Raw genomic sequence first — 113,200 nt, 5'->3', positions numbered from 1 at the left:
GTTCCAGTTCATCTCCGCGACCAAGGGCGACCAGGGCCGCATCGTCATGACGCCGACGATGATCAGCCTCGAACCGAACCTCGTCAGCCTGTACCCGGCGGGCTATTTCACGCGCCAGATTCCGATCAAGATGACCGCGACCTATCCGGCCGGCTGGACCGCGGCGGGCGCGGTGCCGGCCAAGGTGTCCGGCTCGACCTACAGCTACGACACGACCAACTACGAGATCCTGGTCGATTCGCCGACGCTCGCGGGCAAGTACGGCAAGGTCTGGCCGCTCTCCCCCCGCGTCGATCTCAACGTGTTCGCCGACAGCCCCGATCAGCTCGCCGCCAAGCCCGAACAGATCGACGCGCACAAGCGGCTCGTCGACCAGGCGGTGAAGACGTTCGGCGCGCAGCATTACGATCATTACGAATTCCTGCTGTCGATCACCGATCAGCTCGGCGGGATCGGCCTGGAGCATCATCGCAGTTCCGAGAACGGCGTTCGCCCGGGCTATTTCACCGAATGGGAAACCGGCGCCGCCGCCCGTAACCTGCTCCCGCACGAATACACGCACAGCTGGGACGGCAAGTTCCGCCGCGGCGCCGACCTGTGGACGCCGGACTTCCGCACGCCGATGCGCGATTCGCTGCTGTGGGTATATGAAGGCCAGACGCAGTTCTGGGGCTATGTGCTCCAGGCGCGCTCGGGTCTGGTCAGCAAGCAGGACACGCTCGACGGTTACGCCTCGATCCTCGGCAATTACGACACCGCGCCCGGCCGCCAGTGGCGCAACCTGATCGACACGACCAACGATCCGGTGATCTCGGCGCGCAAGCCGAAGGGCTGGACCAGCTGGCAGCGCTCGGAGGATTACTACAACGAGGGCCTGATGGTCTGGATGGAAGTCGACGCGATGCTCCGCCAGAAGTCGAACGGCACCAAGTCGATCGACGATTTCGCCAAGGCCTTCTTCGGCGTCCGGGACGGTGATTACGGCGAACTCACCTATACCTTCGCCGATGTCGCGAGGACGTTGAACGGCATCGTCCCGTATGACTGGGCGACGTTCCTCAACACCCGCCTGACCGAGACAGGCAAGCCTGCCCCGATCAACGGCTTCGCGATGAACGGCTACAAGCTGGTCCACGGTCCGGAACAGAGCCCATATCTGAAGCAGGCCGAGAAGACGCGCGGCACCGATGTCAGCTATTCGCTTGGGCTGGTGATCAACAAGGAGGGCGTGGTCACGTCGTCGATCTGGGACAGCCCCGCGTTCAAGGCAGGGCTCGACGTCGGCACCGAGATCGAGGCGGTCAACAGCGAGGCCTATTCGTCCGATCGGATAAAGGCGGCGATCCTCGCAGCGAAGGGCACCAAGCTTCCGATCCGCCTTACGGTGAAGAACAACGACCGTTTCCGTGATATCTCGCTCGATTACCACGACGGCCCGCGCTATCCGCGCCTCCAGAAGGTCGGTAAAGGTGACGGTGGGCTGGACAAGCTGCTGACGCCGCGCTGACCAGCAACTGCTTTACCGGTGCCGGCCGCTTCCCAGTCGAGAAGCGCCGGCACCGTCATATTCTGAAAGGACCGCCATGCGTATCGATCTCATCCCGACCGGCAAGAACCCGCCCGAGGACCTGAACGTCATCATCGAAGTGCCTACCGGTGGCGAGCCCGTGAAGTACGAGTTCGACAAGGCGTCGGGCGCGCTGTTCGTCGATCGCATCCTGCACACGCCGATGCGGTATCCGGCGAACTACGGCTTCGTGCCGCATACGCTGAGCCCGGACGGCGATCCGCTTGACGCGCTGGTAATCGCACGCTCGCCGTTCATCCCGGGCTGCGTCGTCCGCGCACGCCCGATCGCCGTGCTGAACCTCGAAGACGAAGCCGGCGGCGACGAGAAACTCGTTTGCGTCCCCGTCGACGCCGTGTTCCCGTATTACGCCAATATCGGCGAGCGCGGCGACATGCCCGAGATCGTGTTCGAGCAGATCGAGCATTTCTTCACCCACTACAAGGACCTCGAGAAGACGAAGTGGGTCCGCGTCGGCAAGTGGGGCGACGCCGAAGAAGCCAAGCGCGTCACGATCGAGGCGATCGAGCGCTACAACGCCGAGAAGGCCAAGGGCGAAGAGCCGATGAACGCGGACGACACCGCAGGACGCTGATAGCATGACGACGGCGTCTCGTCCGTTCGACGGCATCCGCGTCCGCGCGGCGCAGATCGGACTGTACGAGACGCCGATCCTGCACGGACGGCTGGCCGATGCCGCCGCCCTAACCGCGGCATTGCGCACCGCGATCCTTGATCGCTACGCCGACGCCCCCAGCTTGGCTCGATCGAATGTCGGTGGCTGGCATTCCGCCACCAACATGCTCGACTGGGGCGGGCCGGCGGCGGCGGCGCTCGCCGATACCGCGGTCAAGATGGCGAAACGCGCGTCGCATTTCGATGGGCGCGATGCGGCGACGGTCGAGTGGACCGTCAAGATGTGGGCGAACGTGTCGCCGCCCGGCGCGCTCAACATGAGCCACGCGCATCCCGGGGTGCTGTGGGCCGCGGTCTATTACGTCCACATGGGCGTAGCACCGGCGTCCGGTGAGGCAGGCGGCGAGCTCTTCTTCGAGGACCCGCGCTTTCCGGTGCCGTTCATGCGGCTGCCGGGGTTTCGCCTCGTCGGGATCGACGGCCAGCCGCAACCGGTCGAGCGTCGCCTGCCGACCGAAGCCGGCGACCTGGTCCTCTTCCCCGCCTGGCTCCGCCACGGCGTCCGCCCGCACTTGGGAACAGGCGACCGCATCTCGATCGCAATGAATATCGACGTAAAGGGCTAGGCCCCCCGTTGGCGACGCCTAGTCTTCTCCCCTCCCTGGAAGGGAGGGGTTGGGGGTGGGTCGGCTTCCGCATTCGCGACCGTGGTGAGTGAGCGGCCAAAACTGGCCAACCCACCCCCAGCCCCTCCCTTTCAGGGAGGGGGGCCAGTTAGCGCTCCGACCTACCGGCCCGCCAGCTTCACCAAAGCATCCCCCGACATCCGCTGGATCGTCCAGCCCTCCATCCCGACCGCACCAACCTTCCGATAAAACGCAATTGCATCGGCGTTCCAGTCGAGCACCGACCATTCGAACCGCGCGCAGCCGCGATCAAGCGCGACACCCGCCAAATGCGCTAACAACGCACCGCCGACCCCCTGCCCGCGGGCTTCCGGCGTCACGTAGAGATCCTCGAGATACAGCCCGCGCTTGCCGGTCCAGGTCGAGAAATTGTGGAAGAACAGCGCGAACCCGAGCGGGCCTTGCTCGGTCTCCGCGATCACGGCCTCCGCCGCAGGCCGCTCCCCGAACAGCGCCTCTTCCAGCATCGCTTCGGTCGCCTCGACCGCATCCGGCTCGCGCTCGAACGTGGCGAGTTCGCGAACGAAGCGCAGGATCGTGCCGACATCGGCAGCGGTGGCGGAACGGATGACGGTCATGCACTAGCCTCGATAGAAGTTTGCGCGATGTCACGCCGCCGCGCCGCGTACAGGCACGCGACGACGATGATCGCCGCGCCCGCCAGCGTAAACGCCGATACCCGCTCGCCGAACACCAGGAAACCCAAGCCGGCAGCATAGACGAACGACGTATATTCGGTGGTCGCCAGGAACCCGGTATCGCCGTGCGCATAGGCCCAGCCGAGCAGCCACAGCGACGCGGTCGCGAGCCCGGCGGCGAGAATGAGCTTGGGCCACTGCGCCGCTTCGGGCACCACCACCAGCCAAGGCGCGGCGAGCGCCAGCGTCGCAGTGATGACGAGCGCCTGGAAGAACGCGATCTCCCCCGGCCGCGCCGCCTGGCTCTGCATCCGCGCGATCACGAGGTTCACCGCGTACAGCACCGCGGATCCGAGGATGGCGAGCGTCCCGTGGAACGTCTCGGGGCCTGGCACCTCGCGTCCCTGCCCGATCATCACCACCAGCACGCCACCCAGCGCGGCGATCGAGGCGACGAACGTCTTCCACCCGACGCGCTCGCCGAGCGTAGCCGCCGCGAGCAGCAGCGCGAGAATTGGCGCGATGTAGGTCAGCGAAATCGCTTGCGCCATCGGCACCCGCGCGAGCCCCCAGAAGAACAGCACCGCCATCGCCGTAGTGACGAGCCCGCGCGCCAGATGCAGCTTCAGCGCGCGCCCGCTAGGCCGGCCGCTCTTCCCGAGCTTCCACGCGACCGCGCCGAGACCGACGCTGATCATCTGCCGCCAGAGCAGCGCGTTATAGACACCGATCGCCAGGACGAGCGACTTCATCACCGCATCCATCATGGAAAACAGTCCGATGCCCAGCGCGGCGATTGCGAAGGCCAATGCTGGGGAAACGACGCGGTTCGTCACCGAACTAGACCGCATCGTGAACGGTCAATGTTCGGATCATCCTCATGCGGTCCGCTTAACCCGCATCCTATCGCGACGCCATCGCCGGTGCTGGAATTGCCGTTGCGGACGTCGACGGTTTGATAAAGCGGTGTCCAAGGTGCTGTTCCCCCGCGAACGCGGGGGTCCAGGACCACGAACGCTATCGCCGGTAACCCTGGACTCCCGCTTTCGCGGGAGTACGGCAAGAGGATGCGCGCATCACGCCGTCCTCCTCACAGAAGTCAGAGTTAGTGAAAGGCGCGCGTAAGCAGCTAACCGCTGAAACCTATTCCGCCGCCATCTCCGGTACCAAGGCCGCGATAGCCGCATCCGCCGCGTCGATTTCCGCGGCTTTCGCCTCGACCAGCCGGACGATGTGGTCGACCATGTCGGCGTCCTGGACATGGTGGTCGGTGACGCCCGACAGATACACCATGTGCTTACCGTTGCCGCCGCCGGTGATCCCGATGTCGGTCTCGCGCGCTTCGCCCGGCCCGTTCACGACGCAGCCGAGCACCGACAAGGACATCGGCGTACGGATGTGCTGCAACCGCTCCTCGAGCGCCTGCACGGTGCGGATCACGTCGAAACCCTGGCGCGCGCACGACGGGCACGACACGACGCGGACGCCGCGGTTGCGGATACCGAGCGCTTTCAGGATCTCGAAGCCGACGCGGACCTCCTCCTCGGGCTCCGCCGACAGCGAAACACGAATGGTGTCGCCGATGCCGTACCAGAGCAAACTCCCCATCCCGATCGCCGACTTGACCGTGCCGCCAACGAACCCGCCCGCCTCGGTGATGCCGAGATGCAGCGGGCAATCGACCTGTTCGGCAAGCTGCTGGTACGCCGCCACCGCGAGGAACAGGTCGGAGGCCTTCACCGCGACCTTGAACTCGTGAAAATCATGGTCCTGCAACAGCTTGATATGATCGAGCGCCGACTCGACCAGCGCATCGGGGCAAGGCTCGCCGTATTTCTCGAGCAGATGCCGCTCGAGCGAGCCGCCGTTGACGCCGATACGAATCGCGCAGCCGTTGGACTTGGCCGCGTCGACGACCTCCTTCACGCGCGCCGCCGAGCCGATATTGCCCGGGTTGATGCGCAGGCACGCCGCGCCGGCGTCCGCCGCTTCGAGCGCACGCTTGTAGTGGAAGTGGATGTCCGCGACGATCGGCACGCGGCTGGCGCGGACGATCTGCTTGAGCGCAGTGGTCGATTCGACGTCGGGGCAGCTCACGCGGATGATGTCGACGCCCGCGTCTTCGCAGCGGCGGATCTGGTCGACCGTCGCGCGCACGTCGTCGGTCGGGGTGTTGGTCATCGTCTGCACCGTGACCGGCGCGTCGCCGCCAACGGGGACGTTGCCGACCATGATCTGGCGGCTCTTGCGGCGGGTGATATCGCGCCAGGGACGAAGGGACATGGGGATTCCTCGGGAGTTCGAGGCCTATATAGCGACTTGCGCGCTGGAACGGAACATCGCTGGCCGGAGTAGCGATCGTCGGCCATAGCGGCGCACGGCTTTAGGAGCGAACGCGATGACCCTGTCCCTGTACGATGCGACGATTCCCTCGAACCTCCAGATTCTCCGCGCGGTCGACGCGCTGCTCGACAAGGCGGAAGCGTTCGCGGCCGAGAAGGGTATCGAACCCGCGACGCTGATCGATGCGAAGCTCGCCGACGACATGCTGCCGTTCGGCTACCAGGTGAAGGCGTGCGCTGGGCATTCGGTCGGCGGGATCGAAGGCGTCCGCGCCGGTACCTTCGCGCCAGATCGCTCGGCCTGGCCGACGGATTTCGCGGGTCTCCACAAGGTGATGCGCGACGCGATCGCCACGCTGGAGGGGATCGACCGGGAGACGTTCGACGCGCTCGCCGACAACGACACGACATTCGAGTTCGGCACGTTCGTCATGCCGTTCACCGGCGCGAACTTCCTGCTCTCGTTCTCACAACCCAACTTCTACTTTCATGCCAGCACGGCCTACGCGATCCTGCGCGCGCAGGGCGTGCCGATCGGCAAGCGCGACTTCATGGGCACGCCGCGCATGAAAGCATGATCCGGCGCGGGGAACGCCTCAGCCGTCGCACGCTTGCCGCACCGCTCCCCGCCCCGTAGGGCCGCGCGATGACGCGGCATTTCGGCATGGACTGGCTGCGGATCGGTGCGTTCGCGCTGCTGATCCTCTACCATATCGGCATGGTCTTCGTGCCGTGGAACTTCCACGTGAAGTCGCTTCATGTCGAGGACTGGGTGCGGCTGCCGATGCTGGCGAGCAACGCGTGGCGGCTGACGCTGCTGTTCGTCGTCTCGGGCTATGCCAGCCGCGCGCTGCTCAACCGGTCGAGCGGTACAGGCGGATTCTTCGCCAACCGCTGCTACCGCCTGCTCGTACCGCTGTTGTTCGGCATGGCGGTGATCGTCCCGCCGCAACCCTGGGTCGAGCTGGTCACCAAGCATGCCTATGCCGGCAGCTATCTGACGTTCTGGAGCCACGACTATTTCCGCTTCGGCAAGCTCGCCGGGCTGTCGCTGCCGACGTGGAACCATCTGTGGTTCGTCGTCTATCTCTGGGTCTACACCACGACGCTCACGCTCGGCCTGATCGTTATTCGTGGCGATTGGCTGCAGCGGGTATTCGACCGGATCTTCGGCAGCTGGGCGGTGCTCGTCCTCCCCGTCGCGTGGCTCGTGTTCGTCCACGCCTGGTGGTTTCAGATGGCCGCCGAATCGCAAGCCCTGTTCGGCGACTGGGTCGCGCACGTCACCTATTTCCCTGCCTTCCTGTTCGGCTTCGGCTTCGCCCGCTCAGAGCCCGCGATGGCGGCGATCGCGCGCTGGTGGAAGGTCGGCGCGGTCGCCGCGGTGCTCGGCTATGGCGCGATCATCGGCGTCGAGCTGGAATGGCCGGGCGACATCGTCGCGCCGCGCTGGATCTACCCCGGCTACGGCGTCGCGCACGCGCTCGAGCAATGGGGGGCGATCGTCGCGCTGATCGGGATCGCCGAGCGCCACTGGAACCGCGACCATCGCTGGCGCCGCACACTGACCGAGGCGGTGTTCCCGTTCTACCTGATCCATCAGACGATCATCGTCCTCGTGATGTACGCGCTGCTCCCCGCCGGCCTGCCGGGCTGGGCGGAGTTCGCGTGCCTGCTCGCCGCGACGACGATCGGCTGCATCGGCTTCTACTGGATCGGCCGCAGCATCGCGCCGCTCCGCCCCCTCATCGGCCTCCGCGCCCTACCCTCGAAAGACTCAGCATGACCTGGACCCTCGTCATCCACGGCGGCGCCGGCAAACTCGACAGCGAGATGGTCTCGCCCGAGCAGGATGCGGGCGCGCGAGCCGGCCTGTCGCGCGCGCTCGACGTCGGGTCGAAGGTGCTGGCGGACGGCGGCGGGGCACTCGATGCGGTGGAGGCGGCGGTGCGTGTGCTGGAGGACGACTCGCACTTCAACTCGGGACGCGGCGCGGTCTTCACGCATGACGGCACGCTGGAGCTCGACGCTGCGATCATGGACGGACGCACGCGGGCAGCCGGCGCTGTCGCCGCAGCCACCGCCACGCGCAACCCCGTCGGCCTAGCCCGCGCGATTCTCGACGATGGCCGCCACGTCTTCCTCGCCGGAAAGGGCGCGGATGCGTTCTCGCTCGAACGCGACCTTCCCCAGGCGGATGCCGCGTGGTTCGCCACCGACGAACGCCGCCGTCAGTTCGCCGAGTTCCAGGCCGATGGCGGAGGGTTCGACGTCGACATGAAGTACGGCACGGTCGGCGCAGTCGCCTGCGACACGCACGGCCATGTCGCCGCCGCCACCTCGACCGGCGGTGTCACCGGCAAGCGCTGGGGCCGGATCGGCGACACCCCGGTGATCGGCGCAGGCACGTTTGCAGACGATCGTGCGTGTGCCGTGTCCTGCACCGGCTCGGGCGAGTTCTTCCTCCGCGTCGGCGTCGGCCACGAGATCGCCGCGCGCGTCCGCCTGTCGGGCGAGCCGCTGCAAGTCGCCGCCGACGCGGTGCTCGCCGAAGTTAAGGCGATTGGCGGCACCGGCGGGGTGATCGTCGCGGGGCCGGACGGCGACATGGCGTGGGGTTTCAACACCGTCGGCATGTACCGCGGACGCGCGTCCTCCGAGGGTAGCCGGACGGTCGCGATCTACGCTAACGAGCCGGCATGAAGCGCTTTCTCCTTGCCGCGATCGCCTCGCTCGGCCTCGCCTCCCCCGCCACCGCGTTCTGGGAGTACGGCCACCAGACCGTCGCGCAGATCGCCTATGCCAACGTCACGCCGAAAACCAAGGCGGCGATTCGGAAACTGCTTGCGCAACAGGCGTTGCTCGACACGCCGACCTGCCCCGCGGGTACGATCGAGGAGGCCAGCGTCTGGGCGGACTGCATCAAGCCGCTGAAGTTGAACGACGGATCGACGCGCTTCGGCTTCGCGTACAGCTGGCATTACCAGAACGTCGACATCTGCGCGCCGTTCGACCTGACGCCGGCGTGCAAGGAAGGCGATTGCGTCTCGTACCAGATCGACCGCGACGTGAAGATGCTCCGCGACAAGTCGACGCTGCCCCGCGACCGCGTCGTCGCGCTCGCGTTCCTGATCCACTTCGTCGGCGATCTCCACCAGCCGCTGCACGCTGGCGACCGCCACGACAAGGGCGGCAACGACGTGAAGGCCGACTACGGGATCTACGGCCCGGCGCGGTTCAACCTGCATTCGATCTGGGACGGCCCGTTGGCGGAGCGCGCGATCTCGACGCCGCCGTCGCTGGTAAGGCGGTATCCGGCGGCCGAGCGGGCGAAGATCGGGGCTGGGACGGTCGTCGACTGGAGCCGGCAGAGCTGGGAGGCCTCGCATGAGGCGTATGCGGCCGCGCTTGGCGGGGATGCGTGCGGTACCGTGCCTGCGCGCGTGAAGATGGACGACGCGACGATCGCCAAGATGGTGCCGGTGTCGCGAGAAGGGATCCGCCGCGGCGGTATTCGCCTGGCCAAGCTGCTCGACAAGGCTCTAGGCTAAACCGCTTACCCTCTCCCCGCCGGGGAGAGGGAGAGGCCCGCGGGCTCTTGCACGTGGGAGGGTGAGGGGCTTGAGGCTCGGGACACTTATCCCAAAGCCCCTCACCCTTCCGTCGCCAAGCGGCTCCTCCCTCCCTCTCCCCGGAGGGGAGAGGGACTGCCGCGACAAATCTTAGTTCAGCACCACCGTGACCGCACGACGGTTCGCCGCCCAGCTCTGATCGTCAGAGCCCATCGCCACCGGGCGCTCCTTGCCGTAGCTGATCGTCGTCATCCGCGACGACGACACGCCCTTTGCCGCCAGATAGTTCTTCGTCGCGTTCGCACGACGATCGCCCAGCGCGAGGTTATATTCGCGCGTGCCGCGCTCGTCGGCATGACCTTCGATCGTGATCCGCTGGTTGGGGAACTTGGCCAGCCACTGCGCCTGGCTGTCGAGGATCGCGCGGGCGGTCGGATCGATGTCGTACATGTCGAGCCCGAAATTCACCGTGTTCGAGCTGACCGAGCGCTGGAAGTCGGCATCCGACCCCGGCACGATCGCCCCGCCGACATTGCCGTTGTTCATCCCCGCATTGGGATCGACCGCAGCGTTGTTGTCGATGGGGGCGGGCGGCAGCACGGCGGGACGCTTCTTCGCGCAACCCGAAACAGCGATCAGCGCGGTACACGCGAGCAAGATGTTGGAAAGCTTCGACATAGATAGTCTCCCGTAGAAAATCACGTTTCCCCGTTATGCCCCCATAGCAGGTTCAGGGCCGCAAGGGGCCCCATGCCGGATCCGAGCCGTCCAGCGGCGTCGGGATTTTCCGCTCGTTCGCGCCGGTCAGGTCGACCGACCAGAGGTCGGCCTTGCCGCCGCTGCCGCGTCCCGAGCGATAGAAGTTGATCACGCGACCATTAGGCGACCAGCTCGGACCCTCGTCCTGCCAGTCGTTGGTCAGCAATTTCTCGCCGCCGCCGCTCGGGCTCATGATGCCGATCCGGAAGCCGCCGCCGAGCTTGGTGAACGCGATCAGGTCGCCACGCGGGCTCCACACCGGCGTCGCATAGCGCCCGCCGCCGAAACTGATCCGCTGCTGGTTCGAGCCGTCTGCGTTCATCACGTAGATCTGCTGCCCGCCCGAACGATCGCTCTCGAACACGATCTTCGAACCGTCCGGCGAATAGCTGCCGCCGGTATCGATCCCAGGCGAGTTGGTCAGCCGCTGCGGCGTGCCGCCCTGGCTGGACACGCGGTAGACGTCAGTATTGCCCGCCTGCGCCATCGAGAACAGGATGTTGCGGCCATCCGGCGAAAAGCGCGGCGCAAACGTCAGGTTCGCGTTCGCGACCACCAGGCGCTGCTTGCCCGAGCCGATGTCGTAGACATAGATCGCCGGGCGATTGTTGAGATAGCTCATATAGACGATCGACTGCTGGTTCGGCGCGAACCGCGGCGTCAGGACGATCGACTGGCCGTTGGTCAGGAAGCGGTGGTTGGCGCCATCCTGATCCATGATCGCGAGCCGCTTGATGCGGTGGCCCTTTGGTCCGGTCTCGGACACGTAGACGACGCGGCTGTCGAAATATGCGCCTTCGCCGGTCAGCCGGGTGTAGACCATGTCGGCGCATTTATGCCCTGCGCGACGCCAGTCCGACGGCGGCACGACGAACCCGGTGCGCGTCAGCTCGGCCTTGGACGACACGTCGTAGAGGTAGCAGCCGACCGTCAGGTTGCCGTCGCCATTGGCGCGAATGAAGCCCTGCACGAGTGCCTGCGCGCCGGTGCTGCCCCAGTAGTCGAACCCGGGTGCGGTGACTTCGGGGAAGGTGATCGGGCGGAGCTGGCCGGGGGAGAGCGGCGTGAACAGGCCGGAGTTGCGGAGGTCGTTGGTGACGATGTCGGCGAGCTGGCGACCGAGCACGTCGGTGGAGCCTGCTGGGGTGGAAACAACCGCGGCGGTCGGCATGACAGGGATCGCGATCGGCATCGGCGCGGAGATACCGCCGGTGACGTCGACCACGAGTCCGCCGGACTGATCGCCTGCGGGGGCTGGCGCGGCCGGATCGGCGGGGGCTTGTTGTGGCGCTGAAGCGGGCGCGTCCTGTGCATGCGCTGCACTGCCGGAGACGAACGCGAGCAGCCCAACCGAAGCGAGAACCGATCGAGCCTTACGCCCGCCAACCGCGAGCCCCACCCCGGCGAAGGCCGGGGCCCAGTTGGGGGACGCCGCTGAGGGAGCGTTGCTCATCGTTACATCGACCTTTCCAACTGGGCCCCGGCCTTCGCCGGGGTGGTTACCGTGCAATGGGTGGTCACCCGCGACCAAAGTTGCGCGCAAAGGGAAAAACCCCAGGATCGATCGAGTCATAACGGACATCCTCAGCCGGGAAGTTTGTAGCGCAGGCTGAAATTGCTCCAGCCGTTCTGCACGTCATACAGGTCGTCGGGCAAACCGCGTAGCGGCGAACACCCGACGAAGGTCGCGATCGCCAGATCGTCGACGCGGTCGACATAGCGCCGGTTGTCGTCGTCGACGCCCGCATGACCGCTGATCGTCGGCCGCGACTTCAGCGTGCCGTCGCGGTTGAGCTTCAGGTTGATCGTCACGCGGATCCGCTCGGCGCCGGGCCCCGGTGTGACCTGGCGGTTGGCGCAAGGCTGCACCTGCCGCAGGATCGCCGAGCCGATGTTCGCCGCCGCCTGCGCGCCGAGCTTGGCCGCCTTGGGCGCCTCCGACTTGCTCGGCGACGGATCGGCCGACAGCCCCTTCAGGAAATTGTCGCCGAGCCGCGACCCGCGTGGCCGTGAGGTCTTGGCCTCCGCGGTCGAGCCGCTGCCCTTGGTCGAGGACTGTTTCGTGGGCTTGGCCGACCACGCGGAGGACGACGTTTTCGCGGGCGCGGCGCTCGGTTTCGCCGCAGCCTTGGTCGGCGCGGACTTCGCGGGCGCGGCCTTGGCGGGTGGCGCCTTCTCGGCCTTGGGTTGTGGCTTCACGACGGGCTTAGGGACCGGCGCGGGCTTTGCGACGGGTTTCGGCGGCGCGGGCTTGGGTTTGGGTTGAGGCTTCGGCTCGGGTGCCGGTTGCGGCTTGGGCGCAGGTTTCGGTGGTGCGGGCTTGGGCTGCGGCGCAGGCGGCACGGGATCGGGCTTCGGCTCGAGCTCGGCTTCTTCCGGAGCAGGCGGCGCGGCATCCTCGGGCGCACCCTCGTCCGGCGCGACCGACTCCGCTGGCGTCTCCACCGATTGCGGCGCGGTTGCCTCCAGCGCCACGTCGGGCACGAGGCTCACGTCGATCGGCTGCTGCTCGATCTTCTTCGGCAGTTCGGGCGCACCGAGAAAGCCGAGCGACAGCGCGCCGAACAGCACGACATGCCCGACGACGGCAACGCCTAAGCCGATCTTCTCCGAACGATCCATCAGGCCAGCGCCATCAGTTCTGATTACCCTCGACGGTCACCAGCGCGACGCGGTTCAGCCCGGCGCGGTTGAGTTCGCCCATCACGCGCATCACGCGGCCATAATCGAGCTTCCGGTCCGCACGCAGCAGCACCTGCGGCTCGTCGCCGACCGCACGGCTGGCGGCGATCGCGGCAAGCCGCACCGGCAGCGCGTCGTCGGTCACCTGGTCCTTGTCGATGAACAGCGCGCCAGTCCCGTCCATCGAGATCTCGACGGGCTTCTGCTCCTGGTCGAGCGCTTTCGCGCGCGCGTCGGGGAGGTTCACCGGTACGCCTGCGGTCATCAGCGGTGCGGTCACCATGAAGATGATCAGCAGCACCAGCATCACGTCGACCAGCGGCGTGACGTTGATATCCGCCATCGGCGCGCGACGCCCACGGCCGCGGGAAGAAGGCAGGTTCATCGCCACCTAAAATCCTCCCCGCACGCGGGGAGGGGGACCAGCGAAGCTGGTGGTGGGGGCGGGCGTCATACGCTGCGCTGCGTTCGAGGCGCCTTTCCACCAACGTTGTGCTGCGTGGAGAACCCCCTCCACCACGCCGCTGCGCGTCGCGGTCCCCCTCCCCGTGCCGGGGAGGATTTGCGTCGCGCTCATCGCGAGCCGTCCAATTGGCGCGAGAGGGTGGTGTGGAATCCGTCGGCAAACCGGTTGAGGCTCGCCTCGATCCGGTTGATGCCGTGGCTGAACCGGTTGTACGCGATCACCGCGGGGATGGCCGCGAACAGGCCGATCGCGGTCGCGAACAGTGCCTCCGCGATCCCCGGCGCGACCACCGCCAGCGACGTGTTCTGCGCCGCCGCGATGCTGGTGAAGCTTCGCATGATGCCCCAGACCGTACCGAACAGCCCGACGAACGGCGCGACCGAGCCGACCGTCGCCAGCACGTTCAGCCGATCCGACAGCTTGTCGATCTCGCCCGCGACCGCCGCGCCCATGGTGGTCGCCAGCCGCTCGCGCGTGCCGCTCTTGTCGATCGTGCCGCCCGCGGTCGAGCGCCGCCACTCGGTTACCCCGGCCGCGAACACGCGCGCCGATGGGAGGTCGTTCTCGCCCTCGGCTTTGTAGAAGACGTCGATATCCTCGGCCTTCCAGAAATCACGCTCGAACCGGGTCATCCCTTTGCGCGTCTTGCCGATCCGCCGCCAGAACGCGACGATCAGCGCCCAGGTCCAGATGCTGGCGAGCAGCAGCCCGATCATCACGCCCTTCACCACCCAGTCGGCTTGGAGGAACAAGTGGATCGGCGACAGCGTCGCGCTATCCATAGTCAACACCGGATTCATGCTTCCCCCTGCCAGACAAGGCGTTCGTAGATATCGATCCAGGCGCGCGGCTGGCGGCGTGGGCGACCATTGGGAGCGACCAACGCCGCCACCAATTCCGCCTCGGCCAAGAGAAGCCCGTCGCGCATGACCCTTTGATGAATGGCGACGCCGGCGGCGCGGACCTGCGTCATCCGCGAGACGACGACGAGCGCGTCGTCGAGGCGCGCCGGTGCGGCGTAGCGGATGGTCACGCTGGCGATCGCGTACGAGCCTTCGCCGGCCTCGAACGTCGCGCGCTGGTCGATCCCGCCGAGCCGCAGCATGTCCGACCGCGCGCGCTCCATGTAGCGCAGATAATTGGCGTGATAGACCGCGCCCGACAGATCCGTGTCCTCGAAATACACGCGCACCGGAAACCGGTGCTCGCGCCCTTCGAAGCGGCCTTCCGCCGGACGATCTGAAACTTCAGCCATTGCCGCGGCTGTTAACCCAGTCTTTGCCACGAAGCCAACCATTGCCTTCGCGGTTCACGCTGGCCGGCGCCGCGCGACGCGCCTAGTCTGGCGGCATCCAACGCAGGAGACTCGCATGGCCGATCGTCCCACCGGCGGAATTACGCCCTTCCTCGTCATCCGCGGCCAGCGAGGACGCGAGGCCCTCGAATTCTACGAGGCTGCGTTTGCCGCGACCCTCGTCGAAACGAACGTCGCGGACGACGGCGTCCAGCTGATGCAGGCCAGCCTTCGAATCAACGACGCCTGGCTGATGCTGTCCGACGAGTTTCCCGAATGGCGTGGTCATGCCGAACCCGAACCGGCCGGCATCACGTTGCACCTCAGGGTCGACGACACCGATGCCTGGGTGGATCGCGCCGTAGCGGCGGGCGCCGTCCTGACGATGCCCGTCGCCGACCAGTTCTGGGGCGATCGCTATGGCCAGGTGCGCGATCCGTTCGGCCATAGCTGGTCGGTCGGATCGCCCATCAAGACCTGATTAGCTTACTGGAAGACGCTGGCGTCGAGCTTCAGGCGGGGCTGCGCGGGCGGGACCGGCTGCGAGATGGGCTGGAGACGCGCCTGCGTGATTGTCTGCACCGGCATGTTCGACGCATATTGGCGCGAGACCATCAGCTGCGGCTGGACCGGGCGCACGGTGCGACCACGCCATGCGTCGACCGCACGGTAGAAGTCGGTGAACGGCCGCTCGAGCACGGGCAAATTCTGCGCCGCGAATGCTGGCAAGGCGTCGGCGGTCAGACCCGCGCTCTGCGCGAGAACCGTCTGCGCCGCGGCGCAGAAGTCATCGCGTGCGGGCGATTGCGAGAAGAAGTTGTACAGCCGCGTCATTGAATCGTCGTAGCGATCCTGCCAGTCGCCACCGCCCGACTTGTATTCGCTGGCATAGGTGGCCTCGGCCTTGGCGAGCACCGGCTTCTGCGCCGACAGCAGCGCGTTGTAGCCCGCGACGATAACGACTTCCTGCGGCCCGCGGCACGCCAGCGCGGCGACGTTGAGCGCAGCGCGGAGATGCCAGACCTTGGCGGACGTCGTCAGGTTGCGATTCGGCGTCGGATAGGTGCCGTCGGCGAGCGCGACCGGGATGACGATGGTCGGCGACGCGCCCTTCGGCATCACCGGGGCAGGCACCGGCACCATGATGACGGGCGGCGCGACGGCAGCCACGGTCCGTGGTTTCTGGGCGCAACCGGCCAGCAGGCCCAGCGCGGTAACGGACAGCAAAGCAAACCGACGACTCATCGCAACCACCTCGTAACGTCCCCCGACGGGACACTCTATGCATGGGTTAGGTTAACGAGACGTAAGCCGTACGCGCTTTGCGGCGAGTGGAGAGGGGACGGGGTTGGGGTTTGGCGGGAGGGCTTTGGCTGTTCCCCAAGCTACCTCCACCCCGGCGAAGGCCGGGGCCCAATTGGAAAGGTTGCAGTAACGGCGCGCGACCTCAGTCAGCGACGTCCCCCAATTGGGCCCCGCCCTCCGTGGGGTGGTGTGCTCAGATGCTATAGGCGGGGTATGACCGCAGCTGAATATGCGCGTCTCAAGATCCTCCCCTGCAAGGGGAGGTGGCTGGCGCTTGCCAGACGGAGGGGTGACGCCCTCTCGATAGCGGATCACCCCTCCGTCAGCCCAAACGGGCTGCCACCTCCCCTCATAGGGGAGGAGAAGATCAGACTGCGCGCGCTTCCAGTGCCGCCGCAGCCTGCGCCATCAACCCGCCGATGATGTCCGCGACCGGCTCCTCCCGCTTGACCATGCCGACCGACTGGCCCGCCATCACCGAGCCATGCTCGACGTCACCGTCTATCACCGCACGACGCAGCGCACCCGCCCAGTAATGCTCGATCTGCAATTGCGCCTCAGCCATTTCCACGCGGCCGCCATCCAAGTGCCCCGCAACCTCGCGCTGCTTCGCCGTGAACAGCTCGCTCGACGCATTCCTCAACGCACGCACCGGAATGACCGGAAGCCGCGCGTCGATCTGCACGCTGGCGATCGCGTCGCGCGCAGACGCCCGAATGAACGCCTTCTTGAAATTGGCATGCGCGATCGATTCGGTCGCGCAGACGAACAGCGTGCCGAGCTGGACCCCCGCCGCACCCATGTCGAGATACCCTGCTATCGCCTCGCCGCGACCGATTCCGCCCGCGACGAACACCGGCACCTGCTCGGCGATCTCGGGCAGCATCTCCTGCGCGAGCACGCTGGTCGAGACCGGGCCGATATGCCCACCGGCCTCCATCCCCTCGATCACCAGCGCGTCAACGCCGCTGCGGATCAGCTTCTTGGCCAGCGCCAGCGCGGGTGAGAACGCGATCAGCTTGGCGCCCGTCTCCTTGATCGCCTCGATGCTGCCCTTGGGCGGCAGGCCACCCGCGAGCACGACATGGCCGACCTTGTGCTTGGCGCAGACCGCGATCAGCTCGAACAGGTCGGGATGCATCGTGATCAGGTTCACGCCGAACGGCTTGGTCGTGAGAGCCTTGGTCGCGGCGATCTCGGTATCGAGCAGTGCGGGCGTCATCGCCCCGCACGCGATCACCCCGAACCCGCCAGCGTTCGAGATCGCCGAGACGAGGTGACGCTCGCTCACCCAGGACATCGCGCCGCCGAGAATCGCGACCTCCGACCCGAGGAACGCGGCGCCGCGCGCCATCCGGCGTTGCAGCCGCTCAGTACCGATCGTCATGCATCCATCCCCGTCGTCCCGGCGCCTGCCGGGATCATGTCGTTATCTATCAGACTCAAGCCGCATCCTCGGCATCGAGCCCGTATGCCGTATGCAGCACGCGCACGGCCAGCTCGGTATAATCCTCTTCGATCAGCACGCTGACCTTGATCTCCGACGTGGCGATCGCCTGGATGTTGATGCCGCGCTCGCCGAGCGTCGTGAACATCGTCGCCGCCACACCCGCATGACTGCGCATCCCGACACCAACGACGGACACTTTGGCCACACGCGTGTCATGCACGATCGTCGCGAACCCGATCGCGTCCTTCGCCTTGTCGAGCACGTCGAGCGAGCGCGCCAGATCGGCCGCCGGCACCGTGAACGTCACGTCGGTCGAGCCGGTCGAATGCGCGACGTTCTGCACGATCATGTCGACGTTGATCCCCGCATCCGCGAGCGGCGCGAAGATCGCGGCGACCGAGCCGGGCCGATCGCTGACCTGCGTCAGGGTGATCTTCGCCTCGTTCTTGTCGTGCGCGATGCCGGTGATGAGCTGGCGTTCCATATCGTCGATTTCCTCTTCGCCCACGATCAACGTGCCCCGTTGTCCGCTTAGGGGGTGACCATCATTGGTGTCGCCGTCTTCGAACGAAGACAGCACGCGCACCCGCACATTCTCTTTCATCGCCAGGCCGACAGACCTAGTCTGCAATACCTTGGCACCGACGCTGGCGAGTTCCAGCATCTCTTCGTACGTCACCTTGCTCAGCTTCCGCGCGCGGGGCACGATCCTGGGGTCGGTCGTGTAGACGCCGTCGACGTCGGTATAGATGTCGCAGCGATCGGCCTTCATCGCCGCCGCCATCGCCACCGCCGACGTATCCGAGCCGCCGCGACCGAGCGTGGTAACGCGCTGGCCGTCCGCGACGCCTTGGAAACCGGGGATCACCGCGACGACACCGTCTGCAAGGCTCGCATCGAGCGCGACCGTGTCGATCTCGCCGATCCGCGCCGAGCCGTGCGCGTCCGAGGTGTTGATCGGCAACTGCCAGCCGAGCCAGGACCGCGCCTTGCAGCCTGCCGCCTGGAGCGCGATCGCGAGCAGTCCACTCGTGATCTGCTCGCCGGCCGAGACGACGACGTCATATTCCTTCGCGTCGTACAGCGACGACGCCTCGCGGCAGAAGCCGACCAGCCGATCGGTCTCACCGGCCATCGCGGAGACGACGACGGCGACCTGGTTGCCGGCGTCGACTTCGCGCTTCACGCGTGCGGCGACGTTGCGGATACGCTCGATCCCAGCCATCGACGTCCCGCCGAATTTCATCACGATACGGGCCATTGGCAGCGCAAATCCCTTTGGGTCGAAGCGGCGGCCCTGATAGGTAGCGCGCATGATACTGGCAAGCGACACCGCAACGAACGCAACAATCGATCCGCGCGAGGCCGCGCATTTCGGCACCATGGCGAAGGACTGGTGGGACCCGAAGGGCTCGTCGGCGCCACTTCACAAGCTCAATCCGCCGCGGTTGCGCTATATCCGCGAGCAGGTGGACGCGCATTGGGGTGGCGACGGTGCGACCTTCACGCCGCTGGCGGGGAAGACCGCGCTCGACGTCGGGTGTGGTGCGGGGTTGCTGTGTGAGCCGCTCGCCCGGCTCGGTGCAGAGGTTACGGGGATCGATGCGGCACCTGAGAATATCGCGGTGGCGGAGATCCATGCGGCGCAGAGCGGGCTTGCGATCGACTACCGTGCGGGGGGAGTGGAAGGACTGGTCGGCCAGTTCGATCTCGTTACCAGCCTGGAGGTGATCGAGCACGTCAGCGACCCCGCCGGCTTTGTTCGGGGTCTTGCGCGGACGTTGGCGGAGGGCGGGTTGCTGATTCTCTCAACGCCCAACCGGACGCCGTTGTCGCGGCTGGCGATGATCACCGTTGCAGAGGGGGCTGGCGTCATTCCCAAGGGCACCCACGACTGGAACAAGTTCCTTACTCCCGAGGAATTGACCGCGCTGCTGAAGGATGCGGGGCTGCGTGTGACGGACACGCGGGGGTTGAGCTTCTCGCCGGCCACCGGCTTCACGCTGAGCGATTCGACGAGCCTCGATTACTTCCTGACCGCGGTAAAAGCCTAACCTTGCCCCACACGGCACCACCCCGGCCTTCTCCACCACCCCGGCGAAGGCCGGGGCCCAATTGGGAAAGCCGTGGTAACGAAGCGCAGTCCTCAGCCATTACCGTCCCCCAACTGGGCCCCGGCCTCCGCCGGGGTGGAAGCGGTGGGTATGTTGGCATTCGTGGCTGAGCACGCCGCTCTCCAAAATTGTTCACCCGCGAAGGCGGGTGCCCAGACTGGACACCCGCCTTCGCGGGTGAACATGCTTTTGGCGTTTGCAGTGTTAGCGATACTCCTCATCGCCCTCGCAATCCTTCGCCCGATCGATCACGACGAGAGCCAATACGTCGCCGCCGCCATCCTCACCGCGCACGGCCTCATCCCCTACCGAGACTTCGCCTATCTCCAGACCCCGCTCCAACCCTATCTGTTCGCCCCGATCGCCGCCCTGGCCGGCGAATGGACATGGCCAGCCCTACGCATAACCAACGCCCTCCTCGGCGCAGCCACCATTGCAGCCGTCCACCGCGCCGCCCGCATCGGCGGCGCCGACACCCGCGCCGCCACCTTCGCCGCCGCGCTGTTCGCCACCTGCGACATCCTCCTCTTCAGCATTGGCACGGCCCGCAACGACGCGCTCCCCGCCGCCTGCCTCGCGCTGGCCCTCCCCGCGATCGTCCGAACCGCCCGCGACCAGGCAAGCCGCCGCGACGCGATCCTGATCGGCACGCTGCTCGCCGCCGCCGCAACCGCGAAAATCTCATACGCCCTCCCCGCGCTCACTTACGGCATCTGGACACTGTTCCGCGCCGACCGTCGCCCATGGTGGACCCTGCTGGGCACGCTCCCGTTCGTCGCCCTGACCACAGCCCTATTCCTCCAGGCCCCCGAAGGTTTCCTGTTCGGCGTCATCAGCTTCCCCGGCCATGCCCCCACCGAATGGTACCAGGCCCGTCCCTGGAAGCTGTCCAACATCGCCAAGATCATCGACACGCTCAAGTTCCTCGCGCTCGGCCCAGCCCTGCTCGCGATCGTCGCCACCATCGGCAGGCGACAACGCTGGCACCTGATCCTCGACCTGCTGATCCTCGCCGGCCTGATCGCCGCGCTCGCGCCGGTGCCGACGTGGCGGCAATATCTGCTGCCGATGCTGCCGGCGCTATTCGTGCGTCTCGCGCTGGTCTGGCACGCGCACCCACCCGGCAAGGCGATGCGGATCGCGGCGGTCGTCTTCGCCTGCGCCGGTCTCGCCCCCACGATCGAAGCCGTCGCGAACGGGCGCATCCCGATGCTCGACGCGATGCGCGATGCCTCAGCCGTTCGCCAGACGCTGGACCGCGAACACGTCGCCGGCCCGGTCGCGACGCTCTCCCCGCAATTCCTCCCCGGCACCGCGAGCGACCCGCGCTTCGCCACCGGCCCCTTCTACTTCCGCAGCACCGCGCTGCTAGACGCGGATCAGGATCGCCAACTTCGTCTGGTCTCGCACGCACGGATGCATCTTCTCGGCCAACCGCCCGCGATCCTCACCGGCGGCGAAGGCGCGTGGAGCAGTGGCGACGATCGGATCGACACCTTGCTCGCCACCTACGCGATCCGCCAAGGCTATCGGGCGGTTCCCGTCCCCGACACACGCTTCACCCTGTACGTCGCACGCCGTGCTTCGCCGCGACCAGCCCCGCATAATAGTCCATGAGTTCCACCGCATGCTCACGGTCGCTGCGCACATGCCGCGCCGCCACCGCCGCCGCCCGCCGCAACAACGCCGGATCGCGCGCGAACAATCGTCCGATCGCCGCAGCCACACTCTCCGCGTCGCGCGCCGCGTAAAGCTCGCTCGCATGGCGGTCCGCAACCTCCGCGCACCCGCCCGTATCCGGCACGATCAGCGGCAGGCCCGACGCCATCGCCTCCGACGCGACCAGTCCAAACGGCTCCGCCTCCGACCCATGGATCAGCGCATCGCAACTCGCCATGATCCGCGCAAGTCGCTCGCGGTCATAGACAGGCGCGAACATCCGGATATGCGGCGACCCGCCGATTCGCCGCTGGATCGCCTTGGTCTGCGCCCCCGCGCCGATCAGGACCAGCCCGACCGGCAGAGTCGCCCCCGCCCGCGCCACCGCATCGACCACCAGAGGCCAGCGCTTCTCGCCGTGATGCCGCCCGAGCCCGAGCAAGAGCATGCCGTCCTCCGGCAACCCGCACTGCCGCAGCAACGCCGCGCGCAACCGTAAATCACGTAGGTCCGGCGAAAAATGTCCGCGCTCGATCCCCAGCGGCATCGCCGCGTCGATCCGCAGCCCCCGCGCGCGCAACCGCTTCTCCAGCGCCGGGCCGTTGGTGACGACGACGTCGTATTTCTCGAGAAACCGGCTCATGTACCGGCTGTACCAGGCGAACCCGCGCTCGATCTGGTCGTGGCTCGCAACGCCCGCGAACCAGCGCTGCGCATAGGCGGCGATATTGTCGTTGTGCATGAAGAACGCCTTCACCGCCCGCCCCTGCCAGTCGCCGACGAACCACGCCGGCCGCCACGGCGAGCAGCATTCGACCACGTCCGGATCGAGATCGTCGAGCACGCGGTGGATCGCGCCCTCGTCCCAGAACAACCCGTAATTGCGATCGAACGGCATCCCCGGCGACTTGAGGTAGATGATCCGCCCCCCGCCCGGCCGCTCCTCGACGCGGTCTTCCTTGCCCGGCGCGACGACGATCAGTTCATGGCCCATGTCCGCCATGATCCCCATTTTCCGGTCGACATAGGTCCGCACGCCGCCGCCGGTCGGCGAGTAGAACTCGTTGACGTCCACCACTCTCACGGCGTGACGGGCCCGAACCCGCCGAGCCCGCGCAGATACTGCACGGTGATCCGCACCGTCGTGACGCCCGCGCCCACCTCGACCAGCGCCTGCTCGACCTTCGGCCGCGACCGCCCGAGCTTCACGTTGCTCGCGAACCCCGCACCATCGGTCCAGAAGCTGAACTTGTTCTTCCCGTCGCGATTATGCGTCAACAACAGCGCATAGCGGCCCGGCCGCGGCACGCGGATGCACAGCATCGGCGCCCCGCTCGGCGGCGTCGGTACCACCACCCGCCGAAACGTCTTGCCCGCCGCGATCAGCACGTGGTCGTCTTTGAGAAAGCCCGCTTCGTCATCAGGATAGAGTTCGAGCTTCAACTCGCCCGTACGATCCTTCAGCCCGGTGACCTCGACCGCGATCGCCGGCCCCTCACCCGGCCGGCACGCCGCCGCATCGCTACCGAGCACCTGCGCGCCGTTCGACCCTGTAAGCGCAACGATCGCGGCCAGCGCGACACAGGCGCGGATCACGCGCGCAACCGGGTAAGCCCGGCGTGGATGCCGAACAGAATGATCAACGCGACATGCACCAGCAACGTCAGCGCGGCGGTGAACGCGATCAGTTCCGACAGCGCCTGGTCCTGCCCGATCAACAGGATCGCGGCGTTGGCGAACAGCAGATCCTTGTTCGGCACCAGCGGCAGGCGCGACACCAGCAGGCGTCCGGCGGCAAGGAACAGCCACATCCCTACCGGCACGCCCGGCAACGCGAAATGCCACGCGAACGCGATCAGCACCGATCCGCACAGCAACCGAACGCAATGGATCCCGAACACCCACCAGAGCTTTGCACGCGGCAGCGAGAACACCCGGCGCGAGAAGATCAGGAACGGCAGCGAGATCGCCAGCGTTACGCCCGCCGACGCCAGCACTGTGCGGAACTGGTCGTGCGTCAGCAGATGCCGGCCGAGCGGCAACGCGATCGCCACCAGCAGCAGCGTGACCGCATTGCCCGCGATCGCCGACAGGATCGACACGTCCTTCACCGCGCCGAACGGCGACGCCACCATCCGCGCCTTCGCCCGCGCCCAGGCGTAGAAATACGCGTCGCCCGAATAACCGAACACGACTTCGTTCGCGATCCGCTTCTTGATGAGTGCAACGAGACCGCCAAGCGGAATACCCCAGAGCCGACGGAAGATGACGTAATCCCCGGTCGGCGGCGACATGTAGAGCAGGCCGAAGCACAGGTAGAAGCGCGGGTCCTGCGGCACCGACCGCGACAGCCCGGCAAGGCCATGCCCGAGCAGTTCGCGCCCCAGGCCGACGATCATCGCCAGCGTCAGCACCGCACCGATGATCGCGGGCCACCGGCTGCCGAGCGCCTTCAGCGGCTCGAGACCGGCGCGCGCGATATCCGCATAGCCGTCGCGATCGGCAGTTTTGGTACGGAAGTTCACTTGCCGGTCCTCAAACCATTGTCCTCAAGCCGTTCCGCCGCCCTTGCCCGCCTCCGTCGCGCGGCCTGATAGCCGCCCGCCGCCGTGCATGCACGCAAAGTCGGTTTCATTCGGTCACGATCTCCGCTTTATTCATCGCGCAGTATGATGACCCCCATATGTCACTCGTGAGCAAGCCACCGATCGCGCAGCACATCCTGACCTATGCCGAGGACTTGCGCGGCGGCGGGGTAGAACGCGCGCAACTGCGCCTCGCGCGCGGCTGGCTCGCGGCGGGCCGGCGCGTGACGCTGGCGATCGAGGATATTTCCGGGCCGCTGGCGGCGGAACTGCCGGACGGGTTAGAGGTCGTCGCGCCCTCGTGGTTGCTCGCGCTGCCGAAGGTCGTGCGCCGTCTAGCGCCGGACATCATATTCTGCCCCGGTAATTTCTACACCGGCATCGCGGCATGGACCCGGCTGCGACTCGGCAAGACGTGTCCGCCGATCGTCGCCAAGATGTCCAACGCCCCCGCGCGCGCCGATCATGGCCGCCTGATGCACGCCGCGCACCAGGTCTGGCTCGCGCGGCACGGCAGCTTCCTCGATCACCTCGTCGCGATGACGCCGGCGACCGCGGACGAGGCGGCCTTGGCGACCCACATGGCCGGGCGGACGAGCGTCATCCCGAACCCGCCAGCGGTGCCTATTCCCAGCGCGCTGCCCGACCTGCCACCGCGCTTCATTCTCGGCGTCGGCCGGCTCGAACCGCAGAAGCGCTGGGACCGCCTGATCGCCGCACTCCCGCTGCTCGCAGACCAGACGATACCGCTCGTCATCCTCGGCGAAGGTAGCGAGCGCGGGGCGATCGAGGCACAGATCCGCGCGCTCGGCTTGGGGACGCGCGTCCTCCTACTCGGCCACAGCAGCGACCCGCTCCCAGTCATGGCTCGCGCGGCGGTACTAGTGCTGACATCGGAGTACGAAGGTGTACCGGGGGTGTTGCGCGAGGCACTGTCGGTCGGGACGCCGGTGATCTCGACCGACTCGAGCGCAGCGGTGGCGGAGATTATTGATCGGACGGACCGTGGGACGGTCATCGCGAGGGAGGACGCTGCTGCGTTGGTCGCAGCGCTGAACGCATGGCTAGAGCCAATTCGGCAGCGACCCGAACCAGTCCCCCAACCGGGTGCGGACTCAGCCAACCGCTACCTCGCACTCTTCGACCAACTAGTGAGGCGGTAACTCCCCACTCGATTACCCGCCCATTGACGTCCCCGGCCCTCACCCCCCGTCATCCCCGCGGACGCGGGGACCCATACTGGCAAACTTTGGAGGATATGGGTCCCCGCGTCCGCGGGGATGACGGATAGTGAGCTTTATCCCACCACCATTGTAGAACGAGGGTGCTTACCCGCCGGAGGTCGGTACGGTTGCGCGTGCCGACCGGCAAGGCAACGCTCGCTCACGCAGGAGTGGCAGCCCCCTCGTCAGCCTCAGCCTTCTCCTCTTCCCGCTCAGACCGTCGCTCCAGCGCGGTCTTCAACATCGCAGTCATCGGATCAGCCAGCGCCAGCCCCAGAATCCCGAACAGCGCGCTCGCCAGGATCTGCGCACCCAACGTCAACGCTGGCGGCAGATCGACAGTCCGCTTGGCGACCATCGGCACGATCACATACCCGTCGATCGTCTGCACGACGAGATACGTGCCGATCGCCCAATAGCCAGTATCGACACCCGCGCTGAACCCGACCGCGACCATCAGCACGCCGGTCACGATCGCGCCGACGTTCGGAATGAACGCGAGAATACCCGCGATGATGCCGAGCAGCATCGCCATCGGCACGCCGCCGACCGCCAGCGCGATACCGCTCGCGACACCCTCGACCGCCATCCCGAGCAGGCGCCCGGCGAGCAACCGCCGCAACGTCGCGCCCATCTTGACCAAAGTCCTGGCGAACTCGGGGCGCAGGTCGAGTGGCACCATCCACTGGAGCCCCCGCGAGTACGTCCCCGGGTCCATCGCGATGAACAGCCCGAGAATCAGGATCATGAACATGCTGGTGATCGCGCCGATCGCGCTACCCACCCACGACGTCACTCGCCCGACCGAGCCGAGCGCCTGCTTGACGATCCCGTTGACGTCCGATGCGCCCGGCATCAGCCCCTGCGTGGTCAAATAGCCGGTGAAGCGGTTGGCCTGCGATTCCAGAGTCGACCGCAGCTGTGTTACCTGCTCGGTGACTTGCACGCCGGTCAGCACGAACGTGCCCACCAGGAACGCGAACGTCAGCAACACGACGATCAGCAACCGCCAGCCACGCCCGATCGGCAGCACCCGCCCGAGCAGCCGCACGCCACCATCGAGCAGCGCCGCGAACACGACGCCGGCAAAGATGATCAGCAACGGCTGCACCAGCACGATCAGCAGCGCGATCACGCAGGCGAGCCCGAGCCAGATCGCTGCGCGCTTCAGTTCCTTGCGCAGGAACGGATCGCGCATCTCGACCGGGCTCAGTTCGTCGACGGTCTTGGTCTCCGCCATCTCAGTTCGCCTTGGCGGGGTGCAGCGAGGTGCCCGCGCGATCCGGGCGCAGCGAACTCCACCAGCTCAGCGGGTTGAACGTCGCATCGCCGTCGAGGCTGAAGGTGATGAACTCCGCACGGCCACCGAGATTCTCGTACGGCACCGGACCGCCAAGTCCGAGATGGCTCAGCGCGAACCGGCTGTCGGCCGAGCGATCGCGGTTGTCGCCCATCAGGAAGACGTGGTTCGCGGGGATCGTAACTTCCGCGAAATTGTCGCCCTGGCTGTCGGACTCCAGATCGATCGTCTCGTAGCGGCGGCCGTTGGGCAGCGTCTCGGTATAGGTCGGCAGGCGGCACATCTCGCGCCCGTCGGGCAGCGTCTCGCGCGCACCGGGATAGTCGATCTCGCTGCACGGGCTGTTGGTATCGACCGGGATCAGCGTGTCGTGCAAGGGGCCGCGCTTCACTGCCACGCCGTTGAGGAACACGATCCCGCCGCGCACGGCCAGCTTGTCGCCGGGCAGGCCGATGACGCGCTTGATATAGTCGTTATGCGTGCCCGGCGGCGTCACGATCACCACGTCGCCGCGCGTCGGCAGCGAGCCGAACAGGCGGCCGTGGATGAACGGCAGCGACACACTCCAGCTGTCCTCCTGCTGGCGCAGCACGACGCCCTTGAAGATCGCGACCGGGTTGGGGATCGTCGGCGACACGAACGACCAGCCGTACGCGAACTTGGTCACCACCAGCCGGTCGCCGATGCGCAGGCCCGGCAGCATCGATTCGCTGGGAATATAGAAGGGCTTGGCGATGAAGCTGTGGAAGCCGAGCACGACCAGGATCAGCCAGAATATGCCCTTCACCTCGCCCCACCAGTCGGTGCCGCGGCGGCGGCCAGTCTCGGAACCAGTTTCCGGTGTGGTGCTGGCCGGTGGCGCGGTATCGGCCGCGGTCTGCGCGAGGGGCTTTTCCTGGAACTCGTTGCCGTCCAACGCCGCGTCCTTCATCGGTTCGTATCCTGGCGCATGTCCGGGGATATCAGAGGTATGGCTTCGATGATCACGAAGGCCTGCGCCCACGGATGATCATCGGTCATCGTCAAATGCACGCGGGCGGCGTGGCCTTCGGGGATCAACGCGTCAAGCCTCGCTTTGGCGCCCCCGGTCAACGCCAGCGTCGGCGCGCCGCTGGAGGCGTTGACCACGCCGATATCGCGCATGAAGACGCCCGCGCGAAACCCGGTCCCCACGGCCTTCGAAAACGCCTCCTTCGCGGCGAACCGCTTCGCCAGCGTCCCGGCTTTCGTGAAAGGCCGCCGCGCCGCTTTCGCCCGCTCGACATCGGTAAACACGCGCTGCTCGAACCGATCCCCGAACCGCGCGACGGACGCGGCAATCCGCTCGATGTTACACAGGTCGGACCCAAGCCCGATGATCACGAGGCGGCCTGGAGTCGGAAGACAGATTTGGTTCTCGCGAAGGCGCTAAGGCGCGAAGAGAACAAGAAGGGAAGCGAACTATGGGCTCTCTCCTTCCTCTTCGCGCCTTTGCGCCTTTGCGTGAACAAATTCTGAAAGCTATCGCGCCGCATCCATAGCCTCACGCATCAGCCGAACCGCTTCACCAAGCCCGACGAACAGCGCCTCGCCGACAAGGAAATGCCCGATGTTCAGCTCCCGAACCTGCCGGATAGCCGCGATCGGTGCTACGTTGTCGTAGGTCAGCCCGTGCCCCGCATGCACCTCGATGCCGTTCTTCGCCGCCAACGCCGCCGCGTCGCTCAGCCGCCGCAGCTCCACCACCCGCGCCTCGCCCGACAATTCCGCATACAGCCCGGTGTGCAGCTCCACCACCGGCACCTTGAGCCGGACCGCCGCCTCGATCTGCCTCGCGTCGGGCTCGATGAACAGCGACACGCGGATGCCCGCCCCCGCCAGTGCATCGACCAGCCGCGCCATCCGGCCGTAATGCCCGGCGACGTCGAGCCCGCCCTCGGTGGTCAGTTCCTCGCGCTTTTCCGGCACGATGCATGCCGCGTGCGGCTTGTGGCGCAGCGCGATGCCGAGCATCTCGTCGGTTGCCGCCATCTCCAGGTTGAGCGGGATCGTCAGCTCAGCCGACAGCCGCGCGATGTCGTCGTCCGTAATGTGCCGGCGATCCTCCCGCAGATGCGCGGTGATGCCGTCCGCCCCCGCCGCCGCTGCGACCAAAGCCGCGCGCACCGGATCGGGATACCCCGCCCCCCGCGCATTTCGCACGGTCGCGACGTGATCGATGTTCACCCCAAGGCGCAGGTGGTCGTTGCCGGAGGGGCTCATGCCGCCGCCCTACTTCCAGGCTTGATCGCAGGGATCGCGGCGAGTTCGCGCGGCAACGCATCAGCCGGATAGGTCGGCACGTCGAGCCGGATCAGCGGGAAGAACGGCACACCCAGGTCCGCCGTCCCGTTCGAGCGATCGACCAGCGCCGCCGCCGCGACCGTCACGCCGCCCGCGCGCCCGATCGCCGCGATCGCCTCGCGCGACGACAGCCCGGTGGTGACGACGTCCTCCATCATCAGCACGCGCTGGCCCGGCGCCAAGCGGAACCCGCGACGCAGTTCGAACACGCCGTCGGGCCGCTCGAGGAATACCGCCTCGACACCCAGCGCGCGGCCCATTTCGTGGCCGGCAATCACGCCGCCCATCGCCGGCGACACCACGATATCGATCTGCGCACGCAACTCGGCCGGGATCGACGCCACCAGCGCTTCCGACAGCCGAGCGCCACGTGCGGGATCCATCAAAACCCGCGCGCATTGCAGGTAGCGCGAACTGCGCAGGCCGGAGGACAGGATGAAATGCCCTTCGAGCAACGCTTCGGCAGCGCGGAATTCGGCGAGCACGTCGTCTTCGGTCATCGCGGGTCATCGCTCCAAATGGTCTGCCCGCGCTGATACGAGCGCGGGAAAGGCCACGCAACGACTACCGGCGCATAAGTAAACGCACCATGCCCGCCCCTTCGTCGCCCCGGGATCGTTCCGGCATGACGGGTGAATCCAGACAAGGCTTGAGGCGAGCCCCCCCGCTGGGTATAGCTCTTCCCAAATCATAAGCAGACATCCGCGCGTCCGTGATATCGGGTTCGCTATAAACCGGGGTCAAGAATAACGATGCGCAAGATGGGGATGAGAGGATTTGCGATGGCAGCGGGGCTCGCACTGGCGAGTCTCGGTGGTGTCGCCGGGCATGCGGCCCAGCCTGCGAGCACGCTAGCAGCGACGCCTGCGCCGCAGGCCGCCGCAGCACCGGGGGGCGTGTCGAACACTGCGCCGACGACCGCCGCAGCGACGCCCACCGCCAACCCGTCCAGCCCCGAGCTCGCGATGGACGGTGCGCCTGCGATGACGGTCAAGCCGATGATCGGCCAGCCCACGGACGGCCTGTTCGGCCTCCAGCCGCAGGTGACCAAGAACGGCCAGTTCGCGCACTGGATGCACAATTCGATCCTGGTGCCGACGATCACGATCATCTCGCTGTTCGTCCTCGCGCTCCTCTTCTGGGTCTCGTTCCGCTACCGCAAGGCACGCAACCCGGTCGCGTCGAAGACCAGCCACAATACCTTCATCGAGATCATCTGGACGCTGGCGCCGGTCGTGATCCTCGTCCTGATCGCGGTCCCCTCGATTGGCCTGCTGCAAGCGCAGTTCAAGCCCGCCCCCTCCGGCGCGGTGACGCTGAAGGCGATCGGCAATCAATGGTATTGGACCTACCAGTATCCCGACAATGGCGGCTTCGAGATCACCGCCAACATGCTGAAGGAAAAGGCTGACGTCGCCGCCGGCGAGCGTGGCCGCACCGATGCCGACGGCCCCAAGCTGCTCGCCACCGACAACCGCATCGTCCTTCCCGTCGGCGTGCCGATCCGCCTGATCACGACGTCGAACGACGTGATCCACAGCTGGGCGGTCCCCGCGTTCTGGATCAAGCTCGACGCGATCCCCGGCCGCCTGAACGAGACCAGCTTCACGATCGAAAAGCCCGGCCTGTATTTCGGCCAGTGCTCCGAGCTGTGCGGCGCGCGCCACGGCTATATGCCGATCGCGGTCGAGGCGGTTCCACCCGCCGAATACGCGGCATGGGTCAAGGCTAAGGGCGGCACGATGCCGACCCCCGGCAAGGCGTCCGACAAGGTCATCCCGCAGCCCGGCGCCGATGGCTCCGCGGCGAAGGTCGAGGAGTCCGCGGAAACCGCTAACGCCACCGGCCCTGTGGAAAACGTAACGACCGCAGCCCCTGCGACCACGCAGGGCGCGACCTCAAACCCGGCCGGCGCCGGCAACGCGGGACAGTAAGATGACCGACACCGCTCTCACCCCGTCGGCCTTCGTGTCCCACGAAGCGCACGACCATCATCACGATACCGATCACAAGCCGGGCTTCTTCGCGCGTTGGTTCATGTCGACCAACCACAAGGACATCGGCACGCTGTACCTGATCTTCGCGATCGTCGCGGGGATCATCGGCGGCTCGGTCTCGGGCCTCATGCGCGCCGAGCTCGCGCATCCGGGCATCCAGTATCTGCAGGGCTGGGCGAGCATGCTCCATGGCGGTCCGGCCAGCCTCGACGAATCGCTCCATCTCTGGAACGTGCTGATCACCGCGCACGGCCTGATCATGGTGTTCTTCATGGTCATGCCGGCGATGGTCGGTGGCTTCGGCAACTGGTTCGTGCCGATCATGATCGGTGCGCCCGACATGGCGTTTCCGCGCATGAACAACGTGTCGTTCTGGCTGCTGATCCCCGCGTTCACGCTGCTGCTGGCGTCGCCGTTCTTCGGTGGCGCGGGTAATGGCTGGACGCTCTACGCCCCGCTCTCGACGTACGGCGAGCCGGGACCTTCAACAGACATGGCAATCCTCGCGCTTCACCTCGCGGGCGCATCGTCGATCCTGGGCGCGATCAACTTCATCACGACGATCTTCAACATGCGCGCGCCGGGCATGACGCTGCACAAGATGCCACTGTTCGTGTGGTCGATGCTCGTCACCGCGTTCCTGCTGCTGCTCGCGCTGCCGGTGCTCGCCGCGGCAATCACGATGCTGCTGACCGATCGCAATTTCGGCACGACGTTCTTCGATCCGGCCGGCGGCGGCGATCCCGTCCTGTACCAGCATCTGTTCTGGTTCTTCGGTCATCCCGAAGTCTACATCATGATCCTGCCGGGCTTCGGCATCGTCAGCCAGATCATCTCGACGTTCAGCCGCAAGCCGGTCTTCGGCTATCTCGGCATGGCGTATGCGATGGTCGCGATCGGCGTGGTCGGCTTCGTCGTGTGGGCGCACCACATGTTCACCACCGGCCTCTCGGTGAACACCAAGATGTACTTCACCGCGGCGACGATGGTCATCGCGGTCCCGACTGGCATCAAGATCTTCTCGTGGATCGCCACGATGTGGGGCGGCTCGCTCACCTTCAGGACGCCGATGGTGTGGTCGATCGGCTTCATCTTCATGTTCACCGTCGGCGGCGTGACCGGCGTGGTGCTCGCCAACGGCGGCATCGACGACTACATGCAGGACACCTATTACGTGGTGGCGCATTTCCACTACGTGCTGTCGCTAGGTGCGGTCTTCTCGCTGTTCGCCGGGTTCTATTACTGGTTCCCGAAGATGACCGGCAAGATGTACAACGAGTTCCTCGGCCAGCTGCACTTCTGGGTGTTCTTCGTCGGCGTGAACGTGATGTTCTTCCCGATGCACTTCCTGGGCCTCCAGGGCATGCCACGCCGTATCCCGGACTACACGCCGCAGTACGAGCATTGGAACACGGTCGCGTCGGTCGGCTACATGATCATGGCCGCGGGCATGGTGGTGTTCTTCATCAACCTGATCTGGTCGCTGGCGGCCGGCAAGAAGGCGGGCGACAACCCCTGGGGCGACGGCGCAACGACTCTGGAGTGGACGATCTCCTCGCCGCCGCCATACCACCAGTTCGAGACGTTGCCGCGGATCGACTGAGGCGGATCAGGGCCATCAGGCCCCCGCCCGGCCGGCGCGGCAAAGCCGCGTCCGACGACACGGGATTTACTGCCGTGTCGGAGCCAGCCAAAAACGAAGACGCCTCGGGGAAACCCGGGGCGTTTTTCGTTAAATGGCCGTCCCCAGTCCCACGATGTTTCCGCGCAAAGGCGGGGACCCCCCTCAGGCTCCCGCCTCCACAGGAAAACGAAGGAAGGGAGCACCCACAGGACGTCATCCCCCGCATACGTCCTCCCAGCGGGGTTGGGATTGCACCCTGTACCTCCATTCGCGCGTCATGAGCGAGACCCAGCTTTCGCTCGGATGACGAGATAGGGTTGGCCAAATCCCACCCCGAGCGCTTCACATTCATCATTCCACAGGACAATCGCGCTAACCCCGCGTCATGCCCAGCGCGCCGCCCCCAGTCCGCCCCGACGCGCCAACCGGCATCGCTTATTCGACCTTCGCCCTGCTATCTTCCTTCGCGGCGTTTGCGTTCACGATCATCGTCCCCACCATGCTGCGCGACGGCGACACCGGCTGGCATCTCGTCGCAGGCGCCTGGATCGTGGCGCATGCGGCCGTGCCGACGAGCGATCCGTTCTCGTTCAGCGTCGTCGGCCGTCCCTGGGTCGCACACGAATGGCTCTCCGAAGTAGCGATGTACGCGAGTTACCGCGCGGGCGGCTGGAGCGGCCTGATCGTTCTGGTCGGGGTGGCAACGGCTGCGCTGTTCGCGCTGGTAGCCGCCGAACTCCGCCGCTGGATGAGCGCGCGGGCAAGTATCATCGCGCTGCTGCTGCTCGCCACCGGGCTACTCCCGTCGCTGATCGCAAGGCCGCATATGCTGGTGCTGCCGATCCTTGCCGGCTGGACGATCGCGCTGTTGCGTGCGCGCGAACACGACCGAGCTCCACCACTGCCGATGGCGGCGGCGATGCTGATCTGGGCGAATGCGCATGGCAGCTACGTCTTCGGACTGGCGCTGGTCGGCGTATTCGCGCTCGAGGCGTTGCTGGCCGCCAAGCCCTCCGACCGCCGCACCGTGATCCAGCGCTGGGGCCTATTCGGAATTAGCGCGACGATCGCTGCAGCCGTCACGCCGTGGGGCGTGCACGGCCTGACGTTTCCATTTTATCTGAACGACCTGAAAGCGCTCGGTCAGATCAACGAATGGCAGCCGTCCGACTTCAGAACCTTTTCCGGCTTCGAGGCGATCTTGCTCGCTAGCCTCGCGTTCCTGCTGGCGCGGCCGATCCGTATCCCACCGATCCGCGTGCTGCTGCTGCTCGGCATGCTCCACATGACGCTGCAGCACACCCGCCACGAGATCATCCTCGTGACCGTCGGCATACTCGTGCTGGCCAAGCCGCTCGGCCGCGCGTGGCGCTACCGCGATACCAGCTTTTCGAACCCCCTTCCCCATGGCTCAGAGCGACTGATCGTAGCCTTTCTGGTATCCGCTCTTGCAATCAGTCTCACAGCCTACCGCGTCGCAGTGCCGGTCGTCCGCACGGAAACCAGAGGCATTCCCGTCCGCGCGCTCACGCATCTTCCGCCTGCGCTACGCCACCAGCGCGTCTTCAATGAATACGGCTTCGGCGGATCGCTGATCCTAGCGGGCATCCGTCCGTATATCGATGGACGGACCGACATGTACGGCGACGCCTTCACGCTCGACTATTTTGCGATCGCCCGCGGCGACGCGGATCGCTGGCATGCGGCGAATGCGAAGTGGCATTTCGGCTGGACCATCCTGCCGCCGCGCTCGCCACTGGTCCGCTTGCTCGACCATGACCCCGCTTGGCGGCGGATCTACGCGGACGATACCGCGGTCATTCATCAAGCCGTACCCACGCACCGGGCAAACCGCTGAGCAATCACGAAGGCTTTCCGACCTCCGCCGCAACGCGTATAGCGTACCCGAACCATGACTCCTGCCACCCCCCTCCTGCCACCGGCGCATTGGCGCGATTTCCTTGCGCTGACGAAGCCGCGCGTGATGACGCTCGTCGTCTTCACCGGGCTATGCGGCATGCTTGCCGCGCCAACCTCGGTGCACCCGGTGATCGGCTTCACCGCGATCCTCTGCATCGCGCTCGGTGCCGGCGCAGCGGGCGCGCTCAACCAATGGTACGAGTCGGACATCGACGCGGTCATGCGTCGCACCCAGAAGCGCCCGCTGCCCGACGGCCGCATGGACCGTCAGGCCGCACTGCATTTCGGCGTAGGGCTCGGCGCGTTCTCGGTGCTGTTCATGGGCGTCGCGGTGAACATCGTCGCAGCGGCGATTCTGACCGTCTCGATCCTGTTCTACGTGCTGGTCTATACCGTCTGGCTGAAGCGCCGCACGCCGCAGAACATCGTCATTGGTGGTGCCGCCGGCGCGTTCCCGCCACTGATCGGCTGGGCCGCGGCGACCGGCGATATCGCGCTGCTGCCGGTGTTGTTGTTCCTGTTCGTGTTCCTCTGGACGCCGCCGCATTTCTGGGCGCTCGCGCTGTTCATGAAGAGTGATTACGCCGCCGCGGGCGTACCGATGCTCCCGGTCGTGTCGGGGGAGCGCACCACGCGGACGCAGATCGGGCTTTACACGATCCCGATGGCGGCGGTCGCGATCCTCCCTTGGCCGCTTGGGCTGACCGGGCCGATCTATGGCATCGCGGCCGTACTGCTGACCGGCTGGTTCGCGCTACTAGCCGTCCGCGTCTCGAGGCGCACCACGCATGCCGACGATGCGATGAAACCGGAGAAGGCCTTGTTCAAATACTCGATCCTGTATCTGTTCGTGATGTTCGGCGCGCTGGTCGTCGACCGGTGGTTCGCATGAGCATTCCTGATCCAGACCTGATCCGAAGCCGCCAACGTGGTCGCGCCCGCGTCATGGCGCTCTTGCTCGGCGCGTTCGTCATCCTCGTCTTCGCGATCTCGATCGCCAAGATCCGCGCGGGGATGCCGCACTGATGGCCGGCTGGAAGGCCATGTCGCGCACCAACCGTACCGCGGCACTAGCCGTGCTGTTCATCTGTTTCATGACCGGACTCGCCTGGGCCAGCGTGCCGCTCTACCGCCTGTTCTGCGCCGCGACCGGGCTCAACGGCACCACCAACCGCGGACTGGCCGCCCCCGGGGCGGTCGACCACAAGATCCAGATCGACTTCGACACCAACGTCAGCCCCAAGCTGCCGTGGAAGTTCACGCCTGAGAATCGCTCCGACACGGTCGATATCGGCGCGCGCGACATGGCGTTCTTTACCGCGACCAACACGTCGAACAAGCCGCTGACGGGCACCGCGACGTTCAACGTCCAGCCCGCGCAGGCCGGCAAGTATTTCACCAAGATCCAGTGTTTCTGCTTCACGCAGCAGACGCTGAAACCCGGCGAGACAGCGCGGATGCCGGTGATCTTCTTCGTCGACCCGAAGATCCTGACGGACCCCGACGCGGCCGATATCCAGACGATCACGCTCAGCTATACGTTTTACCCGGTGGATTCTGCGAAAACAGCCAGCTAGAACGTCGCCAAAGAAAATAGGGGAGTACCGATGGCCGGCGCCAAGAACCATGATTACCACATCCTGCCGCCGAGCATCTGGCCGCTGGTCGGATCGTTCTCGGCGCTGATCATGGCGGTCGGCGGCATCATGTGGATGCACGGCGGCCATATCGACAAGCCAAACGGCGGCGGCTGGGTGTTCTTCATCGGGCTCGCGGGTGTGCTCTTCACGATGTATTCCTGGTGGACGCAGGTCGTGCACGAGGCCCGCGCGGGCGATCACACCCCCGTCGTCCAGCTCCATTTCCGCTACGGCATGATCCTGTTCATCGCATCCGAAGTGATGTTCTTCGTCGGCTGGTTCTGGGCGTTCTTCGACTTCTCGCTGTTCCCGACCGCGATGACCTTCGCCGACGGCACGGTCACGCGTGCCGTCGAAGGCGGTGCGGCGATCGTCGCGCAGTGGCCGCCCAAGGGGCTGACGGTCATCAACCCGTTCGAACTGCCGCTGCTCAACACGCTGATCCTGCTGACCTCGGGCACCACCGTGACCTGGGCGCACCACGCGTTGATCCACAACCAGCGCGGCGGCGAGAAGACCGGGCTGTGGGGCATGATCGGCGTCGGCAACCGCGATGGCGTGCTCAAGGGCCTGTGGCTGACCGTGATCCTCGGAATCTTGTTCAGCTCGATCCAGGCGTATGAGTATGCCCACGCGCCCTTCCCGTTCAAGGGGATCAACTACGGCGCGTCGTTCTTCATGGCGACCGGCTTCCACGGCTTCCACGTACTCATCGGCACGATCTTCCTGATCGTCTGCCTGGTCCGCGCCTACCGCGGCGACTTTACCCCACGCCAGCATTTCGGCTTCGAAGCGGCGGCGTGGTACTGGCATTTCGTCGACGTCGTGTGGCTGTTCCTGTTCGTCACCGTCTACGTATGGGGCGGCTGGGGCGCCCCCGTCCACGGCGGTTGAGCTCCTACCACTCGGGCGTGAGCCCACACCGCGGCAGGCACCACCCCGGCGAAGGCCGGGGCCCAATTGGTGAGGTTGCGGTAACGAAGCGCGGTCCTCCGTTGGCAACGTCCCCCAATTGGGCCCCGGCCTCCGCCGGGGTGGTGGCGAATGACACGGCACTGATCCAAGCCTATTCCCTCCCCTTGCTCTCCCGCGAAGGCAGGAGCTCAGTCTGGATCCCCGCCTTTGCGGGGAAACAAGGGAGAGCGCTGACAGCATGACTGAAGACCCATACCCACTCGCCAACGCCCCCACGATCGCGCAGGTCGCGCTCAAAGGCCTATGCCCCCGCTGCGGCAAGCCCACGCTCTTCGCGAAATGGTCCTCCTTCGCCGACCACTGCCCGAACTGCGGTCTCGACTTCAGCAAGTTCAACGTCGGCGATGGCCCCGCCGCGTTCCTCACCCTGATCCTCGGCGCACTCGTCGTAGCCCTCGCGATCACGCTCGAACTCAAAGTCCACCCCCCGCTCTGGCTGCACATGCTGATTTGGATCCCCTTCACCGCCGGTGGGGTCGTGCTGTCCCTCCGAGCGGCTAAAGGCGCGCTCATGTCCGCCGAATACCGCAACGCAGCCCGCGAAGGCCGAATCGACCCGTGACCCAATCTGCACGACGTATCCCAATCATCCCGACGGTCCTCGTAACGCTTGCGATCGCGGCGATGATCGGGCTCGGCCTGTGGCAGCTCCTTGACCGCCTCCCGAAAAAGGAAGCGTTCCTCGCGCAGCTCGCCGCCAATCCCGCCAAGCCGCCGATGGCCTTCCCCCGCTTCCCCGACGAAACGCTGCTGTTCCGCCGCGCTTCGGGCCTCTGCCTCCAGCCGACCGGGATCAAGCTCGCCGGTGCCGGCAAGTCCGGCTTCCGCGCGATCGCCGAATGCCGAACCGGCGCGGAAGGTCCCGGCATGATCGTCCAGCTCGGCACCACGCGCGATCCGATGGCCAAGGTGAACTGGGCCGGCGGCGAAGTCTCCGGTTACATCACCCACGCCCCCGACGGCCGTTCGCTGATCGGATCGCTGTTCGATCACACCCCGCAGCGCCTGATGCTGGTCGTCGACACGCCACAGGCGGGACTCAACCCGAACGGCAGGCCCGACATCGCCTCGGTCCCGAACAACCACCTCGCTTATGCCGGCCAATGGTTCTTCTTCGCCGCCATCGCCGCGATCATCTACACCCTCGCGCTTCGCCGCCGGCCACGCTGACTCGGACGCACGATAGACCAAACACCGTCATCCCAGCGAACGCTGGGATATCCCCGTTTGGCACGCGTCACCTGCCTCGCGAGATACCCCAGCTTTAGCTGGGGTGACGGAATGGGGCTAGTGGTAACAGACTGCCGGCTGAGGTACGAACTGGGGACTGGGGACTGACGGGATAGCCCACCGCGAGTGTCCGAAAGCTTGTCGCTTCCCCGCCCATTCGCTAACCGCGTGACCATGCGTTACATCAGCACCCGCGGCTCGGCCCCCGTTCTCGATTTCGAAGCGGCGACGCTCGCCGGTCTAGCCTCCGATGGCGGCCTCTACCTCCCCGACGCGTGGCCGACGATGACCCGCGACGAGATCGCCGCGCTCGCCGGGCTTTCGTATGTCGACACCGCGGTCGCTGTGATGGCCCCGTTCGTCGGCGACGCGATGACGCGCGAGGAACTGAAGGCGCTCTGCGACCAGGCCTATGGCCGCTTCTCGCATGCCGCGGTCGTCCCCCTGGTGCAGCTAGATCACGACCAGTGGCTTCTCGAACTCTTCCACGGCCCAACGCTCGCGTTCAAGGACGTCGCGCTCCAGCTGCTCGGCCTGTTCTTCGAGCGTTTCCTCGCCGGCACGGACAAGCGCCTGACGATCGTCGGCGCGACCAGCGGCGACACCGGCTCGGCGGCGATCGACGCGGTCGCGGGGCGCGCGGGGATCGACATCTTCATGCTACACCCGGTCGGCCGCATCTCCGACGTACAGCGCCGCCAGATGACCACGGTGCTCAGCCCCAACGTCTACAACATCGCGATCGAGGGCAGCTTCGACGACGCCCAGGCACTCGTGAAGGCGATGTTCAACGACCGCGCCTTCTCGACCAAGTTCGCACTGTCGGCGGTCAACTCGATCAACTGGGCCCGCCTGATGGCGCAGGTGGTCTACTTCTTCTACGCCGCCGTCCGCCTCGGCGCGCCCGATCGCGAGGTCGCATTCGCAGTCCCGACCGGCAATTTCGGCGACGTGTTCGCGGGCTACGTCGCGGCGAAGATGGGGCTTCCGGTGGCCAAGCTGGTGGTCGCGACCAACGTCAACGACATCCTCCACCGCGCGCTCAGCACCGGCGATTACTCGAAAGGCGGCGTCCAGCAGACCCCGACCCCGTCGATGGACATCCAGGTCAGCTCGAACTTCGAACGCCTGTTGTTCGACCTCGGCGACCGTGACGGTCCCGCGTTGGCGTCCCAAATGAGCGGCTTCGAATCCTCGGGAGCAATGCGCCTGACCAACGCGCAGTCGCAGGGCGCCTCGGCCCTCTTCCAGAGCGAGCGCATCGACCTCGACGACATGACGCTGGCGATGCGCTGGGCCCACGAGCATGCGGGGCAAGTGATCGATCCGCACACCGCGATCGGCCTCGCCGCAGCCCTGCGCACCGAAGTCCCCGCCGGCGTTCCCATCGTGACGCTCGCCACCGCGCACCCCGCCAAGTTCGGCGACGCGGTCGAGCGCGCGACCGGCGTCCGCCCCTCGCTGCCCACCCGCGTCGGCGACCTGTTCGACCGCGAGGAGCGTTACGCCACCCTCCCGGCGACGTTCGAGGCGATCACCGCCTACATCACCGAGCGCGCGAAGCCGTCGGCATGAAGCTGGAAACCCTCATCGGCGAGCCCTGGGCGGATTACGGCCTGATCGACTCCGGCCACGGCAAGAAGCTTGAACGTTACGGCCGCTTCCGCTTCATCCGCCCCGAGCCGCAGGCGATGTGGGCACCTGCCTCGACCGACTGGCAGGCGCAGGGCGAATTCGTCCCCGGCTCCGACGAAGACGGCGGCGGCCGCTGGGAGTTCTCCGAGCCCGTCCCCCGCGAAGGCTGGACGCTCAAGTGGAACGAGGTGTCGTACACCGCGCAGACCACCCCGTTCCGCCACCTCGGTTTCTTCCCCGACATGGCACCGGTCTGGAACTGGATGCGCGAGCGCGTCGCCGGAGTCGACTCGCCCGAATGCATGAACCTGTTCGGCTACACCGGCGTCGGCACGCTGGCGATGGCGACCAAGGGGGTGCGCATGGTGCACGTCGACGCGTCGAAAAAGTCGGTCGAGGCGGCCAAGGCCAATGCCAAACTGTCGAGCATGGCCGACGCGCCGATCCGCTGGATGACCGACGACGCGGCGAAGTTCGTCGCGCGCGAGGTGCGGCGCGGGCGGCGGTATGACGGGATTCTGCTCGATCCGCCGAAATATGGGCGGGGCCCGGAAGGCGAGGTCTGGCGGCTGGAAGAGGACCTCCCCAAGCTGATCGCTGACTGCCGCAAGCTTCTCGACGAGAACTCCCGCTTCCTGTTCCTGACGGTCTACGCGGTGCGGATGTCGGCGCTGGCGATCGGCGAGTTGCTGAATCAGGTCTTCGCAGACCTCCCCGGCAAGATCGAAGTTGGCGAACTCGGCGTCCGCGAAGAAGCGCGCGGCCTGGTATTGCCGACGGCAATCTGGGCCCGCTGGAGCCGCTGAGCCCGCTTTTATTAGGCACCACCCCGGCGAAGGCCGGGGCCCAGTTGGAAAGGTTGGGGTAACGAAGGGCAATCCTCCGTCAGCTAAGTCTCCCAATTGGACCCCGGCCTCCGCCGGGGTGGTGGTTGGTTCAGAGGTTATCGCCCGTCACAATCGGCGGAATTACCCCGGAATCTGCTGCGAGATGCAGTGGAAGCTTCCGCCCCCCGTCAGGATATGGTCCGCACGTTGCCCGACCACCTCACGGTCCGGGAACAGCGCCTGGATCGCCACCACCGCCGCCTGGTCGTTCTCGGCCCCGTACAACGGCACCACCACCGCGGCGTTGCCGATATAGAAGTTCATGTAGCTCGCCGGCACGACCTCCTCGTCGCGCAGCACGCGGCCCGGCGACGGGATCGTTACCACCTCCAGCCCGGCCGCCTCGGCATCCCGCGCGGCGTTCTGATACACCTGCCAGTTCGGATCGTTGTCCGTCGCCTTCGGGATCGCCACGCGCCCCTCGCCGACGAACCGCGCGAGGTTGTCGACATGGCCGTCGGTGTGATCATTGACCAAGCCATCCCCAAGCCAAACGACGCGCGAATAGCCGAGATCCGACGCCAACCGCGCTTCGATCTCCGCCTTGGTCAGCGACGGATTGCGGTTGCGGTTGAGCAGGCACTGCTGAGTCGTGACGACCGTCCCGGTGCCGTCGCCATCGATCGCGCCGCCCTCGAGGACCCAGTCGCACGCCTCGACCCGCGTGTGCCGGCTTTCCGCCAGCCGCAGCCCGATCGTGTCGTCGCCGGGCAGGTCGTACTTCCCGCCCCAGCCATTGAACCGGAAGTCCCGCGCGCTGCCGTCGCCGACGATGATCGGGGCGGTATCACGCAGCCAGATATCGCCGAACGGCTCGACCACCACGTCCGCGAACGGCGCCAGCTTCTTGGCGGTGGTCGCCGACCCGACGTCGGCCGCGACCAGAATCACCGTCTCGCCCTTGCCGCCGGCATGTACTGCCTTGGCAAACGCGACGACCTCGTCCCGCGCGGGCTCCAGATCCTCCAGCCACAGGTCCGCATGGCTCGGAAAGCCGATCCAGACGGCCTTGTGGTGCGCCCATTCGGCTGGGGTCGAGACGGCGGATGTGGTCACGTTACTTGGCTCCTGCGCGATCGCGGTCACGGATGCCGCGGAATTCGGCGGTCTTATACCAGTTCGGCCACAGACTGGTATCGTCCGCGAGCTTGCGCCCGAGCCCGTAATAGATCGTCAAATCCTCGACCGCGCCCGACCAGTCCCACTTGGCGTCATATTCGTCCGCCGGCTTGTGATAGCGATGCGCGACATAATCCTCGCGCGCCGCATGTCCCGCAGCCGTTCCACCGACGACAAGGTCCTCGCCGCTGCCGCCATCGAGCATCGGCACGCCCAGCTTGGCGAAACTGAAGTGATCCGACCGGTAGTAGCCGCCGCGCTCCGGGTTCGCCTCGACGCCGATCACGCGGCCCTCGGCAGCGACGAACGGCTTCACCAGATCCTCGATCTCGGATTTCCCCGCGCCGGTCAGCACGAAGTCCTTCGCCCGCCCGTCGACGTTCAGCACGTCCATGTTCACCCCGCCCACGGTATGCGCGAGCGGATAGATCGGATGCTCGGCATAATAGCGCGAGCCTAGCAGCCCGGACTCTTCCGCCGTCACCGCCAGGAACGCGATCGAGCGCTTGGCCGGCCCCGCCTTCACCTGAGCCTCGGCCAAGGCAACCAGCCCCGCGACCCCACTCGCATTGTCCGCCGCGCCATTGCAGATATCGTCGCCATCGACGGCGTCGCAGCGCCCGAGATGATCCCAATGCGCCGAATACATCACGTAGTCGTTGGGGGCCGCCGTCCCCGGCAGCACGCCGATGACGTTCTTCGACGCCTGCCGCTTGATCGTGTTGTCGAACCCGCCACCGAACTTCAGCCCGAGCGGTACCGCCTTGAACCCCTTCACTTTCGCCGCCGCCGCCAGCGTCGCATAATCCTTGCCCGCGCTCGCGAACACGCGCTCGGCGGCCGGCTTCTGCATCCAGCCGACGATCTGCGACTGGTCGAGATGATCGCCCTTCTCGTCCAGCTCGAGCTGCGGCCCGGTCCAGGACGACTGCACCACCGCCCAAGGGTATGCCGCCGGCTCGGTATCATGGACGATGATCGCCGCCGCCGCGCCGTGCTTCGCCGCATTCTCGAACTTGTACGGCCAGCGCCCGTACCACGTCATCGCACGGCCCTCGAACGGCCCCTCGCGCGACATCGTCTGCCAGTCGGCGTCGTTGATGAGGATGACCACGGTCTTCCCCTTCACGTCGGTGCCGGCATAATCGTCCCAGCCCTTTTCGGGCGCAGTGATCCCGTAACCGACGAATACCACGTCGCTGTTAGCCACCGCGGACTTCGGCGCCACGCGGTACGTGCCCGCGACCATGTCGGTGCGATAGGCGAGACTGACCGGTGCCTTGCCGCCGGTGAAGCTGAACGGCGCGACGTTGCCCGCGGTGATTTCCACCATCGGCACGTCCTGCGTCCACGACCCCTTGTTGCCGGGCTTCAAGCCAGCCGCCTTCATCCGCTCGACGATATACGCGACCGTCTTCGCCTCCGCAGGCGTAGTCGGCGCGCGGCCTTCGTACGCGTCCGACGACAGTACCTGCGTGACGGTCTTCAACGTCTCCACCGAGATCGCAGGGGTGGTCTGCGCGGACGCGGCGGTCCCGAGCAGCAGCAAAGGCAAAATGGCAGCGCGCATCTACATATCCCCGTTAAGTCATACGCGTTTTGGCAGTGCGCCCGATACCGCGCAAGCGCCGCTGCTCTTGCCGTGCCGCCCGGCGTCGATAGGATACCCAAAGGGGACATTGGGGGAAACGGCGATGCGGTTACGATCTGCAATTCGTGCGAGTGCTGCCGTCTGCGTGGCATTGGGAATGCCGCCAGCGCAGGCAGCCCCCGACCCCGTCGGACCGACCGCCGCCGCGTTCGGCGCTCGTGAAGCCATCCGGCAGATCAGCCTGTCGCCGGACGGCACGCACGTCGCGCTGGTCGTGCCCACGAACGGCCGCGGCGAAGCGCTTCAGATTGCCGATCTCGTCGCGGGCGGCAATCCGAGGACTATCCTGACCGCATCGGGAAACCCCGATCATCTCGCCGATTGCCATTGGTCGACCACGACCCGGCTGGTCTGTCAGATGGTCACCGTCGCCGACGATGGCTACAACATACTGGGTTTCAGCCGCGCGATCGCGCTCGATAGCGACGGCGGCAAGATGAAGATATTGACCGCATCCGACAACGCCCGCGCGGTGGACGTCATGCAGGACGGCGGCACCGTGATCGATTGGACCGCCGACGGCGCAACCGGATCGGTGCTGATGACGCGCAAGTTCGTACCCGAGGTGACGACGGGGACTCATCTGGCGAACGAGACCGACGGCCTGGGTGTGGAACGGATCGATACCGTCACGCTCGCCCGTCGAACGATCGAACAGCCGCGTGGCGGTGCGGTCGAATATATCAGCGATGGCCAAGGTGTCGTGCGGATCGTCGGAACGCGTGCCAAGACCGGTATCGGATACGATGCTGCCACCATCAGCTATTCGTATCGAAAACCCGGCGACCGTGGTTGGCAACCACTCGGCCGCCTGACGATCGGCGGGGGTGGAGATACGGGCTTCAATCCCTATGCCGTCGATTCTGGTCTTAACGTCGCCTATGGTTTCGACGACAAGGACGGCCGGACCGCGCTCTATAAAATCGTGCTGGACGGCAGCTTGAAGCGCGAGGTCGTCCTTGCCCGAGCCGATGTCGACGTCGACCAGTTGATCAGGATCGGGCGACAGAAGCGCGTGGTCGGCGCGTCCTATGCTACCGATCGCCGCGAGACGGAGTTCTTCGACCCAGCGCTTCGGGCCCTCGCCGCATCACTGCGAAAGGCACTGCCCGGCCAACCTCTGATCACGTTCGTCGACGCGAGCAGCGACGAAAGCAAGCTGTTGCTGTTCGCGGGCAGCGACGTCGATCCCGGGCGCTACTATCTGCTCGATCGGGCGACGCGAAAGATGGAGGAAGTGCTGCCCGCACGGCCGCAACTTGCAAAGACCACGCTCGCCAGCGTCAAGCCGATCACCTTCCGTGCCGCCGACGGGACGATGATCCCCGGTTATTTGACCTTACCCGCGGGCAGCACAGGGAAAGGGTTGCCGGCGATCGTTATGCCACATGGCGGCCCCGGTGACCGGGACGAGTGGGGCTTCGACTGGCTCTCGCAATTCTTCGCGGCGCGCGGGTTCGCGGTGCTGCAACCGAACTTCCGCGGATCGACGGGCTATGGATCGGCCTGGTTCAAAAAGAATGGCTTCCAGTCCTGGCGCACCGCGATCGGCGATGTCGACGACGCAGGCCGCTGGCTGGTATCACAGGGCATCACGGTACCGGACAAACTCGCGATCGTCGGCTGGTCGTATGGCGGCTATGCGGCACTGCAATCGTCGGTGGTGGATCCGGGTCTGTTCAAGGCGATCGTCGCGATCGCGCCAGTCACCGATCTCGATAGCCTTCGCGAAGAGTCGCGGAACTATAGCAACTTCAAGATGGTCGACGCCTTTATCGGGCAGGGCCCGCACATTCGCGAAGGCTCGCCTGCGCGCAATGCCGACAAGATCAAGGTGCCGGTCCTGCTGTTCCACGGCGACAAGGACCGCAACGTCGGGATCGGCGAATCCCGGCTGATGGCGAGCCGGCTGAAATCGGTTGGGGGCAAGGTCGAGCTGGTCGAGTTCGCCGGGCTGGATCACCAGCTTGACGACGCAAGTGCGCGGACGACCATGCTGACAAACGCGGATGCATTCCTTCGCGCGTCACTCGGCATGTAGCGCAACGAAAAAGGGCGGCCCCGCGGGACCGCCCTTTTCCTCGTATCGATAGTACCGAAAGATCAGCGCGAGTAGAACTCGACGACCAGATTCGGTTCCATCTTCACCGGGTAAGGCACTTCGTCGAGCGTCGGGACGCGCGTGAAGGTGACCTTGGCCGCGCCGTCGGTGGCGACGTAATCGGGAATCTCGCGCTCGGCGAGGCTCTGGGCTTCCATGACCAGCGCCATTTCCTGCGCCTTCGAACCCAGCGTGATCTCGTCGCCGACGAAGCAGCGACGCGAGGCAATGTTGCACTTCACGCCGTTGACGCGGATGTGGCCGTGCGAGACGATCTGGCGTGCCGCGAAGATCGTCGGCGCGAACTTGGCGCGGTAGACGATCATGTCGAGGCGCTGCTCGAGCAGGCCGATCAGGTTCTGCGAGGTATCGCCCTTCAGACGCGCAGCCTCGTGGTAGCATGCACGGAACTGCTTCTCGGTCACGTCGCCGTAATAGCCCTTGAGCTTCTGCTTGGCGCGCAGCTGGATACCGAAATCGCTGACCTTGCCCTTGCGGCGCTGGCCGTGCTGGCCCGGGCCGTATTCGCGCTTGTTGACGGGCGACTTGGGACGGCCCCAGATGTTCTCGCCCATACGGCGATCGAGTTTGTACTTCGCGCTTTGACGCTTCGACATAGTAAGTCCTTGGCAAATGCTAACAACGTTGTTCCCGGTATCGCTCTGCTGGCTGTACGAGACGGATGTCCAGACAGGGCAGGGCCACCGCTTCACCGGGGTGCAGGGCCATTGCGAAGGCGGGCGCCTAGACGGGGGGCGGTCCAGAGTCAAGCTGGACAGGCCGGATGGGTCTCGGCAAGAGACGGCGCATGACCATTCTCCCCGGCCCCGATTGCACCACCATGACCGAGGTCCGCGCAGGCGTCGACGCGCTCGACCGCGACGTGGTCGCGCTGCTCGCCAGGCGCTTCGCCTACATGGACGCAGCCGCGCGCATCAAGCCGGAGCGTGGGCACGTCCGCGACGAGGATCGGAAGACACAGGTGATCGACAACGCGCGGGCCGAGGCAGTGAGACTGGGCGTTCCGGAGGCCGTGGTCGCGGATCTGTGGGAACGCCTGGTCGAAGCCTCGATCGCCTACGAACTCGCCGCCTTCGACCGGCGCTAGCCCCGCGGCCTCTTCCCCGCCAGCGACGACAGCACGCCGCGGAGAGTTCGGATCTCCTGGCTCGACCAGCCCGGCTTCGTCAACAGCGTGCGGAGAGTCCGCCGCGTCGACTGCATCTTGTCGGGCAGATGGAAGAACCCCGCCCCCATCAGCATCGCGTCGAGCTGCCCGATCATCCCGTCGAGCTCTTCCTGCGGTGCGGGCGGCATGATCGGGTTGATCGACGGCTGCGACAGCTCGCGCTCGGCGGTTAAGCCCTTCGACCATTCATATGCGACCAGGATCACCGCCTGGGCGAGGTTGAGTGAGCCGAATTCCGGGTTGATCGGCACCGTGATGATCGTCCGCGCGACCGCGACGTCGTCGGTTTCGAGGCCGGAGCGCTCGGGCCCGAACAGGATGGCGGAGCGACCGGGGGCGGCGTGGATCTCGGTTGACGCCTGCTCCGGGGTCACGACAGGCTTGGTCACACCACGTTTCCGCACCGTCGTCGCAAACACCTGCGCGCAATCGGCGGTGGCTGCGGCGACGCTGTCGTAGACCTTCGCGTTTTGCAGCACGATGTCGGCACCGCTGGCGGCCGGGCCGGCGGAGGGGTTGGGCCAGCCGTCTCTGGGGGAGACTAGCCGCATTTCGTTGAGGCCGAAGTTCAGCATGGCGCGCGCCGCCTTGCCGATGTTCTCGCCGAGTTGGGGGCGGACGAGGATTATGACGGGGGGTGGGGTCGAGACACCGACCGTCGCTTCCTCGCCCATACCAGCCTGCTCGCCCTCCCCATCCCGTTCGTCCCGAGTAGAGGTCGAGCTTGTCGAGACCTCGTATCGAGGGATAGGTTCGGAATGCTCAGGCTTCCGCGCCGCCGCCGACACTGCCGCCCAGTCATCGCGGAACAGCGCTTCCTTCTTCTTCCGCGACCAATCCTTCACCTGGAACTGCGCTGCGAGCGCTTCCTGCCGTGAGGGGAATTCCTGGCTCCACATCAGCGTCACCGGGCGTCGCGTCTGCGTGTATCCCGGGATTTCGCCGAGATTATGCTGGCCGACCCGTCGCTCCAGATCGTCGGTATGTCCGGTATAATAACTGTCGTCGGCGCAGCGCACCACATAGGCCCAGAATGTCATAGGTGGCGCTTATCCCTCGATACGCCGTCTCGACAAGCTCGACGTCTACTCGGGACGAACGGAATGGGGGGTGGCGGGCCTTATTTTACATGGGGTGTGAGGGCACGAATGCGCCGATGAGGATGGGGCCCCACTCCAATCCACTGCCCCTAATCCACTCCCCCAAACCGTTCGTCCCGAGTAGCGATTGAGCGAAGTCGAGAGCGCGTATCGAAGGACTGGTAAGGGAGCAGGTCACTCCGCTCGCCCAACCTCCTCCACACTCCCGGCAAAAGCCTCAAAGTCCTTGGCCTCGCTGAAATCCCGGTACACACTAGCAAACCGGATATACGCCACGGAATCGAGCTCCTTGAGCCCGTCCATCACCATCTCGCCGATCCGCTTCGACGTGACGTCGTTCTCGCCCAATGTTTCCAGCCGACGCTGGATACCACTCACCAGCTTCTCGATCCGCCCCGCCTCGATCGCCCGCTTCCGCGTCGCGATCGACAACGACCTGAGTAGCTTCTCGCGATCGAACGGCTCACGTCTGCCCTCGCTCTTCAACACGAACAGCTCACGCAGCTGGATCCGTTCGAACGTCGTGAAACGCGCCGCGCACCCTTCGCACTGGCGCCGGCGTCGGATCGCCGCCCCGTCTTCGGTGGGGCGGCTGTCCTTTACCTGGCTATCTTCATGTCCGCAGAAGGGGCAGCGCATTCAGACCTTCTTCTTGCCCTTGTAGTACGCGTAGCCCGCGCCTGCGAGTGCGCCGAAGATCGGGCCGACGATCGGCACCGGGATCGCCACGACCGCGCCGAGTGCGCTCCACTTGGCCATGCTCTTGCCGAGGCCGGGGGTCGCCTTGATGTCGTTCTGGACGTCGTCGAACTTCGACATGCTGTTTATCCTTGATAGATCGGGAAGCGCGCACACAGAGCCCGCACGCGGGTCCGAACGTCCGCCTCGACTTCCGGGTCCCCATGCTCGCCCTTTTTCGCGAGGCCGTCCAGCACGTCGGCGACCATGTTGCCGATCTCGCGGAACTCCGCCGGGCCGAAGCCACGCGTCGTACCCGCTGGCGAACCGACGCGGATGCCGCTGGTCTTGACCGGCGGCAAAGGATCGTTGGGGATTCCGTTCTTGTTGCAGGTGATCCCCGCACGCTCCAGCGCCTCGTCCGCATCGCGCCCGGTGATCCCCAGTGGCGTAAGGTCGATCAGCGCGAGATGCGTGTCGGTACCGCCCGAGACGACGTCCGACCCACGCTCCTTGAGCGTCGCCGCCAGCACCTTCGCATTCTCGACGACCGCGGCGATATAGCTCTTGAAGTCGGGCTGAAGCGCTTCGCCGAACGCGACCGCCTTCGCCGCGATCACGTGCATCAGCGGCCCGCCCTGCAGACCCGGGAACACCGCCGAGTTGATCTTCTTCGCGATCGCCTCGTCATTGGTCATGATCATGCCACCGCGCGGCCCACGCAGCGTCTTGTGCGTGGTGGTCGTTACGACATGCGCGTGGCCGAACGGCGTCGGGTGCAGCCCGGCTGCGACGATCCCGGCGAAATGCGCCATGTCGACCATGAAATACGCACCGACCTTGTCCGCGATCGCGCGGAACTTGGCGAAGTCGATGACGCGTGGGTAGGCCGAGCCACCCGCGATGATCAGTTTCGGCTGATGCTCGACCGCCAGCGCCTCGACCTGGTCGTAGTCGATCAGATGCGTGGTCGCATCCACGCCGTACTGGACCGCGTTGAACCACTTGCCCGACATCGCCGGCTTCGCGCCATGCGTCAGGTGACCGCCCGCATCGAGGCTCATGCCGAGGATCGTGTCGCCCGGCTTGACCAGCGCCAGCATCACCGCGCCATTCGCCTGCGCGCCCGAATGCGGCTGCACGTTGACGAACCCGCAGCCGAAGATCTGCTTGGCGCGCTCGATCGCGAGCGTCTCGACCGTGTCCGACGGCGCGCAGCCCTGGTAATAGCGCTTGCCCGGATAGCCCTCGGCGTACTTGTTCGTGAACACCGACCCCTGCGCCTCGAGCACGGCCTTCGAGACGATGTTCTCCGACGCGATCAGCTCGATCTGCGTCCGCTCGCGTTCCAGTTCGGCGGCGACGCCGGCGAATACGGCAGCGTCCGCATCGGCGAGGCCGCGCGTGAAAAAGCCGTCGGGCTGGACGTCGTGGAGTTCGCGGGGCTGAGTGCTCATGCGGGGACCTTTAACTTGTCGACACGGAGTTGATGACGGCCGCCGGCGAAATCGGCGGACAGGAAAGCTTCGACGCACGCCTTGGCCATTTCCTCGCCGATCAGGCGGGCGCCCATCGCGATGGCGTTGGCGTCGTTATGCACGCGGGCAAGGCTCGCCGACAGCGGTTCGGACACGAGCGCGCAGCGGCAGGCCGGGTTTCGATTGGCGGCGATCGAGATGCCGATCCCGGAGCCGCACAGCGCGATGCCGCGCTCGGCGCTACCATCGGCGATCGCTGACGCAAGCTTGAACCCATAGTCAGGATAATCGACGCTGTCGGTACCCTCAGGCCCGAGATCGAGCACGTCATGCCCCGCCTCGCGCAGCCACGTGGCAAGCACCGCTTTCAACGAAACGGCGGCGTGATCGGACGCGATGGCGATGCGCACCTGGCGTATTCCTGTGACGGGAGATCGAGTGCCCAGCCCCCTACCCCCCCGAGCCGGAATTTGCCACACCTGTTCGCGGGCGCTTTCGTCAGGATGGCGCGTTAAGGTCGGGAATGACGTCGAACGAGACCGTGAAGGAGACATTCATGAAGGCCCTCACCCTGCTTGCCGCCGCCGCGCTGACCGCGTGTTCCGGCCCGGCCCCCGAGACCAGCAACGACGGAAACATGACCTCCGCCGGATCGGTCGAACGCAAGGTCGCCGCTCCCAAGCCTAAACCGGCGCCCGACTACACCGGTCGCTGGATCGGCGTCGAAGGCATGGTCCTCGACGTTGCCCCGACCGCCACCGTCGGCCACTACACACTGACTATGCAATGGGACCTCGACAACAAGGGTAAGTTCGACGGCATCGCGAGCGGCGACACGATAGCGTTCGATCGCGGTGGCGTCCGCGAAACGCTGCGCCCCACCAACGGCGACGCGACCGGGCTAAAGTACCTCGCCGGCAAAACCGACTGCCTCACCGTGAAGCCCGGCGAAGGCTATTGCCGCGACGGACTTAGCCGCTAGGTTCCCGCCCGTGACTATCGCACATGCCAACGCCGACGCCGCCCGCGCGCACCTTTCCGAAGTGCTGCTGCGGACCGGCCAAGAGGACCGCGACGCGTTTCGCGAACTCTATACGCTGACCAGCGCGAAGCTTTTCGGGATCACCCACCGTATCTGTGGCAACGCCCAAGCCGCGGAGGATGTGCTGCACGAGGTCTATCTCACGATCTGGAAACGCGCCGGTGCCTGGGAACCCGGTCGCGCGAGCCCGATAACCTGGTTGGCGACGATCGCGCGCAACCGCGCCATCGACTGGCAGCGCGCGCAGAGTGTCCGTCGCACGAGCCCACTCGATGATGCACCCGACGTCGCCGATCCCGGCGAGGGTGCCGAAGCGGGGATGCTGGCGAGCGAATCGTCGCGCGAATTGATCGAGTGCCTGAACGGCCTCGAACCGCAACAGCGCGACGCGATCCGCACCGCGTTCTTCGACGGCATCACCTACGCCGAACTCGCGATCAAGCGGGCCGTGCCGCTGGGCACGATGAAGAGCTGGGTCCGCCGTGGCCTCGCCCGCTTGAAGGATTGCCTCGATGGTTGATCCGACCACCGATACCGGCGTGCCCGAGGACGTTGCCGCCGCCGAACTCGCGCTTGGCCTGCTCGAAGGCGAAGAGCGTGGTGCAACGCTGCGCCGCGTGCTCGCCGAGCCCGGTTTCGCCGCACAGGTCGAATGGTGGCGGTCGCGTCTGGCAGTCCTGTTCGACCTTTGGCCCGAACACGCCGCGCCGCCGCATCTCGCCGCCCGGATCGAAGCCAGTCTCGATGGAACGCAAGCCTCCACGCAAACAAGCCGCTTCGCATGGCCGGCGCTCGCCGCCGTCACCAGCGCGATCGCCGCTTCGCTGTTGCTGTTCGTCATGATCCGCCCGGAGCCGACCGTGCCCGTCTCGCAACCGATCCCCGTCGCGCGGCCGACCAGCGTACTCGTCGCTATGCTCGGCGACACGAAATCGCCGGTTGCAGCAGTGTACGATCCCGCAAACGGCGCGCTCCGCGTCGCGGCCGGCCCCGGCGTTCCGGACGCCCGCGTCGCGCAGCTCTGGGTGATCGGCGGAGACGGCGTGCCGCATTCGCTTGGCCTGCTCTCCGGCCGTCCGACCTCGCTCGCACCCAAGGGCGTCGACCGCGGTCGCATAACCCCCGGCGCGACGCTGGCGATCTCGGTCGAGCCGCTCGGCGGCTCGCCGACCGGCCTGCCGACCGGTCCGGTCGTCGCCACCGGCGTGGTCGCCCGCGTCTGATGCCCGTGCGACAAGCCGCGACCAGCGGCATCCCGCCGATCGCGCGCCTGCTCGGGCTGAGCGGACTCCTACCGCAACTCGCAGCGGTCGCGCTGCTGCTGAGCGGCGACCCGCAAAGCCGGTTCTCCGCGCTGGCGATCGCCTACGCCTATGCCGCGATCATCCTGAGCTTCCTCGGAGGCCTTTGGTGGGGTCTCGCCGCACGCACCGACTCGCCACCGCGCTGGCTCTGGTTCGCGAGCGTCGCGCCATCGCTGATCGCGCTGGTCACCGCTTGGCCCTGGATGGTCGGCCTGCGCTGGCCCGGCCCGTCGCTGGTCGTGCTCGGCATCAGCCTGATCGCCGCGCTGCTCGTCGACCGTGCGCTCGTCAAAGCCGGCATCGCGCCGCCCGGCTGGATGAAACTGCGCATGCCCTTGTCGCTCGGCCTGGGCGTTCTGACGATGCTGGCCGCGGCGCTTTAATCCCGCTCGCGAGTCGTATGGGCAGCTGGTTCGTGGTACGAATTGGGCATGAACTCATCGGCCAGAAGTCTCTGTCCCGACCGACAAGCCAAGGCGCGTTTTACGACCGCCGAGTTCCTGCGCATGGGTGAGTCCGGCGCATTCGACGGCATGAAGATCGAACTGGTCGGTGGGAAACTCGAACGGATGGACTTGCCGCTGGCGGGGCACGCCGCGCGACAAGTTAAGATCGGCATCCGTCTTTCGCGGTTGCTACCGGAGACGCGGATAACGGGTGGGGTTGGCATCGATCTCGACGACGCCACCGTAATAGGCTGCGACGTGGCCGTGTTGCGCGAACCCGTGGAAGGCAATCGCCTGCTCATCGCCGACGACCTTCTGCTCGTGATCGAGGTCGCAGAAACGTCGGTAGCTCGCGACACCACGATGAAGCGCTTCGCCTATGCGCGCGGCCGCATTCCGCACTACTGGGTAGTCGATGGCATTCGGCGCATCGTCCATGTCTACGCCAACCCCTTGGAAGGCGATTACACGCGGTTCCATTCGGTAGGTTTCGGCGAAACGCTAGAGGTGCCGGGCACCGACGGCACGATCACGATCGACTGACCAGCGCTGCCCCGCAGTGAGCGGGGCCAGCCTCAAGCCGCCTTGCGCAAGTCCAGCCGGCTCCAGATCTCCACCAGCGCATCCGTCAGTTCACGCATCATCGCCTCGGTATGCGCAGGACCCGGCGTGAACCGCAGCCGCTCCGTACCGCGCGGCACGGTCGGATAGTTGATCGGCTGCACGTACACGCCGTATTCGGCCAGCAGCACGTCGCTGATCTTCTTCGCCTTGACCGGATCGCCGACCATCAGCGGCACGATATGCGTATCGCCGATCATCACCGGCAGCCCGGCGTCCTTCAACATCGCCTTCAGCATCGCCGCGGAAGCCTGCTGCCCCTCGCGCTCGACGCTCGAGCTTTTCAGATGCCGCACGCTCGCCAGCACGCCCGCGACCAGCACCGGCGACAGCGACGTCGTGAAGATGAACCCCGGCGCATACGAGCGGATCACGTCGACGATCGTGCGATCGGCGGCGATATAGCCCCCCATCACGCCAAACGCCTTGCCCAGCGTGCCCTCGAGGATCGTGATCCGGTGCGCGACCTCGTCCCGCTCCGAGATGCCGCCGCCACGCGCGCCATACATCCCGACCGCATGCACTTCGTCGCAATAGGTCAGCGCGTTGTACCGGTCGGCCAGATCGCACACCGCGGAGATCGGCGCGACGTCGCCCTCCATCGAATACACGCTCTCGAACGCGATCAGCTTCGGCACCGCCGGATCTTCGGCCGCGAGAAGCTCTTCGAGATGCGCGAGATCGTTATGACGGAACACGCGCTTTTCACAACCTGAGTTGCGGATGCCCGCGATCATCGACGCATGGTTTAGCTCGTCGGAAAAGATGATGCAGCCCGGCAAGACCTTCGCCAAGGTCGCCAGCGTAGCCTCGTTCGAGACATACCCGCTCGTGAACAGCAACGCCGCTTCCTTGCCATGCAGGTCGGCGAGTTCGCCTTCCAGGTCGACATGGTAATGCGTGTTGCCGCCGATGTTGCGCGTGCCGCCCGAGCCCGCGCCGACGTCGTGCAGCGCCTCTTCCATCGCCGCGATCACCTTCGGGTGCTGGCCCATCGCGAGATAATCGTTCGAGCACCACACCGTGATCGGCTTTGGCCCGTTATGCCCGGCGAAGCAGCGCGCGTTCGGAAACGCACCCTTGTTGCGGAGAATGTCGATGAACACGCGGTAGCGCCCTTCGGCGTGCAACCGGTCGATCGCCTGCGTGAAAACGCGCGAATAATCGACTCGCGGACCCTTGATCGAATCCGTTGCCGGAATGCCGTCGCTAATCATGGCCTTGGGCACTACGCCTCGCTTTCACTCGTTTCCAGCGCAATACCGCTCTTACGGTGATCGCTTTCCTCATCCTGGCATCACATTGCCACGATGCGGCTGCGACGCAAGGTGGCACATTGTCCCAGGTTACCGCTTAAAGCTGCTCGATCCTGCCAAACCCGCGCCCCGCCAGAGCCGGTCCGAGCGCGCGCTCCTCGTCGCCCAACCGGGTGAAGACGGCAACGCCCTCCCCCGCTCCCGACCATGATTCGCCCTGCATGAGATGCACGATCCGTCGCGCGATCCCCGGTCCGCCATCGACGAAGCGCGCACCGGGTGCAGCGGCCGCAAGCTCCGCTTCCACCAGCGGGAAATGCGTGCAGGCGTTGACGATCACGTCGATCACGTCGCCGCCGGGTTGCGAAAACAACCCATCGAGCACCGCTGCATAGCGCTCCGTCGCGACGACTCGGCCGTGCAATTTCGCCTCGGCCATCTCGACCAGAGCCGCCGAGCCGTAGCGCAGCACCGTGCAATCGCCCGCGAACTTAGCCGCCAGATCATCGACATACGCCTGCCGCACGGTCGCCTCGGTTCCCAGCACGCCGATCGTCCGTGTCTTCGACAGCGACGCGGCGGGCTTGATCGCCGGCACCGTCCCCACCACCGGCAGGTCGAGCGCCGCGCGCACCACCGGCAGCGCGATCGTCGAGGCGGTGTTGCACGCGATCACGATCAACCGCGGCCGATACCGCTCCGCCAACCGCCCCAGCAAAACCGGCACCCGCGCCGCGATCTCCGCCTCGCTCTTGGTGCCGTACGGAAAACCGGCCGAGTCGGCGGCATAGACGAACGGTGCATCGGGTAGTGCAGCGCGCGCCGGACCGACGATCGACAGCCCGCCGACACCGGAATCGAAGAACAGGATAGGGCGTTGGTCCATCCCCCGTCCTTAGGATGAATTAACCGGGGTAAACCAGAGCAACATATTCCCCTCCCTGGAAGGGAGGGGTTAGGGGTGGGTCGGCGTCCGCATCCGCAAACCTCACGACACGAGCCGACCTACCCACCCCCAGCCCCTCCCTTCCAGGGAGGGGAGCACGTCGGGCCCGCTTGGCGACCCCTGCTCAAACTCAGGCCATTTGCCGTCAGCCCCGGGTCGTTTATAAGCCCATCCAGAACGGGGGACGTAGTTGCAGACGGAAATTCTCTGGGTCGCGCCCACGCTATCGCTCGTGCTGAGCTATCTGCTCGGCTCGATCCCGTTCGGCGTCATCCTGACGCGGCTCGGTGGCGCAGGCGATCTGCGCACGATCGGCTCGGGCAACATCGGCGCGACCAACGTCCTGCGCACCGGACGCAAGGGCCTCGCCGCCGCCACGCTGCTGCTCGACATGGCCAAGGGCGCAGTCGCCGTGCTGCTGGTCGCGCATCTGTTCCCCGGCAATGCGCTGCTCGCGGCGGCCGGTGCGTTCATCGGCCATTGCTACCCCGTCTGGCTGAAGTTCAAGGGCGGCAAGGGCGTCGCCACGCTCATGGGCATCGTCGTCGCGCTCTACTGGCCGCTCGGGCTCGTCTACGCGGTCGTCTGGCTCGGCCTACTCGCGGGCCTGCGCATATCCTCGGTCGCCGGCATGGCCGCCGCGCTCAGCGCGCCATTTGCCGCGGCCCTGTTCGGTCGCTTCGATCTCGTTTTGCTGCTCCTCGCGCTAGCGCTGATCGTCCTGTGGAAGCACCGCGAGAACGTCGATCGCCTGTTCTCCGGCACCGAGCCACGCATCGGCCGCCCAAAACGACCACCGGGTGGCTGACCCGACGGTCTCGAGACTTCGGCTCATCCGCACGACCGGGATCGGACCGGTCACCTATCGCCAGCTCATCGCGCGCTTCGGCAGCGCCGACGCCGCGATCGACGCGCTCCCGATGCTCGCCCAACGCGGCGGCGGACGCGTGCCGAAAATAGCAGACGTAGCGCTAGCCGAGCGCGAAATGGCCGCCACCGCGAGACACGGCGCACGCTACCTCTTCCTCGACGAGCCGGACTATCCCCGCCTGCTCGCCGAGATCGAGACCGCACCCCCGGCCCTCATCCTCCGCGGCGACATCGCCCACGCCAAGCGCCCCTGCATAGCGATGGTCGGCGCGCGCAACGCATCCGCCGCCGCCTGCCGATTCGCCCGCCAGATCGCGCTGCAGCTCGCCGAAGAAGGCACGACGATCGTCTCCGGCCTAGCTCGCGGCATCGACACCGCCGCACACATCGGCGCACTCGGAGCGGGTTCGAGCGGGGCCACGATCGGCGTCATCGCCAGCGGCATCGACATCGCCTACCCGCCCGACAACACGGCCTTGCAGGAACGCATCGCCACCGAAGGCCTCCTGCTCGCCGAACAGCCCCCCGGCACTGAACCCAAGGCGCGCAACTTCCCCTCCCGCAATCGCATCATCGCAGGCCTCGCGATCGGCACCGTGGTGGTCGAGGCCGTGCCCAAGTCGGGCTCGCTGATCACCGCACGTCTTGCCAACGAGTCCGGCCGCGAAGTCATGGCTGTCCCCGGCAGCCCGCTCGATCCCCGCGCGCAAGGCTGCAACCTGCTCATCCGCGAAGGCGCCACGCTCGTCCAATCCGCCGCCGATATCCTCGAACAGATCCGCCCGTTCGACCCGCGCTCGGTCCGCTCGCCGATCGATGCCTACGCCGCCTCGCCCCCGGAAGACGCGACCGATACCGAGCGCCGCAGGATCACCGACCTGCTCGGCCCCGTACCGGTGACGATCGACGAACTCATCCGCCAGTCGCACCTAAGCCCGGCGGTCGTCCAGACCGTGCTGCTCGAACTCGAACTCGGCGGCCATCTGGAACGTCATGCGGGCGGCCGAGCCAGCCTGCGCTGATCGTCCTGGTTTCAGGACGCCGCCAAGGCCACGCTACCCTCAGTCTGCGATTTCGCCACCCAAGCCGCAGCCCAGTCCTTTGCCTCATGCGTCTTCGCGATAGCCGCGAGCAGCAGGTCCAGTTCGTTCTGATGCGAGGCGATCAGGTTGAGGACATGAGGCTCCGGATCCGACTGGCGAAGGATGACGATGTTTTTGGCAAGGAACGAACACTTCCATTTCGCTATCGCGAGGTCATGTCGGGTCATGCTCTATCCTCCCGGTCCAGTGCAGAACATCGGTTCGCGCCTTCCAGCAACGATCCATCATGATTACGCCGAACTGCCAGTCCTTGGCGAAACGAGGTATCTGGTTGCGGAAACCAAGTCGCTGGGCGAAAATTATGTGGGCGACCAGATACAGCGGCCGGTGAACGGGATGACTGAGGACCGTCAATTGTAACGATCTCTGCGCCTGATCTGATCGGATGCAACGAAAGGCATTGGTCTACTGTCATCATACCGACACGGATATTGTGCCAGCAGCGCCGGCATAATCCGGGAAATACCCCGCCCCCAGGAACCCCTCTCGAAAAGCAGCGCCTGCGTCCTCATCTGCGTACTTCGCTCATACCCGCCCCGGGTTGACGGCACCGCCCCTTCGTCCCCACCCTCGTACGCGTACACGTAAGGACCCCGGTTTCCCCATGCAGCTTGTCATCGTCGAATCGCCTGCCAAGGCCAAAACCATCGAGAAGTATCTGGGCAGCGATTACCGCGTCCTGGCCAGCTACGGCCATGTCCGCGACCTGCCGCCCAAGGACGGTTCGGTCGATCCCGACGATGCGTTCGCGATGACGTGGGAGAATTACGCTGACAAGTCGAAGCAGCTGAAGGCGATCACCGATCTCGCCAAACTCGCCGACCGCCTGATCCTCGCGACCGATCCGGATCGCGAGGGCGAGGCGATCTCGTGGCATGTTCGTGAGGTCCTGCGGGCGCGGAAGGCGCTGCCGAAAGAGGTCGAGCGCGTCACCTTCAACGCGATCACCAAGGCCACCGTCACCGAGGCGATGAAGAACCCGCGCGAGCTCGACGACGATCTGATCGACGCGTACCGCGCCCGCCGCGCGCTCGATTATCTGGTCGGCTTCACGCTCTCGCCGGTGCTGTGGCGCAAGCTGCCCGGCGCCAAGTCCGCCGGTCGCGTCCAGTCGGTGTCGCTGCGCCTGATCGTCCAGCGTGAGCGCGAGATCGACGTCTTCAAGCCGCAGGAATACTGGTCCGTCACCGCCGAGATGGAGCATGACGGCACCGCGTTCACCTCGCGGCTGACGCAGTTCGAGGGCAACAAGCTCGACCGCCTGTCGATCGGCAACGAAGGCGATGCCCTGCGCGCCAAGCAGGCGGTGCTCGACGGCAATTTCTCGGTCCAGTCGGTCGAGACCAAGCCCGCCGGTCGCAACCCGCCACCGCCGTTCACCACGTCGACGCTCCAGCAGGAAGCCTCGCGGAAACTCGGCTTCTCGGCGGATCACACGATGCGGATCGCGCAAGGGCTCTACGAGGACGGCGCGATCACCTACATGCGTACCGACGGCGTGCAGATGGATTCGAGCGCGATCAGTGCCGCGCGCTTGGCGGTCGCGAACCGCTTTGACGCAAGCTATGTCCCGGACAAGCCCCGCCAATATCAGTCGAAGGCGAAGAACGCACAGGAAGCGCACGAAGCGATCCGCCCCACCGATTTCGGCAAGGACAAGGCCGGCGGCGGCGATCACGCGCGCCTCTACGACCTGATCTTCAAGCGCGCGCTGGCGAGCCAGATGGCGTCCGCGCGGATGGAGCGCACGACGGTCGAGATGGCCGACGGCACCGGTCGAAACATCCTCCGCGCCACCGGCCAGGTCGTGCTCTTCCCCGGCTACCTCGCCTTGTACGAGGAAGGGTCGGACGATTCCGCCGATGAAGACGCCCGCCGCCTGCCGCGGATGCGCGAAGGCGATGCGCCCGCCAAGAAGAAGGTCGACGCGGAGCAGCACTTCACCCAGCCGCCGCCGCGCTTCTCCGAAGCCTCGCTGGTCAAGCGGATGGAGGAACTCGGCATCGGCCGCCCGTCCACCTACGCGTCGATCATCAAGACGCTGAAGGACCGCGCCTACGTCCGGATCGAGAAGAACCGCTTCTTCGCCGAGGAGAGCGGGCGCTTGGTGACGGCGTTCCTCGAGCGCTTCTTCGAAAAATACGTCGGCTACGACTATACCGCCGAACTCGAGGAGGAACTCGACGACGTCTCCGGCGGCCGCGCGCAGTGGCAGTCGGTGCTCGACGCGTTCTGGCGCGATTTCAAGCCGCGCACCAACGAGGTGATGGAACAGCAGCCGTCGGCGATTACCGCCGAGTTGGACACCTTCCTCGCGCCGTATCTGTTCCCGGCCAAGGCGGACGGCGGCGATCCGCGGCTCTGCCCCAACTGCGGCGAGGGCCAGTTGGCGCTCCGCGGCGGCAAGTTCGGCGCGTTCATCGCCTGCTCGAACTACCCCGAGTGCAAATACACGCGTCGTTTCGCACAGCCCGGTGGCGACGCCGAGGCGGATGCCGGCCCGTCGACACTCGGCACGCATCCCGACACGGGTCAGCCGATCGAGCGCAAGTCGGGACGCTTCGGCCCGTATCTGCAGATCGGCGAAGGCGAAGACCGCAAGATGGCGTCGATCCCCAAGGATATCGGCGAGCTGAACCTCGAATGGGCGGTCAAGCTGCTGTCGCTCCCGCGGACGGTCGGCAATCATCCAGAAACCGGCGAGCCAATCATCTCGACGATCGGCAAGTTCGGGCCATATCTGAAGCATGCGGGCAAATATGCGCGGCTCCAGACCACGGCCGACGTGTTCGAGACGGGCATGAACGCCGCGGTCGTAAAGCTTGCGGAAGCCGCAGCCGGCGGCGGACGCACGGCACGCGGGGCGCAGGCGCCGCTCAAGATACTCGGCAACCATCCGCGCACCGAGGCCGAGATCAAGCTGATGGAAGGCCGCTACGGCGCCTACGTCACCGACGGCACGACCAACGCGACGCTGCCCAAGTCGATCGAGAAGGACCAGCTGACGCTTGAGGAAGCGGCGTCGCTGATCGACGCACGTGCCGCCGCGGCACCGGCCACGAAGAAGAAGAAAGCGCCCGCCAAGAAGCCAGCGGCGAAAAAGGCTCCGGCCAAGACAGCAGTGGCCAAGGATGCCGCTGAGGCGAAGGCTCCAGCGAAGAAGGCGCCGGCTAAAAAGGCCCCCGCCAAGAAAGCCGCCCCAAAGAAGAAAGCGGAAGTTTAATTCCCCTCCCGCTTGCGGGAGGGGCTAGGGGAGGGACCGAAATACCCCACGAACGAAACGCTCGCGGTCATCCCCTACCCCAACCCCTCCCGCAAGCGGGAGGGGAGCCCTAGGATTAAGCAGCCCGGCGTTGCGTCAACTGCATCCAATCCCGCGCCGCGCGCTGCGCCACTGAGATCTCCCGCGCAGTCATGTCCTCGGCGATCTCCGCGCGGCATTCCTGCGCAGCGATGTTCCCCGACACCGCCGCCAGGTTGAACCACTTATGCGCCTCGATCAGGTCGAGGACGACGCCCGACGTCCCCGTCGAATACACCATCCCCAGTTCGTAGCACGCCCGGTCGTCGCCGCGCGCGGCATCCGCCAGCCGGCGTTCGATTCCGATATTCGCGTTCTTGAGACTGATACCCATGGTCTTGCCCCCAATGTTCTTGAAGGCAGACTGCAGTGATTCGGGCTACGAAATGGTTAATGGGTTAACGCCCATTTTTTACAACGCGTCTGGCGCCTCGATGGCGATGTTATCGATCAACCGCGTCGCCCCCATCCGCGCCGCCGCCAGCAACCGCCACGGACGACCCACTGCCGGGTTCTCCGCGAGCGTCTCGGCATCCGCCAGCGCGACGTAATCGATCGTGAACCCCGCCCCGACCAGGGTCGTCCGCGCATCGTCCAGCACCGACTCCACATCCTCGCCCTTCGCGATCGCCCGCGCGGCCACACCGAGCGCACGCGGCAGGGCCACCGCCTGCTTGCGCTGCTCGTCGTCGAGATAGATGTTGCGCGACGACATCGCCAGGCCGTCGTCGTCACGCTGCGTCGGCACCCCGACGACATCGATCGCGAAATCGAGATCGGCGACGAACCGCCGGACGACCGCCAGCTGCTGGTAATCCTTCTCGCCGAAATAGGCCGTATCGGGCCCGACCTGGTTGAACAGCTTCGACACGACCGTCGCGACGCCATCGAAATGACCGGGCCGCGAGGCGCCGTCGAACCCATCGCTGACGCCCGAGACGCGCACCGACGTCGCGAACCCGTCGGGATACATCGTCTCGACCGACGGCAGCCAGAGCAGGTCGCACCCGGCTTCGTTGAGCATCCGGATATCCGCCATCTCGCGCCGCGGATAGCGCGACAGATCCTCGTTCGGGCCGAACTGCGTCGGATTGACGAAGATCGACGCCACCACCTTGGTCCCCGGCCGCTTCGCCGCCTCGATCAGCGCGACATGGCCGGCGTGGAGCGCGCCCATCGTCGGGACGAGCGCGACGCGCTGGCCGCCCGCACGGAAGGCGGCGACGCTTTCGCGCAACGCATTAAGGTCCCGGACGGTGTCCACGTGAAACTCCTACTCGATAAGTGCGGTCGCGGCTTCTATGAAGGGTGACTGTTACGATCAATAAGGAAACGCGCGTTGGCCACGGGCCCGGATACACCCCAAGCTTCGACGCACGTTGCCCCGTCGGTATCGACGCACGTAATCGTGTTCGCCAACGAGAAGGGCGGCACCGGCAAGTCGACGACCGCAGTGCACGTCGCGATCGCGCTTGCCGCGAAAGGTGCGCGCGTCGCGTGTCTCGATCTAGACCACCGCCAGCGCACCGTCGGCCGCTATCTCGACAACCGCGCCGAAACGATGAAGCGCAATGGTTCGGTGCTGCCGATGCCGCGCCATGCGACGCTGTCGGACCAGAGCGAGGACCAGTTCGAGGACCTCTGGCACTCGCTCTGCGAAGGCTCGGACTTTCTCGTGGTCGACACCCCGGGCCGCGACGATCCGTTCGCGCGTACCGCGGCGGCGCTGGCCAACACGCTCGTCACCCCGATGAACGACAGCTTCGTCGACTTCGACCTGATCGGCCAGGTTGATCCCGAGACCTATCAAGTGACTCGCCCGAGCTTCTATTCCGAACTGATCTGGGACGCGCGGAAGCAGCGCGCGCGCGCCGACGGCACGACGATCGACTGGGTCGTGCTGCGCAACCGTCTTCAGCATATCGAGGCACGCAACATGCGGCGCGTATCGGATGCACTCGCGCAACTCGCCAAGCGCGTCGGCTTCCGGATCATCCCGGGGCTTGGCGAGCGCGTGATCTACCGCGAGATGTTCCCCGCTGGCCTGACGATGATCGATGCTAAGGCGTTCGGCAGCATGGGCCTGGCGCACGTCGCCGCGCGCCAGGAACTGCGCGAGATGATGGCGGCGTTGCAGCTGCCCGAAGTTGTCGAGCAAGCGCCGGACGTCGCTGCGTGAAGTGGATCGTCGCCGCCGTCTTCATCTGGCTGGCCTGGCATTACCTTCGCCCCAAGCCGAAACAACGCGTGGTGACGGATGAAGCCGAAGCACGCTCGATCCTCGGCATCGACAGCAACGCGAACGCCGACGCGATCCGCAGCGCGCACCGCCGCCTGATCGCTTCGGTCCACCCGGATCGCGGCGGCTCGACCGACCTGACCCGCCGGGTGAACGCAGCGCGCGACCTCCTCCTAAAGCGCGCCCGCTAAACCGTTCTCCTGCGAACGCAGGAGTCCAGGGTTACAAACGCTATCGCTCTTGGCTCCTGGGCCCCCGCTTTCGCGGGGGAACCGCAGTGAGATATAATCGTCGAGAGGCCCATGACCCACCAGTTCGACCCGACCTCGCTCCGCGAATATGACATCCGCGGGGTCGTCGGCAAAGCGCTAGGCCCTGCCGATGCCGTGGCGATCGGCCGAGGCTTCGCCACCCGTATCCGCGCCGCCGGTGGCCACCGCGTCGCCGTCGGCTATGACGGCCGCAACTCCTCGCCCGAACTCGAAGTCGCGCTCGTCTCCGGGTTAGTTGCAGGCGGCGTCGACGTCGTCCGCATCGGCCTCAGCACCTCGCCGATGCTGTATTACGCCGAGGCGACGCTAGAAGTGGACGGCGGCATCCAGGTAACCGGCAGCCACAATCCCCCCGAATATAACGGCTTCAAGATGGTGCACGCCCACGCGCCATTTTTCGGCGACGACATCCAGGACCTCGCCGCGCTCGCCGCCTCGGGCGCGTGGAGCGAAGGGACGGGCGAAGTCACGACCGCGGACGTGCTCGATGCCTATGTCGACCGGCTGATGGCTGGCTATGCGAGCGGCGCGTACCGGATCGGCTGGGACACGGGCAACGGCGCCGCCGGCCCGGTGATCGAGAAGCTTGTGCAACTCCTGCCGGGTGAGCATCATGTGATCTTCGCCGACGTCGACGGCAATTTTCCCAACCATCATCCCGATCCCACCGAAGAGGCGAACCTCGCCGATCTGAAACGCCTAATCGCGGCGAAGAACCTCGATTTCGGACTGGCCTTCGACGGCGACGGCGACCGGATCGGTGCGGTCGACGGCGCGGGACGCGTGATCTGGGGCGACCAGATCCTCTCCATTCTGGTCGAACCTGCGCTGCGCGAACACCCCGGCGCGCCGATCGTCGCCGACGTTAAGTCCTCGCAGGCGTTGTTCGACCGAATCGCGGAACTGGGCGGCGAGCCGGTGATGGCTGCCACAGGCCACAGCCTGATGAAGACCGCGATGACCCGCACCGGCGCGCCGATCGGGGGAGAGTTGAGCGGTCATCTGTTCTTCGCCGGCGAATATTACGGCTTTGACGACGCGCACTATGCGGCGGTGCGGCTGATCCGCGCGGTGCATCTGTCGGGGCGTTCGCTCACCGAACTGCGCGACGCGATGCCGGCGCTGGTGACGACGCCGGACCTGCGCTTTCCGGTCGAGGACGCGCGGAAGTTCGCGGTGGTGGACGAGGTGATCGCGCGGTTGAAGTCGGAGGGCGCGGAGATGGACCTGACCGATGGCGCGCGGGTGACCACCGCCGATGGGTGGTGGCTGCTGCGAGCCTCGAACACGCAGGCGATGCTGACGGTGCGGGCTGAGGCAAAAAACCAGGCGGCCCTTGATGCGCTGCTGGCCGAGGTAGATGCACACCTGACGGCAAGCGGTGTAACACGACGCTAACCGCGAGAATTGCACCACCCCGGCGAAGGCCGGGGCCCAAGTGGAAAGGTGGAAGTAACGGCGCGCTGTCTTCCGTTAGCAACCTCCCCCAATTGGGCCCCGGCCTCCGCCGAGGAGATGCTGATGAAAAGGAGATCGCACACTTGCATCCGCTGCCGAGCCGACTGACACCGTAACGCCCCAGCCTACCGTCCCACCACCACCCCAAGGAGTCCCCACGTGGAGCGCCCAGTCGACGAATTCCGCTCCAGCACGCGCCGCTGGCTGCTCGGCAGCTTTGCCGGTTGGGGCACCCTGCTCACTTGCCTCGCCGGCGTGGGCTTCGTCATCATCGGCGTCCGCTGGCTGAAAAATCGCAGCGCAAGCTACGAGATCACCGACCAGCGCCTGATCATCAAACGCGGCATCCTGTTCAAGACGATCGACGAGATCGAGCTCTACCGGATCAAGGACGTCCGCCTCGGCTATTCGCTGCTCAACCAGATGACCGACATCGGCACGATCATCCTGACCTTGAGCGACCGCACGACCAGCGGCGGCGAGTTCACGCTTCGCGACATCCCGATGGCACGCGACCGTCGCGAAGGTCTCCGGAAACTCGTCGACCGCGCCCGCCAGCGCCGCGGCGTCCGCGAACTCGACGTGGATGACGCATACGCGCTGGATTAAGCGCGCTTTTGTCCCCACATGGCGGGCATGGCGCCCCCCTATCCCAAGCCCAAACCCCAACCGCAGATGATCCGGGTCGTCGACCTCGAGACCACCGGTTCGGCCCCGCCCGCGCACGGCGTCTGCGAGATCGGCTGGCAGGATGTCGCGCTCGGTGAGGATGGTCGCTGGGAGATCTACGGCGAAGGCGGCAGCCTGCTCGTCAATCCCGGCCGGCTGATCCCGCCGGTGACGCAGGCGATCCACCACATCCTCGACGAGCATGTCGCCGACGCGCCGTATTGGCATGACTGCGCCCGCCAGGTGCTCGACCCGTGGCCACGCCGGCTCGCACTCGCCGCGCACCGGGCGGATTTCGAGCAGAAATTCTGCACTCCCGCGCTGACCCGCGACGCCGAGTGGATCTGCACGTGGAAGTGCGCGCTGCGGCTCTGGCCCGACTCGCCGAGCTTCTCGAACCAGGTGCTGCGCTACTGGCGCAAGCCGCACGGCATGGAGCACGAGCGCGGCCTGCCAGCACACCGCGCGTTCCCGGACGCATACGTCACCGCGTTCCACCTGCGCGACATGCTCAACGAGGCGAGCCTTGCGCAACTGCTCGAATGGTCGCGTGATCCGGGGCTCATCCCCCGTGTCCGCTACGGCCCCGATCGCGGCAAGGAATGGTCCGAGCTCGATCACGAGACGCTGATGGCGTTCATGACCGATCGCGATCCCGACATCCGCTTCACCGCCAACCACGAGATGGACCGGCGCAGCGGCGGTGGCCGCGTCGGTAAGGCCAGCGCGCAGGACCTGCTGCTCTAAATCAATATCGTCACGCTGGCGGACGCGGCAGTATCGCTGGCGTAACGACATCCGCCAGCCTACACCGCCCGTCCTATGGTTCGCGTACGCCTGAAACTGCCCTCTTCGGAAGGGCGAGTCGCACGTTGGCTGGTCGCGTTCATGACGCTCGGCTTCATCGCGCTAGCCGCCGCCGCGATCGCAATCGGCTGGATCACCGTCCGCAACCGCACCTACACCGCCGAGATCCTCCACACGCAGGACGTTCGCCAGGCAATCGCCACGCTTCAGATCCAGATGGAGCAATCCGAGACGGCGCGGCGCGGCTATATCCTGGCCGGCAAACCGCTGTTCGCCACCGCCTATGCCCGGAGCGCGGGCAACCTCGTCCCGTCGATCCGCAAGCTGCGCCATCTGACCCGCGACAATCCGCGGCAGGGTGCCCGCCTCGACCTGATCGAGCCGCGCTTCGTCCAGTTGCGCGCGCTCCGGACGCAATCGATGACCTTGGTCGCCTCAGGTCGAATCGCCGAAGCGCAGCGCCGGTTCGCGGTCGACGCCAGCGTCCCGTTGATGCGTGGCATCCGCTACCGCACCCAGGCGATGGCTGCCGACGAAGTCCGCCTGCTCGCGATCCGCACCGAACGACAGGAACGCATTAGCGCGCTGTTCCTCTCGGTCGCCGGGTTGGCCGCAGCGCTGCTGCTGATCGTCGCGATCCTCGCGGTCCTGCTGATCCGCCGCTACACCGCCGACCTCGCCGCGTCGCGCGACAGCCTGCGCACCCTCAACGAGACGCTCGAGGAACAGGTCGCCGAACGTACCGCCGACCTCAGCCGCGCGAACGAAGAGATTCAGCGCTTCGCCTATATCGTCAGCCACGACCTGCGCTCGCCGCTCGTCAACGTGATGGGCTTCACCGCCGAACTCGCCGCCGCCGCGGTCCCGCTTGCCGAGCTGGTCGACCGTGCCGAAGCCGAGGCACCGCACGTCCTCACCGAAGACGCACGGCTGGCGGCGCGCGAAGACCTGCCCGAGGCGATCGGCTTCATCCGCACCTCGACGCAGAAGATGGACCGGCTGATCAACGCCATCCTGAAACTCGCACGCGAAGGCCGCCGGACGATCGCGCCCGAGCATATCGACCCTGCGCAGCTCGTCGACACGATCCTCGGCGCGATGCAGCACATCGTCGACGATCGCGGTGCGGTGGTGCGCGTCGAGCGGCCGATGCCGGGAATCGTCACCGATCGCCTCGCGCTCGAACAGATCCTGTCGAACCTGATCGAGAACGCCACCAAATACCTTAAACCGGGCCGCCCCGGCGAAATCACGGTCAAGGGCCATACCGAACGCGGCCGCGTCATCCTGTCGGTGGTCGACAATGGCCGCGGCATCGATCCGCGCGATCACCAGCGCGTGTTCGACCTGTTTCGCCGCTCGGGCGCGCAGGACCAGCCGGGCGAAGGCATCGGACTCGCGCATGTCCGCGCGCTCGCCTATCGTCTGGGCGGCACGATCGACGTACAGTCGACGCTCGGCGACGGCGCGACCTTCCGGCTCAACCTGCCGACCCACATGACCATCCAGGACGCAGCATGAACGATCACAAGACCGTCGGTATCGTGATGATCGAGGATGACGAGGGCCATGCCCGCCTCATCGAGAAGAACATCCGCCGCGCCGGAATCCTGAACGATATCCGTCACTTCACCGACGGCACCACTGCGCTCGACTTCCTGTTCAACGCCGCCGATGGCCCCGCGAAGAGCGGCCCGGCGATGATCCTGCTCGACTTGAACCTCCCCGACATGAGCGGCACCGACATCCTGGCCCGGATCAAGGCGGAGGGCAGCCCGCTCAAGCGCACGCCAGTCGTCGTGCTCACCACCACCGACGACAAGGTCGAGATCGAGCGCTGCTACGATCTCGGCTGCAACGTCTACATCACCAAGCCGGTGAACTATGAGAGTTTCGCGCAGGCGATCCGCCAGCTCGGGCTGTTCCTGTCGGTGATCCAGGTTCCCGAAGCCGAGTGAGCGAAACGCGCGTCCTCTACATCGACGACGACGCCGGCATCCGGCGGCTGGCGGCGCGTGCGCTCGAACGCCGCGGCTACCGGATGACCGTTGCCGAGACGGGGGCCGAGGGTGTCGTGAAAGCCGCCGCCGAACGCTTCGACCTGATCGCGGTCGACCATTACATGCCCGGCATGGACGGCCTCGAAACCCTCGAAGCACTCCGCCGCCTGCCCGATCCGCCCCCAGTCGTGTACGTCACCGGCTCAGAGGAAGGCCGCATCGCGGTCGCCGCGCTGAAGGCCGGTGCCGCCGATTACGTGGTGAAGACGGTCGGAGACGATTTCTTCGACCTGCTCGCTGCGTCCTTCGAACAGGTCCGCGCACGCGCCCTGCTCGAACAGGAGAAGGCGTCCGCCGAGGCCGATCTCCGCGCCAGCAACGCACGGCTCGAGGCGTTGCTCGGCGAGGTGAACCACCGCGTCGCCAACTCGCTGCAACTCGTCTCGGCGATGGTCCGACTCCAGGCGACCGCGCTGACCGATCCGTCCGCGCGAGAAGCGCTCGAAGATACGCAGCGCCGCATCCAGGCGATCGCGCAGGTCCACCGACGGCTTTACACCAGCAACGATGTCGAGAGCGTCGACATGCAGGAATATCTCGGTGCGCTGGTCGACGAACTCGCCGAGACCTGGTCGACCGAGGCGCTTCCCCGCGCCTTGAGCCTCGCCGCCGAGCCGATCCGCCTACCCACCGACCGCGCGGTATCGCTCGGCGTGATCGTCACCGAACTCGTCACCAACGCGTGCAAATACGCCTACCCGACCGGCGGCGGCGAAGTCCGCGTGGCGCTGCGCCGGATCGACGACGACGTCTTCCTGCTCGCGGTCGAAGACGATGGCTGCGGCATTCCCAAAGACGCCGTCCCGCGCGGCACCGGCCTCGGCACGAAGCTGATCCGCGCAATGGCACAAAGCCTGCAAACGATCGTCGAATACGACCCGACCCACACCGGCGTCCGCGCCACCCTCCGCGCGGCGGTACGCTAACCTTCTAGTCCTCCCCCGCCAGGGGGAGGTGGCGCCGTAGGCGGCGGAGGGGGAGGCACACGCAACAAGGGTTTTCCCTTACCTCCCCCTCCGTCTGTCAAGTGCCAGACACCTCCCCCTGGCGGGGGAGGATTATTTCAGATCGCGCGCACCGCCGCCAGGATCATCCGTCCCGTCAACCGCGCCGTTTCATCCTCCGACAACCGCGGCCGCGACAAAGTCCGGTGGCCCAGCCCGAACATGAAGGCGAGGATCAGCTCCTCCGCCCCCTCCAGTTCGTTCTCCTGCAAGTTCGGATTGGCGACGCAGGCGAGTTCGCGGATCATCCGCCGGAAATCGCGGCACAGGTCGGCGATCGTGTCCGCAACGTCGGCGTTGCGGTGCGCCTCCGCCATGATTTCGAACGACAGCGCTTCGTCGCCCTTCGACAGGGCACGCCGCGCCAGTTCGACGAACCCTTCCTCGATCGAGAACCGCTCCGATTTGACCGAGTCGTTCATCGTCTGCAGCTCGCCCATCTTGGCCGCTGCATCCTCCATCACGATCGCCTGGATCACCGCGTTCTTGCCGGTGAACAGGCGATAGATCTGGCCGACGGAGACACCCGCCGCCACGGCCAGTTCGGACATCGGGGTTTGATGAAACCCTTGTGTCGCAAACAGATGACGGGCCGACGAGACGATACGCTCCCGACTTCCCATTTCATGCTGCACTGCACTCAAAACCATGTTCCCGACGCGTTTTTAGGTTGACCGGCCGCTCGCACAATCCTAGCGGGCAAGCAAGCGGAATGAACGTTCATTCCGGTGAACCTAATCTGCACGGACGTCGGGATGCTTAACATGCAGCAATTGAACCTCAAGGGATCGGTGGCGCTCTTCGCGCTCGCCCTGCTGTCGGCTTGCGGCAAGGAGCAGGCTCCGCCGCCTCCGCCCACACCGACCGTCGGCGTCGTCACCGTCGGCGAGGAAGCGGTCGTGCTCACCTCCGAGCTTCCCGGTCGTATCGCCGCGGTAGAGACCTCGGAAGTCCGTCCGCAGGTCAGCGGCGTGGTCCGCGATCGCCTGTTCACCGAGGGCGCGATGGTCAGCAAGGGCCAGGTCCTCTACGCGATCGAGGACGCCCCCTACCGCGCGGCGCTCGCCAGCGCGCAGGGCCAGCTCGGCGCGGCCCAGTCGCAGATCAACGCGACCCGCCTGCAGGCGCAGCGTTACGGCCAGCTCGTGCAGCTGAACGCAGTCAGCAAGCAGGAAGCAGACAACGCAAATGCTTCCGCACAGCAGGCTCGCGCCAATGTTGCAGCGCAGCAGGCGGCGGTCCAGTCGGCGCGCGTCAACCTCGGCTTCACGCGGATCAAGGCACCGATCTCCGGTCGCATCGGCCGGTCGCTCGTGACCGTCGGCGCGCTGGTCCAGACCGGCCAGACCGATCCGCTCGCGACGATCCAGCGCACCAACACCGTCTATGTCGACGTCGTCCAGTCGGCAGCGCAGCTGCTCGATCTCAAGCAGGCGATGGCAAGCGGCGGCGTGACCCGCGGCGACGGCAGCGCGCGCGTCCAGCTGATCCTGCCGAACGGCACGACCTATCCGATCGAGGGCCGCCTGCAGTTCGCCGAAGTCACGGTCGACCAGACCACCGGCGCGGTGACGTTGCGCGCGAGCTTCCCGAACCCCAACGGCCTGTTGCTGCCGGGCATGTACGTCCGTGCGAAGCTCGTCGAGGGTACGCGTCGCCAGGCGATCATGGCGCCCACCGCCGGCATCACGCGCGATCCGCGCGGCGGTGCGACCGCTCTGGTCGTCAACGCGCAGAACAAGGTCGAGCAGCGTAATGTCACCACCGATCGCGTGATCGGCGACAAGTGGATCGTCACCAGCGGCCTGAAGCCCGGTGACAAGCTGATCGTCGAGGGTCTGCTCAATCTGCGCCCGGGTTCGACCGTCAAGCCTGCCGCCCCGCAGCAGGTCGCCAAGCCCGCTGGCGCGCCCGGCGCTGCACCCGGAGGCGGCGACGCGTCCGGTGCGACCAGCAACAGTTCCGCGCAGGCCGGGAAGTAACCGCCCATGTCACGCTATTTCATCGATCGACCCATCTTCGCGTGGGTCATCGCCATCATCCTGATGCTGGCCGGCATCCTCGCGATCCGGTCGCTGCCGATCGCGCAGTTCCCTGAGATCGCCGCCCCCAAGGTGACGGTCGCGACGTCCTATCCGGGCGCCGACGCACAGACGCTCGAGAACACGACGACGCAGATCATCGAGCAGCAGATGAAGGGCATCGACAACCTTCGCTTCTTCGCCTCGACCTCGGACGGCTCGGGCAACCTCGCGATCACGCTCACCTTCGAGCAGGGCACCGACCCCGACATCGCGCAGGTCCAGGTGCAGAACAAGCTGCAACAGGCGACTCCGCTCCTGCCGCAGGAAGTGCAGCAGGCCGGCCTTCGCGTGACCAAGGCGACCGCCAACTTCCTGCTCATCATCGCCGCCTATTCGGAAAACGGCGACCACGACCAGGTCGATCTCGGCGACATGATCGCCTCGAAACTCCAGGATCCGCTCAGCCGGATCAAGGGCGTCGGCGACACGCAGGTGTTCGGCGCACAATATTCGATGCGGATCTGGGTCGACCCCTTCAAGATGTCGAACCTCGGCGTTACCGTCACCGACATCACCTCCGCCCTGACCGCACAGAACGCACAGGTCTCGGCGGGGCAAGTCGGCAGTCTGCCTGCCGTGAAGGGCCAGTCGCTCAACGCCACCGTGACCGCACAGTCGCGCCTCCAGACGCCTGAGCAGTTCCGCGCGATCATCGTCCGCTCGGCGACCAGCGGCGCGACCGTGCGCCTGTCGGACGTCGCCCGCGTCGAAATGGGTTCGGAGAATTACAGCTTCCAGGCACGCTATAACGGCAAGCAGGCGGCAGGCTTCGGCGTGAAGCTGGCACCGGGTGCGAACGCGCTCGATACCGTCAAGCTGGTCAAGGCCGAGGTCAACCGGATCGCCAAGCAGTTCCCGCCCGACGTCAAGGTCGCGTTCCCGATCGACAACTCGACGTTCGTGCGGCTGTCGGTCGAGCAGGTCATCCACACGCTGATCGAGGCCATCGTCCTCGTCTTCCTGGTGATGTTCCTGTTCCTCCAGAATTTCCGCGCCACGCTGATCCCGACGATCGCGGTCCCGGTCGTGTTGCTCGGCTCGCTCGCCGTGCTTCAGGTCGCGGGGTTCACGATCAACACGCTGACCTTGTTCGGCATGGTGCTGGCGATCGGTCTGCTCGTCGATGACGCGATCGTCGTCGTCGAGAACGTCGAGCGCCTAATTCAGGAGGAAGGGCTAAGCCCGAAGGAAGCCGCCAAGAAGTCGATGGACGAGATCAGCGGCGCGCTGGTCGGCATCGGTCTCGTGCTGTCGGCGGTGTTCCTGCCGATGGCGTTCTTCAGCGGCTCGACCGGCGTGATCTTCCGCCAGTTCTCGATCACCATCGTGTCGTCGATGGCGCTTTCGGTGCTGGTCGCGTTGATCCTGACGCCCGCGCTCTGCGCGACGATCCTGAAGCCTGCCAAGGAAGGTCACGGCGAGAAGAAGGGCTTCTTCGGCTGGTTCAATCGCACCTTCGACAAGGGCGTCGGCAAGTATGGCAACGGCCTGCGCCGCGTCGAGAAGGGCTGGGTCCGCACGATGCTGGTCTATGCCGTGATCGTCGTCGCGATGGCCTTCATCTTCGTCCGCCTGCCATCGGGCTTCCTTCCCGAGGAAGATCAGGGCGTGATGTTCGCACAGGTCTCGATGCCGTCGGGTACGCCGATGGAGGAGACCGCCCGGACGATGGACAAGGTCCGCGATCACTTCATGATCGACGAGAAGGCCAACACCGCGGGCATCTTCACGATCAGCGGCTTCGGCTTCGTCGGCCAGGGCCAGAATGTCGGCATCGCCTTCATCCAGCTGAAGCCTTGGGAAGATCGTAGCGGCAAGGAGAACAGCGTCGCCGCGGTTGCCGCCCGTGCCAACCAGGCGCTCGCCGGGATCCGGGCCGGCATGGTGATCGGCTTCGTGCCGCCCGCCGTGCAGGAACTGGGCAACGCCAACGGCTTCGACTTCATGCTGAAGGACAATGCCGGCGTCGGTCACGAGAAACTGCTCGAAGCGCGCAACATGCTGCTCGGCATGGCCAGCCAGGACAAGCGCCTGATGCAGGTCCGTCCGAACGGCCTTGAGGATGCGCCTCAGCTGAAACTGAACGTCGACCAGGCGCAGGCGGGGGCACTCGGCCTCAGCCAGCAGGACATCAACACCACCGTCAGCACCGCGTTCGGTGGCGCGTACATCAACGACTTCATCGACCGCGGTCGCGTGAAGAAGGTGTTCGTGCAGGCCGACGCACCGTTCCGCACGACGCCCGCCGACCTCGGCAACTTCTACGTCCGCGGCACGACGAGCAACGCGATGGCGCCGTTCTCGTCCTTCTCGACGACAAGCTGGAACTACGGGCCATCGCGACTCGAACGGTACAACGGTGTAGCCTCGTTCGAGATCATGGGCTCGCCGGCGCCGGGCGTCAGCAGCGGCACCGCGATCAAGGCGATGGAGGAGATGGCGGCCAAGCTGCCACCCGGCATCGGCTATGAGTGGACCGGCCTCAGCTACGAGGAAAACCTGTCGGGCGGCCAGTCGACCACGGTCTATGCGCTGTCGCTGCTGATCGTGTTCCTCTGCCTCGCGGCGTTGTATGAAAGCTGGTCGATCCCGATCGCCGTCCTGCTGGTGGTGCCGCTCGGTGTCCTCGGCGCGGTCGGCGCGGCGATGATCTTCGGGCTGAACAACGACATCTATCTCCAGGTCGGGCTGATCACGACGATCGGTGTGGCGGCGAAGAACGCGATCCTGATCGTGGAGTTCGCTGAGGAGAAGATGGGCGACGGGATGAACGCGGCCGATGCCGCGGTCGAGGCGGCCAAGCTTCGCCTTCGCCCGATCCTGATGACGTCGTTCGCGTTCATCTTCGGCGTGTTGCCGCTCGCATTGTCGAGCGGTGCCGGCGCCGGCGGCCAGAACGCGATCGGCTGGGCGGTGGTCGGCGGTATGCTGTCCGCGACCGTCCTCGCGATCTTCTTCGTGCCGCTGTTCTTCCTGCTCGTGAAGCGCGTCTTCAAGCAGGACAAGGCTGGCTCGGGGCAAGACCGCGACCAAGTGCCCGACCACGACGGCAACCGTGACGACAACCGTGACGGCGGCCATCCGCCCCACGACCAGCGGCCGCAGGAGGCCTGATCCAGATGTTCTCGACCAAGATCTCCAGCCGCACCGCGCTCACGTTCGCCGCCGGGCTCACGCTCGCCGGGTGCAACCTCGCCCCCAAATACGTCCGCCCGGAGCTTCCCGTCGCGCCGAGCGGACCGACCGGGCCAGCCTATTCGGCCGGCAACGCCGCGAACGCGATCGTGCCGGCGGACACCGCATGGGAAGCGTTCTTCACGGATGACCGCCTGCGCGGCGTGATCCGCCTCGCGCTCGACAATAACCGCGACGTCCGCATCGCGGTCGCCAACGTGGCACAGGCTCGCGCGCAATACCGCGTGCAGCGCGCGGACCTGTTCCCGACGATCGGCGCAACCGGCAGCGCGACCTACCAGAAGTCGCCGTTCGGTGCGGTTGGCGGCGGCGTAGGCGGTGTCGGCGGCGGCACGGGCGGCGGCACTGGTGGCGTCGGCGGCGGCACCGGAACGGGTGGCGGCACCGGTGGTGGTACCGGCGGTGCGGGCACTGCCGTCACGGGCAGCGGGCGCGCCGACATCTATTCGGCCAATGTCGGTATCTCGGCATGGGAAATCGATCTTTTCGGTCGCATCCGCAACCTGACGCAGGCGCAGCAGGAAGCGTATTTCGCGGCGGAGGAAAACCGCAACGCAGCCCAGGTGTCGCTCATCTCGGAGACCGCGACCGCGTGGCTGACGATGGCGGCGGATCAGGACCGTCTCAAGATCGCGCAGGATACCGAGCGTGCGTTCGGCCAGACGCTGAAGCTCACGCAGGATCGCTTCCGGATCGGCATCGCGTCCGAACTCGAAGTGCGTCAGGCGCGCACCACCTATGACCAGGCGCGCTCGGACATTGCCGACGCGACCACGCTGATCGCGCAGGACCAGAACGCGCTCAACCTGCTCGCCGGGACGACCGTGACGCAGGATCTGCTCCCCGCGCGGATGCCGGAGAAAACGCCGACGCTGGAGAATCTGCCCGCCAACCTGTCGTCGGAGGTGCTGTTGCGCCGCCCGGACGTCGCCGCGGCCGAGCACAACTTGATCGCCGCCAACGCGAATATCGGCGCGGCGCGCGCGGCGTTCTTCCCGAACATCTCGCTGACCGCGGCATTCGGCACGCTCAGCCTTGGCTTGTCCAACCTGTTCGGCAGCGGCAGCCAGCAATGGTCGGTCGCCCCGTCGATCACGCAGCCGATCTTCGATTTCGGTCGCAACAAGGGTAACCTGCAATACGCCAAGGCGACGCGCGACGCGATGCTGGCCACGTATGAACGGAGCATCCAGACCGGCTTCCGCGAGGTCGCAGACGCGCTGGCACGCCGCGGCACGATCAACAGCCAGCTCGAGGCGCAGACGTCGCTGCGCGACAACGCGGCGGGGGCGTACAATCTGTCGCAGCTCCGCTTCCGCGCCGGGATCGACCCGTTCCTCAACACGCTCGATTCGCAGCGCGCGCTCTACACCGCGCAGCAGAGCCTGCTCGCCACCCGCCTCGTCCGCGACAGCAACGCGGTCGAACTCTACCGCTCGTTAGGTGGTGGCCTGAAGTAAGGCCTGCTTCCAACAACATGACATGCCCCCCTCCCTGGAAGGGAGGGGCTGGGGGTGGGTAGGCCCACTTGTGTCGCGACGTCTGGACAGATCGAAACCGACCCACCCCGAACCCCTCCCTTTCAGGGAGGGGCCAGAAGGTCCTAGTTCGCCGGCTCGGACAACGGCGCGAACCGCGCAACCTGTCGCCCGACCAGTCGCAACTGCTCGAGCACTGCTGGATCGCTGGCCCCGCCTTCGTCGTCGAACTTCGTCACCTGCGTGTTGATCGCGGCGGCAAACGGCGTCGGCCACCCCCGCAACGCATGGACGATCGAGCGCAACGCCGCGATCGTGCTCCCCGTCGCCTGCCAGCCATACGCCGTCGCGATCAGCCCGACCGGCATGTCCGCCAGATACGGCCGCTCGGGATCGCGCGCGGTTTCCTCCAGCAGGTCGAGCGCGTTCTTCACCACGCCCGAGATGCTGCCGTGATAGCCGGGACTGGCGATGATCACCGCCGACGCCTCGCGCACAGACGCGACGAACGCCTGTTCGTCGGGCGTCCGCGTCGTCGCCTTCGGATCGTAGAGCGGCAGCCGCGCCATGTCGGCCCCGCCGAACATCTGCGTGCGATAGCCCTGCTTCTCGACCGCATCGAGCGCGATACGCAGTGCACGCTCGGTCGACGAGACGCCGCCGATCGTGCCGCCGATGCCGACGACCAGCGGGAGAGTGTCGGAAGCGGCCACGGTTTTATCCTGTTCGAACGTCATCCCCCTGCTCTGCCCCGTTTCGCCGCGCGATGACAACAGGGCTTTGGTCGGTTCTCGCCCCGCGCGCACCACGAACGCTGTCGCTAAGCCCCGGTACACGTTAGGCATGCGCATAGACTTGCCCGAACTGTCGTAGAACCGTAACACACTAAAAGTCCGCCCGTTGGCCGACCTGGAACGATCCGATGCGCCCCGATCCCTTCGACCCCGACCGTTCCAGCTCGCGCGGCGATCGCGAGCCCTATGCGTATGAGCGCGAGCGGCTGATCACCGAACGCGAACGCCTGCGCCAGAAATACGAAGCCGAGCGGGATGGCGAAGACCCCGAGCCGTATGACGACCGCGACGCGCCCCCGTACGCCCGCGCACCGCGACGCAAGCGCCCGATCGGTCGCTGGATCCTGCGCGGCTTCGGGATCGGCATCGTCCTGCTGGTGATCGCGATCATCTGGCTGGCGATCACCGCGCCCTTGTCGAAGTCGCTGCAGCCGCCGACGCCGCCCTCCATCACGCTGACCGCGGACGACGGCACGCCGATCGCGCGACGTGGCGCGATCATCGGCAAGTCGGTCGACGCGGCAAAGCTCCCCCCGCACGTCACCCAGGCGTTCCTCGCGATCGAAGACCGGCGCTTCTACTCGCATTGGGGCGTAGACCCCCGCGGCATCGCACGCGCGGCATGGGCAAACCTCGGCTCGGGCGGCGTGCGCCAGGGCGGCTCGACGATCACGCAACAGCTCGCGAAGAACGCGTTCCTCGATTCGGACCGCACCGCGACGCGGAAAATCCGCGAGGCGATGATCGCGTTCTGGCTCGAGGCATGGCTGTCGAAGAACGAGATCCTCTCGCGCTATCTTTCGAACGTCTATTTCGGCGACAACACCTACGGGATCAGCGCGGCGGCAAAGCATTATTTTGGCCGCACGCCCGACAAGCTCAACGTCGGCCAGGCGGCGATGCTTGCCGGCTTGGTCAAGGCACCTTCACGCCTCGCCCCCACGTCGAACCTCGAAGGCGCGCGCAAGCGGGAGGCCGTGGTGGTCGGCGCGATGGTCGACGCGGGCTTCCTCACCAAGGCGGAGGGCGACGCGGTCCAACCGCAGCGCGTGCTCGGCAGCCGCCCGTCGCAGCTCCCCAACGGCACCTATTTCGCCGACTGGATCCTCCCCGAAGCGCGCGACCAGGCCGGCGAGATCAAGACCGAGGCGACCGTTCAGACGACACTCGACCCGCGGTTACAGCGCGCGGCAGAACGCACCATAGCGCGCGCGGGTCTGCGTCAGGCGCAGGTCGCGCTGGTGGCGATGCGACCCGATGGCCGCGTCGTCGCGATGATCGGCGGCAAGAACTACGCGAAAAGCCCGTTCAACCGCGCGACGCAGGCGCGGCGCCAGCCCGGCTCGACCTTCAAGCTGTTCGTCTACCTCGCCGCGATGCGCCAGGGCCTCACTCCCGATTCGACGATCGAGGACCGCCCGGTGACGATCGGCGACTGGACCCCGAAGAACAGCGACGGCCGCTATCAGGGAACGATCACGCTGCGCCAGGCATTCGCGCGCTCGTCCAACGTCGCCGCCGCACGGCTAACGCAACAGGTCGGCGTCAAGGCGGTGATCAAGGCGGCGCGCGATCTCGGCATCTCGACGCCGATCCCCAGCGAGGCCACCATCGGCCTCGGCACGTCGACCGTCTCGCTGCTCGAACTCACCGCCGCCTATGCCGCGATCGCGCGCGAGCAATATCCGGTCCAGCCGCGCGGCCTCGCCGACGTGCGCGAGAAGGGCTGGTACCAGTCGCTGACCGGCGGCGCGACGGAGATGCCGAGCAAGATCCACGACGAGATGCTCGACCTGCTGGCGGCCTCGATCCGCACCGGCACCGGCCGCGGCGCGAACCTGACGGTCGACGCATTCGGCAAGACCGGCACGACGTCGGATAACAAGGACGCGCTGTTCGTCGGCTTCGCGCGCGATCTGGTGGTCGGCGTGTGGGTCGGCAACGACGACAATTCCTCCAACCCGGGCCTGTCGGGCGGTGGTATCCCCGCACGGATCTGGCGGGACTTCATGCAGAGCGCGCTGGGGATCGCCCCGATCGCTGCGCCTCCTCCCGCGGTCGAGGAAGTCGATCCCGACGCACTGCCGGCGGAAGACCAGGAGAATTCCATTCTGCCGTTGGGCGGGGAGATCGAAGGAATGGGCTTCAACCTGAAGATGGGCGAGGACGGCACCATCTCGGTCGGCCCCTCCCGCCGCGACCGCCAGGAAGGCCCGCCCCCCCGCGAAGATCGCCGGCCTCCGGAGGAAGAACAAGGACCCGACGAAGGGCAGTAGTTTGCTGATCGACGGCACCCGCCCACTCAGCACCACCCCGGCTATTGGGCACCACCCCGGCGAAGGCCGGGGCCCAATTGGAAAGGTTGCAGTAACGACGCGCAGCCCGTCGTTACCTACCGCCCCCCACTTGGGCCCCGGCCTTCGCCGGGGTGGAAGAGCAGTTTGGATCTGCGCCTGAGCCGATGCCCCCCGTTGACGTCACCACCGCATCGCAGCATGTCTCCCCCATGCGCTTCTTCTCCGACAACGCCGCCACGATCCACCCGCAGGTCATGGCCGCGATCGCCGCCGCCGACACGCTCGACACCGCCTATGCCGGCGACGCCTGGAGCCAGCAGCTCGACGGCCGCCTCTCCTCGCTGTTCGAGACCGACGTCGCAGTGCTCTGGGTCCCCACCGGCACCGCCGCCAACTGCCTCGCGCTCGCAGCACTCTGCCCCCCGCACGGCGGCATCGTCTGCCACCGCGACGCGCACATCCAGAACGACGAGGGCGGCGCGCCCGAATTCTACACGCACGGCGCCAAGCTGCTCCTCGCCGACGGGGACGGCGCAAAGCTGACCCCCGACACCATCCGCACCGTCCTCGACGCGATCCCCGACGACGTCCACCGCGTCCAGCCGCACGCGATCTCGATCACCAACGCCACCGAATATGGCCGCGTCTACCAGCCGCACGAAGTCGCGGAGATCGGCGCGCTGGCGAAGGAGCGCGGGCTCGGCTTGCACATGGACGGCGCACGCTTCGCCAACGCGATGGCACGCGTCGGCTGCTCGCCCGCCGAGATGACGTGGCGCGCCGGCGTCGACGCGCTGAGCTTCGGCTTCGTCAAGAACGGCGCGATGAGCGCGGAGGCCTTGGTCTTCTTCAAGCCCGACCTCGCCGCCGTCACGCAATACCGCCGCAAACGCGCCGGCCTGCTGCTGTCGAAGGGGCGCTACCTAGCCGCGCAGATCCTCGCGATGCTCAACGACGACCTCTGGCTCGCCAACGCCAAGGCCGCCAACGACAGCGCGACGAAGCTCGCCGCCGCCGCCGGCGATCGCCTCGTCCACCCGGTCGAGGCGAACGAAGTCTTCCTCCGCGCCACCCCCGAAGAAGCCGCAGCCCTCCGTGCAAAAGGCTTCGACTTCTACGACTGGGCAGCCGGCGAGATCCGCCTCGTCACCGCATGGGACAGCCCGGCGGACGCGGTCGCCCTGCTCGCCGACGCGATCCGGGAGTTATGACCCCCGGCCCCACTGATCCACCACAGTCGACCCGCGCGGCCGTACTGATCCCGTTCGGCATCGTCACGCTGATCTGGGGTTCGACCTGGCTCGTCATCCGCGACCAGATCGCGGTGGTGCCGCCGAGCTGGTCGATCAGCTACCGCTTCCTCGTCGCCGGTATCGCAATGGCGATCTACGCAGGCATCAAGCGCGAGAGCTTCAGGTTCGACGCACGCGGTTACGCGTTCGCGGCGGTGATCGGCATCGCGCTGTTCACGTTCAACTTCAACTTCGTCTACCGCGCCGAGCATTACGTAACCTCCGGGCTCGTCGCGGTGGTGTTCGCCCTGCTGCTCGTCCCCAACGCGATCTTCGGCCGCATCTTCCTCAAGCAGCGCCTCGGACGGCAGCTGATGGTCGGGTGTGCGGTCGCGATGGCGGGGGTCGCGTTGCTGTTCGTCAACGAGGCGCGGGTCGATCCGCACGGGCCGCGCTCGGCGACGATCGGCATCGTCCTGACCTTGTGCGGCGTGATGGCAGCCTCGGTCGCCAACGTCATTCAGGGCAGCGCGTTCGCCAAGCGCTATCCGATGGCGCCGACGCTGGCGATCGCGATGCTGATCGGCGCGAGCCTCGACGCGGCGTTCGCCTGGATCACCACTGGTCCGCCGGTCTTCGAGCCGCGGTTCGGCTATGTCGCGGGCATCCTCTACCTCGGCGTGTTCGCGTCGGCGCTCGCCTTCCCGCTCTATTTCAACGTCATCCGCGCGATCGGCCCGGCCAAGGCGGCCTATTCGGGCGTGATCGTGCCCGTCATCGCGATGCTGCTATCGACGATCTTCGAGCGCTATCACTGGTCGACGCTGGCCGTCGCTGGGGCAATATTGTCCGGCATCGGCTTGGTCATCGCACTCAGCGCACGCAGGCCGGCACGGTAGTCGGGCCAGGCAGGCGTCCAGCCAAGCACGCGCTTAGCCTTGCCGTTCGCCACCCGCCGGTTCTCGTTATAAAACCCGCGTCCCATCGCCGAGAGCTCCTCGAGCGTCACGAACGGCGGCGCGGGCATCCCGAGCAGCATCGCCGCGAACGCCACCACGTCGTTCTGCGATGCAGGCACATCGTCCGCGAGGTTATACGCCCCCGCCGGTGCATCGAACCCGGCGATGACGCCCGAGACGATGTCGTCAACGTGCGCGCGACTGAACACCTGGCCGGGTTGCTCGATCCGGTGCGCCTTGCCCTGCCGCACCCGGTCGAGCGGCGAGCGCCCCGGACCATAGATTCCCGGCAACCGAAACGTCCGCGCGCCAATCGCCAGCCAGTCCGCATCCGCCGCCGCCCGCGCGCTCCGACGACCACCACCGATCGGCGCCGTCTCGTCCACCCACGCGCCCTGCGCATCGCCGTACACCCCCGTCGACGACAGATACCCGATCCACGCGCGCGTCCGCAGCAACAGCGAACCGTACCGACCGAGCACTGGGTCGGCCTCATGCTCGGGCGGCACCGACGACAGGATATGCGTCGCCGCCGCGATCTCCGCCGTCACCGCATCGACATCGTCGAACCGGAGCGTACCATCGCGTCCGTCCCGCGTCGTGCCGACGACATGCCAGCCGTCCGCCGCAAGCCGCTCGGCAAGCCGCGACGCGGTGTAGCCGAGACCGAAGACCAGCAGCCGGCTCATGGCGCCACCGCCGCGCCAGCCATCGGCCCCTTGTATAAAGTCCCGAAATAATCTCCCGCATTCCACACCGGCCGCTGCGCGCCATCCGCGATCTCGCGCGCGATCCGGTAGTTCGCATCGACGAACCGCACGCCCTGATCCCACAGGATCGGCTGCGTCAGGTCGTCCGACGGCTTGTGGTAATTGTTCGCCATGAAATACGCGACCGCCGCCTTGCCCGGCCCCTTCTGACCCGGCCACAGGAACACCGACGGGATCCCCTTCTGGACGAACCGGAAGTGATCCGAGCGGACGAAGATGCCCTCCTCCGGCATCGGATCGGGCGACAGGCCGACGCCGATCGCCGCCACTGCCTTCTGCACGATCGGGCCGATCGTCGAACGCTCCGCACCGAACACCACCATGTCCTCGAATGTGTACGTCAGGATCGGCATGTCGAGGTTCACGTCCGCGACGATCGAGGTCAGCGGCACGGTCGGGTGGTTGGTGAAGTAATCGCTGCCAACCAGCCCCTTCTCCTCGCCGGTGACCGCCAGGAACATGATGGTCCGCTTGGGCGCCTGCCCGCTGGCCGTGAAGCGCTTGGCCTCCTCGATCAGGCTGGCGATGCCGATCGCGTTGTCGAGCGCGCCGTTGTTGAGCGCGTCGCCCTTCACGGGTTTCGTGATGCCGATGTGATCGAGATGCGCGGAGAGCACGACGACCTCCTTGCCGACCACCGGATCGCTGCCCGGGATCATCCCGACGACGTTGCTGCTCGCGGCAGGCACGAAGCTCGTCTTGGTCGCGACGGTCAGCGTGCCGGTCAGCGGCACCGCCTTGAACTTGGCATTGTCGCGGTCCGCCTGCTTCACGATCCGGCTCCACGGCGTCTTCGCACCCGCGAACAGCTTGGCCGCGCCGGCCATGCTGATCGTGCCGAGCGACGGCGCGCCAGGCGCATCGACCTTGCCGGTGCCGTCGGGATTCGCCCAAGTCATCCGTGGCGTCGCGTAAAACTCCGCCATCTTGCCGAACGTCCGTACCTTGGCCGAGCGCGGGCTTTCCAGCGTGATCACGCCGATCGCGCCCTTGGCCTGCGCGATCGCAGCCTTGGTGCCGCCCGACCCGAAGAACGCGCGCTCCTCGCCGCCGAACCGCGCGGGCGAGCCGCCGAAATACGCGACGATCTTGCCGCGCACGTCGACGCCCTTGTAGTCGTCCTGGCCATATTGCGGCGCGTCGATCCCGTAGCCGACGAACACGACGGGCGCCGAAACGCTGGTCTCCGCCTTCGCGCCGTTCGCGGCGGGCACATAGTCCTCACCGAATACGAGCGGCTGCGCAGGCCCGCGCCCCGTCCAGACGAAATCGCCCTTGCTCGCCGCCTTGTACGACACGAGCGGCACGGTCTGGAGATACCCGCCCTGATCGCCACCGGGACGAAGGCCTGCCGCATAAAACTGCGCGGCGACATATTGCGCGGCGATGTCGAACTCGGGGCTGCCAGCCTCGCGACCCTTCATCGCATCCGACGCGAGAAACAGCACATGCGCCTTCATCGCCGCCTGATCCGCCGGCAGCGGTGCGGCGAGCTTCGCGTTCAGCTCGGCCGTATTCGGCGCGGTCACCGGAGCCGGCACGGGTGCAGCTTGGGGCGCAGTCTGTGCAAGGGCAGAGGTAGAAAGCGCGAGCACCGCGAGCGCGCCGATAGGACGATACATCCGGAAATCCTTGCAAAGGGAACGTGTTGCAGCGGCGTAGCATCCACCGTCACCCGCGCAAGCTTTGGGGCATGGAGCAAAGACCTTCTCCGCAGAGAAGTACCACCCCGGCGGAGGCCGGGGTCCAGTTGGGAAACGGTGCTGACGCAGGCTGCGTTCCGTTACTACGACCTCTCCAACTGGACCCCGGCCTCCGCCGGGGAGGTGCAAGTGATCGAACCGCGCGGCCCCAAGCTTTGGCTGGCGGTAGGGAGCCACGGCCCTATATTCGCAAACATATGCTCGATATCCAGAACAGTCTCGCCCACCCGCTCGTCATTCGCCGCGAGGACTATACCCCGCCCGAGTGGCTGGTCCCCGAGACGAAACTGGATTTCGACCTCGATCCCTCCACCACCCGCGTAACGGCAACATTGTCGGTAACGCGCAACGGCGATCACGCCGCACCGCTGCGGCTCGACGGCGCGGGGCAGAAGCCGCTGTCGGTCACGGTCGACGGCGTCGCGATCAACGACTGGCGGATCGACGGCGAACAGCTCGTCATCCCGCTCACCGGCGCCGCGCATGTCGTCGAGACGCAGGTCGAGATCGCCCCCGATCGCAACACGCAGTTGATGGGGCTCTACGCCTCGGGCGGAAACCTCTGCACCCAGTGCGAGGCGGAAGGCTTCCGCCGCATCACCTACTTCCCCGACCGCCCCGACGTGCTCAGCGTCTATTCGGTGCGGATGACCGCCGACAGGAAGCACTTCCCCGTGCTGCTCGCGAACGGCGACCCGGTCGCGCAGGGCGATCTCGAAGATGGCCGCCACTGGGCAACCTGGCACGATCCATTCCCGAAGCCCTCCTACCTCTTCGCACTGGTCGCCGGCGACCTCGCCGTAAACCGCAGCAGCTTCACGACGATGTCGGGGCGCGAGGTGTCGCTCGGCATCTGGGTGCGCGAGGCCGACCTGCCCAAGACCGACCACGCGTTGAAGGCGCTCGAACTCGCGATGGCGTGGGACGAGACGACCTATGGCCGCGAATACGATCTGGACGTGTTCAACATCGTCGCGGTCGACGACTTCAATTTCGGCGCGATGGAGAACAAGGGCCTCAATATCTTCAACTCGCGCTACATCCTCGCCGACCCGGATACCGCGACCGATTACGACTATGACGCGATCGCCGCGGTCGTCGCGCACGAATATTTCCACAATTGGTCGGGCAACCGGATCACCTGCCGAGACTGGTTCCAGCTGTCGTTGAAGGAGGGCTTTACAGTCTACCGCGACCAGGGCTTCTCCGCCGACCAGGGCTCCCGCGCGGTCAAGCGGATCGAGGACGTCCGCGGCCTGCGTGCGTCGCAATTCCCCGAGGATTCGGGCCCGCTCGCGCACCCCGTGCGGCCTGAATCCTACCAGGAGATCTCGAACTTCTACACAGCGACGATCTACAACAAGGGCGCCGAGCTGATCCGGATGATGGCCGCGATCCTCGGACCGAAGGGCTTCCGCGCGGGCACCGACCTGTATTTCGACCGGTACGACGGGACGGCGGCGACCTGCGAGGATTTCGTCACCTCGATGGAGGAAGGCGGCAAGGTCGACCTCACCCAGTTCCGCCTCTGGTATTCGCAGGCGGGCACGCCGCGTGTGTCGGCGAGCCTGTCGCACGACGGCGACCGCGCGACGCTGCAGCTCGCGCAGCAGGTCCCCGCAACGCCCGGCCAGCCAGTGAAGTCCCCGATGGTGCTACCGTTGCGGGTGAAGCTGTTCGGTGCCGAATCGGGTGCGGCGTTGACCGACGAGCGCCTCGTCCTGTTCGACGACACGCTCGACACGCTCGAATTCGAAGGGTTGGCCGAACGCCCGGTGCTGTCGATCAACCGCGGCTTCTCCGCGCCGGTGGTGGTCGAAAGCGACCGCACCGCCGCCGATCTCGCCTTCCTCAGCGCGCACGACGACGATCCGTTCGCGCGCTACGAGGCGATGCAGCAGCTGATGCTCGACACGCTGGTCGCGTCGGCGGGCGGACATGCGGATCACGACGCCGTGATCGCCGCGGTGGCGAATACCCTCGCCAATACCGATCTCGATCTCGCGTTCGTCGCCGAGGCGGTGTTGCTGCCGTCGGAGAGCTTCATCGGCGACCAGATGGCCGTCGTCGATCCCGAAGCGATCTTCCGTGCGCGCGAGGCACTGCGCCGCGATCTCGGCACGCGGCTGGAGGCGCAATGGCGGCAGGCGTATGCGCGGGGCGAGGGCCAGCCCTACGCCTATACGCCGGAGGGCAAGGGCCTGCGTCGTCTACGGACGGTATCGCTCGGCTATCTAGCGGCGAGCGGCGCGGCGGATGCGGCGGACCTGGCGTTCGCGCAGTTCGATTCGGCGGACAACATGACCGACCGGATGGGCGCGCTGACGACGCTGGTGAGCAGCGAGTCCGAGATCCGCACCACCGCGCTCGACATCTTCTACAGCCAATATTGCGACAACCCGCTGGTGCTCGACAAGTGGTTCCAGGCGCAGGCGCAGTCGTCGCGCGACGATACCGGTACGATCGTCGCGGGGCTCGCCGAGCATGCCGACTTCACCCTGACCAACCCCAACCGCGCCCGATCGCTGATCGGCGCATTCGGCGCGAACCAGCGGGCTTTCAATAACGCCGACGGGAGCGGCTACCGGTTCCTCGCGGACCAGTTGATCGCGCTCGACCGGTTGAACCCACAGACCGCCGCGAAGCTTCTCCCGCCGCTCGGGCGATGGCGCCGGTTCGACGCGGCGCGCGCAGGGTTGATGCGCGCGGAACTGGAGCGGATTGTGCGGACGCCGGGACTGTCGAAGGATGTATTCGAGCAGGCCTCCAAGAGTCTGGAAGGCTAACCCGAATCTGATCCTCCCCCGCAAGGGGGAGGTGTCTGGCTCTTGCCAGACGGAGGGGGAGGGCAGCGATTACCGCTGTTGCGGCGTCCCCCCTCCCCCGCTTTCGGCGCCACCTCCCCCTTGCGGAGAGGATCACGGAAACGCGCTGCCCCTACCGGCGACTCGCAAAGAACTCCCGCAGGATCCCCGCCGCCTCGGTCTCCGCAATCCCCGCATAAATCTCAGGCCGATGATGACACGTCGGCTGGCCGAAAAACCGCGGCCCATGCTCCACCGCCCCGCCCTTCGCATCCGCCGCCCCATAATAGAGCCGCGAGATCCGAGCATGCGCGATCGCCCCGGCGCACATCGCGCAAGGCTCCAGCGTCACCCAAAGGTCGCAGCCTTCTAGCCGATCGCTGCCCAGGGTCAGCGCCGCGGCGCGAATCGCTTGGATTTCTGCATGCGCAGTCGGATCGCACAACGCCCGCGGCGCATTCGCCCCCGTCGCGATAATCACGCCGTCCTTAACGACAACGGCGCCGACCGGGACTTCCCCAGCCAGCGCCGCATCGCGTGCCGCGTCGAGCGCGCGGCGCATGGGTTCGGGGACGGGGAACATGGCCTCAGGCCCTGCCCCGCCGCCCGCCCCACGTAAACACCCGCGTAAAGATCAGTTCGGTGCCTGGCTGTTGCCCGGCTTCTCGACGTTGATCGTCGGGACGGCGACCGTCTTGTTCTCGGTGCCGAGCGTGACCTTGGCAACGTCGGCCTGGAACTTCGGTGCCTGGACCACGCCCTGGCGGGTCTGGTCGATGTTGATGATCCCGAAATACATCAGGCCGACCACGACCAGCACGGCGATCGCGACGAGAGACAAGAGCGTACGCATGGGACATCCCCTTTTATTGAACAGTTCGATAGCGTAACAACGTCGTCGATCGCCGTGGGTTGCACAATGCCCATTGCGGACAACCGGAGCCACGTTTTACGTGAATCGGTTGACGAAAGCCGGCGTGCCAGCTATCCGCGCGCCTTTCCGGGGTTCCTCCCGACACTTGAATAGGTAATCACATGTCGCGCATCTGCGAACTGACCGGCAAGGGCCGGATGGTCGGGAACAACGTCTCCCACGCCAACAACAAGACCAAGCGCACGTTCCTGCCGAACCTGCAGAACGTCACGCTGCTGTCCGATTCGCTCGAGAAGGGCGTCAAGCTGCGCGTCTCGACGCACGGCCTGCGTACCGTCGAGCATAACGGTGGCCTCGACAACTGGCTGGTGAAGGTCTCGGACGACAAGCTGTCGCTCCGCGTTCGTCGCCTCAAGCGCGAAGTCGTCAAGAAGATCGCAGCATCGGCCGTCGCCGCTTAACAGCGACGTCGTACTGCGATAACCGCGGCCCGCCCTGCACCTCGCAGGGCGGGCCGTCTGCGTTTGTAGGCTAGCGATCCAGCCTGAACTTCAGCAGCAGCGTGCGCTGGAGAAACATCTGGTTGTCGTCCGACACGATCCACACGATCGTCGCGCCGTTCTCGACCGTCGTGTCGATCCCCTCGAAATTGTCGTGGATCAGCGGCGCATCGATCGTCGCGATCAGGCGGCCGCGTGCGATTCGCCCCGCAGCCACGTCGCGCGCCGCGACTCGTGATATCCGCGCCGAGAACGTGAACGGCAGTCGGAAACCACGATCGAGCACGAGTAGGTCGCCATTCGGCAGCGCAGTGACGTCCGACGGATCGGACCGCCCGAACGGTTCATACGCGAATCGCTCAGGCACCCCCGTCCCGGTCGGATCGCCCGCGAAGATCAGCGCCTGCCGCGTGTGCAACCGTTCCTCGTCCGACCCAGACCAGTCCGGCCGACGCACATGTGCCTCCTCGCTGATCACCACGAATCGTCCATCGGGCAGCCGCGCCATCGATTCGGGTCCGCCATTCGACGGCCATTTCCGCATCGCCTCGGGCATCACCCGCGCCTCGTACCGCGCGAACCCCGCAGCATAGCGCCAGATCGAATTGTCATCCTCGAAGCCGACCCAGATCTTCCCGGTTACCGGATCGATCGCCATCGATTCGCTGTCGCGGTCGCGTTTCTCCCAGCCGATGCCGGGCCCCGCGGGCAGGTTCTTGAACACGACCCGGTGCGGGAGCCAGTCGGCGCCCATGTCGAACTGGACGATGTTGCCCCCGTCGCTCAGCAGCGTGAAGCGGTTGCCGGTCGCAGCTGGCGCGACGTCGAGCGAAGAGAATCCCCCGAACGCCGGATCGCGACTGTCGAGTGCCACCCCGCCCAAATACGTAAGCCCACCGACGCGCACATGCCGCGGGTCGGTGCGGTCGAGCATCACACGCGTCGCGGTCAGCTGCGCGCGCTTGCCGAGCAGGTCGAGCCGCGCTTCGCCCGACCAGGTCGGCACGATCGCGCAGACGCTCACGGCGACGAACAGGACAGTGATCAGGCGCCGCATCGCGTCCCTCATAGGGTGTCCGACGATCCGCGAAAGCATGAACAGCGGATAACGGAGGCATTCAGGCTTAGCTCAATGCGAATCACTCATAAGCGTCTCATCGAGGATGGAAGCACGGCCCCCGCCGCCGCCGAAATCCCCAACGGGAGACGCACGATGTTCAAGACTTTTACTCTCGCCGCCAGTGCCCTCGCATTGGGTGCGACCGCCCTCGTTCCCGCCGCCGCCGATGCGCAGCGTTGGGGCTCGCGCTACGAGCGTGGCTACGATGGTTATCAGGGTGGCGGCTACCGCGACAATGGCTACGACCGTGGCTATCGCGAGTATCGCGGCAACGACCGCCGCTACAACGCCCGCAGCCGTCGCGGATGCGACAACACCGGCGGCACGATCATCGGCGCACTCGCCGGCGGCCTGCTCGGTCACACCATCGCCGGTCGTGGTGACCGGACGCTCGGCGCAGTCCTGGGCGCGGCCGGTGGTGGCCTGGCGGGCAACGCGATCGATAAGTCGGATAACCCCGGGTATTGCCGGCGGTAAGCCCGGTAACGGGCTGGTGCTCGCCGCGAAAGCGGTCGAGCAACCGCCGGCACGGACGGCGGGCAGGCATCGCCTGACCCGACCGACGACGGCTTCGCCGACGTCGCGCCCGTTCGAGCCACCCAACCAGTTTCCCAGTTCCCTCGCGTAGCGTATCGAGGGCGAGGGCCGGCTTCCCGTACGGGAGCCGGCCCTTTGTTCGTCTATCGTTTTCCTGCGAACGCAGGAATCCAAGGTTACTCAGCCCAGCCCCCGCAACCCTGGCCTCCTGCGTTCGCAGGAGAACGAGAAATTACGCTATCCGTTCAGGCACTTCCGCCGCATCCTCGGCAATCGCCGCATCAGGCGCCACCGCCTCCCAGGGAAACACGAACCAGTCCTTCGTCACCGTCCGGTCGATCGTCCGCGCACAATACTCGATCCGCTCCGCCGAACTGACGTTATCGATCAACATCGCAAACCGCACCGCGCCCTTGACCGCTCCAGCCGCCGTCAGCGCACCACGCAGATGCGTAATCGTCCGCCCCGAATCATTGATGTCGTCGACAAACAGCAGCCGCTCGCCCCCTCGAGTCCGCGCGGCAAGTTTCACCAGCGGCTCGTCGGCAAAGTCCTTCACCTGGCTCGAATAATCGACCGACAACGTCGGCAACCCGATCGCGTGGCTGAGGAATACCGCCGGCACGAGCCCGCCACGGCCGATGCCGATGATGTAATCGGGTTTCCACTCGGTATCCTCGACCAGCTTGGCGGCGAGGATGTGCACGGCAGCGACGAACTCGTGCTGACGGATAGGGGTAAAGATCGGCATCGGTTGGATGCTAGCGGGTCAGGGCGAAGACTTCACCCAAAACCCGCCACATCGCTCTGTTGTTTCCCCGCGAAGGCGGGGGCCCAGACTGGGCTCCCGCCTTCGCGGGAGAACAAGATATAGCAGACGCCCTTTCAGATTTAGATCGTATCCAGCGCCTGCTCGAAATCGGCGATCAGATCGTCCGGATCCTCCACCCCGATCGATATCCGCACCAGATTATCCGTGATCCCCAGCGCCTGCTTGCGCGCATCGGGCACCGACAGATGCGTCATCCCAGCCGGATGGCTAGCCAACGTCTCGGTCCCACCCAACGACACCGCCAGCTTGGCGATCTTCAGCGCATCGAGGAACGCGAAGCTCTCACGCTCGCCGCCCTTGAGGTACAGCGAGAAGGTCGAACCGCCGCCGGTGCAATGGCGACGATAGATATCCGCCTGCCGCTCCATACCCGGCTCGTTCTCGAGGAAGCCGAGATACGCGACCCGCTCCACCTTCGGATGGTGACGGAGAAAAGCGCAGACCTTCGCGGCATTCTCGCCCGCGCGGCTCATCCGCAGTTCGAGAGTCTCCAGCGACCGCAACAGCATCCACGCGGTGTTCGGATCGGTGATCGTCCCGATCGTGTTGCGCATCGTCCGGATCGTGTTGATATGCTCCTTCGACCCCAGCACGCCGCCCGCGACCAGATCCGAATGCCCGCCGACATACTTGGTCAGCGAGTAGACGACGATATCCGCGCCATGCTTGAGCGGCTGGAACCACAGCGGCCCGAGGAACGTGTTGTCAATCGCGATCGGCGGCTTTTCACCCTTGAAAATGGCGTCACGGCTGGCCGCGACCGCCTCGACATCGACCAGCGCGTTAGTCGGGTTCGCCGGGCTTTCCAGATAGATCAGCGCGACGTTGCCGGTCGCCGCCTCGGTCATCACCGCATCGATCTCTTCACGAGTCGCACCCGCCGGGAAGTCGAGCCACTTGACCCCGAACTTGCCGAGCACGCGACCGATCAGCGTCTCGGTCGCCGCGTACAACGGTCCCGAATGAACGATCGTGTCGCCCGGCTTGACCATCGCGAGGAACAGCGTCGCGATCGCCGACATGCCCGACGAGAAAGCGAGCGCGTCCTCCGCCTCTTCCCACACGCCGAGGCGATCCTCGAGGATCTCCTGGTTCGGCCCGTTGAAACGCGAATAGACGAGACCCTCGGCACCGCCCGGACGCTTGCCGGTAACGCCCTCGAAGTGACGCTTGCCCGCTGCCGCGTTGGGGAACACGAAGGTCGAGGTGAGGAAGATCGGCGGCTTCAGCGAGCCTTCTGACAGCGCGGGATCGTAACCGTGCCCCATCATCAAGGTCGACGGCTTCAGTTTCCGCCCGCCGATCTTCTCGACCTCGGGCTTCGGCGCGACGCGCGCGGCGACGCCGGTCAGGTCCGCTTCGGTTTCGGCGGGGACTGCGCCGGCGTTTTCGGGGGTATCGGACATCAATATGCTCCTGCGTGGCCCGTCTTATGCGAGCCGATGTTCGGAGCCTAAACGACCGGCGAGGGCTTTGGGAGCCGTTACAGGCCGATGATGCTGATCTGGCGCCCATAGGAGGGCTCGCCGCGATGGGTCGCGCGCCGATAGCTGAAGAAGCGATCGTCATCGGTGTACGTGTCGAGCCCGAGCGCCTCGATCCGGCCGATCCCGGCGACCGCGAGCCGGCTGACGACATAGGCCTCCAGGTCGAACTGGTAGTGATCAGCACGACCGTCCGCGAAGAAGCGTTCGTTCTCCGGATCCGCCTCGCAGAACCGGCGGATGAAGCCGTCGTCGACCTCGTAGCTGGCGCGCGCGATACACGGCCCGACCGCAGCGACGATCCGGTCGCGGTGCGCACCGATCGCCTCCATTGCGAGGATCGTCGCATCGGTGACGCCGCCGAGCGCACCCTTCCACCCAGCATGCGCGGCCGCGACGACGCCGGCTTCACGGTCGGCGAACAATACGGGCGCGCAGTCCGCGGTGAGGATGCCGAGTGCAAGGCCGGGACGGTTGGTGACCAGCGCATCCGCGTGTGGACGGATCGCGTCGCCGAACGGCTCGATCACGGTGACCGCGTCGGCGGAATGGACCTGGTAGAGACCGACGAGTCTCGCGCCCGGCAGTACCGCCTCGCTCGCCCGGCGGCGGTTCTCTGCGATGCTGGCAGGGTCGTCGTCGGATCCGATGCCGACGTTGAGACTCGCATACGCGCCAGTCGAGACGCCGCCACGCCGGCCGAGAAAGCCATGCGGGATGTCGCCAAGCCCCTTCGCCCTGATCGCGTCGATGGTCATAGCGACCGCCCCTCCCATAGCTCCACCCCGGCGAAGGCCGGGGCCCAATTGGGGGACGTTGCTAACAGGGGACTGCGCAACATTACTGCGACCTTTCCAATTGGGCCCCGGCCTCCGCCGGGGTGGTACCGTTCCGCGCGATGCTGGTAGCACCGACCATCACAACACGAGCCGCATGATTCGGTCATCGTCAGGCTGCTCCCCAACCATGAACAAATACCGCCCGATTTCGACGAAGCCGTAGCGCTGATAGAACCGGTGAGCCCGGTGGTTATCCACATACACGCTCAGGATCATTTCCGTCCGCCCATCGGCGCGCGCAACATCAATCGCCCACTCCATCAACGCAGGGCCGACACCCGCACCATGCTGGTCACCCCGCACGTAAAGCTGATGAAGTTCGATCGCGGACGCAGGCCAATCGCCAGGAAACGCCACCGGGCCGATCTTCGCAAACCCGACGATCGCACCCGCCGCGTCTACCGCGACGCGCACCGTGAAGGCAGGGTCGGACAGTTGAGCCGGCAACCCCGTCTCGCCGAACGTCTGGTCGAGGAAGGCGGCAAGATCTTCAGGGCGATACAGCGTACCGAACGTGTCGGTAAACGACCGCTTCGCCATTGCAGCGAGTTCTGCACCGTCGGCAGGCACCGCATTGCGATAGGCGATCATGCAAACGCCGCCGGGATCGGCCAAGTCGGCGCGGTGATCGCGAGCGCTTTGAAGAGCGTACCCATGTCGTCCATCAACCTCCTCCGATCCGCCGCCAATGCCTCCGCCCGCGCAGGCGACGCCTTGGCGAGCGCCGACGTCCGCGAATCGATCCCGAGCGCACCGAGCAGGTCGCGTTGCGTCACCGGCCCCCACGCCACCGCACCCTCGGCCTGTGCCGCGGCGGCGAGCGTGGTGAAGTCGACATGCGCAGTCAGGTCGTGCTCGCCCGGCGCCTCGAACGGATTGGCGAACGCATGCCTACGCACCGCCTGCAACGTGTCGCCGAGCGCCGGCCCCTCATAGCCATAGTCGACCGCGATCAGCGCACCGCCCTGCGCGGCGATCCGCTTAGCGAGACCGCGAATGATCGTCACGGCTGCAGGCGAGGTTTCCAGGATCGAGCCTGCGGGGGCGTCGCGGAACGGCTCGGGGATGACCGCATCAGGCAGCGGCTTGCCGGCGATCGGCAGGAACAGCAAGTCCTGTGCCGCGACCAGGCGTTCGTGCCATTGCTCGCGCTTGACGAGCTGGCGGATGGGCAGCGCATCGAAGAACTCGTTGGCGACGACGATCAGCGGGCGATCGGTGGGCAGCGTGTCGACCGCGTCGTGCCACGTCGCGTCCGGCACGCGCTCGGCTTGAGCTTTTCGCAACGCCGGGCTGGTCTCGACGAAATGTACGGGGGGCGTGAGCCCAGCCTTAGTCATCGCGCGCATGGCGTCCGCGGCAAGCGTCCCGCGGCCCGGCCCGAGCTCGACCCACGCCACGTCCGGCCGTCCGGCGCGGTCCCATAGATCGGCGCACCAGAGGCCGACAAGCTCGCCGAACATCTGGCTGATCTCGGGCGCGGTGGTGAAGTCGCCCCCCGCCCCCAGCGGATCGTGCGTCGCATAATAGTGCGCGTTCGCCGCCGCCATATACTGCGCGACGGGGATCGGACCTGCGAGCGCGATCGCTCGGGCGAGGCGTTCGGGAAGGGCGGTGTCGGTCATCTGAACCTCTCTACCACCCCGGCGGAGGCCGGGGCCCAATTGGGAAGGTCGATGTAACGACGCGCAACGCATGTCACTATGGACGTTCCACTTGGGCCCCGGCCTCCGCCGGGGTGGTGCTTCTATTCGAAGGAAGGGGCGTCAGGCGACGCTCGCCGTCCCCGCGATCGGCTCGACCCGCACGCGCCGCTTGGCCGATGTCGCCACCAGATACGCGCCACCGACGATCATCGGCACGCACAACCACTGCCCCATGTGCAGCCCGGTATGCTCGGCAAACGCCCGCAGCTGCGAATCCGGCTCGCGGAAGAACTCCACGGTAAACCGCGCGATCCCGTACCCCAGCACGAACAACCCGACGAGCTTGCCCGGATCGTACCGCGCCTTGGTCTTCCAGAACGCGAACCAGAGCAGCGCGAACAGGACCACGCCCTCCAGCCCCGCCTCGTATAGCTGACTCGGATGCCGCGCCGGCTCGACCATGCCGAACGGCACCGTGCGCTCGAAGATGATCCCCCACGCAACATCGGTCGGCTTGCCCCACAGTTCGCCATTCACGAAGTTCGCCAGCCGCCCGAAGAACAGCCCGAACGGTACGCAGCACGCGATATAATCGTGCACGAGCAGCCAGTTGAGCTGATGCTTTCGCGCAAACAAGATCAGCCCGATCGACGTGCCGATGACGCCACCGTGGAACGACATGCCGCCATCCCAGAGCCGGAAGATCCGCAAGGGATGCAGGAACATCTCGGGCGCATAGAAGATCACATACCCGAGCCGCCCGCCGAGGATGATGCCGAGCGTCGCGTAGAACACCAGGTCGTCGGCATGCCGCCGCGCCATCGGTGCGCCGGGCTGGGCGAGCAGCTTCAGCAGATACCACCAGCCGAGCAGGATCCCGCCGATATAGGCAAGGCTGTACCAGCGCAGCGTGAAGAAGCCGATCGAGAAGACGTCGGGGTGCAGCCCCAGATCCTCGAAACGGATGTGACTGCCGACGGCAGGCGCTACGGCGCCCGCAGCGGCGGTGATGGTCGACAGGATCAAAGGCTTTTCCCCACGCGTTCGCCCCTGCATAAAGGCCGGACTTGATAAGACCAAGGGCGATAAGCCCACAGTAGGAGAGCGATATGCGGACCGAGCTGGACCTGGCTATGGATTCGACGATGGCCGCGCTGACCGCGCCCAACGGCATGCTCGCGCTCGGATCGGCCGAGCGGTTCGGCGTCACGCTGCCGACAATCGCCGCCGCCCCGCCCGCGCTCAGCTATTATTTCGCACACTACGCCAACGAGCACCGCGACGCCGTCTTCCTCGTCGCAGGGAACGAACGACTAACCTTCGGCCAAGTCTACGCCGCCGCCGAGCGCACCGCCCGCGCCCTCGTCAGCGGCTACGGCATCGAAAAAGGCGACCGAGTCGGCATCGCGATGCGCAACTCGCCGTCTTGGATCGTCCTCTACATGGGCATCATCATGGCCGGCGGCGTCGCGACCCTGCTCAACGGCTGGTGGCAGTCGGAGGAGCTGGAGACCGCGATCGGCGAGGTCGATTGCACGCTAGTCTTCGCCGACCCGCCCCGCGTGAAGCGACTCGCGCAGATCGCAGGTCTACGCGCGCCGGTGGTCGAGATCGACGATTCGCGCGAACTCGACGCTGCGCTTGGAACCGTGTTCGCGAAAGACGATCACACCGCCGACCTCCCGCTGCTCGGGCCGGAGGATCATGCCACCATCCTGTTCACCAGCGGCTCGACCGGCCAGTCGAAGGGTGCGCTCTCCGAACATCGCGCGGTCGTGCAGGGGATCTTCAATTATCTCGGCCAGGCGATGATGATGGTCGGGATCGCCACCGCGCAAGGCAATCCGCCGGTCGGCCAGCCGGTCACGCTGCTGACGATCCCGCTGTTCCACATCACGGGCGAAGTGCCGGTCTTCCTCCAGAGCTTCGCGATGGGGCGAAAGCTCGTGCTGATGCCGAAATGGGATGCAGGCGAAGCGATGCGGCTGATCGAGGCGGAGGGCGTCACCTATTTCGTCGGCGTGCCGCTAATGAGCTTCGAGATCCTCAACCACCCCGACCGCGCGAACTACGACCTGTCGACCGTCACCGATTTCGCCGCGGGGGGCGCACCCCGCCCGGTCGATCACGTCCGCCGCATCGACGAGGAGATGGGCGGCAGCGCACCGCTAATCGGCTATGGCCTGACCGAGACCAACGCGGTCGGCACCGGCAACTGGCGCGGCAATTATCTCGCCAAGCCCAATTCCGCCGGCCGCCCCGGCGCGCCATTGGTCGACCTCGCGATCCTCGACGATGCCGGTCACCCGCTCGACCAGGGCCAGCGAGGCGAGGTCTGCATCCGCACGATCTGCAACTTCAAGGAATATTGGAACCGCCCCGACGCCACCGCCGCAGCGTTCACGTCGGATGGCTATTTCCGCACCGGCGACATCGGCTACCTCGACGAGGACGGCTATCTGTTCATCGTCGACCGCAAGAAAGACATCATCATCCGCGGCGGCGAGAACATCTCGTGCCAGGAGGTCGAGGCTGCGTTGTACGAACACTCAGCGGTCGCGGAGGCTGCGGTCTTCGGGCTAGCGGACGAGCGATTCGGCGAATTCCCCGGCGCGGTGGTCGTGCCGCAGGACGGCGAGACGCTGACCCCGGACGACCTGACTGCGTTCCTCCACCAGCATATCGCCGCGTTCAAGATACCGCAGCGGATCTGGATTTCGGAAGAGCCGCTGCCAAGACTGGGGACGGAGAAGATCGACAAGGTCTCGCTCAAGGCCACGTATAGAGCCCTGGCCTAAAAGTCCCTCGCCCCTCCGGGGAGAGGGAGGGAGGAGCCGCTTGGCGACGGAAGGGAGAGGGGCAGTGAGACTCCCGGCACAGTCCCGGAGACCCACTCCCCCTCATCCGACGCTGCCGCGCCACCTTCTCCCCGTGGGGGAGAAGGATTAGAGCCCCCTCATGATCAACAGGCGCAGCATACTCGTCGGCGGCGGCGCAGGGATCGGCCTCGTCGTCGCCTGGAGCCTCTGGCCACGAACCTACGCCCCAAACCTCGTCGCCAACCCCGGCGAAACCCCGTTCGGCGCATGGCTCAAGATCGGTACCGACGGCCATGTCACCGTCGCCGTCCCGCAGGTCGAACACGGCCAGGGCGTCTACACGACGCTCCCCCAGATCGTCGCGGACGAGCTCGGCGCGGACTGGCGCACGATCGGCGTCGAGCCCGCCCCCCTCAACCCGCTCTACGCCAACCCGATCGGCACACGCGACCTGTTCGAAGGTCTGCTCGACCGCCTCCCGCAAGGCACGACGCAGCCACCGATGCTGACCGGCGGATCGAGCTCGATCCGGATGTTCGAACAAGCCTGCCGCGAGGCCGGCGCAGGCGCCCGCGCGCTGCTCTGCATGGCGGCGGCAAAACGCTGGGACGCCGACTGGACCCAGGTCAACGTCGACGCCGGCTTCTGCACCTACCAAACCAAGCGCATCCGCTTCGCCGAACTCGCCGAAGAGGCCGCGAAGTTCACGCTCCCCGATCCCCTCCCACTCGGCATCCAGGGTGCAGGCAAGCTGGTCGGCAAATCCGTCCCCCGCCTCGACACACCCTCGAAAGTCGACGGCTCGGCCAATTTCGCCGGCGACGTCCGCCTTGCCGACATGGTCCACGCCGCGATCCGCCAAGGCCCCGTCGGCGGTCGCCTGACTAGGGTCGACCGCGCTGCCGCCGACCGGATCCGCGGCGTGCTGTCGGTGGTCGAGAACCCGCGCTGGGTCGCAGCCGTCGCGACAACAGGGTGGGCCGCACAAAAGGCGCTCGACGCCCTCGCCCCGCGATTCGAGAACGACGCTCCCCTCCCCGATACCAGGTCGATCGACGCAGCACTGGACGCCGCGCTAATCCGTCCAGGAACGCAGATGGCCTCCGCGGGAGATGTCGCCGCAACCTTCCAGGGCGCCAAGCTCGTCACCGCGACCTACCGCACGGGCTTCGGCCTGCACGTAGCGATCGAGACCCGCAGCGCGACCGCCTCTTTCTCCAACGGCCGCCTCGAACTCTGGCTGGCAACGCAAGCGCCGGGGCTCGCACGATCGGCAGCGGCACGCGCGACGGGCCTCAGCGAAGACGCCGTCGTCGTCCATCCGATGCTCATCGGCGGATCGTTCGGCGCCGCGCTCGAACACGATGTCGCAGAACAGGCGGCGGTGCTCGCGGTCAAACTCCGTCGCCCGGTCAGCCTCGTCTGGTCGCGCGGCGAGGATTCGCTCCACGATCACTACCGCCCACCCGCGGTCGCAAAGATGGCCGCACGGCTCGCCCCCAACGGCGCGATCATGGGCTGGAGCGCGAACATCGCCGCCCCCTCGACCGGCGCCGAGATGGCACGCCGGATGATGCCGGGCCTCGCGACCGAAGCCGCGCTGATCGGCGTCAAAGGCGACCGCTACGCCGTCGCGGGCGCGGCGCCCGTCTATCGCATCCCCGCCTACGCGATCGAGCATCACCCCTCCGAGATCGGCATCCCGACCGGCCACCTCCGCGGCGGCGCGCATGGCTACACCGCGTTCTTCACCGAATGCTTTCTCGACGAACTCGCGCGCGTGGCCCAGTCCGAACCGATGTCGTTTCGCATTGCCATGCTCGGCGGCGAACCGAGACTCGCGCGCTGCCTGTCGACCGCGGCGGCGCTCGGCGGCTGGGACGGCGGCGTCGCCGGCAGCGGCCAGGGCATCGCCGCCCACGCGTTCCGCGGCAGCTACATCGCGGTCATGGCGGAGGCGCACATCGGCCCCGACCAGCGGCTGGTGGTCGACCGCCTCGTCGCCGCGGTCGATTGCGGTGCGCAGATCAACCCCGACATCGTTCGCCAACAGATCGAGGGTGGGCTGATCTTCGGCATGGCCGCCGCACTCGGCGCATCGACCGGTTTCACCCGCGGCCTCGCCGACGCACGCGGGTTCGACACGATCGGCCTGCCAAGGCTCGCCGACACACCCGACATCACGGTCGAGGTGATCCGCAGCGACGAAGCGCCCGGCGGCGTCGGCGAACTCGGCGTCCCCGCGGTCGCGCCGGCGATCGCCAACGCGCTCTATGCGTCAACGGGCTTCCGCATCCGCAATTTGCCTTTAAGACCAGCGCCATGACCCTGCCCCCCGATCATCCCCCGATTCCGAAACCCAAGATCGGCGTTCTGCTGATGAACCTCGGCACCCCCGATGGCCCCGATGCGAAATCGGTGAAGCGCTATCTCGGCGAGTTCCTGTCCGATTCGCGCGTCGTCGAGATCCCGCAGATCGCGTGGCAGCCGATCCTGCGCGGCATCATCCTCAACACCCGCCCGAAAAAGTCCGCCCACGCCTATTCGCAAGTCTGGCGCGAGGACGGTTCGCCGCTTGCCGCGATCACGCGGTTGCAGGCGGCCGCGCTGAAGGATTCGTTCGGGCCGGAAGTGCTGGTCGACTGGGCGATGCGCTACGGCAATCCGTCGATCTCGGACCGGCTGACCGCGATGAAGGCGGCGGGCTGCGAACGCATCCTGCTCGCGCCGCTCTACCCGCAATATTGCGCAGCAACGACCGCGACCGCGAACGACAAGGCGTTCAAGCATCTCGCCGGTCTGCGCTGGCAGCCGGCGATCCGCACGCTGCCGCCTTACTATGACGACACGCGCTATATCGAGGCGCTGAAGGACTCGCTCGAAGAGGGGCTGTCGGCGCTCGACTTTACCCCCGACGCGATCGTGGCCAGCTTCCACGGGATGCCGAAACGGACGTTGCAGCAGGGCGATCCGTATCACTGCCACTGCCAGAAGACCGCGCGGTTGCTCGGCGAGCGGATGGGCCGCGAGCTGACGATCGCGTTCCAGTCGCGGTTCGGGCCGCAGAAGTGGCTCGGGCCGGCGACCGACGAGACGCTCGTCGCGCTCGCCAAGGCGGGCAAGACCAAGGTAGCGATCTTCGCGCCGGGCTTCTCCGCCGATTGCCTGGAGACGCTAGAGGAACTGTCGATCCGCGGTCGCGAGAGCTTCGAAGAGGCTGGCGGCACCCACTTCGCCTATCTCCCCTGCCTCAACGACAGCCCGGTCGGCGTGGAAATGTTGCGCAGCATTTTGGCGCGCGAGCTTGAAGGATGGGTGCGGGCTGGTTAGCCTCCCACAAAATACTGAGGAGAGAGACTGATGGCACGCGTCGCAATTGTAACCGGTGGTACGCGCGGAATCGGCGAAGCGATCAGTCTCGCATTGCAGGACATGGGCCTGACCGTAGCGGCAACGTATGCCGGCAACGATGACCGCGCGCGCGAGTTCACCGAGCGCACCGGGATCAAGGCGTACAAGTGGGACGTCGCCGACTATGATGCGTGCCAGGCCGGCTGTGCGCAGGTCGCCGCCGATCTGGGCGATGTCGATATCGTCGTGAACAACGCCGGCATCACCCGCGACGGCACGATCCTGAAGATGACGTACCAGGATTGGAAAGAGGTGATGGACACCAATCTCGGCGGGTGTTTCAACATGGCCAAGGCGGTGTTCCCCGGCATGCGTACACGCAAATGGGGACGGATCGTCAATATCGGCTCGATCAATGGGCAGGCCGGGCAATACGGCCAGGTGAACTATGCTGCGGCCAAGTCCGGCATCCACGGCTTCACGAAGGCCTTGGCGCAGGAAGGCGCGCGGGCGGGCGTGACGGTAAACGCGATCGCACCGGGGTATATCGATACGGACATGGTGGCGGCGGTGCCGGCCGACGTGCTGGAGAAGATCGTGGCGAAGATCCCAGTCGGGCGGCTTGGCCAAGCTACCGAGATCGCGCGCGGGGTGGCGTTCCTGTGTTCGGAAGAGGGCGGATTCGTCACCGGCTCGACGTTGAGCATCAATGGCGGTCAGCACATGTACTGACGGGCGCAGGCAGCGCAAAGCGCAGCCGTTGTCAGCAAGCGAAAGCGAAGCGGGCAGCGCCCGGCACGGCCGGCGGGTCGGTTCACCGAACCCGTCCGACGGCGGCTTTGCCGGCGGCGCTGAGTATATGTCTACCGGATTACCAAGGACGGCCTTGCTGGATCCTGGGGCCCCGCCTTCGCGGGGGAACGCGAAACGGTAGCGCTGCTTAAATCTAGCCCTACAGCATCTGCGAGGTACAAGAATGCCACCGCCAAACGCCCGGCATCTGCTCCCTCCCCTTCGGGGAGAGGGTCGGGGTGAGGGGCAGTTCCAAACGCTGTCGCCCGTGGCGCCCCTCACCCAACCCTCTCCCCGAAGGGGAGAGGGCTAACGCCCGTTCAACCTACGCACCCGCCTCAATCACCCGTCGCTAGCACGCTCGATATCCGCGCCAACCGCGCTCAGCTTCTCCTCCAACCGCTCATACCCACGATCCAGGTGATACACCCGACCCACAGACGTCTCGCCATCCGCCGCAAGCCCCGCCAGGATCAAGCTCATCGAAGCCCGCAAGTCGGTCGCCATCACCTGCGCGCCGACCAGCTTGTCGACGCCGCGCACCACCGCGGTCCGCCCGCGCACCTGGATATCCGCGCCCATCCGCGCCAGTTCCGGCACGTGCATGTAGCGGTTCTCGAAGATCGTCTCGGTCAGCACGCTCGCGCCGTCCGCCTTGCACAGCATCGCCATGAACTGCGCCTGCATGTCCGTCGCAAACCCGGGGTATGGCGCGGTCGACAGCGTCAGCGGCTTCAGCACGCCGTCGGACGCGACGCGCACGCCGTCCTTGGTCGGCGTCACCGACACGCCCGCCTGGACCAGCGCATCGAAGGTCGCGCCCATGTCGGCGACATCCACGCCGACCAGTTCCAAGTCGCCGCCGGTGATCGCCGCCGCGCACGCATAGCTGCCCGCCTCGATCCGGTCGGGCATCACCGCATAGGTCGCGCCGTGGAGCCGGTCGCGGCCTTCGATCGTCAGCGTCTCGGTGCCGATCCCGTCGATCGACGCGCCCATCGCGAAGAGGCAGTTGCAGAGGTCGACGATCTCCGGCTCGCGCGCGGCGTTCTCGATCACGCTCGTGCCCTTGGCCAGTACCGCCGCCATCACGACGTTCTCGGTCGCGCCGACCGACACGATCGGGAAGCGGAAGCGGCCGCCCGGCAGACGTCCGCCCGGCGCGATCGCCTTCACATAACCCGCCGCCATCTCGAGCTCGGCACCGATCGCCTCAAGTGCGCGCAGGTGGAGGTCGATCGGGCGATTGCCGATCGCACAGCCGCCCGGCAGCGACACCGTCGCCTCGCCACCGCGCCCGAGCAGCGGCCCGAGCACCAGGATCGACGCGCGCATCTTCCGCACGATGTCGTAGGGCGCCTCGGTCGAGGTCAGGTTACCCGCGCGGATCGTCATCACCCGGCCGAAATCCTCGGGCCGCGTCCCTTGGATCGCGGTCGACGCGCCGAGCTGGTTGAGCAGGTGGCCGAAGCCGTCGACATCCGCCAGCCGCGGTAAATTGCGCAGCGTCAGCGGCTCTTCGGTCAACAGCGCGCACGGCATCAGCGTGAGCGCGGCGTTCTTCGCGCCGGAGATGGGCAAGCGCCCGGACAGGCGATTGCCGCCGCGAATGAGAATACGGTCCATCCCGGGTGTCTATCGCGGCTGGCGTTCTGCGCAAGGGCCGCGCATCGATCGGGCGACAGGCGGATGCTGGCCTGGGGTCGAGTCCCGCGTCGGGACCGGGTGAGCCTTCCGAAGCGCTAACACACCCCGCTTGATCGACTTTAATGCGCGGAAATCCTAGCTTTGCTCTGTGGTTCTCGAACATTGGGGACCATTACAGAGTGCCGGACAGCTGCTTCGCCGACCGCGTCGGCGATCTCATCGACCTGTCGATGAACGAGAAGGCTGCGTTAGCGCGGTTGGAGGAGCGCCCGCGAGACTTGCGTCGCGGTGCCGTCCTCGTGCGCGAGAATGATCCGCAGGCCGAACTCTTCATCCTGCAGCGCGGCATGGCGATGAGCTATGTGCTGCTCGACGACGGCAGCCGCCAGATCCTCCGCTTCCTCTATGCCGGCGACATGCTGGCGGTCTCGGCGCTGGTCTACCGCGATTCGCCCGAGACGGTGGTCGCGCTGACCGACTGCACGGTGTGCTCATTCGATCGCTCGGCGATGACCGGGCTGGTCACCGATCATCCACGGCTGTCGGCGCTCATCATGGTCATGAACCAGATGGAGAAGGTCGCGCTCACCGACCGTCTCGCCGCCCTCGGCCGGACCTCGGCCAAGGCGCGGATCGCGGCGTTGCTGCTTGAGATGCGCAACCGACTGCGGATGCGCGACCGCGCGATGGGCAACAGCTTCACGCTTGGCCTGACGCAGGAGGAGATTGGCGACGCCACTGGGCTCACCGCGGTCCACGTCAACCGCATGCTGCGCCAGCTGGAAGAGGACGGCCTGATCCGCCGCGAAATGGGCCGCGTCACGCTGCTCAACGAGGTGCAATTGGCGCAAGCCGCGAACTACATCGATCGTTTCGAAGGGCTCGACCTGCGCTGGTTGCCGCCAGCGCGGTAACTCCCTCCTTCAATCCTCCCCCGCAAGGGGGAGGATCAAGACAGATCACCTCAAGGCGTAAGGCTCAAGCCTTCTCCAGCGTGCACTGCAACGGGTGCTGGTTCTGCTTGGCGAAATCCATCACCTGCGACACCTTGGTCTCCGCGACCTCGTAGCTAAACGTACCACACACCCCGACGCCCTTCTGGTGAACATGCAGCATAACGCGAGTCGCGGCCTCCATGTCCATGCGAAAGAAGCGCTGGAGACACAGCACGACGAACTCCATCGGCGTATAGTCGTCGTTGAGCATCAGTACGCGGTACGGCGTCGGCTGTTTGGTCTTCGCGCGCGTCTTGGTCGCGATACCGGCGCCGGTGCCGCCCCCGGTGCCATCATGGCCGTCCTCGCCATTATCGTCGCGGCGCTCGGCCATCTGCTCGCCCGTCCGCTGGGGAGTCGTCATTTCAGGGGTCAAAAGCATGCTGCCAAAATATGGCATGCCGGGGGGCAAGGGCAAGGGGGCGCTGGCACCCGTCACGCGAAAACCGCAAACGCAAAAGGGGCGACCGTCGCACGACGGCCGCCCCTTTCGTAACGCACTGCCCGAAGGCGGCGCGCTGTCGACTTAGGCCGAGATCTTCATCTTGTCGGTCGCGACCGCAACGCGGTTCGAGATCGGCTGTGCGAACTCGCCGAACATCTTGAGCATCCGCTCGGTCGAGCGCGAGCCCTCGGCGATCATCGTGTCGAACGCGGTGCGCGCATAATCGCCCTGGAGCTTCATGAACTCGGTCGGCGACTTGGCGGCGGCGAGCGTCTTGGCAGCTTCGGTCGCGCTCTCGAACGAGGTCTTGGCGTAGTCGGCAGCTTCCTGGCCGAGCGCCTCGACGTTCTTCGCGGCGATCTTCGACGACTCGACGAGCGCCTCGATGTTGCCCTTGCCGAATGCGACGAAATCTTCCGCCATCTTCGCCGACTTCTCCATCGCGCCCTTGGCCTGCTCGTTGAATTCGGCGGTGTTCGCGCCGCTGAAGAGGGCCTTGGTCTTCTCGGTGATGCTCTGGATCGTGTCCATCGTGGCGTCCTTTGTTTCGCTGGCAGGGATCCCCAAAGGCGCGGCGGCCTGAATCGGGGCGGGAATGTCCGTGTGCGGCGATACAAAAGCAGCCGCGAGAGGTTGAGGTGCCGGCGTCTTGGCGATCGGCTCGAATGCCGGTTTCGCCGGCTTGGCGACAGTCCGGGCGGAGGCCTTCGCGATGGCGACAGGCTTCGAACCGGCCTTGGCCGTCCGTTTCACGATATCCACCATCCACGCACCTCTCTTCGGAGTTATGTCGCGGTCTTCATACACGAATTCTCGCGCCGCACAATAAAAATTGTGCACTGCACCATGACGCAAACGTAAGGTAGCGCTATAGGCTCTTCACATACTCGCCGGGCGCCTCGCCGAGCGCCTTCAGAGCCCCCTCGCCCGGCAGCCGTGCACCGTCCGCGGCCACCGTATCGGCACCCAGCGCGCGCAACCACTCGACCCAGTCCGGCCACCAGCTACCCTTCGTCTCGGTCGCACCGGCAACGAAGTCCTCAAGCGTCGTGTGCGCGCCAGGATTGGTCCAATATTGATACTTCCCCGCCGCCGGCGGATTGACCACGCCCGCGATATGTCCCGAGCCCGCGAGCACGAACTTCAGCGGCCCGGCGAACAATTGCGTGAGTTTCCAGACACTTTCGGCCGGCGCGATATGATCTTCGCGCCCCGCCTGGACATAGCTCGGCGTCGAGACCTTGGTGAGATGGATCGGCGTACCGTCCACGGCCATCGTGCCTGTCACCAGCAGATTGTCGCGGTAGAGGTCGGTCAGATAGCTTAGATGCCATTTCGCCGGCAGGTTGGTCGTGTCGCCGTTCCAGTGAAGCAGGTCGAACGGCACGTAATCCTGCCCCAGCAGGTAATTCTGCGTGACGTAGTTCCAGATCAGGTCACGCCCGCGCAAAAGGTTGAACGTCGTCGCCATGTACCGCCCGTCGAGGAACCCCTCGGGCGACAACGACGCGACCATCTTCAGCTGCTCGTCGTCGATGAAATGCTGCAACTCGCCCGCCTGCGCGAAATCGACCTGCGCGGTGAAGAACGTCGCGCTAGCCACCTTCGTCGCCTCGTCACGCGCCGCCAGCAGCGCCAGCGTCGCGGCCAGTGTCGTCCCCGCCACGCAGTACCCGATCGTATGCACCGCCGGCACGTCGAGCGCGGCGCGCACCGTGTCGATCGCCTCGACCTGCGCACCGACATAATCGTCCCAGACCACGTCCTTCATGCTCGAATCGGCGGATTTCCACGACACCATGAACACGGTGATGCCCTGCTCGACCGCCCAGCGGATGAAGCTCTTCTCGGGCGTCAGGTCGAGGATGTAGAACCGGTTGATCCAGGGCGGGAAGATCACGAGCGGCGTAGCCAGCACCGTGTCGGTGGTCGGAGTGTACTGGATCAGTTCGTACAGCGGCGTGCGTTTCACCACCTTGCCCGGCGTCATCGCCAGGTTGCGCCCAAGTTCGAACGCGCCGTCCGGCGTATGCGTCACCTGCCCGCGAGCAAGATCCGCCATCATGTTCTGCAAGCCCTTCAGCAGATTCTCGCCGCGCGTCTCGATCGTCTTCTCGATCACCTGCGGGTTGGTCAGCGCGAAATTGGTCGGGCTCATCGCATCGACGAACCCCTTGGTCGCGAACCGCAGCTGCTTCTTCTGCTTGGGGTCGAGCCCGTCCACCGCCTCGACGCCGCGCAGCATGTGGTCGCCGATCAGCTGATAACTCTGCCGGATCAGGTCGAACACCGGCTCGCGCCATTGCGGCGCCTTGAAGCGCTTGTCGGTCACCGGCGCGGGTTCGGGCGCCTTGGCGGGATTGAGAAACCGCTGCCACAGCGTCAGGCTTTCGGCCCAGAAATCGCGCGCGCGCTCCAGCGTGGCGGGGTCGGTAAAGCCGGGGATCGCCGGGATTCCCTCGGGCTTGGCCTGCATAGCGGCCAGCCCCTGCTCCATCATCATCTGCTGCGCACGCCCCATCACCCACGTCCAATGCTGGAGATCGGGCAGGGTCGGAGTGGAGGCGTCGGGAGGAGTATCGGCCATGGCATCCTCTGCTTTTTCGGGAGCTTACCGCAGACGCCGGCTCGGCGGAAGCATGGTCACATCGACGATTGTTGGTCGCAGGAAACTCAACGATCCTCCCCCGCCAGGGGGAGGATAGACTGAATACCCGAGCTTTCGCCCTCTCGACGAATGAGGCGGATGACGCCCCCGCTCACCTGCGGTACAGCACTCGCTCCTCCAGCTAGAGGCTGATCATGTCCGAAGACTTCTACCGCATCAAACGCTTACCCCCCTATGTCATCGCCGAAGTGAACGCGATGCGGGCGGCGGCGCGCGCGGGCGGGGAGGACATCATCGATCTCGGCATGGGCAATCCCGACCTGCCGCCCCCCGAGCACGTCATCGAGAAGCTCGTCGAAGTCGCGCGCAAGACAAGCGCGCACGGCTATTCACAGTCGAAGGGCATTCCCGGCCTGCGAAAAGCGCAGGCGAACTATTACGGTCGCCGGTTCGGGGTCGATGTCGATCCCGAGACCGAGGTCGTCGTGACGATGGGCTCGAAGGAAGGCCTCGCGAGTCTGGCCACCGCGATCACCGCGCCCGGCGACGTCGTGCTTGCGCCCAACCCGTCCTATCCGATCCACACCTTCGGCTTCATCATCGCCGGCGCGACGATCCGCGCGGTGCCGACCACGCCCGACGAGGCGTATTTCGAGAGCCTCGAGCGCGCGATGGCGTTCACCGTCCCCGCACCGTCGGTGCTGGTGATGGGCTATCCGTCGAACCCGACCGCCGAAGTCGTCGACCTCGCCTTCTACGAGCGTGTCGTAGAATTCGCGAAGAAGCACAAGCTGTGGGTGATCTCCGACCTCGCTTATTCGGAGCTGTATTTCGACGGCAAGCCGACCCCCTCGATCCTCCAGGTCCCGGGCGCGAAGGACGTCGCGATCGAATTCACCTCGCTCAGCAAGACCTATTCTATGGCCGGTTGGCGGATGGGCTTCGGGGTCGGCAACAAGACGCTGATCGCGGCGATGACGCGCGTGAAGTCGTATCTCGATTACGGCGCGTTCACGCCGATCCAGGCCGCCGCCTGCGCCGCGCTCAACGGCCCGCAGGACATCGTCGAGCGTAACCGTCAACTCTATCACAAGCGCCGCGACGTGCTGGTCGAAAGCTTCGGCCGCGCCGGCTGGGACATTCCGAGCCCCCGCGCGAGCATGTTCGCATGGGCGCCTTTGCCACCCGCGCTCGCGCATTTAGGTAGCCTTGAGTTCACCAAACAATTGCTGACTCACGCGCACGTCGCCGTGGCCCCAGGGGTTGGCTACGGCGAAAACGGCGAGGGCTATGTGAGGATCGCGATGGTCGAGAACGAACAGCGGCTCCGCCAGGCGGCGCGCAACGTGAAGAAATATCTCCAGTCGATGGGCGTCAACACGCCCGCGCGTGGCGCCGGCTGACCTTCGCCAGCGTGGATATCAATCCGTTATATTCGGTGGCCGGCGTGCTCGTCGGCCTCATCGTCGGGCTGACGGGTGTCGGCGGCGGATCGCTGATGACACCGCTGCTGGTGCTTGTCTTCGGCTTCCACCCCGCTACCGCGGTCGGCACCGACCTGCTCTATGCCTCGGCGACCAAGACGGTCGGGACGACGGTGCATGGCTGGCGCGGCACGGTCGACTGGCGGGTCGTGCGCCGGCTCGCGACCGGCAGCGTCCCCGCGGCGATCGCGACGTTGCTCGTGCTCAACCATCTCGGCGAGAAATCGTCCGATACCGGGCACGCGATCACCGTCGTGCTTGGCGTCACGCTGATCCTGTCGGCGGTGGCGACCTTCTTTCGCGGCAAGATCGTCGCGTGGCTGACCCCGCGGATCGGCACGGTCGGCGGCGAGCGCCAGGCGATGCTCACGATCCTGCTCGGCGCTGTCCTCGGCGTGCTCGTCTCGCTGACCTCGGTCGGCGCCGGCGCGCTGGGCATGACCGCACTGTTGATCCTCTACCCGACGTTGCCGATCAACCGGCTGGTCGGCTCCGACATCGCCCACGCGGTACCGCTGACGTTGCTCGGCGGGATCGGCCACTGGATCCTCGGCTCGGTCGATGTCGACCTGCTCGTGTCGCTGCTGATCGGGTCGATACCGGGCATCATCGTCGGCAGCCTGATCGCGACGCGCGTCTCGGACCGCGTGCTGGTCCCCGTCCTCGCGACCGTGCTGGCGCTGGTCGGCGTGAAGCTGATCTTCTGAGATGAGGCCGGGCTTCGCCTTCTCGACTAAGTTCCGCGTGCGCTATGCCGAGATCGACGGCCAGCGCATCGTCTTCAACTCGCGCTATCTCGAATATGCCGACGTCGCGGTGACCGAGTTCTGGGAATGGACCGGGATCGCGGAGGCTCTGCCGGACGTCTGGCCGACCACCGAGTTCAACGTCCGCCGGACCGAGATCGATTACCTCAAGCCGTTCCGCCTAGGCGACACGATCGAGGCGTTCGTGCGGATCGAGAAGCTTGGGACGACCAGCCTGACGAAGCGGTTCGAGCTCGCGCATGCGGAGACGGGGGAATTGCACACCGTCATCACCATGGTCAGCGTGCACGTCGATCTTGAGACCGGCCGCCCAGTCCCGCTGCCGGACGTGATCCGCACGGTGCTGGCGGAGTTGCCCAACTCCTGAACCACATGGCACCTCCCCGGCGGAGGCCGGGGCCCAGTTGGAAAGGTCGCGGTACCGACCCGCACCGCACATCAACAACGCTCCCCAACTGGACCCCGGCCTACGCCGGGGAGGTGCCTTCCCGGCAAGTTATCGGCCCGTTACTCCGCCGCCTCGGCCTCCACCCCATCCCCGGCAACTTCCCCCGGAAGCGCCCAGATCAGGTCCCCCTTCCCCAGCACGCGCCCGTCATGCGATCGCACCGACACCGGCTGGAGCGGTCGCCGATCGCGTTCGTCGACCAGGATCGGGAACGCCGGCACGCACGTTTCCCACCGCTCGCCCCATTGCCGCAGCGCAATCATCGTCGGCAGCAGCGCAAACCCCTTGTCGGTCAGCCCGTAGGCGATCTTGCGCCGATCCTCCGGGATAGGCTGCCGCTCTAAAATCCCGTGTTCGACCAGCCGCGCTAGCCGGTTCGCCAGGATATTGCGCGCGATCCCCAGTTCCGACTGGAACTCCTCGAAATGGTGCAGGCCGTTGAACGACGCGCGCAGGATCAGGAACGACCAGCGCTCGCCCATCGCCTCCAGCGCGGCAGGCAGGCTGCATTCGAGCAGGGGTTCGCGCAATTTTCCCACGGCGTCTTCCTTATTTGACAGCAACGGTACCGCATAAAAGGCCGAAGCGAAATGCTCCTCCGATTTCAGTTGCAACTCGAAACTAATCGGAATAGGTCTCGATTAGAAACCTTTTAGGAGTCTACCGATGTCCGTCATCACCCGCGCCCTTCTGACCGCCGTTCCCGCCCTGACGACGGGGTTCGCCGCACTGGTCGCGACACCGGCATCGGCCCAGACCCCCATCAATTATTATGTAGCCGTCCCTGCCGCCGCGCCTACTTCCACCCGGCTGATCACCAACGGCACGCCATGGCGCTGGGAGAATGCGGCGTTCGTTACCAGCAAGGCACCACAGCGCGACGTGATCCTCTGCGCCGCGGTCGCCAAGCGCGTCGGGCCGCTCGCCAGTTTCACGGTCGCGGGCAAGGCCTATGACGCCGACGCGCTGGCCGCGTGCAACAACCACGCGAAATAACGAGGAAATTGTTGCAATGCATCGCAACCCGGCCCCATCTATAAGCCGTGTTGCGCCAATATGAACTGGTCGATCGCGTCCTCGACTACGATCCCGACGCCGACGAGGCGCTGCTGAACCGCGCCTATGTCTTCTCGATGCAGGCGCACGGGTCGCAAAAACGCGCTTCCGGCGATCCGTATTTCAGCCATCCGATCGAGGTGGCGGGTATCCTCACCGACCTCCACCTCGATGCGGAGACGATCGCCACCGCGATTCTCCACGACACGATCGAGGATACCGTCGCCACCCCCGAGGAGATCGAGCGGCTGTTCGGCGCCTCCGTCGCGCGTCTGGTCGACGGCGTGACGAAGCTCAGCAAGATCGAAGCGCAGACCGAGAACGAACGCGCCGCGGAAAACCTGCGCAAATTCCTCCTCGCGATGTCGGACGACATCCGCGTGCTGCTGGTCAAGCTCGCCGACCGCCTGCACAACATGCGGACTCTCCACCACATCGCCAAGCCCGAGAAGCGCCGTCGCATCGCCAAGGAGACGATGGACATCTACGCGCCGCTCGCCGAGCGGATCGGCATGTACGAGTTCATGCGCGAGATGCAGTCGCTCGCGTTCGAACAGCTTGAACCCGAAGCCTCCGAATCGATCAACCGCCGCCTCGAACAGCTCAAGAAAGGCGATGGCGACCGCATCGCCAAGATCGCGTCCGGGCTCAAGCTGGTGCTGTCGCGCGCCGGGGTCGAGGCGGAAATATCGGGGCGCGAGAAGCATCCCTATTCGATCTTCCGGAAGATGTCCGAACGCCACATCAGCTTCGAGCAGCTCTCCGACGTCATGGCGTTCCGCGCGATCGTGCCGACCGAGGAGGATTGCTACCGCGTACTCGGGATCATCCACCAGCGCTGGCCGATGGTGCCGGGCCGGTTCAAGGATTACATCTCGACGCCCAAGCGCAACGGCTATCGCTCGTTGCACACCTCGGTGATCCACGCCGACAGCGCGCGGATCGAGATCCAGATCCGTACCGCCGACATGCACGCACAGGCCGAATTCGGGCTGGCGGCACACTGGGCGTACAAGCAGCAGATCAACGGCAGCGACCGGCAGGTCAGCTGGATCCGCGATCTCGTCGAGATCCTCGATACCGCCGAGAGCCCGGAAGAGCTGCTCGAACACACGCGGATGGCGATGTACACCGATCGCATCTTCGCGTTCACGCCGAAAGGCGAGCTGATTCAGCTGCCCAAGGGCGCGACCTCGATCGACTTCGCGTATGCGGTGCACACCGATCTTGGCGACCAGGCGGTCGGTGCGAAGGTGAATGGCCGTGTCGTGCCGCTGTCGACGGTGATCGAGAATGGCGACCAAGTGCAGATCCTGCGCTCGAAGGGTCAGTCGCCTCAGCCGCAATGGCTCAACGTCGCGACCACCGGCAAGGCGCTTGCCGCGATCCGCCGGCACCTGCGTCAGAAGGAGCGCGTCGAGCAGATTGCACTGGGCCAGACCTTGTACGAGGATATCGTTACCCGCCTGCCTGCGCAGATCGGCACCGACGCGCTGAGCCACGCGCTCAAACGGCTGAAGCTTCCCGACGAATCGTCGCTCATGGTCGCGATCGCGCGGCGGACGCTGTCCGATGCGGCGGTCATGGAGGCGCTGATGCCCGGCTCGGCCGGCGCCGACGTCACGCATGCGCTGGCGCCGCAATCAAGCGCGATCTCGATCAAGGGGCTGACCCCGGGCGTGGCGTACGATCTCGCGACGTGCTGCCATCCCGTGCCGGGCGACCGGATCGTCGGCTTGCGTCGGCCCGATGCGGGGATCGAGGTCCACGCGATCGACTGCAAGGTCCTCGCCGAACTCGCCGAGCGATCCGAGAACGAGACCGACTGGGTCGATGTCGCCTGGGGCGACGAGACCGAGGGTGCCGTCGCGCGCATATCGGTGATGGTGAAGAACGAGCCGGGCTCGCTGGGCATCGTCTCGTCGATCATCGGCGGGCACAAGGCGAACATCATCAACCTGCGGCTCGATACGCGCGACAAGAGCTTCCACACCAACGAGATCGATGTCGAGGTGCACGACGTGCAGCAGTTGATGCGGCTGATGGCGGGCCTGCGTGCGGCGGATGCGGTGCACACCGTGGAGCGCGTGTAGGAATCGATGATTATTGCTGCCTACAACTCCCATTGACGCTAAACGGCGCGGATGAACCGTCCAGCGTTATCGATTGTCGTCCCCTGCTATAACGAGGCGGCGTGCCTCGACATCCTGCACGCGCGTATTTCCGGCGCGGCAAAGGTCGCGGTCGGCGACGATTACGAGATCGTCCTGATCAACGATGGCTCGCGCGACGACAGCTGGCCCGTGATGCAGCGCCTCGCCGCCGCCGATCCGCGGCTGGTCGCGATCAACCTCTCGCGCAACCATGGTCACCAGCTGGCACTTACCGCCGGCCTCGACCTGTGCGCGGGCGAGCAGA

113 protein-coding genes (2 of these 113 only partly in view) are annotated in these 113,200 nt (G+C 66.2%); 62 read left to right on the top strand and 51 right to left on the bottom strand.

Features of this window, described 5'->3' with window-relative positions; genetic code table 11:
* The 3 genes from E5673_RS03850 to E5673_RS03840 form a co-directional block, all read left to right on the top strand.
* Positions 1-1,507: the 3' portion of a M61 family metallopeptidase gene (locus tag E5673_RS03850; RefSeq protein WP_136189006.1), read on the top strand. It extends 407 nt beyond the left edge of the window; only the last 1,507 of its 1,914 coding nucleotides appear in the window; the start codon falls outside the window, past its left edge; its stop codon occupies positions 1,505-1,507.
* A 76-nt stretch (positions 1,508-1,583) separates the two neighbouring features.
* Complete coding sequence (gene ppa, locus E5673_RS03845) at positions 1,584-2,162, top strand: inorganic diphosphatase (protein ID WP_056066165.1); 579 nt, start codon at positions 1,584-1,586, stop codon at positions 2,160-2,162.
* Between the two features lie 4 nt (positions 2,163-2,166).
* Positions 2,167-2,829, top strand: a complete 663-nt coding sequence (locus E5673_RS03840) for a TIGR02466 family protein (RefSeq protein ID WP_136189005.1) — start codon at positions 2,167-2,169, stop codon at positions 2,827-2,829.
* 161 nt (positions 2,830-2,990) lie between these two features.
* Here the strand turns inward: E5673_RS03840 and E5673_RS03835 are convergent, their stop codons facing one another.
* The 3 genes from E5673_RS03835 to ispG form a co-directional block, all read right to left on the bottom strand.
* Positions 2,991-3,467, bottom strand: a complete 477-nt coding sequence (locus tag E5673_RS03835; RefSeq protein WP_136189004.1) for a GNAT family N-acetyltransferase — start codon at positions 3,465-3,467, stop codon at positions 2,991-2,993.
* A complete protein-coding gene (locus E5673_RS03830; RefSeq protein WP_247599558.1) occupies positions 3,464-4,336 on the bottom strand; it encodes a DMT family transporter in 873 nt (290 codons plus the stop codon). The genes E5673_RS03835 and E5673_RS03830 overlap by 4 nt, the downstream gene beginning before the upstream one ends.
* Positions 4,337-4,670: 334 nt before the next feature.
* On the bottom strand, positions 4,671-5,810 hold the full coding sequence (gene ispG / locus E5673_RS03825) for a flavodoxin-dependent (E)-4-hydroxy-3-methylbut-2-enyl-diphosphate synthase (RefSeq protein ID WP_136189002.1): 1,140 nt from the start codon (positions 5,808-5,810) through the stop codon (positions 4,671-4,673).
* Positions 5,811-5,925: 115 nt separating this feature from the next.
* Here ispG and E5673_RS03820 point away from each other — a divergent pair, with 115 nt between their 5' ends.
* The 4 genes from E5673_RS03820 to E5673_RS03805 all read left to right on the top strand — a co-directional run bounded on the left by E5673_RS03820 (position 5,926) and on the right by E5673_RS03805 (position 9,420).
* The gene (locus tag E5673_RS03820; RefSeq protein ID WP_136189001.1) at positions 5,926-6,447 is read left to right on the top strand and encodes a DUF1993 domain-containing protein; all 522 of its coding nucleotides are present in this window, start codon (positions 5,926-5,928) and stop codon (positions 6,445-6,447) included.
* A 68-nt stretch (positions 6,448-6,515) separates the two neighbouring features.
* Entirely contained in the window at positions 6,516-7,655 is a 1,140-nt protein-coding gene (locus tag E5673_RS03815) for an acyltransferase (RefSeq protein WP_136189000.1), read from the top strand.
* Entirely contained in the window at positions 7,652-8,572 is a 921-nt protein-coding gene (locus E5673_RS03810; RefSeq protein WP_136188999.1) for an isoaspartyl peptidase/L-asparaginase, read from the top strand. Before E5673_RS03815 ends, E5673_RS03810 begins: the two co-directional genes overlap by 4 nt.
* A complete protein-coding gene (locus tag E5673_RS03805; RefSeq protein WP_136188998.1) occupies positions 8,569-9,420 on the top strand; it encodes a S1/P1 nuclease in 852 nt (283 codons plus the stop codon). The genes E5673_RS03810 and E5673_RS03805 overlap by 4 nt, the downstream gene beginning before the upstream one ends.
* A 171-nt stretch (positions 9,421-9,591) precedes the next feature.
* On the opposite strand, the gene pal is transcribed toward E5673_RS03805, so the two are convergent.
* The 6 genes from pal to E5673_RS03775 form a co-directional block, all read right to left on the bottom strand.
* Entirely contained in the window at positions 9,592-10,119 is a 528-nt protein-coding gene (gene pal, locus E5673_RS03800) for a peptidoglycan-associated lipoprotein Pal (RefSeq protein ID WP_136188997.1), read from the bottom strand.
* Between the two features lie 52 nt (positions 10,120-10,171).
* Positions 10,172-11,653: a Tol-Pal system beta propeller repeat protein TolB gene (gene tolB, locus E5673_RS03795; protein ID WP_247599557.1), complete on the bottom strand. Its 1,482-nt coding sequence runs from the start codon at positions 11,651-11,653 to the stop codon at positions 10,172-10,174.
* A gap of 131 nt (positions 11,654-11,784) precedes the next feature.
* Positions 11,785-12,822, bottom strand: coding sequence for a cell envelope biogenesis protein TolA (locus E5673_RS03790; RefSeq protein WP_136188996.1), 1,038 nt, complete (start codon positions 12,820-12,822; stop codon positions 11,785-11,787).
* A 13-nt stretch (positions 12,823-12,835) separates the two neighbouring features.
* Positions 12,836-13,273, bottom strand: a complete 438-nt coding sequence (gene tolR, locus E5673_RS03785; protein ID WP_056053220.1) for a protein TolR — start codon at positions 13,271-13,273, stop codon at positions 12,836-12,838.
* Between the two features lie 182 nt (positions 13,274-13,455).
* Positions 13,456-14,148: a protein TolQ gene (gene tolQ / locus E5673_RS03780; RefSeq protein ID WP_056053223.1), complete on the bottom strand. Its 693-nt coding sequence runs from the start codon at positions 14,146-14,148 to the stop codon at positions 13,456-13,458.
* Positions 14,145-14,603: a YbgC/FadM family acyl-CoA thioesterase gene (locus E5673_RS03775; RefSeq protein WP_136188995.1), complete on the bottom strand. Its 459-nt coding sequence runs from the start codon at positions 14,601-14,603 to the stop codon at positions 14,145-14,147. The genes tolQ and E5673_RS03775 overlap by 4 nt, the downstream gene beginning before the upstream one ends.
* Positions 14,604-14,718: 115 nt before the next feature.
* On the opposite strand from E5673_RS03775, the gene E5673_RS03770 reads away from it, so the two are divergent.
* The gene (locus E5673_RS03770) at positions 14,719-15,123 is read left to right on the top strand and encodes a VOC family protein (RefSeq protein ID WP_136188994.1); all 405 of its coding nucleotides are present in this window, start codon (positions 14,719-14,721) and stop codon (positions 15,121-15,123) included.
* Positions 15,124-15,128: 5 nt separating this feature from the next.
* Here E5673_RS03770 and E5673_RS03765 read toward each other — a convergent pair whose 3' ends face one another.
* The 3 genes from E5673_RS03765 to E5673_RS03755 all read right to left on the bottom strand — a co-directional run bounded on the left by E5673_RS03765 (position 15,129) and on the right by E5673_RS03755 (position 18,658).
* Positions 15,129-15,887, bottom strand: a complete 759-nt coding sequence (locus E5673_RS03765; RefSeq protein ID WP_136188993.1) for a hypothetical protein — start codon at positions 15,885-15,887, stop codon at positions 15,129-15,131.
* Between the two features lie 427 nt (positions 15,888-16,314).
* Positions 16,315-17,334 carry a nitronate monooxygenase gene (locus E5673_RS03760; RefSeq protein WP_136188992.1) on the bottom strand — a complete coding sequence of 340 codons (1,020 nt, stop codon included), beginning with the start codon at positions 17,332-17,334 and terminating at the stop codon, positions 16,315-16,317.
* A 55-nt stretch (positions 17,335-17,389) separates the two neighbouring features.
* Positions 17,390-18,658 carry an aspartate kinase gene (locus E5673_RS03755; protein ID WP_136188991.1) on the bottom strand — a complete coding sequence of 423 codons (1,269 nt, stop codon included), beginning with the start codon at positions 18,656-18,658 and terminating at the stop codon, positions 17,390-17,392.
* A 52-nt stretch (positions 18,659-18,710) separates the two neighbouring features.
* Between E5673_RS03755 and ubiG the strand changes: the two genes are divergently transcribed.
* Positions 18,711-19,451: a bifunctional 2-polyprenyl-6-hydroxyphenol methylase/3-demethylubiquinol 3-O-methyltransferase UbiG gene (gene ubiG / locus E5673_RS03750; RefSeq protein WP_136188990.1), complete on the top strand. Its 741-nt coding sequence runs from the start codon at positions 18,711-18,713 to the stop codon at positions 19,449-19,451.
* A 261-nt stretch (positions 19,452-19,712) separates the two neighbouring features.
* Positions 19,713-21,128 (top strand): DUF2029 domain-containing protein, encoded by a 1,416-nt coding sequence (locus tag E5673_RS03745; protein WP_247599556.1) that lies wholly within the window; start codon positions 19,713-19,715, stop codon positions 21,126-21,128.
* Here the strand turns inward: E5673_RS03745 and E5673_RS03740 are convergent.
* The 3 genes from E5673_RS03740 to E5673_RS03730 are packed head-to-tail and all read right to left on the bottom strand — an operon-like array spanning position 21,070 to position 23,695.
* Positions 21,070-22,254 (bottom strand): glycosyltransferase, encoded by a 1,185-nt coding sequence (locus E5673_RS03740; protein WP_136188988.1) that lies wholly within the window; start codon positions 22,252-22,254, stop codon positions 21,070-21,072. The genes E5673_RS03745 and E5673_RS03740 overlap by 59 nt on opposite strands.
* Entirely contained in the window at positions 22,251-22,766 is a 516-nt protein-coding gene (locus tag E5673_RS03735; RefSeq protein ID WP_136188987.1) for a DUF2141 domain-containing protein, read from the bottom strand. The genes E5673_RS03740 and E5673_RS03735 overlap by 4 nt, the downstream gene beginning before the upstream one ends.
* On the bottom strand, positions 22,763-23,695 hold the full coding sequence (locus E5673_RS03730) for a hypothetical protein (protein ID WP_136188986.1): 933 nt from the start codon (positions 23,693-23,695) through the stop codon (positions 22,763-22,765). The genes E5673_RS03735 and E5673_RS03730 overlap by 4 nt, the downstream gene beginning before the upstream one ends.
* A 158-nt stretch (positions 23,696-23,853) precedes the next feature.
* Here E5673_RS03730 and E5673_RS03725 point away from each other — a divergent pair, with 158 nt between their 5' ends.
* A complete protein-coding gene (locus tag E5673_RS03725; RefSeq protein ID WP_136188985.1) occupies positions 23,854-24,918 on the top strand; it encodes a glycosyltransferase in 1,065 nt (354 codons plus the stop codon).
* A gap of 220 nt (positions 24,919-25,138) precedes the next feature.
* Here E5673_RS03725 and E5673_RS03720 read toward each other — a convergent pair whose 3' ends face one another.
* The 5 genes from E5673_RS03720 to pyrE form a co-directional block, all read right to left on the bottom strand.
* On the bottom strand, positions 25,139-26,218 hold the full coding sequence (locus tag E5673_RS03720; protein WP_136188984.1) for an AI-2E family transporter: 1,080 nt from the start codon (positions 26,216-26,218) through the stop codon (positions 25,139-25,141).
* A 1-nt stretch (position 26,219) separates the two neighbouring features.
* Positions 26,220-27,209 (bottom strand): signal peptidase I, encoded by a 990-nt coding sequence (gene lepB / locus E5673_RS03715; protein WP_136188983.1) that lies wholly within the window; start codon positions 27,207-27,209, stop codon positions 26,220-26,222.
* Positions 27,206-27,640: a holo-ACP synthase gene (acpS, locus tag E5673_RS03710; protein ID WP_136188982.1), complete on the bottom strand. Its 435-nt coding sequence runs from the start codon at positions 27,638-27,640 to the stop codon at positions 27,206-27,208. Before acpS ends, lepB begins: the two co-directional genes overlap by 4 nt.
* Positions 27,641-27,778: 138 nt before the next feature.
* Positions 27,779-28,519 (bottom strand): pyridoxine 5'-phosphate synthase, encoded by a 741-nt coding sequence (locus tag E5673_RS03705; RefSeq protein WP_136188981.1) that lies wholly within the window; start codon positions 28,517-28,519, stop codon positions 27,779-27,781.
* A complete protein-coding gene (gene pyrE, locus E5673_RS03700; RefSeq protein WP_056066243.1) occupies positions 28,516-29,100 on the bottom strand; it encodes an orotate phosphoribosyltransferase in 585 nt (194 codons plus the stop codon). The genes E5673_RS03705 and pyrE overlap by 4 nt, the downstream gene beginning before the upstream one ends.
* Positions 29,101-29,382: 282 nt before the next feature.
* On the opposite strand from pyrE, the gene coxB reads away from it, so the two are divergent.
* From coxB to E5673_RS03650, 11 genes are all read left to right on the top strand, one after another.
* The gene (gene coxB, locus E5673_RS03695; protein ID WP_247599555.1) at positions 29,383-30,534 is read left to right on the top strand and encodes a cytochrome c oxidase subunit II; all 1,152 of its coding nucleotides are present in this window, start codon (positions 29,383-29,385) and stop codon (positions 30,532-30,534) included.
* A gap of 1 nt (position 30,535) precedes the next feature.
* Positions 30,536-32,200, top strand: a complete 1,665-nt coding sequence (ctaD, locus tag E5673_RS03690; protein ID WP_136188980.1) for a cytochrome c oxidase subunit I — start codon at positions 30,536-30,538, stop codon at positions 32,198-32,200.
* A 406-nt stretch (positions 32,201-32,606) separates the two neighbouring features.
* Complete coding sequence (locus tag E5673_RS03685) at positions 32,607-34,079, top strand: hypothetical protein (RefSeq protein WP_136188979.1); 1,473 nt, start codon at positions 32,607-32,609, stop codon at positions 34,077-34,079.
* A 54-nt stretch (positions 34,080-34,133) separates the two neighbouring features.
* Positions 34,134-35,033 (top strand): heme o synthase, encoded by a 900-nt coding sequence (locus E5673_RS03680; protein WP_136188978.1) that lies wholly within the window; start codon positions 34,134-34,136, stop codon positions 35,031-35,033.
* On the top strand, positions 35,030-35,167 hold the full coding sequence (locus E5673_RS19595; protein WP_165895280.1) for a hypothetical protein: 138 nt from the start codon (positions 35,030-35,032) through the stop codon (positions 35,165-35,167). The genes E5673_RS03680 and E5673_RS19595 overlap by 4 nt, the downstream gene beginning before the upstream one ends.
* Positions 35,167-35,718 carry a cytochrome c oxidase assembly protein gene (locus E5673_RS03675; RefSeq protein ID WP_093400509.1) on the top strand — a complete coding sequence of 184 codons (552 nt, stop codon included), beginning with the start codon at positions 35,167-35,169 and terminating at the stop codon, positions 35,716-35,718. Before E5673_RS19595 ends, E5673_RS03675 begins: the two co-directional genes overlap by 1 nt.
* A gap of 30 nt (positions 35,719-35,748) precedes the next feature.
* Positions 35,749-36,675 (top strand): cytochrome c oxidase subunit 3, encoded by a 927-nt coding sequence (locus tag E5673_RS03670; RefSeq protein ID WP_136188977.1) that lies wholly within the window; start codon positions 35,749-35,751, stop codon positions 36,673-36,675.
* Between the two features lie 259 nt (positions 36,676-36,934).
* On the top strand, positions 36,935-37,318 hold the full coding sequence (locus tag E5673_RS03665; RefSeq protein ID WP_136188976.1) for a DUF983 domain-containing protein: 384 nt from the start codon (positions 36,935-36,937) through the stop codon (positions 37,316-37,318).
* Positions 37,315-37,926, top strand: coding sequence for an SURF1 family cytochrome oxidase biogenesis protein (locus E5673_RS03660; RefSeq protein ID WP_348769886.1), 612 nt, complete (start codon positions 37,315-37,317; stop codon positions 37,924-37,926). The genes E5673_RS03665 and E5673_RS03660 overlap by 4 nt, the downstream gene beginning before the upstream one ends.
* Positions 37,927-38,160: 234 nt before the next feature.
* A complete protein-coding gene (gene thrC / locus E5673_RS03655) occupies positions 38,161-39,561 on the top strand; it encodes a threonine synthase (RefSeq protein WP_136188975.1) in 1,401 nt (466 codons plus the stop codon).
* Positions 39,558-40,427, top strand: coding sequence for a class I SAM-dependent methyltransferase (locus E5673_RS03650; RefSeq protein WP_136188974.1), 870 nt, complete (start codon positions 39,558-39,560; stop codon positions 40,425-40,427). The genes thrC and E5673_RS03650 overlap by 4 nt, the downstream gene beginning before the upstream one ends.
* Positions 40,428-40,589: 162 nt before the next feature.
* Here E5673_RS03650 and E5673_RS03645 read toward each other — a convergent pair whose 3' ends face one another.
* Together E5673_RS03645 and E5673_RS03640 are read right to left on the bottom strand one after the other, a co-directional pair.
* Positions 40,590-41,564, bottom strand: a complete 975-nt coding sequence (locus tag E5673_RS03645; RefSeq protein WP_136188973.1) for an agmatine deiminase family protein — start codon at positions 41,562-41,564, stop codon at positions 40,590-40,592.
* A 1-nt stretch (position 41,565) separates the two neighbouring features.
* Positions 41,566-43,197, bottom strand: a complete 1,632-nt coding sequence (locus E5673_RS03640) for a M28 family peptidase (protein WP_136188972.1) — start codon at positions 43,195-43,197, stop codon at positions 41,566-41,568.
* Between the two features lie 124 nt (positions 43,198-43,321).
* Here E5673_RS03640 and E5673_RS03635 point away from each other — a divergent pair, with 124 nt between their 5' ends.
* Positions 43,322-45,319 (top strand): S9 family peptidase, encoded by a 1,998-nt coding sequence (locus E5673_RS03635; protein ID WP_136188971.1) that lies wholly within the window; start codon positions 43,322-43,324, stop codon positions 45,317-45,319.
* A 62-nt stretch (positions 45,320-45,381) separates the two neighbouring features.
* On the opposite strand, the gene rpsD is transcribed toward E5673_RS03635, so the two are convergent.
* Positions 45,382-45,996 carry a 30S ribosomal protein S4 gene (rpsD, locus tag E5673_RS03630; protein ID WP_056053294.1) on the bottom strand — a complete coding sequence of 205 codons (615 nt, stop codon included), beginning with the start codon at positions 45,994-45,996 and terminating at the stop codon, positions 45,382-45,384.
* Between the two features lie 191 nt (positions 45,997-46,187).
* Here rpsD and E5673_RS03625 point away from each other — a divergent pair, with 191 nt between their 5' ends.
* Positions 46,188-46,487 (top strand): chorismate mutase, encoded by a 300-nt coding sequence (locus tag E5673_RS03625; RefSeq protein WP_136188970.1) that lies wholly within the window; start codon positions 46,188-46,190, stop codon positions 46,485-46,487.
* Here E5673_RS03625 and E5673_RS03620 read toward each other — a convergent pair.
* From E5673_RS03620 to rpiB, 5 genes are all read right to left on the bottom strand, one after another.
* A complete protein-coding gene (locus E5673_RS03620) occupies positions 46,484-47,608 on the bottom strand; it encodes a TrmH family RNA methyltransferase (protein ID WP_136188969.1) in 1,125 nt (374 codons plus the stop codon). The two genes, E5673_RS03625 and E5673_RS03620, sit on opposite strands and share 4 nt — an antisense overlap.
* A gap of 234 nt (positions 47,609-47,842) precedes the next feature.
* On the bottom strand, positions 47,843-48,307 hold the full coding sequence (nrdR, locus tag E5673_RS03615) for a transcriptional regulator NrdR (protein ID WP_136188968.1): 465 nt from the start codon (positions 48,305-48,307) through the stop codon (positions 47,843-47,845).
* A complete protein-coding gene (locus E5673_RS03610; protein WP_056066278.1) occupies positions 48,308-48,487 on the bottom strand; it encodes a hypothetical protein in 180 nt (59 codons plus the stop codon).
* Between the two features lie 5 nt (positions 48,488-48,492).
* Positions 48,493-49,803, bottom strand: a complete 1,311-nt coding sequence (locus tag E5673_RS03605) for a serine hydroxymethyltransferase (protein ID WP_136188967.1) — start codon at positions 49,801-49,803, stop codon at positions 48,493-48,495.
* A complete protein-coding gene (rpiB, locus tag E5673_RS03600) occupies positions 49,800-50,234 on the bottom strand; it encodes a ribose 5-phosphate isomerase B (RefSeq protein WP_136188966.1) in 435 nt (144 codons plus the stop codon). Before rpiB ends, E5673_RS03605 begins: the two co-directional genes overlap by 4 nt.
* Before the next feature lie 146 nt (positions 50,235-50,380).
* On the opposite strand from rpiB, the gene E5673_RS03595 reads away from it, so the two are divergent.
* From E5673_RS03595 to E5673_RS03575, 5 genes are all read left to right on the top strand, one after another.
* Positions 50,381-50,806: a hypothetical protein gene (locus E5673_RS03595; protein ID WP_136188965.1), complete on the top strand. Its 426-nt coding sequence runs from the start codon at positions 50,381-50,383 to the stop codon at positions 50,804-50,806.
* A gap of 10 nt (positions 50,807-50,816) precedes the next feature.
* Positions 50,817-51,386: a sigma-70 family RNA polymerase sigma factor gene (locus E5673_RS03590; RefSeq protein WP_136188964.1), complete on the top strand. Its 570-nt coding sequence runs from the start codon at positions 50,817-50,819 to the stop codon at positions 51,384-51,386.
* Entirely contained in the window at positions 51,379-52,089 is a 711-nt protein-coding gene (locus tag E5673_RS03585; protein WP_136188963.1) for an anti-sigma factor, read from the top strand. The genes E5673_RS03590 and E5673_RS03585 overlap by 8 nt, the downstream gene beginning before the upstream one ends.
* Complete coding sequence (locus E5673_RS03580; RefSeq protein ID WP_136188962.1) at positions 52,089-52,553, top strand: DUF3429 domain-containing protein; 465 nt, start codon at positions 52,089-52,091, stop codon at positions 52,551-52,553. Before E5673_RS03585 ends, E5673_RS03580 begins: the two co-directional genes overlap by 1 nt.
* 123 nt (positions 52,554-52,676) lie before the next feature.
* A complete protein-coding gene (locus E5673_RS03575; protein ID WP_168711557.1) occupies positions 52,677-53,159 on the top strand; it encodes a Uma2 family endonuclease in 483 nt (160 codons plus the stop codon).
* Between the two features lie 32 nt (positions 53,160-53,191).
* Here E5673_RS03575 and hemA read toward each other — a convergent pair whose 3' ends face one another.
* The gene (gene hemA, locus E5673_RS03570; protein ID WP_136191329.1) at positions 53,192-54,454 is read right to left on the bottom strand and encodes a 5-aminolevulinate synthase; all 1,263 of its coding nucleotides are present in this window, start codon (positions 54,452-54,454) and stop codon (positions 53,192-53,194) included.
* Between the two features lie 136 nt (positions 54,455-54,590).
* Positions 54,591-55,379 (bottom strand): glutamate racemase, encoded by a 789-nt coding sequence (gene murI / locus E5673_RS03565; RefSeq protein WP_136188960.1) that lies wholly within the window; start codon positions 55,377-55,379, stop codon positions 54,591-54,593.
* A gap of 250 nt (positions 55,380-55,629) precedes the next feature.
* Between murI and plsY the strand changes: the two genes are divergently transcribed.
* Together plsY and dprA are read left to right on the top strand one after the other, a co-directional pair.
* Positions 55,630-56,247 (top strand): glycerol-3-phosphate 1-O-acyltransferase PlsY, encoded by a 618-nt coding sequence (gene plsY, locus E5673_RS03560; protein ID WP_136188959.1) that lies wholly within the window; start codon positions 55,630-55,632, stop codon positions 56,245-56,247.
* A complete protein-coding gene (gene dprA / locus E5673_RS03555) occupies positions 56,240-57,331 on the top strand; it encodes a DNA-processing protein DprA (protein WP_136188958.1) in 1,092 nt (363 codons plus the stop codon). The genes plsY and dprA overlap by 8 nt, the downstream gene beginning before the upstream one ends.
* Before the next feature lie 11 nt (positions 57,332-57,342).
* On the opposite strand, the gene E5673_RS03550 is transcribed toward dprA, so the two are convergent.
* Positions 57,343-57,579 (bottom strand): hypothetical protein, encoded by a 237-nt coding sequence (locus E5673_RS03550; protein ID WP_136188957.1) that lies wholly within the window; start codon positions 57,577-57,579, stop codon positions 57,343-57,345.
* Between the two features lie 19 nt (positions 57,580-57,598).
* Between E5673_RS03550 and E5673_RS19590 the strand changes: the two genes are divergently transcribed.
* Both E5673_RS19590 and topA read left to right on the top strand, forming a co-directional pair.
* Positions 57,599-57,772, top strand: a complete 174-nt coding sequence (locus tag E5673_RS19590; RefSeq protein ID WP_168711556.1) for a hypothetical protein — start codon at positions 57,599-57,601, stop codon at positions 57,770-57,772.
* A 244-nt stretch (positions 57,773-58,016) separates the two neighbouring features.
* Positions 58,017-60,635, top strand: coding sequence for a type I DNA topoisomerase (gene topA, locus E5673_RS03545; protein WP_136188956.1), 2,619 nt, complete (start codon positions 58,017-58,019; stop codon positions 60,633-60,635).
* 115 nt (positions 60,636-60,750) lie between these two features.
* Here the strand turns inward: topA and E5673_RS03540 are convergent, their stop codons facing one another.
* Both E5673_RS03540 and panC read right to left on the bottom strand, forming a co-directional pair.
* Positions 60,751-61,047, bottom strand: coding sequence for a sel1 repeat family protein (locus E5673_RS03540; protein WP_136188955.1), 297 nt, complete (start codon positions 61,045-61,047; stop codon positions 60,751-60,753).
* Positions 61,048-61,125: 78 nt separating this feature from the next.
* On the bottom strand, positions 61,126-61,977 hold the full coding sequence (panC, locus tag E5673_RS03535; RefSeq protein WP_136188954.1) for a pantoate--beta-alanine ligase: 852 nt from the start codon (positions 61,975-61,977) through the stop codon (positions 61,126-61,128).
* A 75-nt stretch (positions 61,978-62,052) separates the two neighbouring features.
* Here panC and E5673_RS03530 point away from each other — a divergent pair, with 75 nt between their 5' ends.
* The 8 genes from E5673_RS03530 to E5673_RS03495 all read left to right on the top strand — a co-directional run bounded on the left by E5673_RS03530 (position 62,053) and on the right by E5673_RS03495 (position 69,144).
* Positions 62,053-62,892, top strand: a complete 840-nt coding sequence (locus E5673_RS03530) for a division plane positioning ATPase MipZ (protein ID WP_136188953.1) — start codon at positions 62,053-62,055, stop codon at positions 62,890-62,892.
* Positions 62,889-63,143 (top strand): DnaJ domain-containing protein, encoded by a 255-nt coding sequence (locus tag E5673_RS03525; protein WP_107964210.1) that lies wholly within the window; start codon positions 62,889-62,891, stop codon positions 63,141-63,143. The genes E5673_RS03530 and E5673_RS03525 overlap by 4 nt, the downstream gene beginning before the upstream one ends.
* Positions 63,144-63,254: 111 nt before the next feature.
* A complete protein-coding gene (locus E5673_RS03520; RefSeq protein WP_136188952.1) occupies positions 63,255-64,622 on the top strand; it encodes a phosphomannomutase/phosphoglucomutase in 1,368 nt (455 codons plus the stop codon).
* Positions 64,623-64,841: 219 nt separating this feature from the next.
* Complete coding sequence (locus tag E5673_RS03515; RefSeq protein WP_136188951.1) at positions 64,842-65,291, top strand: PH domain-containing protein; 450 nt, start codon at positions 64,842-64,844, stop codon at positions 65,289-65,291.
* Positions 65,292-65,318: 27 nt separating this feature from the next.
* Entirely contained in the window at positions 65,319-66,098 is a 780-nt protein-coding gene (locus E5673_RS03510) for an exonuclease domain-containing protein (RefSeq protein WP_056066586.1), read from the top strand.
* A gap of 75 nt (positions 66,099-66,173) precedes the next feature.
* A complete protein-coding gene (locus E5673_RS03505) occupies positions 66,174-67,679 on the top strand; it encodes a sensor histidine kinase (RefSeq protein ID WP_136188950.1) in 1,506 nt (501 codons plus the stop codon).
* Positions 67,676-68,116 carry a response regulator gene (locus E5673_RS03500; protein ID WP_056053360.1) on the top strand — a complete coding sequence of 147 codons (441 nt, stop codon included), beginning with the start codon at positions 67,676-67,678 and terminating at the stop codon, positions 68,114-68,116. The genes E5673_RS03505 and E5673_RS03500 overlap by 4 nt, the downstream gene beginning before the upstream one ends.
* Complete coding sequence (locus tag E5673_RS03495; RefSeq protein WP_136188949.1) at positions 68,113-69,144, top strand: histidine kinase dimerization/phosphoacceptor domain -containing protein; 1,032 nt, start codon at positions 68,113-68,115, stop codon at positions 69,142-69,144. Before E5673_RS03500 ends, E5673_RS03495 begins: the two co-directional genes overlap by 4 nt.
* Before the next feature lie 137 nt (positions 69,145-69,281).
* Here E5673_RS03495 and E5673_RS03490 read toward each other — a convergent pair whose 3' ends face one another.
* On the bottom strand, positions 69,282-69,845 hold the full coding sequence (locus tag E5673_RS03490; RefSeq protein ID WP_281727892.1) for a TetR/AcrR family transcriptional regulator: 564 nt from the start codon (positions 69,843-69,845) through the stop codon (positions 69,282-69,284).
* 141 nt (positions 69,846-69,986) lie between these two features.
* Between E5673_RS03490 and E5673_RS03485 the strand changes: the two genes are divergently transcribed.
* The 3 genes from E5673_RS03485 to E5673_RS03475 are packed head-to-tail and all read left to right on the top strand — an operon-like array spanning position 69,987 to position 75,961.
* On the top strand, positions 69,987-71,204 hold the full coding sequence (locus E5673_RS03485; protein ID WP_136188948.1) for an efflux RND transporter periplasmic adaptor subunit: 1,218 nt from the start codon (positions 69,987-69,989) through the stop codon (positions 71,202-71,204).
* Between the two features lie 6 nt (positions 71,205-71,210).
* On the top strand, positions 71,211-74,420 hold the full coding sequence (locus E5673_RS03480; protein ID WP_136188947.1) for an efflux RND transporter permease subunit: 3,210 nt from the start codon (positions 71,211-71,213) through the stop codon (positions 74,418-74,420).
* Positions 74,421-74,425: 5 nt separating this feature from the next.
* The gene (locus tag E5673_RS03475; RefSeq protein ID WP_136188946.1) at positions 74,426-75,961 is read left to right on the top strand and encodes an efflux transporter outer membrane subunit; all 1,536 of its coding nucleotides are present in this window, start codon (positions 74,426-74,428) and stop codon (positions 75,959-75,961) included.
* A gap of 143 nt (positions 75,962-76,104) precedes the next feature.
* Here E5673_RS03475 and E5673_RS03470 read toward each other — a convergent pair whose 3' ends face one another.
* A complete protein-coding gene (locus E5673_RS03470; RefSeq protein WP_247599553.1) occupies positions 76,105-76,692 on the bottom strand; it encodes an NAD(P)H-dependent oxidoreductase in 588 nt (195 codons plus the stop codon).
* A 209-nt stretch (positions 76,693-76,901) separates the two neighbouring features.
* Here E5673_RS03470 and E5673_RS03465 point away from each other — a divergent pair, with 209 nt between their 5' ends.
* The 3 genes from E5673_RS03465 to E5673_RS03455 all read left to right on the top strand — a co-directional run bounded on the left by E5673_RS03465 (position 76,902) and on the right by E5673_RS03455 (position 81,201).
* Entirely contained in the window at positions 76,902-79,049 is a 2,148-nt protein-coding gene (locus E5673_RS03465; protein ID WP_136188944.1) for a transglycosylase domain-containing protein, read from the top strand.
* 230 nt (positions 79,050-79,279) lie between these two features.
* Positions 79,280-80,281: a beta-eliminating lyase-related protein gene (locus E5673_RS03460; RefSeq protein ID WP_136191327.1), complete on the top strand. Its 1,002-nt coding sequence runs from the start codon at positions 79,280-79,282 to the stop codon at positions 80,279-80,281.
* Positions 80,278-81,201: an EamA family transporter gene (locus E5673_RS03455; RefSeq protein WP_136188943.1), complete on the top strand. Its 924-nt coding sequence runs from the start codon at positions 80,278-80,280 to the stop codon at positions 81,199-81,201. The genes E5673_RS03460 and E5673_RS03455 overlap by 4 nt, the downstream gene beginning before the upstream one ends.
* On the opposite strand, the gene E5673_RS03450 is transcribed toward E5673_RS03455, so the two are convergent.
* Together E5673_RS03450 and E5673_RS03445 are read right to left on the bottom strand one after the other, a co-directional pair.
* Entirely contained in the window at positions 81,114-81,950 is an 837-nt protein-coding gene (locus E5673_RS03450; protein ID WP_136188942.1) for an NAD(P)-dependent oxidoreductase, read from the bottom strand. The genes E5673_RS03455 and E5673_RS03450 overlap by 88 nt on opposite strands.
* Positions 81,947-83,653 carry a M28 family metallopeptidase gene (locus E5673_RS03445; RefSeq protein WP_136188941.1) on the bottom strand — a complete coding sequence of 569 codons (1,707 nt, stop codon included), beginning with the start codon at positions 83,651-83,653 and terminating at the stop codon, positions 81,947-81,949. The genes E5673_RS03450 and E5673_RS03445 overlap by 4 nt, the downstream gene beginning before the upstream one ends.
* 278 nt (positions 83,654-83,931) lie before the next feature.
* On the opposite strand from E5673_RS03445, the gene pepN reads away from it, so the two are divergent.
* A complete protein-coding gene (gene pepN / locus E5673_RS03440; protein ID WP_136188940.1) occupies positions 83,932-86,520 on the top strand; it encodes an aminopeptidase N in 2,589 nt (862 codons plus the stop codon).
* A 151-nt stretch (positions 86,521-86,671) separates the two neighbouring features.
* On the opposite strand, the gene E5673_RS03435 is transcribed toward pepN, so the two are convergent.
* Together E5673_RS03435 and E5673_RS03430 are read right to left on the bottom strand one after the other, a co-directional pair.
* Entirely contained in the window at positions 86,672-87,121 is a 450-nt protein-coding gene (locus tag E5673_RS03435) for a nucleoside deaminase (RefSeq protein ID WP_247599552.1), read from the bottom strand.
* A gap of 51 nt (positions 87,122-87,172) precedes the next feature.
* A complete protein-coding gene (locus tag E5673_RS03430) occupies positions 87,173-87,391 on the bottom strand; it encodes a hypothetical protein (protein WP_056066373.1) in 219 nt (72 codons plus the stop codon).
* 182 nt (positions 87,392-87,573) lie between these two features.
* Between E5673_RS03430 and rpmB the strand changes: the two genes are divergently transcribed.
* On the top strand, positions 87,574-87,873 hold the full coding sequence (gene rpmB / locus E5673_RS03425) for a 50S ribosomal protein L28 (RefSeq protein ID WP_056053386.1): 300 nt from the start codon (positions 87,574-87,576) through the stop codon (positions 87,871-87,873).
* A 70-nt stretch (positions 87,874-87,943) separates the two neighbouring features.
* On the opposite strand, the gene E5673_RS03420 is transcribed toward rpmB, so the two are convergent.
* Complete coding sequence (locus tag E5673_RS03420; RefSeq protein WP_210731799.1) at positions 87,944-88,969, bottom strand: esterase-like activity of phytase family protein; 1,026 nt, start codon at positions 88,967-88,969, stop codon at positions 87,944-87,946.
* 156 nt (positions 88,970-89,125) lie between these two features.
* On the opposite strand from E5673_RS03420, the gene E5673_RS03415 reads away from it, so the two are divergent.
* Positions 89,126-89,509, top strand: coding sequence for a glycine zipper 2TM domain-containing protein (locus E5673_RS03415; protein WP_120301508.1), 384 nt, complete (start codon positions 89,126-89,128; stop codon positions 89,507-89,509).
* Positions 89,510-89,801: 292 nt separating this feature from the next.
* Here E5673_RS03415 and E5673_RS03410 read toward each other — a convergent pair whose 3' ends face one another.
* From E5673_RS03410 to lgt, 6 genes are all read right to left on the bottom strand, one after another.
* Entirely contained in the window at positions 89,802-90,320 is a 519-nt protein-coding gene (locus E5673_RS03410; RefSeq protein ID WP_136188939.1) for a phosphoribosyltransferase domain-containing protein, read from the bottom strand.
* 140 nt (positions 90,321-90,460) lie between these two features.
* Positions 90,461-91,807: a cystathionine gamma-synthase family protein gene (locus tag E5673_RS03405; protein WP_136188938.1), complete on the bottom strand. Its 1,347-nt coding sequence runs from the start codon at positions 91,805-91,807 to the stop codon at positions 90,461-90,463.
* A gap of 77 nt (positions 91,808-91,884) precedes the next feature.
* Positions 91,885-92,643: a peptidoglycan editing factor PgeF gene (gene pgeF, locus E5673_RS03400; RefSeq protein ID WP_136188937.1), complete on the bottom strand. Its 759-nt coding sequence runs from the start codon at positions 92,641-92,643 to the stop codon at positions 91,885-91,887.
* Positions 92,644-92,802: 159 nt separating this feature from the next.
* On the bottom strand, positions 92,803-93,339 hold the full coding sequence (locus tag E5673_RS03395) for a GNAT family N-acetyltransferase (RefSeq protein ID WP_348769885.1): 537 nt from the start codon (positions 93,337-93,339) through the stop codon (positions 92,803-92,805).
* Positions 93,312-94,349: an SAM-dependent methyltransferase gene (locus E5673_RS03390; RefSeq protein ID WP_247599551.1), complete on the bottom strand. Its 1,038-nt coding sequence runs from the start codon at positions 94,347-94,349 to the stop codon at positions 93,312-93,314. Before E5673_RS03390 ends, E5673_RS03395 begins: the two co-directional genes overlap by 28 nt.
* 141 nt (positions 94,350-94,490) lie before the next feature.
* On the bottom strand, positions 94,491-95,396 hold the full coding sequence (gene lgt / locus E5673_RS03385; RefSeq protein ID WP_247599550.1) for a prolipoprotein diacylglyceryl transferase: 906 nt from the start codon (positions 95,394-95,396) through the stop codon (positions 94,491-94,493).
* 83 nt (positions 95,397-95,479) lie between these two features.
* Between lgt and E5673_RS03380 the strand changes: the two genes are divergently transcribed.
* The 4 genes from E5673_RS03380 to phbB all read left to right on the top strand — a co-directional run bounded on the left by E5673_RS03380 (position 95,480) and on the right by phbB (position 101,272).
* Positions 95,480-97,168: a class I adenylate-forming enzyme family protein gene (locus tag E5673_RS03380; RefSeq protein WP_136188935.1), complete on the top strand. Its 1,689-nt coding sequence runs from the start codon at positions 95,480-95,482 to the stop codon at positions 97,166-97,168.
* A 160-nt stretch (positions 97,169-97,328) separates the two neighbouring features.
* On the top strand, positions 97,329-99,515 hold the full coding sequence (locus E5673_RS03375; RefSeq protein ID WP_136188934.1) for a molybdopterin cofactor-binding domain-containing protein: 2,187 nt from the start codon (positions 97,329-97,331) through the stop codon (positions 99,513-99,515).
* The gene (hemH, locus tag E5673_RS03370; RefSeq protein ID WP_136188933.1) at positions 99,512-100,519 is read left to right on the top strand and encodes a ferrochelatase; all 1,008 of its coding nucleotides are present in this window, start codon (positions 99,512-99,514) and stop codon (positions 100,517-100,519) included. Before E5673_RS03375 ends, hemH begins: the two co-directional genes overlap by 4 nt.
* Positions 100,520-100,549: 30 nt before the next feature.
* A complete protein-coding gene (phbB, locus tag E5673_RS03365; protein ID WP_056066403.1) occupies positions 100,550-101,272 on the top strand; it encodes an acetoacetyl-CoA reductase in 723 nt (240 codons plus the stop codon).
* Positions 101,273-101,674: 402 nt separating this feature from the next.
* Here phbB and murA read toward each other — a convergent pair whose 3' ends face one another.
* Entirely contained in the window at positions 101,675-102,958 is a 1,284-nt protein-coding gene (murA, locus tag E5673_RS03360; protein ID WP_136188932.1) for a UDP-N-acetylglucosamine 1-carboxyvinyltransferase, read from the bottom strand.
* Positions 102,959-103,209: 251 nt separating this feature from the next.
* On the opposite strand from murA, the gene E5673_RS03355 reads away from it, so the two are divergent.
* Entirely contained in the window at positions 103,210-103,893 is a 684-nt protein-coding gene (locus E5673_RS03355; protein WP_056488277.1) for a Crp/Fnr family transcriptional regulator, read from the top strand.
* 64 nt (positions 103,894-103,957) lie between these two features.
* Here the strand turns inward: E5673_RS03355 and clpS are convergent, their stop codons facing one another.
* A complete protein-coding gene (gene clpS / locus E5673_RS03350) occupies positions 103,958-104,308 on the bottom strand; it encodes an ATP-dependent Clp protease adapter ClpS (protein ID WP_056066412.1) in 351 nt (116 codons plus the stop codon).
* Between the two features lie 46 nt (positions 104,309-104,354).
* Between clpS and E5673_RS19585 the strand changes: the two genes are divergently transcribed.
* The gene (locus tag E5673_RS19585; RefSeq protein ID WP_168711555.1) at positions 104,355-104,504 is read left to right on the top strand and encodes a hypothetical protein; all 150 of its coding nucleotides are present in this window, start codon (positions 104,355-104,357) and stop codon (positions 104,502-104,504) included.
* Here the strand turns inward: E5673_RS19585 and E5673_RS03345 are convergent.
* A complete protein-coding gene (locus tag E5673_RS03345; protein ID WP_247599549.1) occupies positions 104,501-105,172 on the bottom strand; it encodes a phasin family protein in 672 nt (223 codons plus the stop codon). The two genes, E5673_RS19585 and E5673_RS03345, sit on opposite strands and share 4 nt — an antisense overlap.
* A 115-nt stretch (positions 105,173-105,287) precedes the next feature.
* A complete protein-coding gene (gene phaC / locus E5673_RS03340; RefSeq protein ID WP_136188930.1) occupies positions 105,288-107,006 on the bottom strand; it encodes a class I poly(R)-hydroxyalkanoic acid synthase in 1,719 nt (572 codons plus the stop codon).
* A gap of 215 nt (positions 107,007-107,221) precedes the next feature.
* Here phaC and E5673_RS03335 point away from each other — a divergent pair, with 215 nt between their 5' ends.
* The 3 genes from E5673_RS03335 to E5673_RS03325 are packed head-to-tail and all read left to right on the top strand — an operon-like array spanning position 107,222 to position 109,645.
* The gene (locus E5673_RS03335) at positions 107,222-108,430 is read left to right on the top strand and encodes an LL-diaminopimelate aminotransferase (protein WP_136188929.1); all 1,209 of its coding nucleotides are present in this window, start codon (positions 107,222-107,224) and stop codon (positions 108,428-108,430) included.
* 11 nt (positions 108,431-108,441) lie between these two features.
* Complete coding sequence (locus E5673_RS03330) at positions 108,442-109,218, top strand: sulfite exporter TauE/SafE family protein (protein ID WP_136188928.1); 777 nt, start codon at positions 108,442-108,444, stop codon at positions 109,216-109,218.
* A gap of 1 nt (position 109,219) precedes the next feature.
* On the top strand, positions 109,220-109,645 hold the full coding sequence (locus E5673_RS03325) for a thioesterase family protein (protein WP_136188927.1): 426 nt from the start codon (positions 109,220-109,222) through the stop codon (positions 109,643-109,645).
* Between the two features lie 140 nt (positions 109,646-109,785).
* On the opposite strand, the gene E5673_RS03320 is transcribed toward E5673_RS03325, so the two are convergent.
* Positions 109,786-110,208 (bottom strand): helix-turn-helix domain-containing protein, encoded by a 423-nt coding sequence (locus E5673_RS03320; protein ID WP_093399023.1) that lies wholly within the window; start codon positions 110,206-110,208, stop codon positions 109,786-109,788.
* Between the two features lie 184 nt (positions 110,209-110,392).
* On the opposite strand from E5673_RS03320, the gene E5673_RS03315 reads away from it, so the two are divergent.
* The 3 genes in view from E5673_RS03315 to E5673_RS03305 are tightly spaced (at most 51 nt apart) and all read left to right on the top strand, a layout consistent with a single transcriptional unit that may run on beyond the window.
* Positions 110,393-110,722, top strand: coding sequence for a hypothetical protein (locus E5673_RS03315; protein ID WP_136188926.1), 330 nt, complete (start codon positions 110,393-110,395; stop codon positions 110,720-110,722).
* Positions 110,723-110,769: 47 nt separating this feature from the next.
* A complete protein-coding gene (locus E5673_RS03310; protein WP_136188925.1) occupies positions 110,770-112,875 on the top strand; it encodes a bifunctional (p)ppGpp synthetase/guanosine-3',5'-bis(diphosphate) 3'-pyrophosphohydrolase in 2,106 nt (701 codons plus the stop codon).
* 51 nt (positions 112,876-112,926) lie between these two features.
* Positions 112,927-113,200: the beginning of a glycosyltransferase family 2 protein gene (locus E5673_RS03305; RefSeq protein ID WP_136188924.1), read on the top strand. The gene runs 749 nt beyond the window's last position; only the first 274 of its 1,023 coding nucleotides appear in the window; the start codon lies at positions 112,927-112,929; its stop codon lies beyond the right edge, outside the window.

Source organism: Sphingomonas sp. PAMC26645, assembly GCF_004795835.1.
Lineage (GTDB): Bacteria > Pseudomonadota > Alphaproteobacteria > Sphingomonadales > Sphingomonadaceae > Sphingomonas.
Note: the sequence above shows the minus strand (reverse complement) of the source record. Positions and strands in the feature narration are given on the sequence as shown.

What these genes read in the sequence shown, in the direction of transcription:
- ppa (WP_056066165.1), top strand. Translation starts at nt 1,584, where the DNA reads ATGCGTATCGATCTCATCCCGACCGGCAAGAACCCGCCCGAGGACCTG.
- E5673_RS03840 (WP_136189005.1), top strand. Translation starts at nt 2,167, where the DNA reads ATGACGACGGCGTCTCGTCCGTTCGACGGCATCCGCGTCCGCGCGGCG.
- E5673_RS03835 (WP_136189004.1), bottom strand. Translation starts at nt 3,467, where the DNA reads ATGACCGTCATCCGTTCCGCCACCGCTGCCGATGTCGGCACGATCCTG.
- ispG (WP_136189002.1), bottom strand. Translation starts at nt 5,810, where the DNA reads ATGTCCCTTCGTCCCTGGCGCGATATCACCCGCCGCAAGAGCCGCCAG.
- E5673_RS03820 (WP_136189001.1), top strand. Translation starts at nt 5,926, where the DNA reads ATGACCCTGTCCCTGTACGATGCGACGATTCCCTCGAACCTCCAGATT.
- E5673_RS03815 (WP_136189000.1), top strand. Translation starts at nt 6,516, where the DNA reads ATGACGCGGCATTTCGGCATGGACTGGCTGCGGATCGGTGCGTTCGCG.
- E5673_RS03810 (WP_136188999.1), top strand. Translation starts at nt 7,652, where the DNA reads ATGACCTGGACCCTCGTCATCCACGGCGGCGCCGGCAAACTCGACAGC.
- E5673_RS03805 (WP_136188998.1), top strand. Translation starts at nt 8,569, where the DNA reads ATGAAGCGCTTTCTCCTTGCCGCGATCGCCTCGCTCGGCCTCGCCTCC.
- pal (WP_136188997.1), bottom strand. Translation starts at nt 10,119, where the DNA reads ATGTCGAAGCTTTCCAACATCTTGCTCGCGTGTACCGCGCTGATCGCT.
- tolB (WP_247599557.1), bottom strand. Translation starts at nt 11,653, where the DNA reads ATGAGCAACGCTCCCTCAGCGGCGTCCCCCAACTGGGCCCCGGCCTTC.
- E5673_RS03790 (WP_136188996.1), bottom strand. Translation starts at nt 12,822, where the DNA reads ATGGATCGTTCGGAGAAGATCGGCTTAGGCGTTGCCGTCGTCGGGCAT.
- tolQ (WP_056053223.1), bottom strand. Translation starts at nt 14,148, where the DNA reads ATGAATCCGGTGTTGACTATGGATAGCGCGACGCTGTCGCCGATCCAC.
- E5673_RS03775 (WP_136188995.1), bottom strand. Translation starts at nt 14,603, where the DNA reads ATGGCTGAAGTTTCAGATCGTCCGGCGGAAGGCCGCTTCGAAGGGCGC.
- E5673_RS03770 (WP_136188994.1), top strand. Translation starts at nt 14,719, where the DNA reads ATGGCCGATCGTCCCACCGGCGGAATTACGCCCTTCCTCGTCATCCGC.
- E5673_RS03765 (WP_136188993.1), bottom strand. Translation starts at nt 15,887, where the DNA reads ATGAGTCGTCGGTTTGCTTTGCTGTCCGTTACCGCGCTGGGCCTGCTG.
- E5673_RS03760 (WP_136188992.1), bottom strand. Translation starts at nt 17,334, where the DNA reads ATGACGATCGGTACTGAGCGGCTGCAACGCCGGATGGCGCGCGGCGCC.
- E5673_RS03755 (WP_136188991.1), bottom strand. Translation starts at nt 18,658, where the DNA reads ATGGCCCGTATCGTGATGAAATTCGGCGGGACGTCGATGGCTGGGATC.
- ubiG (WP_136188990.1), top strand. Translation starts at nt 18,711, where the DNA reads ATGATACTGGCAAGCGACACCGCAACGAACGCAACAATCGATCCGCGC.
- E5673_RS03725 (WP_136188985.1), top strand. Translation starts at nt 23,854, where the DNA reads ATGTCACTCGTGAGCAAGCCACCGATCGCGCAGCACATCCTGACCTAT.
- E5673_RS03720 (WP_136188984.1), bottom strand. Translation starts at nt 26,218, where the DNA reads ATGGCGGAGACCAAGACCGTCGACGAACTGAGCCCGGTCGAGATGCGC.
- lepB (WP_136188983.1), bottom strand. Translation starts at nt 27,209, where the DNA reads ATGAAGGACGCGGCGTTGGACGGCAACGAGTTCCAGGAAAAGCCCCTC.
- E5673_RS03705 (WP_136188981.1), bottom strand. Translation starts at nt 28,519, where the DNA reads ATGAGCCCCTCCGGCAACGACCACCTGCGCCTTGGGGTGAACATCGAT.
- pyrE (WP_056066243.1), bottom strand. Translation starts at nt 29,100, where the DNA reads ATGACCGAAGACGACGTGCTCGCCGAATTCCGCGCTGCCGAAGCGTTG.
- coxB (WP_247599555.1), top strand. Translation starts at nt 29,383, where the DNA reads ATGGCAGCGGGGCTCGCACTGGCGAGTCTCGGTGGTGTCGCCGGGCAT.
- ctaD (WP_136188980.1), top strand. Translation starts at nt 30,536, where the DNA reads ATGACCGACACCGCTCTCACCCCGTCGGCCTTCGTGTCCCACGAAGCG.
- E5673_RS03685 (WP_136188979.1), top strand. Translation starts at nt 32,607, where the DNA reads ATGCCCAGCGCGCCGCCCCCAGTCCGCCCCGACGCGCCAACCGGCATC.
- E5673_RS03680 (WP_136188978.1), top strand. Translation starts at nt 34,134, where the DNA reads ATGACTCCTGCCACCCCCCTCCTGCCACCGGCGCATTGGCGCGATTTC.
- E5673_RS19595 (WP_165895280.1), top strand. Translation starts at nt 35,030, where the DNA reads ATGAGCATTCCTGATCCAGACCTGATCCGAAGCCGCCAACGTGGTCGC.
- E5673_RS03675 (WP_093400509.1), top strand. Translation starts at nt 35,167, where the DNA reads ATGGCCGGCTGGAAGGCCATGTCGCGCACCAACCGTACCGCGGCACTA.
- E5673_RS03670 (WP_136188977.1), top strand. Translation starts at nt 35,749, where the DNA reads ATGGCCGGCGCCAAGAACCATGATTACCACATCCTGCCGCCGAGCATC.
- E5673_RS03665 (WP_136188976.1), top strand. Translation starts at nt 36,935, where the DNA reads ATGACTGAAGACCCATACCCACTCGCCAACGCCCCCACGATCGCGCAG.
- thrC (WP_136188975.1), top strand. Translation starts at nt 38,161, where the DNA reads ATGCGTTACATCAGCACCCGCGGCTCGGCCCCCGTTCTCGATTTCGAA.
- E5673_RS03650 (WP_136188974.1), top strand. Translation starts at nt 39,558, where the DNA reads ATGAAGCTGGAAACCCTCATCGGCGAGCCCTGGGCGGATTACGGCCTG.
- E5673_RS03640 (WP_136188972.1), bottom strand. Translation starts at nt 43,197, where the DNA reads ATGCGCGCTGCCATTTTGCCTTTGCTGCTGCTCGGGACCGCCGCGTCC.
- E5673_RS03635 (WP_136188971.1), top strand. Translation starts at nt 43,322, where the DNA reads ATGCGGTTACGATCTGCAATTCGTGCGAGTGCTGCCGTCTGCGTGGCA.
- rpsD (WP_056053294.1), bottom strand. Translation starts at nt 45,996, where the DNA reads ATGTCGAAGCGTCAAAGCGCGAAGTACAAACTCGATCGCCGTATGGGC.
- E5673_RS03625 (WP_136188970.1), top strand. Translation starts at nt 46,188, where the DNA reads ATGACCATTCTCCCCGGCCCCGATTGCACCACCATGACCGAGGTCCGC.
- E5673_RS03620 (WP_136188969.1), bottom strand. Translation starts at nt 47,608, where the DNA reads ATGACATTCTGGGCCTATGTGGTGCGCTGCGCCGACGACAGTTATTAT.
- nrdR (WP_136188968.1), bottom strand. Translation starts at nt 48,307, where the DNA reads ATGCGCTGCCCCTTCTGCGGACATGAAGATAGCCAGGTAAAGGACAGC.
- E5673_RS03610 (WP_056066278.1), bottom strand. Translation starts at nt 48,487, where the DNA reads ATGTCGAAGTTCGACGACGTCCAGAACGACATCAAGGCGACCCCCGGC.
- E5673_RS03605 (WP_136188967.1), bottom strand. Translation starts at nt 49,803, where the DNA reads ATGAGCACTCAGCCCCGCGAACTCCACGACGTCCAGCCCGACGGCTTT.
- E5673_RS03595 (WP_136188965.1), top strand. Translation starts at nt 50,381, where the DNA reads ATGAAGGCCCTCACCCTGCTTGCCGCCGCCGCGCTGACCGCGTGTTCC.
- E5673_RS03585 (WP_136188963.1), top strand. Translation starts at nt 51,379, where the DNA reads ATGGTTGATCCGACCACCGATACCGGCGTGCCCGAGGACGTTGCCGCC.
- E5673_RS03580 (WP_136188962.1), top strand. Translation starts at nt 52,089, where the DNA reads ATGCCCGTGCGACAAGCCGCGACCAGCGGCATCCCGCCGATCGCGCGC.
- E5673_RS03575 (WP_168711557.1), top strand. Translation starts at nt 52,677, where the DNA reads ATGGGTGAGTCCGGCGCATTCGACGGCATGAAGATCGAACTGGTCGGT.
- hemA (WP_136191329.1), bottom strand. Translation starts at nt 54,454, where the DNA reads ATGATTAGCGACGGCATTCCGGCAACGGATTCGATCAAGGGTCCGCGA.
- murI (WP_136188960.1), bottom strand. Translation starts at nt 55,379, where the DNA reads ATGGACCAACGCCCTATCCTGTTCTTCGATTCCGGTGTCGGCGGGCTG.
- E5673_RS03550 (WP_136188957.1), bottom strand. Translation starts at nt 57,579, where the DNA reads ATGACCCGACATGACCTCGCGATAGCGAAATGGAAGTGTTCGTTCCTT.
- topA (WP_136188956.1), top strand. Translation starts at nt 58,017, where the DNA reads ATGCAGCTTGTCATCGTCGAATCGCCTGCCAAGGCCAAAACCATCGAG.
- E5673_RS03540 (WP_136188955.1), bottom strand. Translation starts at nt 61,047, where the DNA reads ATGGGTATCAGTCTCAAGAACGCGAATATCGGAATCGAACGCCGGCTG.
- E5673_RS03520 (WP_136188952.1), top strand. Translation starts at nt 63,255, where the DNA reads ATGACCCACCAGTTCGACCCGACCTCGCTCCGCGAATATGACATCCGC.
- E5673_RS03510 (WP_056066586.1), top strand. Translation starts at nt 65,319, where the DNA reads ATGGCGCCCCCCTATCCCAAGCCCAAACCCCAACCGCAGATGATCCGG.
- E5673_RS03505 (WP_136188950.1), top strand. Translation starts at nt 66,174, where the DNA reads ATGGTTCGCGTACGCCTGAAACTGCCCTCTTCGGAAGGGCGAGTCGCA.
- E5673_RS03500 (WP_056053360.1), top strand. Translation starts at nt 67,676, where the DNA reads ATGAACGATCACAAGACCGTCGGTATCGTGATGATCGAGGATGACGAG.
- E5673_RS03490 (WP_281727892.1), bottom strand. Translation starts at nt 69,845, where the DNA reads ATGGGAAGTCGGGAGCGTATCGTCTCGTCGGCCCGTCATCTGTTTGCG.
- E5673_RS03485 (WP_136188948.1), top strand. Translation starts at nt 69,987, where the DNA reads ATGCAGCAATTGAACCTCAAGGGATCGGTGGCGCTCTTCGCGCTCGCC.
- E5673_RS03480 (WP_136188947.1), top strand. Translation starts at nt 71,211, where the DNA reads ATGTCACGCTATTTCATCGATCGACCCATCTTCGCGTGGGTCATCGCC.
- E5673_RS03475 (WP_136188946.1), top strand. Translation starts at nt 74,426, where the DNA reads ATGTTCTCGACCAAGATCTCCAGCCGCACCGCGCTCACGTTCGCCGCC.
- E5673_RS03465 (WP_136188944.1), top strand. Translation starts at nt 76,902, where the DNA reads ATGCGCCCCGATCCCTTCGACCCCGACCGTTCCAGCTCGCGCGGCGAT.
- E5673_RS03460 (WP_136191327.1), top strand. Translation starts at nt 79,280, where the DNA reads ATGCGCTTCTTCTCCGACAACGCCGCCACGATCCACCCGCAGGTCATG.
- E5673_RS03455 (WP_136188943.1), top strand. Translation starts at nt 80,278, where the DNA reads ATGACCCCCGGCCCCACTGATCCACCACAGTCGACCCGCGCGGCCGTA.
- E5673_RS03450 (WP_136188942.1), bottom strand. Translation starts at nt 81,950, where the DNA reads ATGAGCCGGCTGCTGGTCTTCGGTCTCGGCTACACCGCGTCGCGGCTT.
- E5673_RS03445 (WP_136188941.1), bottom strand. Translation starts at nt 83,653, where the DNA reads ATGTATCGTCCTATCGGCGCGCTCGCGGTGCTCGCGCTTTCTACCTCT.
- pepN (WP_136188940.1), top strand. Translation starts at nt 83,932, where the DNA reads ATGCTCGATATCCAGAACAGTCTCGCCCACCCGCTCGTCATTCGCCGC.
- E5673_RS03435 (WP_247599552.1), bottom strand. Translation starts at nt 87,121, where the DNA reads ATGTTCCCCGTCCCCGAACCCATGCGCCGCGCGCTCGACGCGGCACGC.
- E5673_RS03430 (WP_056066373.1), bottom strand. Translation starts at nt 87,391, where the DNA reads ATGCGTACGCTCTTGTCTCTCGTCGCGATCGCCGTGCTGGTCGTGGTC.
- rpmB (WP_056053386.1), top strand. Translation starts at nt 87,574, where the DNA reads ATGTCGCGCATCTGCGAACTGACCGGCAAGGGCCGGATGGTCGGGAAC.
- E5673_RS03420 (WP_210731799.1), bottom strand. Translation starts at nt 88,969, where the DNA reads ATGCGGCGCCTGATCACTGTCCTGTTCGTCGCCGTGAGCGTCTGCGCG.
- E5673_RS03415 (WP_120301508.1), top strand. Translation starts at nt 89,126, where the DNA reads ATGTTCAAGACTTTTACTCTCGCCGCCAGTGCCCTCGCATTGGGTGCG.
- E5673_RS03410 (WP_136188939.1), bottom strand. Translation starts at nt 90,320, where the DNA reads ATGCCGATCTTTACCCCTATCCGTCAGCACGAGTTCGTCGCTGCCGTG.
- E5673_RS03405 (WP_136188938.1), bottom strand. Translation starts at nt 91,807, where the DNA reads ATGTCCGATACCCCCGAAAACGCCGGCGCAGTCCCCGCCGAAACCGAA.
- pgeF (WP_136188937.1), bottom strand. Translation starts at nt 92,643, where the DNA reads ATGACCATCGACGCGATCAGGGCGAAGGGGCTTGGCGACATCCCGCAT.
- E5673_RS03390 (WP_247599551.1), bottom strand. Translation starts at nt 94,349, where the DNA reads ATGACCGACACCGCCCTTCCCGAACGCCTCGCCCGAGCGATCGCGCTC.
- E5673_RS03380 (WP_136188935.1), top strand. Translation starts at nt 95,480, where the DNA reads ATGCGGACCGAGCTGGACCTGGCTATGGATTCGACGATGGCCGCGCTG.
- E5673_RS03375 (WP_136188934.1), top strand. Translation starts at nt 97,329, where the DNA reads ATGATCAACAGGCGCAGCATACTCGTCGGCGGCGGCGCAGGGATCGGC.
- hemH (WP_136188933.1), top strand. Translation starts at nt 99,512, where the DNA reads ATGACCCTGCCCCCCGATCATCCCCCGATTCCGAAACCCAAGATCGGC.
- phbB (WP_056066403.1), top strand. Translation starts at nt 100,550, where the DNA reads ATGGCACGCGTCGCAATTGTAACCGGTGGTACGCGCGGAATCGGCGAA.
- murA (WP_136188932.1), bottom strand. Translation starts at nt 102,958, where the DNA reads ATGGACCGTATTCTCATTCGCGGCGGCAATCGCCTGTCCGGGCGCTTG.
- E5673_RS03355 (WP_056488277.1), top strand. Translation starts at nt 103,210, where the DNA reads ATGAACGAGAAGGCTGCGTTAGCGCGGTTGGAGGAGCGCCCGCGAGAC.
- clpS (WP_056066412.1), bottom strand. Translation starts at nt 104,308, where the DNA reads ATGGCCGAGCGCCGCGACGATAATGGCGAGGACGGCCATGATGGCACC.
- E5673_RS19585 (WP_168711555.1), top strand. Translation starts at nt 104,355, where the DNA reads ATGCTGCCAAAATATGGCATGCCGGGGGGCAAGGGCAAGGGGGCGCTG.
- phaC (WP_136188930.1), bottom strand. Translation starts at nt 107,006, where the DNA reads ATGGCCGATACTCCTCCCGACGCCTCCACTCCGACCCTGCCCGATCTC.
- E5673_RS03335 (WP_136188929.1), top strand. Translation starts at nt 107,222, where the DNA reads ATGTCCGAAGACTTCTACCGCATCAAACGCTTACCCCCCTATGTCATC.
- E5673_RS03325 (WP_136188927.1), top strand. Translation starts at nt 109,220, where the DNA reads ATGAGGCCGGGCTTCGCCTTCTCGACTAAGTTCCGCGTGCGCTATGCC.
- E5673_RS03320 (WP_093399023.1), bottom strand. Translation starts at nt 110,208, where the DNA reads ATGGGCGAGCGCTGGTCGTTCCTGATCCTGCGCGCGTCGTTCAACGGC.
- E5673_RS03315 (WP_136188926.1), top strand. Translation starts at nt 110,393, where the DNA reads ATGTCCGTCATCACCCGCGCCCTTCTGACCGCCGTTCCCGCCCTGACG.